The organism is Rhodococcus sp. 05-340-2 (assembly GCF_002258915.1).
Taxonomy (GTDB): Bacteria; Actinomycetota; Actinomycetes; order Mycobacteriales; family Mycobacteriaceae; genus Rhodococcoides.
Genome location: NZ_NOYU01000006.1, coordinates 171383 through 284230, shown reverse-complemented (window position 1 = coordinate 284230; position 112848 = coordinate 171383). Strand labels below are relative to the sequence as shown.

The following is a 112848-nucleotide window of genomic DNA, read 5'->3' as shown; positions in this document are numbered from 1 at the left end:
GTGCCGGCGGTGCGGAACTCGAGGGCGAGGCATACGTCGACGACACTCGGTTGTTCTCCGGAGTCGTACCCGGCGTCGAGGTGGCACCCACTCCGGAGTTGCCGGGACTGCGTGCGCGAGTGATCAGCCGTCGACGATTCCTGCCTCGCCGCTGGGTGAGCGGACGCGCGATGCAGCTCGGCTCCCCCGCCGCAGACCTGATGCGCGACGGCATCCCCGGCGACAGAACAGTGAAGAGGTCGACGTTCTATCGTCACCATCAGGAGTGGTTGCTGGTCCGATGACCGTTCCGCTACGGCGCAGGCCCGTTCTGCCGAGCCCGGTGTTCGTGGCCGTTCTCGCCGTCGCCGGAGTGGGCGGCGCGCTCGCGTGGACGGCCGAGGACGTCACCTCCACCGCCGCGCGCCTCGGGGTGTTCGTGCTGGTTCTCGCCGGGTGGATCGCCTCGGTGTGCCTGCACGAGTTCGGTCACGCGTACACCGCTTTTCGGGCCGGCGACCGGGAAGTCGAACTCCGCGGCTACCTGACACTCAACCCCTTGAAGTACACCCACCCGTTGCTCTCGATCGTCTTGCCGGTGGTGTTCATCGCGATCGGCGGAATCGGACTTCCGGGCGGTGCCGTGTACCTGCGGACCGGCCAGTTCTCGGCGTCTACGCAGCGGCGCATCGCCCTCGCGGGACCGTTCGCCAATGCCGTTGTCGCCGTGGCACTCCTGATCGTCGTTCGCGTGTTCGGCACAGACGGCACCCATCAGGCCTTCTGGTACGGACTCAGCTTCCTGGCCTTCCTGCAGATCATGGCCACGATCCTGAACTTGATTCCGGTGCCCGGCCTCGACGGATATGCCGCACTCGAGCCCTCGCTCTCGCCCTCCACCCGTGCATCGCTGGACCAGTTCAAGGGCTACGGACTCCTCGTTCTCGTCGCGTTGCTGTTCGTGCCCGCCGTCAACTCCGCGTTCTTCGGGGCGATCTACACCCTGTTCGGGCTGTCCGGTGTTCCCGAGTTCTTCGCCGGCAACGGCAACTACCTGATGCGATTCTGGATCTGACAGGTCCAGCGGGAAAGACTGCACGATACCGAGCTCAGTCGGCGGGATTCCGTCTGTTCGAGCAGGTTCCGTGCATTCTTTCCCAACACTGTCGGTGCCGGATCGCATAATGTGCGCATGACGACGTGGAACGAATTCTCGGCAGCGGCCCCGACACTCGCGTCGGCGGTGCGGGCTCGATTCACCGCCCACAAGCACCATGTACTCGCGACGCTCCGGGCGGACGGCTCACCGCGCGTCAGCGGAACCGAGGTCGAGTTCGACGACAGTGGCGTGCTGCGTCTCGGTTCCATGCTCGGTGCCGTCAAAGCACGAGACCTGCAGCGCGACGGACGGTTCGCGCTGCACAGCAATCCGGGTCACCACTCGATGGAGGGTGGGGACGCGAAGATCGGCGGGCGTGCCGTCGAAATCACCGATCCTGCTGTGCTGCAACCGATATTCGACGCATCACCGGGCGAGCTGGTGCCGTACCACGTGTTCGATCTCGATATCACCGAGGTCGTACTGACCTCACTGGTGGACGATCACATGCAGATCGACGTGTGGCGTCCCGGCTCCGACGTGCGCACCGTCACCAGGTGAGCTCTTCCTTGCAGGTTCGGCCGTGCGCGGCGGGTTCGACCTGCACCGTGGCATGGTCGAGGCCGTAGGTGGACAGTAACGATCGGGCTCGGTCGAGCACCATCGACGACGAGCCCTCGCATTCGAGATGCACCGTCGCGACGTCCATTCCGGTGGTCAGTGTCCACACGTGCAGGTCGTGAACTCCCGTCACGCCCGGTAGTGCGTTCAGGTCTCCGGTCAATGCGTCGACGTCGACGTGTCCGGGACTGGCCTGGGTGAGAATGCGCAGGGCCGAGGCGGCGAGCTTGATCGCGCGCGGGATCACCCACAGGGAGATCAGGACGCCGACGACGATGTCCGCCCAGGTCCACCCGAACACGAGCATCAGCACGCCTGCCACGAGCACGCCGACACTGCCGACCGCATCGGCCAGGACCTCCATGTACGCGCCGCGGACGGCGAGGGAATCCTTGGCGTCGCCGCGAATGAGCAGCATGACGACGATATTGGCCGCGAGTCCGGCCGATGCGGTGAGAATCAGTGGTACGCCGGGGATTTCAGGTGCATCACCGATGCGAGAGACTGCCTCGTACATGATGAATGCCGCAACACCGAGCAGCAGGACGGCATTCGCGATGGCCGTCAACACCTCTGCCCGATGCCAGCCGAATGTCCGTGCTGCTGCGGCACTTCCCTTGCGAGCGAGCATCAACGCGATCAGACCCATCGACATGCCGAGCACGTCGGTGAGCATGTGACCGGCGTCGGCGAGCAGGCCGAGCGAGCCGATCGCCAAGGCCACGGTCGCCTCGACGACGAGGAACACCACCAGGATGACCAGCGCGACGACCATCTTGCGGACGCGAGACCTGGGCGGCCCCGCACCTGCGGACGAGTGACCGCCCACTCCGTGACTGTGCCCGTGACCCGCGCCCATGACTCCCCCTGGTGACCGATGTCGACTTCCGGAAGCCACCATATGCGTACATACGCATATATGCAATGGTGCGCTCGGGTCACAACTCCGGCGGGACGTGCGGATGCTTCACCGTCGGCGGAAGCGTCGCCAAGGCGGAGATGCGCTTGAGCCCGGCGACCTGCAGCAAATCGACGATGATCGACCGCAACTGCGCCAACACCACCGTCGCCGACAGGCCGGCGTTCGAGATCAACTCCGGCTTGGCACCGGCCGCGACCGACCGCAACACTCGCGCCGCTTCCGCCGCGTCCGGCTTCTGCCCGGGATCTGCGAGGATCATCTGCCGCAACACCTCCACCGCATGCGCCAACTTCTCCACCTCGTCGACGACCCGCGGATCGAGAATCTCGTCGTCGCGCACCAGCGTCAGCGACCGTCGCGCGAGCACCCGGATATTGCGGACGGCATTGTCGATGGGGTCGGCCGTGGCCGCGAGCGCCGCCAGACGATTGCGGTGATTCCAGTACATCGGCGAGATCCGGGCAATTTCCCGGCCGCCCTTGAGATCGGTACGCAGAGCGTCGATACCCGACTGCGTCGCACGCGCCTTACGCAACGCCTCCTCAATCGGTTTGGGATCGTTCGCCACCAAACCGTCGGCCACCTTCTGCAACACACTCGCTGCCGTGGCCAGGACGTTCGCCGCATCCTTGCGGGCGCGCCACACCGGATGCGTCGGGATCAACGCAACGATCGCGATGCCCACCAGACCACCGACCAACGCGTCGACCATGCGGTTGGGGCCACCCATGTTGCCCGGCGGGATCAGTGTCGCCACCAGCACCGCGGACGATCCGGCCTGCATCGCGATGATCGGACCACCGTCGAGGAACACCGCAGCCGACATCGCCAACACGACCACCAACGCGATCTGCCACGGACCACTACCGATCAGCGAGATCAACAGATCGCCGATGCCGATGCCCACCGTCACGCCGACGACGAGCTCGGCCGATCGACGCAGGCGAGCACCGAGCGAGACGCCCAGCGACACGACGGCGGCGATCGGTGCGAAGAACGGGCTCTCGTGACCGACGATGTCGGTCGCGACGAACCACGCCACGCCTGCCGCCAACGCGCACTGAATGATCGGCAGCAGCGACAACTTCAGCCGAGCGCTGCCCGACTTCAGCCGGGTCCGACCTCGCGCCCGGCTCGCGCGGGCCCGATCAGCCCAGGCCGAGCGCTTCTGCGGCCTTGGGGTCACAGTCTTCGAGGAGGTCGAGGCAGCGGGCGTACTCGTCGTGCTCGTTGATGTCGCGGGCCGCTTTGGCAAGGACTGCGACGCATCGGAGGAATCCTCGGTTGGGCTCATGGCTGTACGGGACCGGCCCGAATCCCTTCCATCCGTTACGACGCAACTGATCCAGACCTCGGTGATAACCGGTACGAGCGTAGGCGTAGGCCGTGATGGTGGCACCCGACTCGAGCGCGGCCTCGGCCAGGTAGGCCCAGGCGATGGACGCCGTCGGATGCGCCGCCGCGACGGTCTCGGGCGCTTCGTGGTTCAGCAGTGCGGATTCGGCCTCGTCGTCTCCGGGCAACAGTGTGGGTTGGGGTCCGAGCAGGTCACCGAAAGAAGTCATGGCGCTCATTGTGCCCCTACGTCACCGAATCGTGTCCGAACACCCCCGCATCGCTCGCGTCGAGCTGCGGAGACGGTCGATAGGCTGCCAGCTGACGAAATTCGAGACAGACCGCTCTTGCAAGAATTCGGTGAACGAGGGAGAACGCATGCCGGACGAGAAGAAGAAGGCGCCCTCCGAGGCCGACGCAGCCACCGAGAAGATCGATCTGGGCAAGAAGAAGCAGGTCGACGAGCCCGCCGACACTCCGACCGAGAAGATCGCCACTGATCCAGCCGAGGAGCCGGCAGCACCGGAAGCGACGCCGGTGGCGACGCCGGTCGCGAAGCCGACCGCGGCCCCGCGTCGTATCCCGCCGCGAAACCAGTCCGAATCTCCAGCGAACGATGGCGCGGCAGAGAAGAAATCGCCGGCAGCTGTGCCGCAACCGGTCGGTCCGAGAAAGATCGAGCCGCAGCGCTCAGCCCCCAAGCAGGTCGGTCCTCAGCGCATCGGACCCCCGCCGACGGAACCCGGCAAACCGAGTCACAAGAAGTGGTGGGCGGCGCTGGTGGCCGCGGTTGTCGTGATCGCGGCAGTGGCCGCCGGTGCGTACGTGCTGATCGACCGCACGAGCGTCGAGGACTCACCGGAAGCGCAGATTCGCACGACCGTCGAATCGTTCACCCGAGCATTGGCCGGCGGCGACCTCGCCACGCTGCGCAGCACCTCGTGCGGTGACCTGGCGACGTTCTACCGAGACATCCCGGACGCGGAATTCGCCGATGTTCATCGTGTCTCGCTCGAGCAGGGCAACATACCGAACCTGGACAGCATCGACGCCATCCAGGTCAGCGACGACACCACCGCGATCGCTCAGGTCATCGCGCACACCGACGCCAACCCGAACGATCGATCGCCGCGCACCTTCGACCTGCGCCTCGAAGGCGATCAGTGGAAGGTGTGCAGCTGACGCTGCGTGTGCGCGGCGGAGCCTGCGGGTCGTTCCGCAGGCTCCACTCCTACCTCGTAGCCTGCTACGAAGTTCCGCTCACGTGAATCAGCCTGCGGATACGCTGCGGCCTGCGGACTTGAGGTCGTTGCACGCCTCGACGACGCGGGCCGTCATGCCGGCCTCGGCCTTCTTGAGGTAGCTGCGCGGGTCGTAGGCCTTCTTGTTGCCGACCTCGCCGTCGACCTTGAGCACACCGTCGTAGTTGGAGAAGAAGTGTCCGGCGATGGGACGGCTGAACGCGTACTGGGTGTCGGTGTCGACGTTCATCTTCACCACGCCGTACTCGAGCGCCTCTTCGATCTCGCTCTTCGCCGATCCCGATCCGCCGTGGAAGACGAAGTCGAACGGCTTGGAACCCGATGCCAGGCCCAGCTTCTCCGTCGCGACCTTCTGGCCATCTGCCAGCACCGACGGCTTGAGCTTGACGTTGCCCGGCTTGTAGACGCCGTGCACGTTGCCGAACGTCGCCGCCAGCAGGTAACGCGAGCCCGCGTCGCCCGCGCCGAGGGCCTCGACGGTCTTGAGGAAGTCCTCGTTGGAGGTGTAGAGCTTGTCGTTGATCTCCGCCTCGACGCCGTCTTCCTCGCCGCCGACAACACCGATCTCGACCTCGAGAATGATGTTGGCTGCTGCAGCGCGGGCGAGCAGATCCTTGGCGATCTCGAGGTTCTCGTCGATCGGGATGGCCGAGCCGTCCCACATGTGCGACTGGAACAGCGGGTTCTTGCCTGCGTCGACGCGCTCCTGCGAGATCGCGATCAGCGGACGCACGTACGTGTCCAGCTTGTCTTTAGGGCAGTGGTCGGTGTGCAGAGCGATGGTGACGTCGTACTTGGCGGCGATCACGTGCGCGAACTCGGCGAGCGCCACGGCACCGACGACCATGTCCTTGATGCCCAGTCCTGATCCGAACTCGGCTCCGCCGGTCGAGAACTGGATGATGCCGTCGCTACCCGCGTCGGCGAAGCCCTTGATGGCGGCGTTGATGGACTCGGAACCCACACAGTTGATTGCCGGAAAGGCGAACTTGTGTTCCTTCGCCCGGCCCAGCATCTCGGCGTAGACCTCGGGAGTTGCGATAGGCACGGCGTCATTCCTCCATTGAAAAGTTCGGTTGTGTCCACTGCAGTATGGCAACCCCCGGGCCCGGTGTCGTGCGTACCCGCATCCCCTGGGTCATTCCGCAGGCTCGCCGCAGCTGACGAACAGGCCATTGCATCCACAGCGGAAGGACACCGACTGTTCAGGACTTACCAGTTTCGGCCGGTAGTGTGGGCGCGGTGAGTCTCCTAGCTGCCTCGGAAACGATGACGACGAACCTGGCCCTGTTGCCGGGATTCCTCGACCCGGTGAACCTGCTCAACTCCTTCGGTCACTGGGTGTTGATCGGGCTGCTGCTGGTGGTCTTCATCGAGTCGGGGCTGCTCTTTCCACTGCTACCGGGCGATTCACTGCTCTTCACTGCCGGGCTGATCGCGGCGTCGAAGTCCACCGAGATCGAGCCGTTCGCGTCCATCTGGACCCTTGTCATTCTGATCCCGATCGCGGCGATCCTCGGTGATCAGGTCGGCTATCTCATCGGCACCAAGGGTGGCGCGGCTCTCTTCAAGAGCAACGATTCGCGGTTCTTCAAGAAGAAGTACATCGACGAATCGCACCTCTTCTTCGAGAAGCACGGTCCGATCACCATCATCCTGGCGCGCTTCGTGCCGATCGTGCGGACGTTCGCGCCGGTCGTCGCCGGTGCGTCGCACATGAAGTACTCGCTGTTCCTCACCTACAACGTCGTCGGCGGCATCCTCTGGGGCGCGGGCGTGACAGTGCTGGGGTACCTGCTCGGACAGATCGCGTTCATCCGCGAACACGTCGACATCATCTTCCTGATCATCGTCGCCGTCTCCGTCCTGCCCATCGTCATCGAGGTCGGCAAGCGCATGATCAAGGCCCGCAAGACCCCGCTGGGCGAGGCCACCGATGTGATCGAGGCAGACGCCCCGGACACCAAGTCCTGATCGTGATCCTCCGAAAGTGATCTAGTCCATGTCTTCGATTGCCACAGCGCTGCCGACGGTGTCCGTTCAAGCCGTCGGTAGCTTCGGTCCGCTGGAAACCGCAGGCCCGCTCGTCGTGTGGATCATCGTGATGACTTTCGTGTTCATCGAATGCGCGGTGATCATCGGGTTGTTCCTGCCGGGCGATTCGATGCTGATCACGGCAGGAATCGTGATGGCGACCCATGCGTCGGGCACCGGTCACATCTGGGCGCTGTCGCTCGGTGCGATGGTCGCCGCCATCGCAGGCAACCAGGTGGGGTACTCGATCGGTCACCGGACCGGCTCGACCCTGGTGGCCCGCAAGAACGGCAAGTACCTCAACACCAAGAACCTGCACAAGGTCAATCTCCTGCTCGAGAAGCACGGCTTCTGGGCGGTGCTGGTCGCACGGTGGATCCCCTGGGTGCGCACCCTGTGCCCGCTGGTCGCTGGCGCCGCGAAGATGGATCACCGCAAGTACACGATCGCCAGCACCCTCGGTGCCATCATCTGGGCTCCGGTGCTGCTGCTGATCGGGTTCTACTTCGGCTCGTTCATCGAGGGCATCCCGTGGCTGATGCCCGCCGTCCTGATCTCCATGGTCGTGCTGCTGGTCGTCGGAACCGGACTCGGTATCTGGCAGTACCGCAAGGAAATGGCACGCCCCGAAGAGACCATCGAGGTCGAAGAAGTCGTGGAGTAGCGGCCCTAGAATCCTGCAGCTGCGACGCGGTAGGCGGCTTCCATGAGCATCCAGCCGCCGAGTTGCACCGAGAGGTCCCGTTCGGGCACGTCGGACGGTCGGACCGTTCCTTCGGCGAACGTGGCGATGTGCAGGCCTTGTCCCGGGAACCGGGCTTCGCGGGTCCAGTCGGCCCCGAACAGTGGATTGTCTTCCACTTCGAGGCGGTTCTCCCACGCCGACTCGGCCGAGTTCAAGACGATCGCTGCTGCGAGTTCGCGTGCGCGGTCGTCGGCGTCGGAGTCTCCGGGTAGCTCCACCGCGGCCACCGCCAGGTAGCGCGCGAGGATCGGGTTGAACAGGCCGCCGTCTCCCCCACCGCCGCCGGTGATGACGAGGTTGCGGGTCAGGTGGTTGTCGACGGCGTCGACCAGAGCATGGACTCGCTGCGCGTGCCTGGGTTCGCCGAGCCGAACGGCGAGTTCGGTCTCGAGGCCCAACGTGACGCCCTGGCAGTAGCTGTAGACGGCGCGTTCCATCTCGCCGGGCTCACCGGCGTCGACGAGTGCGCGAGTGGAGTGCATTCCGTCCAGAATCAGGCCCGTGCGCGCGTCCTTGAGGGTGCGATCCATCCAGTCGGCCATCTCCTGGGCACGCCACAGCCGACCGGTCCGCGCCAGCATGATCGCCGCCGGACCGTTGGCGGGTGCGTTGTAGAAGTCGGACTTCTTGCGCCACGGAATGCCGCCACCCTCGGCCGGAGCCCAGGCATCGAACAATTCCATCTCGATCTGCTGGATGCCACCGCGATTGCCGACGAAGTGCTGCCGCTGAGCGCGTTCGAGCGCCAACCCGAGCCACGCCATGTCGTCGTAGTAGTTGTTGGTCCACCCGCTGACATTGCGGGTGCGGTGTGCTCGGGTGATCTTGTTCAATCGCCGACGGCGCTTGGCGGTGAGATCGCGATCTGCTGCGTCGACCGCGCAGTCGAGCAGATGGGCCTGCCACCAGTAGTGCCAGCGCAGGAACATCCGTTCCGTGCGCACCGGTGGCCAGGCCACCACTCCCAACGTCGTGCCCGGCAGCCCCCACAGCCGACGCATGTGCCGCGCGACGACGGCCCCCTCCGCAGCGTCCGCACGCTGCGACCACAACTCCTGCATACCCGCAATCCTGCCACTACCGTTGCTGATTCGTTACATCCCGCCCCGGAAAACCGCGGCGGTTTCACCACGCAGCGTCGAGGTCGCCATGCCGCCGAATCCACGAGTGCATGGCGATTCCGGCGGCAACACCGGCATTGATGCTGCGGGTGGAACCGAATTGGGCGATCGATACCGTCATCGACGCCGATTCGCGGGCACTGTCGGTGACCCCCGGTCCCTCCTGTCCGAAGAGCAGCAGGCAGTGAAGCGGCAACTCCGCGGTCTCGATCGGTACCGACCCCGGGGTGTTGTCGACGGCCACGACGACGAGGCCCTTCTCCTCGGCGAACGCCATCAGCGCCTCCACCGAGTCGTGGTGATGGATGTGCTGGTAGCGGTCGGTGACCATCGCACCGCGACGGTTCCACCGACGACGCCCGACGATGTGGACCGCCTGAGCCGCGAAGGCGTTCGCGGTGCGCACGACCGTCCCGATGTTCGCGTCGTTGGTGAAGTTCTCGATGGCGACGTGCAGCGGATGCCGTCGGGTGTCGATGTCGGCGACGATCGCCTCGCGTCGCCAGTAGCGGTAGGCGTCGACGACGTTGCGGCGGTCTCCGCCTGCCAGCAGTTCCGGATCCAACCGTGGATCGTCGGGTGGCGGTTCGGTGTGCGTGTCGAACCACGATCCGACGCCGTTGGGGTTCTCACCCCATTCGGTGGGGCCGGCATCGTCCGACGACGGTTCGCTGTCGATCGTGTTCTCGCTCAATAGACTTCGTTGCTGTCCGGTGCGATGCGGAAACCGTGTCCGGTGGCATCGTCGACGCACGAGATGCCGTTCTCGGCGGACGTGCAGGTGAATCCGTTCTCGGCGATGGTCGCGCCGACCGCGAGCGGTGGATCGATCGTCTCGCCGCCCGAGGTGTACACCACGCCGCCGGAACACATGAATGCCGCCGGGCCTTCGTTGGTGACTCGAATACCGTTGCCCCAGTTGATCATGCAGTCCTCGGGCCGCGGCGGCACCGGAGTGGTGGTGCCCTGACACCCGGCCTCGGTACGACTCGACAGCGGCACGATTCCGCACTGGAACAGGCCGTCGGGGGAACTGAAGTAGTACGCACCGCCGATGGCCGCGTACGTCGTCTGCGGTTCGGCGGTGGGCGGCGGCTCGACCGGAGGCGGAGGCGGCGGAACCGCCTCTTCCGTGGTCGTCACCGGCGCAGGGGTGGTGGTTTCCGTCGTCGTCGTCGGCGCGAGGGTTGTGGTCGACGCCTGCTGCGGCGGCTGGGCAGCGGACTCACTGCTGCAACCGGCGAGAAGGAGCGCCGTCCCGGCCCCGATTCCGACCAACCAGGCTCGCACCCAACCCATTTGCCTTGTTCTGCTCGACCCTGGCCTGCTCGAACCCCGCGTACTCAGCATGAAGAAACCCCGACCCACCTTTCGACACCGATTGCTCGAAAGACCGACGATACCGGCGTCGGGGCCGGCATCGTCCGGCGAGGAGTTCTAGGTGTGGCTCAGACGCCGGTTGACCTCGCGAGTGAGCCATGCGGGCGAGAAGCGTGACCCGAGCGAGAGCGCCTTGGACGGCAAGCCGACCGGGAAATGCACCTTGTGCAACCGACGCTTCACCGGACGGGTCGCGTCGAAAATCGCGTCGGACACATCTTTCACGGTGAGCTTGATGCCCAGCGAGCTCGTGGTGCCCGTCGACACGCCCTGGGTCATCGCCGTCTGGACGAACAGCGGCCACATGGCCTTGACCGAGATGTCGTACTTGCTCCACTCGAGATCCAGCGCCTCGGTGATGCCGCGCACCGCGAACTTGGACGCACCGTAGGTCACCAACTCGGGCTGACCGTAGATGGCGGACGCCGAGCACAAGTTGACGACCTGCGCGCCTGCGGTGTCCTTGAGGTACGGGAAAGCCGCGAGGGTGCCGTAGATGACCCCATTGACGTTGATGTCGATCTGACGGCGATGCACCGAGAGCGGCATGTCCTCGAAGGCACCCGCGGCAAGAATTCCGGCGTTGTTGATCAGAATGTCGAGTCGACCGTCACCCTCTCCGACGAACTCCTTCAACCGGGTTTCCCACTGGTCGGAGTTGGTTACATCCAAGACGCCGGTAACTACGCGACCGCTGAGCGAGGCAGCTTCCTTGCCGAGCGATGCCAAGCCGGTCTCGTCGATGTCGTAGGCACCGACGAGGTAGCCGTTGGCTGCGAACTTGAGAGCAGTTGCGCGGCCGATACCTGCAGCTGCGCCTGAGATGAAGACAGTTGGTCGAGTCACATCGATCACCGTACATGTAACCCTACTTACCGGTAACCCCCTATCGTCGAATATCCAACAGCCGCTTTCGGCGGCGCAGGAGCACCGAAGTGAACAACGCGAGAATCGTGCGATCCGTCGTCGTGGTGACGATCGGCTACGCACTCGTACTGGCGATCTGGATCGGTTGGTTGATGGACCGCACCCCACCGGGGACGCTTCCGTACCAGCTGGCGGCCCTGGTCGCCGGATTCGGCGCGGCTCTCGGTCTGGCCATGATGATCGCCGGACGACCGACGCGTGAGCAGAAGGAACTGATCGAGCACGGCGTGGAAGGGTGGGCGACGGTGGATGCCATCCGCCGCATCGACGACGACACCGCCGAGCTGGACCTGGAATTCACCGTGCCGGGCTCGAGCAGCTACTTCGGCAAGATCGTCTACGACATCCCCCGCTCGGACACCTCACGCTTCGAGCCGGGCACCGTCATCGCCGTTCGCGTCGACCCTGCCCACCGCGAGCGAGTACTGCTGCTACCCCGAAGCCAAGGCCTCGACGAGTAGGACCTGCGCCGCAAGGTAGGTCGACAGGACGACCGCTTCCGCGGCGCGGCGCTGTCGGTCGTCGGTCAGAAAGAGCCGCCTGAACACGATCAGCGCATCGGAGACGGTGAACAGAACGCCACCGATCACCAGCCTCGGATCGCCGCCGCGCGAGACGGAACGAGCAGACAGGGTCGACGTGGTCGCGAGCACTGCACCGTACGCGATCAGGGTCGACGCCACCGCGGGCTGACGCCTGGCGAGCAGCACCGACGCGGCAAGCCAGCCGGCGTACCGCGGAATCGCGTCGATCGGTGCCGGACGCGCACCCCTGCGAAACAGCAGATACGTATAACTGCCCTGCATCACGGCGAACGCACGCGCGCCCCACTCCAGAGCGGAATCGTCGTCGGGGTCGATCAACAGCACATCGCCGACCGTGGCCGCCGCTAGACCCGCCAAGAGCACCCGATCTCGAGCTGGATCCAGCCCGGCGGCCAGCGCCGGGACCATCAGCGGCTTGGCCATGCGCTGCACGCGCATCGACCCTGTCCACGCGCCGACCACGGTCACCGCACCCGCCACCAGCGCAGCCGCACGAGCCCGCCGAACCCGACCGACAACCATTGCAAGGACCTCCACCGAAATCTCGTCACAGTCGACGTCACATGTGACGCTGACCCCTATCGCTTGATACTCGCAGGTCGCGTCGCCATCGTGGAAAGGTCGGTCGGATCATTTCGAGGCAGTGGGGACCATCATGCGCCGCAAACTCACCGGGCAGGACAGTTCGGGCCGCTCCGCCTTCGCCGGCCACCCCAACCCGTTGCTCCGCGACTGCGACGTACGCCAGGCACGCATCAAGCACTGGGTGACCGCGCTGCTGATCCTCATGATTCCGGTGTCGCTGTGGATCGGGGCCGCGGCCCACACCGATCAACAACAACGGCTCGAGGACCAGAAGAGTTCGATCCACCTCGTCACCGCGACCACGACGGCCGTCGCGGAATCCGCACCCGTTGCTTCGACCGAGTTCGGCTCGTCCGGCGCAGCTGCGACCGCCGTCGACGCACGGTGGGTTCATCGAGGCGTCGAGCACACCGGACGCGTCAGCGTCGACACCGGATCGCCTGCGGGCACCACCACGCAGATCTGGGTCGACAACAGCGGCAATGTGACCATGCGGCCACTGACCTCGTCCGACGTTGTGGCCGCGGCCATTTTCAACACCATCGGTAGCTGGGTGCTCGTGGCGTCCCTTCTCATCGGCTTCCATCACCTGATGCGCTTCCGCTACGACGGTCAGCGGGACGCCGAGTGGGACCGCGACATCGCCGATCTTCTGCGCCGACACTGACCCGAGCCCCTGGTCAGCCGCATGGTCGATCGCGCGTTGCGATAGATAGTTAGTGTATGTAACAATAATCCGGTGAGTCACTCCGACGCAGACATCCGGGACCTCCTGTCACAACTGGTCACCAGCTCGTCACGTTTTGTCCGGTTGGCCGCACGATTCGGCAGCGACGAATGGCCGAGAGCGTGGATGCGAGCACTGTCGTTGCTCGAGGAATATCAGCCACTGCGCATCAGTACGTTCGCCGAGCTCGACCGCTGCTCCCAACCGTCGGCGACGGCGTTGCTTGCCAAGCTGAGCAAGAGCGGCCTCGTGACCCGAACCGCCGATCCCGACGATTCCCGTGCCGTCCTCATCGAGATGACCGACGCCGGCCACCGATGGCTCGCCGCGAGTCGACGCCACATCGTCGACGGACTGGTGCCGTACCTGTCCGACCGCGACCCGGAGCAGATACAGAAACTGACCGACGGACTGAGTGAGCTTCGCAGCATCCTCGAGCCTGTCGATCGCGGAATGAGAGGAACTTCTTCATGACCACCAGCACCTCCCCCGACAGCCTGCTGAAGCAACCGCGTGCGGTGTGGGCAGTCGCGTTCGCCAGCGTGATCGCGTTCATGGGCATCGGCCTCGTCGATCCCATCCTCAAGCCCATCGGCGAACAACTCGATGCCTCGCCGTCACAGGTGTCGTTGCTGTTCACCAGCTACATGCTCGTCACCGGCGTCGCGATGCTGATCACCGGAGTGGTGTCGAGCCGCTTCGGACCCAAGCGCACCCTGCTGGTGGGGCTGGCGATCATCGTCGTCTTCGCTGCGCTGGCAGGCACGTCCGGCTCGGTCGGTGAGATCATCGGTTTCCGCGCCGGCTGGGGACTGGGTAACGCCCTGTTCATCGCGACGGCGCTGTCGACCATCGTCGGTGCCGCATCGGGAGGTGTCGCTCGCGCGATCATCCTCTACGAGGCCGCACTGGGTATCGGTATCGCCACCGGCCCCCTCGTCGGTGGAGTTCTCGGCGGGTTCAGCTGGCGCGGACCGTTCTTCGGCGTCGCGGCGCTGATGGCCGTCGCATTCATCCTGCTCATCGTCATGCTCCCGGACACCCCGAAGCCCGCGCACACCACGTCGATCCTCGATCCGTTCCGCGCGCTTCGCCACCGCGGTCTGCTCACCGTCGGCATCACCGCACTGCTCTACAACTACGGATTCTTCACCCTCCTGGCGTACACCCCGTTCCCGTTGGACATGGGCACCTACTCCATCGGCTTCATCTTCTTCGGCTGGGGACTGTGCCTGGCGATCGCATCGGTGTTCATCGCACCGAAGCTGCAGCGGGCCTTCGGAACGCTGAACATGATGATGCTCGCGCTGCTGCTGTTCGCCCTCGATCTGGGCGTCATGGCGATGTTCACCGAGAACAAGACCGTCCTGATCGTGGGAACCGTCGTCGCCGGGTTGTTCCTCGGAGTCAACAACACGCTGATCACCGAGACAGTGATGATCTCGGCACCGGTCGAGCGGTCCACGGCATCGGCTGCGTACAGCTTCGTTCGATTCACCGGCGGGGCCGCAGCACCGTACCTGGCCGGAAAACTGGGCGAGTCGAACATGCACGTCCCGTTCTGGGTGGGTGCAGCCTGCACCGCCCTTGCCATCGTCGTTCTGGCAACCGGCCGGAAGGTGCTCGCTCATGTCGACGACCACGAACCTGCACCTCACAGCATCGACGAGGCTCGTGCGGTGACGGTCGGCGACTGAAATACGTTCACCCGACGGGTTTTTCGCGGCGGTCGAGATCTTCGGATCTCGACCGCCGTTTGCTGTCGAGAATCTCTCTCGTCACATGAGTCCCATCAGTAACACTTTCATAACCAATTCTCAGGTAAAGGCTTGAACGGTTCCCGAGACCGGCCGGTTGGTTTACGGTCACGTCAACACGGTTGTTCGTGTGACTCACCAACTACACCCGTTCCGCGTGGGAGGGCGGGTGCGCGCAGCACGATGCTGCCACTGACCGAAGGGCCACAATCTTCATGTCGCAGAAGTCGATCGCCAGGTCCAAGAAGGCGCGCCTCGCCGCTGCCGGGGCCGCCATGGCACTGTCCCTCTCCATCGCCGCACCGGGAATCGCCAGTGCGCAGGATCCGACACCCGAAAGCTCCTCAGTCGAGCAGCCGGCCACCGAGGGCGGCACCGAATCCGGAGCTCCCACCGCCGAGCAGGGCGCAACCGTCGAAGGATCGGCCACCGTCGACGGGCAGATCGACGCGCCTGCTCCGGCCGTCACCCCGGAAGACGCCGCAGCCGCGGCTGCCGCGGCCGTCCCAGCCCCCGAAGTACCGTCGGCCATCCGCCCACTGCCCCAGGTCACCGGCGGCGTCGTCTTCAACGACGACGGCACCGCGACGGTCAACCTCGACGTCATCCCGCAGCTGTCCGACGCGGAGAAGCAGGCGATCGCCGACGCCGAGGCCGCAAGCAAGGCAGCGGTGGAAGCCACCGCAGCCGCCCAGGTTCGGCTCGAGACCGCCAAAGCAGCCGAGGCCACCGCGAGCACGGATGCCACCAAGGCCGAGGTCGCCGCCGCCGAGGCCGACGTCAAGGCCAAGACGGCCGCCGCGGAGGCCAAGGCCGCCGTAGTCGCCAGCACTGCCGCCAGTGCTGCGGTCACCGCAGCCAAGAACGACGCTGCCGAGCTGAAGACCACGGCCGACGAGGCCAAAGCCGCAGCGGACCAGGCCGCAGCCGACGCCGAGGCAGCAGAGAAGCTGGCCGTCGAGCTCGAGGCCGCAGCGGTATCGGGCGATCCAGAGGCCACCGCAGAAGCCGAGGCAGCTCGCGCCGATGCGAACGCCAAGGCCGAGCTCGCCGCCAGCGCCAAGGTCGAGGCCGATGCGTCGACCAAGGCCGTCGAGGATTCCGTCGCGGCACTGCAGGAGTCGTTCAAGAGCCTCAACCTCGCCAAGATCGCTGCCGCCACCAGGGCCGCAGCCGCCACCGCAGCGAAGTCGCTCGCACTGCACGTCGAAGCGCAGACGGCCGCTGCCGTGGCCGCGATGGCCGAGCAGAACGCTCTGAACCTCGAAGCTGCCGCCGAGGCCGCCGCGGGTGAGGAAACCGAATCCGAGAAGGCCGCAGCCGACGCCCGGGCCGCAGCGGACGCCGCCAAGGCCGACGCCGATGCCAAGGCCGACGCAGCCACCGCAGCCCAGGCCGCACTCGACGCTGCACCGTCCGATGCCGACATCGCAGCCCTCGAAAAGGCTGCAGCCGACGCCGCACAGGCCGTCGTGGATGCCAACGCAGCCGTCACGGCCGCCGACGCAGATCTGGCGACCAAGACCGAGGCAGCCGCCACAGCCAAGATCAACGCCGCCGCAGCAGCCGCCACGCTGAAGACCGCACAGGACGAAGCGACGGCAGCGAAGGCCAACTCCGACGCCAAGGCCAAGGTCGAGGCCGATCTCAAGGCCGAGGCCGCCGAATTGGCCGCCAGCGGACCGAAGTTCGAGTGGACGATCAACCTCGGAAACACCGTCCGCGAGGACGTTCCGGTCACCGAGGTCGACGAGAACACAGTCGTCGTCGACAAGACCGGAGTCTCGCTGGTCGGTGTCAGGAACGAGGACGGATCGTTCACCGTCGCGGATTACTTCACCACCGACGAGAACGGTGTCGTCAGCGTTGCCGGCGATCTGCCGCCGGTCGATCTCGCTCTCGGCGATTCCTCCGACGAGGCGTCGGGCGGATCGGACAGCTCGTCCAACACCCCGGCGATTCTGGCCGGAGTCGGCGTGGTCGTGGTCGCGGCAGCAGGCGGAGCCTTCTACCTGCGTCGCCGTAGCTCCACCGATGCCACCTCGTAACACCCGCTGGCTGTGGACGGCGATCCTGACCCTCGTTCTACTCGTATCAGGTTGTGCGAGTGACGAAGTCGGGATCGCCGCGCCCGATCGCTCGCCGGTGCAGTCACAGATCTCGGTGGCTGCACCGGCGAGCGACGTCGCTCCCGCTCAGCCGGAACACATCGAACTCCGGTCCTCGGACGGCACTGCCTATCTGAGCAGTCCCATCCATCCCGACCCGCTCTACCGCGGCGGCGACAGTGGCCAGGTGCTGAACCCCGTCGACGAACTGCCCGCGTGGTGGGCCGAGAGCGGCATGCCGGGAACCTCGACCGAACAAACGGTAGTGGTTGCGGGACATAACTATTCGAAGCGTGATGCCCCGTTCAAGGCGTTGCGCGTGGTGACCCCGGGCGACACCGTCGTGTTGCGCACAGCGAGCGGCACCCTGCAGTACGCGGTCGAATCGGTCGGCCCTCTGCCGAAGGGATCCCTACTGGCGGACAACGAACTCCGACGCTCGGTACCGGGGCGACTGATCCTCGCCAACTGCGACGTCCAAGGCGGCGAACCCACCGACGACAACTTCGTCGTCGTCGCGCAACTGGTTCGCTGACAAGCGCTTTCGCGACCGGGGCTACAAGCCGAGGTCTGCCAAGCCGAGGAGGGATCGATATTCCAGGCCCTCTGCGGCGATGACCCGATCGGCCCCGGTCGCCCGGTCCACCACCGTGGCCACTCCGGCGACCGTCGCGCCCGCGTCGCGCAGAGCCTGCACGGCAGTGAGCGGAGAATTACCGGTGGTCGTCGTATCCTCCACCACCAGAACACGTTTGCCGACGATGTCCGGTCCCTCGATCTGACGTTGCATGCCGTGCGCCTTCGCTGCCTTGCGCACCACGAACGCATCGATCGGACGCCCCTCGGCATGCATGATCGACATCGCCACCGGATCTGCACCCATCGTCAGACCGCCGACCGACACGAAATCCCAGTCGGCAACCAGATCACGCATCAACGAACCGATCAGCGCACCCGCCCGATGATGCAGGGTCGCGCGACGCAGATCCACGTAGTAGTCGGCTTCCTTGCCCGACGACAAGGTGACCTTCCCGTGCACGACGGCAAGCTCTTTCACCAAATCGGCCAGTTCCTGCCGGTCCGAATTCGCGGCACTCTCGGCCATGTTCGGATTCCTCTCGTCGCACCACGGATCTTCGATAGGTCGGTACGAACTTACCCACCGACCCGCGCAACCGCTCTCGCCGGCTCCGATGCCGGAGCTCGGGGCGTTCCTGCGCTAGGCAGCGACCTCGGCCGATGGCTGCTCGTCGAGCTGTTCCTTGGTCTCCACGAACGGTTCCGGTGCGGTCAACGAGCGAGACCTGGCGACGAGCGAGGACGGGAACGTGCCGATCGCCTGCGACAACCGGTACGCATTGTCGTTGTACACGCGCACAGCGCCCGCGATACGCCGCTCGGTGACGTTCAGCTCTCCGGCCGGGCCCTGGAACTCCCAATTGCCCAACACATTCTGACGCGCATCGGCGTCGGCCAGCACGGCGTGGAACGCGGCGGACAACGCATTCTCGGCAGCGGCCTGCGCCTGCAGACCCAGGCTGCGATCGCGCACGGCCCTGGACCACGAACGCGCACCGCCGAGCTGACGCAGCACATCACCGGACAGCCCGGTGGCCTCCGCCGCGGCAAGGAACGGGCCCAACTGCTCGTGCCGCCGATCGAGCTCGACATCGACCAGCCGCAGACTCTGTTCCGTCTGCACGCGGTACCGGCCGAGTCGACGCACCGTGACCACCACGTAGCCGACCAAGACAACGACACACAGGACCACGACTGCCACTACAACACCCGAAGAAACCGTCACGGGGTACGAATTTAGCCGCGTATGCGCATCTGCGCCCGTAAACACGCCCGAACTTTCATCAGGGCTGATTGCGTCGGCGCTCCGAGTCGAACGGGATCGGACGCGACGCGGGCTGGCGCGGCACCGGACGCGACGGACTCGCCGAACGTGCAGCCTGCGGGCCGGCCGCATCGGGCCTCGGCGGACGCGGCCTACGTCCCGACTCCTGCGGACGAGAATCGGGGGTGCGGGGCTCCTGAGTACGGGGCTCTTCAGTACGGGGTTCTCCAGCACGGGGCTCTGCTATCCGAGGAGGTCGAACCCGCGGCTCGGGCCCCTTCGGTGCAGGAGTTCTCGGCTGGGCAACACGGGTCTCCGGGCTCGGCACCGCCTGGATGCGGGGCTCGGCCGCTCGAGGCTGGGGATTCTGCGGCACGCGGGCTTGCTGGGTGTGCGCCTCCTGCACCAGCGGCCTACCCGGATCGCTTCGGTCACGGCCGGGGTCACCGGGTCGAGCGCCGTAGACCGCGCTTCCGCGAACCGGAGGCAGCACGTGCAACATGCCCGACAGTCGTGCGACCGCGTCGATCGCGGCATCCCAATCGCGACCGGCACTGCTGAGCGGCAGAGATCCGAGCGTCCAGTCCTTCTCGCTCCACAGCAGCTGCAGATTCGCCGGGATGGACTCGGTGAACGCAGCCATCCGCTGGTCGCAGACACGACGAGCGATATCGACGTCGGTGGCGAACACCACGCGCGGGCCGATGGAACCGAGCAGTTCCATGTCCTCGTCGCGCGGCGGTGGCGTCGAGCGGGGCCGAAGGTCGATGTCGACATCGGACCCGACCGAGCGCTGCACGGCCACGATGGTGCCCGTCTCCTCGACGTCGAAGAGAACGAACTCCTCACCGCGCCGAACGCCGGTCACCACTCCGAGAGCCACGTCGAACTCGGGCTTCGACAGGGCAGCGCGAGAGAACCGAGTGACCAGTTCTTTATCGTGCGGTCGATACTCGTACCCCTGAGCCTTGGCCCACATCTGCCGTACACGTCCGGACTGATCTCGCTTGGACCTGTCGATGTAGAGCAGCGCCACTGCACCCATCAGTGCAATTGCCGCAAGGCCGAACCACATTGCCGTCATCGCGAACCACCTTAATCGACATCCACACCTTCGCCGCCCACCACCGCCGGGTCCTGTGAACGGTCCCTACGGCGACTCGCATCGCCAATCGGGTCGTTCCGCAGGCTCCACTCCCGCCCTATCCGCCGAGATTCGGCCTTTCGATGATGACGTTCGCGCGGATCGTTCCGTCCTCGACGGCCTCGCCCTGCACCACGACGAAAGCACCGACGGTCAGCGACGCCAGGTCGCTACCGGACAACGAGATTATCTGGGTCTGGGGTGTGGTCTGCACCGTCACCGGAGCGCCGTCGAGTCCGTCCAGCGTCAGAGTCGAACCGTCGTTGGCGCTGATCGTTCCCACCGACGAACCCAGCTGACCGAGAATCTCGGGAATTCCCCCGGGGATCAGCTCGGGCGTGGTGGCGGTGCCCGATTCGGTGGGCTGCGGCGCTGTCGTGGGCGCGCTCGACGTGGGCGGCCTGATCGACGTCGACGTCGACGGACCGGTTGCAGTGGTGCTGGGCTCGTCCGATCCCCCGCTCAGGAAGGAAATTCCGAAGAACACGACGATGGCGAGGACGACGAGTCCGATCAGCGCCAGAACCCACGGTCTGGGCCCCTTGCTGCCGGAATCGGTCGCGTTCGGATCCCCGGTGGGCGGCGGAGCGCCGTACTCCGGCGGCTGCCCGAATTGCTGAGTGTGGCCGAATTGCTGAGTGTTGCCGTACTGCGGGGCCTGGCCGTATTGGGGTTGACCGTACTGCGCAGTCTCGTAACCCGGGGGTTGACCGTACTGCTGGGTCTGGCCGTATGCCTGATTCGCCGCCGCCTGTTGCTCCGGGTCGTAGGGCGGGAATGCCTGCGTGGGCTGATAACCGGGCGGATAGGCCTGCGGGTCCGGGTTCTGACCCGCCTGTGTCGGATACTGCTCCGTCGGTTGCGAGCCGTCGGGATACTGCTGGGCCCCGGGATACTGCTGGGCACCGGGGTACTGCTGTCCGTAGGCCTGCGTCGATTCTGCTGACTCCGGCCCGTCCGCCGCGTCCTGATCGCGTTCTCTGGGTGACCGCGGGTCGTCCGGATTCGTCATCCCACGAGCGTACCTACCCGGTACACCCCGGTTGAAGGCAAAAACAGGCCCGCACGAGCAGTACTCGTGCGGGCCTGTTCGGGAAAAACCGCGGCTAGCCCAGGATCAGGCGCTCTCCGTCAGGGCTGACACCGACCGACACCACATCGCCGTCGTGGACGTCGCCGGCGAGCAGCAGCTTCGCCAGTTGATCCCCGATGGCCTGCTGGATCAGTCGACGCAGCGGCCGCGCTCCGTACAGCGGGTCGTAGCCGCGAACCGCGAGCCACATCTTTGCCGGTGACGACACGACCAGCGTCAGTCGACGAGCCGCCAGACGCTTGGCGAGGAAGCCGAGCTGGATGTCGACGATCGACTCGAGCTGATCCTCGGACAACGCGTCGAACACCACCACGTCGTCGAGTCGATTGACGAACTCGGGCTTGAACGACCGCCGCACCGCGTCCATCACCTGCTCCTTGGTGCCGCCGGCACCGAGGTTGGAGGTGAGGATCAGGATCGTGTTGCGGAAGTCGACGGTCCGGCCCTGGCCGTCGGTGAGCCGGCCTTCGTCCAACACTGCGAGCAGGATGTCGAACACATCGGGGTGCGCTTTCTCGACCTCGTCGAAGAGCACAACCGTGTACGGACGCCTACGCACGGCCTCGGTCAGCTGACCTCCGGCCTCGTAGCCGACGTAGCCCGGAGGTGCACCGACGAGCCGAGCGACGGCATGCTTCTCGCTGTACTCGCTCATGTCGATGCGCACCATCGCGCGTTCGTCGTCGAAGAGGAACTCCGCCAACGCTTTCGCCAGCTCGGTCTTACCGACACCGGTCGGTCCGAGGAACAGGAACGATCCCGTCGGACGGTTGGGATCGGCCACCCCGGCGCGGGAGCGTCGGACGGCGTCGGACACCGCTTGTACTGCATCCTTCTGCCCGACGACTCGCTTGCCGAGCTCGTCCTCCATGCGGAGCAGCTTCGCGGTCTCACCCTCGAGCATCCGGCCCGCCGGAATTCCGGTCCAGGCCGCGACGACGTCGGCGACGTCGTCCGGTCCCACCTCCTCCTTGAGCATGACGTCACCCTGAGCCGGCGAGTCCTCGGTCTTGGCTGCGAGCTCCTTCTCGAGAGTCGGGATGCGTCCGTAGCGCAGCTCGGCGGCCCGACCCAGATCGCCGTCGCGTTCGGCGCGGTCGGATTCGCCCCGCAGGTTCTCGAGCTCCTCCTTCAGAACCCGCACCGAGTCGATGGCGTTCTTCTCGTTCTGCCACCGGGTGCTGAGCCCGGCGAGCTTCTCCTGCAGATCGGCAAGTTCCTGGCGGAGCTTGTCGAGCCGAGCCTTCGACGCGTCGTCGGTCTCCTTCGCCAGGGCCATCTCCTCGATTTCGAGGCGACGGACGGCACGTTCGACCTCGTCGATCTCGACCGGGCGTGAGTCGATCTCCATGCGCAGCCGGGACGCGGCCTCGTCGACCAGGTCGATGGCCTTGTCCGGCAGGAACCGGGCGGTGATGTACCGATCACTGAGCGTGGCCGCGGCGACCAGGGCGGAGTCCGTGATCCGGACGCCGTGGTGCACTTCGTAGCGCTCCTTGAGTCCGCGCAGGATGCCGACGGTGTCCTCTACCGACGGCTCACCGACGTAGACCTGCTGGAAGCGTCGTTCGAGGGCGGCATCCTTCTCGATGTACTTGCGGTACTCCTCGAGGGTCGTCGCACCGACGAGGCGCAGTTCGCCGCGGGCGAGCATCGGTTTGATCATGTTGCCCGCGTCCATCGCCGATTCACCGGTCGCACCTGCTCCGACGATGGTGTGCAGCTCGTCGATGAACGTGATGACCTGGCCTGCGGAGTTCTTGATGTCGTCGAGCACGGCTTTGAGCCGCTCCTCGAACTCACCGCGGAACTTCGCGCCCGCGACCATCGAACCGAGGTCGAGGGAGACGACGGTCTTGCCGCGCAGGCTCTCCGGTACGTCACCGGCGATGACGCGTTGCGCGAGTCCTTCGACGATGGCCGTCTTGCCGACACCGGGTTCGCCGATGAGCACCGGGTTGTTCTTGGTGCGCCGTGAGAGAACCTGCACGACGCGCCTGATCTCGGTGTCGCGGCCGATGACGGGATCGAGCTTGCCTTCTCGGGCCAGCGCGGTCAGATCGGTGCTGTACTTCTCCAGCGCCTGGTAGGTGTTCTCGGGATCTGCGCTGGTGACCCGAGCACTCCCGCGAACGGCTTGGAAGGCGTCGCGCAGCTCGTTGGGTCCGGCTCCGTGACCGGACAACAGCTTGCCGACGTCGTCGCTGCCGGTCGCCAGGCCCACCATGATGTGTTCGGTGGAGACGTACTCGTCGTCGAGTTCGGTGGCCAGATGCTGTGCGGCGGTGATCGCGGCGAGGGTTTCACGGCCGAGTTGCGGAGTGGTGGTCGAACCGGATGCCGAGGGCAGGCGGTCGACGAGGTTCTGCGCTTCTCGACGCACCGTTGCAGGGTCGACGCCGACGGCCTTCAGCAGTGGTGTGGCGATGCCGTCGGTCTGATCGAGCAACGCCACCAACAAATGTGCCGGACGAATGTCCGGGTTACCGGCCGCAGATGCGGCCTGCAGGGCAGCAGAGAGCGCCGCCTGCGACTTCGTGGTGGGAGTGAAACTGTCCACCGGTCACCTTCTTCCGAGAGTGGGATTCGAGACTGTCGCTGGGTACAACCATAGACAAGTTGAGTCTGTTCCGCTCAACCTTGACTTTTTGTGCGAGATTCCCCAGCCAGTTGCACGCAAGACGTGCATGACTCGAAACCCTGCGCTGCCGGACCGTCGTCCAATCTTCAAGGTCTCGGATCAGCAAGTTTGAGGAAGTGACCAAGCAAGAACCGGCTTTCACGCCCGCGCGAGCTAGGAGGAAAGGCCGTACCGAATCCGACACTGACGGCGCAAAGCACTGCGCCAAGGGCTGCGTCACCTTCCCCAAAACCCGATCGACTGAGGTATCGACTCCTTAACCCAGAAACGCGGTACTGGGCGTGGCGGCGACAGCTTCAGAAGCCGGACTTGGCAAGCGGGAAGATTAACAATTGGGAGCCGCAACTGACATCAGTCCGTACTTGCATCTAGCCTCCGTAAGCAGTCCCCCCTTTGGGTAGCGAGATGCTTTGGGACAGCACCTCAGACGTCCGCCTGCATGGTGTTCGACGAGAGGTCCCGCCCTGGATGATTCCCGGTACACTTCTAGCAGCCAACAGGAAGGACCTCTATGAGCTCCAACAACTCGAAGCTTGAGAGGTACGTCGCTGGATACGCAGCCCCTGCGCCGATGCAGACACCCGACGCGGTTAATGGCGACCCACAATTCTCGTCATTATGCGAGTATTTATCTAATCTCCCCGCCCTAACCGCGAACGACGCCATCGTCGACATCGGGTGCGGAATGGGCGTGGTCGCAAAGGCAATGATGGGTGTGTCCTGGCGTCAAGAGACTCCAATTTACATACCAATAGACCTCGAAGAACCACTGCTTAAGCTCGCTTTGCCTCCACTGATCCATAACCACTCCAGGAAAGTTACATTTGCTGATCTTGTCTCTAAACGCAGCGTCTTCGTCGACGCCGAGGCAACGCATTTCATCCTATTGCGTAACATACTTCATGAGCTTGACATTCGCGAGATGGCACAACTAATTTCAACACTCAATTCATCAGCTCCAAACGGCACTCAAATTTTCATTCAAGATATGGAGGAACTACCTACAGCCGAGTCACGCAATTCACCTTGGCACCATAGTGAGCTAGTCAATCTACTGCTCGAACTCGGAATGAACCCCACCGGACCGGATGTCTACTTCAGCAGAAGCGGAACCCCATGGTTTACCATCTACTGTGCCACAAACCAGTCACAGCATAATGAACAAGAAATCGGCGATATAATTCGCAACGCCCGACAGAGGATGAGCGCTGCACTACTATCCGAAATCGAAAAATTAACCAACGGCGATGCAGTGAACGCTGAACGCAGCTTAATACTCTCTAGGGAAAGATCGACTATCGATCTGCAGATTATCGACTGGGGAAACAAGCGGTCAAGTTACTCTGAATCTAATAGAAGCTTGGACACCTCAGTCAAGATCGCAAACACTTCACTTCTTGTCACGAGCAATCTCGACGGCCTCATTAAGATGGCCGAAGCGGAACCACACGCCTTCGATGTTCTGGCAATCCTGAGATCCAAGGACGTGATTCAGATGCCTGAAACTATCGACAACGCAGGCGAGCGAGTTTGGTTTTATGGCTACTCAAATAAACATTCTTTCTTCGACGAGTCCAACGTCTTCGCGATACAAAATGCAGTCTCACGGGGGGTCGAGGTCCAAATTCTCCTTGTCCACCCGACAAGCGGTGCAGTAAAAGCACGATCATCCGAGCCTGCGTACGCAAGCAGGAACGACCTGTCAGAAGACATCATTGAGTGCATTGCAAAGTACATGGAAATTTCTACGCAAGGAGCTTGGGCTGATGTTCGACTCACCAACTCGACACCACCGTGCTCATTCTTCATAGTAGACAACAGCTGTGTAGCCAGTTTTTATACTGCCCACACGACCGGCACTAGTGGGCAAAGCTTTGTCATCCATGACACGAATAGACCTGGAGACTTCTTTTCCCTACTTGCCAACGAGTTTTCAGTCGCATTTCATGCTGCCGACAACGCTCACGACTTCCCCATTAGCCACGGAGCCTGACAATGAGTCACCGAACAAATGGAAACCACGATGTGCTGGTCGCTGCCGGGGGTTACGCTTCCCGCTACTCTCCTCGATACAGCGGCCCGAAGTCTTTAATACCTATCGGGACGCATCCCATATTATCCGAACTTTTGAAAAGCATCAGAAGGCAGCATCCTTCTGCTCGAATTCTGGTCTCGACGAATCGTACTGATTATCTATACCGCACACAGGAAATTTGCAATTCACACGGTGCAGAGGTTCTGGTTGACCCAGGATTTGACTCGACCATTGACCTAGCCCGCTTCGCTGCACCCGAAATGGCCCAGAAATTTTGTTTCATCTATGGGCACACGCTGCTTGGGTGCGAAGGTCTAACACCGTTCATGACTCGATCAGAATCCGCAGCAGTATATCGTAGCTCCACTCGCCGAGCCCCCATTAATATCGGCAACCGATTCCTTGAACCCCCCTTTCAGATAGACCGCTGCAGAGTTTTGTCGTCTATGGCCAAGACCTGGAGCGAATACATAGATGAAGTTCATGCTCTGACTGTGGTAGACACGGGCCTTCCACCCGAGCCGAATACCTGGGAAGAGCAACTGGCGTATTTCCAGCTAACGCTCCATCTGAATTCCGAATCGGACTGCCGAAACCCATCGGTCCAGTGACCCAAGCACCCATAAAACTCCCCCAAAAAGCCATGACACAATTCAGCCAAAAGAGAAATTTTGCCGACGAGCGGTCGCCATATTCACATCCTTATTCCAATGAAACAACCCCCGCCTGGTCCGACGCTCACGATTTTCTTCCTCACACCGCACGTTTGCGCCCAGCAAGGATAGAGAGAAACCCATTTCAGCGCCACTGCATACACTGCTTGCAATGCAAGTGGAGGCATGGTCGAAAAATTGGACGGGAGCTGTCGCTGGTTGCACTCGCTGGAGTTACTGGCCCATTCTGGTTGCAACATGTTCAGTAGGACGTGGCACGAAACCCTACCAATGCGGAGGTCCAATCAATGGACGACGTCTGTGCCTGGAATCGTTTCGGCAATCCCCGGGAAGTGACGGCATGGTCACCAGTACCACCCTCAGCGATCAACGAGGCGACGAAATAGCCCTCAACCGAGCGACTTTGGTGACTCGGACCGAGTGGACACACCGACCCCGAAACCGCCGATACCCTGCACAACCTGTTGCGGAACTGACGGGGTGCCACCCTGCTCTTCGTTGCCGACACCCTCGGGTGGCGTGGCGGGAAGAGGATCAGCCCACAGAATCGAGAACGTGACATGCCCATCACCCGGCAGATACCCAAAGCTACCGACCTGCGCGAGGTCCTCTCGTTCGACAGACCGGATCTGAATCTGCGTCGACGACGCCTCAACGCCGTACTCACCATCGACGATCTCCGCACCATCGCGCGTCGACGCACCCCGCGGGCGGCATTCGACTACACCGACGGTGCCGCCGCGGGAATTCTTACGAGATGCGGCAGCCTCATGGTTGTTGTCGTTCCCCAACTTAGGACCAACCCGCTAGGCGTCCTGAGTCTCAATTTCATACCTAAGACTCCCGGGCTACGTCCGTGGCCCGGGAGGTCCAGTTCGGAGTAACAATCGATCCAGCTGGCGACACGCGCCCACCGCTGGTCCATTGCTGCGTCGATCCTCCGACCGAATTCCGCGAGTGCCGCAGGGTTTCCAGCAGCCTCGAATCACACTCCAACGCGCTCGATCTGGGAGCTAAGGTGGCTCGTCGTAACGAAACCCCATCCTGCTGATGCGCTGGTCACTAGGAAGCGATAGACCGGGGCGCTGACCAACTGGTATATCGGCTTCCTCGCCGGGTCGGCAGAGAGCACCGGGAAAAGAATGCTTTGCGGTATTCCGTCGATCTGTGTTGGATAATCCACTCCCATAGTGTCTGGGCCAACCACCAGACCCTCGGGAACGTACGGGTAGTCACCCTCGATAACCGTGCTAGCAGCGCTTGTCGAATGACCATTCTGTACGAAATCTAAGCACGCCACTTCAACTTGACCCGCGCTTCCAGGACCGCGAGCTGATGCGCGAGCTTGCGGCCCTAGAACTCGTCTGCCGACTCGGTCTTACGTCTCGTCAGGTTGGTTGTGACGCCTTTCGGATGAGCCTCGACCGTGCCCGCCGCGTACCTCACCAACTACGAGTCGGTCCGATCGAGTCCGGAGCACCTGGCAAACCAATTGCCACACCGAAACCTCCCCCATACCTTCGACACTGGGTGCGCGAGCAACCAGACACGCCACATGCGGATATGCCGGTGCCAACTCGGCCGCGTCCTCTACACAGACGATGCGTTCGGCCGATCCACCTCACCCAACAGCGCGGCGAGGCGTGTGGTTTTCCCTGCTTTGCGCCTAAAGGACATATCCGAGGATGAATCGGCCCCGCTCGATGCGCCAACATCAGCCACGGCCTCGGATACGAAATGGAGTAGACCCGTCGTGAACCTGTAACGGCTGCTCGCCGTCTGGCGGTACACGCGCCCCTGTATTGCGGGAGCCGAGGAACACAGAAAACGCCCCCGCGTCCCTGATGGGTTGCAGGGGCGTTGCTGTTAGCGTCCATGCCGTGTTGACACTATTGAGCGCCGAGGAACCGGCTGAGGGATTCAGATTCACTCAAGGATGGGCAAGTATTGGGACCATTACGGTCGGCGTCCTCGCCCTGGTGATCGCCACTATTTACAACCGAACGACGCTGATAGTCTCAGCCGAGCGTCATACGATGGATCGGCGCGATAAGTACAACGAAAGCGTCCGCAAGTCTGTCGTTGCCATCGCGACAGAAGTGCTTGAGTGGACTGGGCACTGCTCTTTTCAGTTCGTAGGCATGGACCTACTTTCGGAGGACATCGCAAGACCGAAAGCTCAGAACAGCACCGAGCGAATCCGCACATCACTGACCACTGCCAACCGTGAAGAATTCATCCCAGCACATCGCCGTCTGCATTCGGCGCTTTTCGCGACCCGCTTGCTCACGACCGACGAAGCAATCGCCCCAGTTGTCAACAAGATGCTTGCTGCCCTGTACGGGGTTCGGGAGATTCGGCAGACCACTGATTACGACAGTCCAGACTCTCTGCTGGTGAGCCGTACTCAGCTCAAAGAAGTGTATGAAGCCATTATTTTTGGCATGGAAGAGTTAGAGCAGGTCACTGTGGTGAAGTTCCCCTTCGTTCTGGAAGACGACAAAGCAGGCACCGCGATTAGGCAGCCCCCACTTAGACGAACCAGACCTTAGCGGTCTCCATATTTACCGCGTACTGAGGACGCAACCCCGAAAACCAAAACCGAACCTCGACCAGCAAACGACTCAGGTTCTGCTCGAAATCATCACCGGCGGTACCCCACTCGATCACGATGCCGTGAGTGTCATGGTCAACCTTGATTGCACTGAGGTCCAACAACACGCCCGAATCGCCGGCAAAGCGTTCGACACAACCCCCTGCACGCCATGCCGCGTGCGGGTAGCTCGGCCACCGCTGTGTGAGCCAAATCGAACGCACACGACGCGTTGCGGCCAAGCTCAAGCGCCTCCCAATCGGTAGGCGACAACACGAACACGCCGGGGTTGCGGCCAGCCGACTCAAACGCAGTGGCAGCCTTACGCATGGTCACCACCAGGTCTGTTGCGAACTGCTGGACCACGAGACTGGACGTGTTCAGAATGCCAGTCAGGTTCAGGCCCTGACCGTCACCGTCGACGACCTGCTCCCCGACCGCCTCACGCAGGCCCGAGAGCATTTCACTGAACAAGAATTTCGCCCCGCCGATTTGACTGCAGCTTCATCTTGGCGCGCACCTCGTTCGGCGTCATAAATGGCCGACCCACCGAGGACGCCATGACGGCTGCCTGCTCCTCAAATGAACCTGTCACCTGACGGGTGTCGATGTTTCCTTACCTTTCTTAGCCGCGCCGCCGCTCCAGCTGCAGCCGAGTTCGGTGTAGCAGCGGCTGCTTGAGATCACCCAAAGGAAGACCTGTCAGCTGGACGAAGGCACCAGGCCAAGCACAAACGTCTCCTGCCCGTGATCTGCGAATCCGATTCGCGACCAGTTCTATGTCGCGACGATGGGCTGACAGCGCAAGCGTGGCAGCCTGAAGCTCTGCGTCGGATTGCCAAGTTCTGATTGACGTGCGCGAAGTCCTCGATCGGTCTACTTTGGTGACGGTCGACGGTGGCTGGGTCATCGGCAGTGATTCGGTGGGGTGGAGGTGGATCTATGCTCGACGCACGCACGATCTCCCTCGTTCGCACCGGATTCAAATCCGTCGTGGCCGCCCAGGACGGGCCGGCGCGGCTGTCCCGGTCCTTCTACGGTCATCTCTTCGCCGAGCATCCCGACTTCCGCACCCTGTTCCCGGCATCGATGGACGCGTTGCGTGAGCACTTCGTCATGGCCCTCGGCTACGTCTTCGAGCACCTCGACGAACCCGACCGCGTCGAGCCGTTCCTCGAGCAACTCGGCCGGGACCATCGCAAACACGGAATCTCCGGCGCACATTTTCGCGCAGGCAGCTCGGCGCTGATCAACGCGTTCCGCACCTTCGCCGGCAACGAGGTATGGACCGACGAGGTCGAGACGGCCTGGAACGACGCCCTCACCGTGGTGAGCAATGCGATGGCCGACGCCGCCGACAACGACGAACTGCCGCCGTTCTGGAGTGCCACCGTCGTAGAACATCAGCGCGTGCTCGACGACCTCGCGGTGGTGCGGCTGAAGACCGACGGCGAGATCCCGTACTTCCCCGGGCAGTACGTCAGTGTGCAGATTCCGCAGCGGCCCAAGCTGTGGCGGTACCTGTCCCCTGCCATCCCCAGCAATCCGTACGGTGAGATCGAGTTCCATGTTCGACGCGTCTCCGGTGGCTGGGTGTCGCCGGCGATGGTCACCGAGACCGCCGTGGGTGATCGCTGGGCCATCAGTCCGCCGCTGGGCGGGATGCACGTCGATCGCGCGATCCGCGAGGACGTGCTGATGATCGCGGGCGGCACCGGCTTGGCCCCGCTGCGCGCGCAGGTGATGGAGATGGCGCAGCGCAGCAACAATCCTCGGGTGCACCTGTTCGTCAGCGGAACGTATCCGTGCGATCTCTACGATCTGGACACTCTGTGGCAGTTGTCGCTGTCGAATCCGTGGCTGACGGTGGTTCCGGTGACCGAGGAACTCGAGAATCCGTGGTGGTATTCGGGCACACCTCGCGAACTACCGTGGGGAATGCACCACCGTCTGCACGGCGCGGTGGGCAAGGTCGTCACTCGATTCGGTTCGTGGGCCGATCGGCAGATTCAGATCTGCGGGTCACCGTCGATGGTGCGCACGACGATCTACGCCCTCCGCAGGGTCGGCACGCCGATGGAGCACATTCAGCACGACCCGTTCTGAAAAGCCCTGCGCCGCAAGCCCTCAGCCGGACAGCGACTTCGGCGGCATGTCCTCGACCACTCCGCCGGCCACCAGTCGCGGCGTCCAGGTCTCGGTCACCAGTCGACCGTCTCCGGTGATGATCGCATCGGGGTCGGGGTCGATCAGGATCGGATATCCGGTATCGGCGGTGGCCTCGACGTTCTGCACCAGGAGGCCGTTCTCGATGGTGTAGTGCACGCGAACCGGTTGCAGGTCGGAGTCGAAAGCCCAAGGGCGGCCGATGAATATCACTGCAGCGCCCACATCGTCGAGTACCGACACCGAGCCGTCGCGCTCGAGCCGCAGGCTCCACCGGGGCGGCATGGACGTCGAGAACTCGAATCTGTGCGGTGCTCGCGCGTCGAGCAGGTGGATCATCAACAGCGCGCCGTCCCGAGGGTCTCGTTGCGGCACAATGACTTCGAACGATCCACATTCGTAGAACCTGGACCCGAACGGCCCCGGGATGCCTGCGCCGAGATGGTCTGCGATGGCGAGTCCGAGTCGAACGAACCCGGAGCCGTCCTCGGCCCGGAGCGTGATTCCCTCGGACGGGTGCGGCGTGGGCGACTCGTCCCGCGGCGCGTAGGACAGCACTGCGCGAAGCAGTGGCTCGACCACCTCCGCGTCACCGTCTCGTGAATCGAACGTTCGCCGTCGACGATCGGTCATCTCCACCCCCTCCGCCTGGCAAGACAGTCTGCCACCGAGGCTCTGATCACGTGTCCGATTCTACGGAAAACCATTCGATCGATCCGGTGTCCGAGGCACCGGGCTGCCCGGACTCGCGCCGGCACGTCGCCCGACGCATGAAACCGATCAGTACGATTTTCGACGAATTTCTGCAGGTCAGCCATGGTTCGCCGGATCCGCGGCAGCGGCTACTATGAGCCGGTTCGGTCCGCGGCGGACCGATCTGCCCGGGTGGGCAGCGGCTGTATCAGGAAGGCACACACATCCCCGATGTCCGCTGATTTCGCCGCACGCCTGAACCATCTGTTCTCCACGATCCACCCGACCGGACGCAAGCCGCACACCAATGCCGAGGTCGCCGACGCTCTCGCCCTGCGCGGGCACCAGATCTCCAAGCCGTACATCTCGCAATTGCGGTCGGGGCAGCGCGCCAATCCGTCTGCGGACACCGTGGCGGCACTGGCCACGTTCTTCAAGGTCAAGCCCGACTACTTCTTCGACGACATCTACGCGGCCAAGGTCGATCACGACCTCGAACTGCTCACCCAGCTGCAGGGATACGGCCTACGCCGCCTGTCCGCCCGGGCATTCGACCTGTCCGAGGAGTCCCAGAACCTGCTCAGCTCGATGGCCGAGAAGCTCCGCGTGAGCGAAGGACTCCCCGCGGTGCCGCCGGACAGCACCCACTAGGACCCGGTGTTCGCCGCTGATTTGGGTCGTTCCGCAGGCGCCACTCCCGCCGCCGCAATCCTCGCCTGCACCTCCGGACGCCGCAGTGGCGGCACCGTGGGCGGTGGCTGACGCCGCTCCGGAAGCGCATCGAGGAGCCGGTGCGTCGTTGCCGTCACCTCGGCGACGGCACGCTCGAACGCGTCACGGGTGGCGTCGGACGTCTTCTGCACGCCGCTGATCTTGCGGACGTACTGACGCGCGGCCGCTTCGATCTCCTCGTCGGTGGCGTGGGGTTCCAAGCCTCGCAGGGTGGTGATGTTTCGGCACATGCGTCGACGATAACCCCGCAGCTCACACCTCGAGAAGGCCTGCAACGGCACGAAGACACAGCGCACGGACCTGTTCCCGGTCGAGAGTTCTGCGCTCGACCCAGTCCAGGCACACCGCTCGCACGAAGGCCACCCACCCGCGCAATGCGGTGCGGACCATGTCGTCGTCGCGAAATCTCTCGGGCAGAGCAGCCAGGATCCGCTCCTGCTGAATCTCGAACTCGCGCGTGAGGATGTCGTCGATCCGTCGGTCTCCCAGCAGGGACCCGCGGTTGACGGCTCGAATGCCGTGCGCGTGCTCGTCGGCGTAGGAGATGTAGGCATCGAGCCCGGCGGCGATCTGTTCGAGGACCGGAAGCGAGGTGTCCGGTGCGGTGAGGTCGAGGTTCCGCTCGGACTCGGTGCGCACGATCTCGACGAAGAACTCCCGCTTGGACGGGAAGTAGTGGTACATCAGCCCGCGTGAGACGCCCGCCAGATCGGCGACCTCTTCGATCCACACGTCCTCGTAGGGCCGCTCGGCGAACAGTGCCGAGCCGATCTCGAGGAGTTGCGCACGCCGCTGCGCCGGCGTCATCCGCTTGCGAGGTGTGGTCATGGGCCTCGAACTTTACTTGACACGAGTTCAACAGTGAGTACGGTCACTATTGGACACCGATTCAACAAGCCGAACGATGGAGTGGCGATGTCGACAGAGTTCGCGGTACGAAACGGCGCTCTACCGCATCCCCCGTACCGAGTTCCCGTACTCGGCGACATCGTCGGCGTCGACCCGCGCACCCCGGTTCAGGATTCGACCGCCATGGCCGGCCGCCTCGGCCCGATGTTCGAGCGGAACATCCTCGGTCGACGCTTCGTCTTCGCCTCCGGTGCCGACGTGGTGGGCGAACTGTGCGATGAGAAACGGTTCGAGAAGTTTCTGCCTCCCGGCGTCGAGAATCTGCGCGACATCGGGGCCGACGGACTGTTCACCGCCTACAACCACGAACCGAACTGGCAACGGGCCCACGATCTGTTGCGTCCGGCCTTCACCGCCGGTGCCATGCGCGGCTATCACGAGATCATGGTCGACGTCGCCGACGATCTGGTTCGGCACTGGGAAGACCGCGCACGCGCCGGCGCAACCACCGACGTGTCCTCGGACATGACGAAGCTGACGCTCGAGACCATCGGTCGCACCGGATTCAGTTACAGCTTCGGCTCGTTCGAGCGAACCGAGCCGCATCCGTTCGTCTCCGCCATGGTCGGCGCCCTGACCTACAACCAGAGGCGGGCACTGCTGAAGATCCCCGCGTTCGCCAAGCCCCTGTTCGCCCGATCCGACCGCGAATACGCACACAACAAGCAGTACCTGGCCGACGTCCTCGCAGATGTCGTCCGGACCAGGCGCCGGTCCACCGAAGACTTCGCCGACCTGCTGCAGATCATGATGGACGCGGCACGTGAGGTGGACAATCCGAATGCATTGAGCGAAGCCAACATCGGCTATCAGATCCTGACGTTCCTGATCGCCGGACACGAGACCACCTCCGGTGCACTGTCGTTCGCGCTGTACTACCTGGCGACACATCCGGAGGTCTTCGAGCGGGCCCGCGCCGAGGTCGACGAGGTCTGGGGTGCGGGTGAGCCCGAGTTCGGGCAGGTCCCCAAGCTGCGGTACGTCCGCCGAGTCCTCGACGAATCGCTGCGCCTGTGGCCGACGGTTCCCGCGTTCGGCCGGGGAGCACGGACGGAGACCACCGTCGGCGACGGCTACCGAATGGCGGCCGGGGACTGGGCGATCGTGCTGGTGACGGCCCTGCATCGCGATCCGGTGTGGGGCGATCGCCCCGACGAGTTCGACCCGGACAACTTTCTACCCGACCGCATCAAAGCCAGACCGGCCCATGCCTACAAGCCATTCGGCACCGGCGAACGCGCCTGCATCGGACGGCAATTCGCCATTCACGAGGCGGTCCTGGTCCTCGGAACGATTCTCCAGCGTTTCGATCTGCGAGCCGACCCGTCGTACCGCCTGCGGGTCGAGGAGCGACTGACCATGATGCCCACCGGCTTTCGGGTGCAACCGACGACACGGCGGTAGTCAGTCCGGCAACAGCGGAACAGAGATTCCCGGATCGCGACCGAGCAGCACCCCGCGAGTGAGCGAGGTAGATCCGAACTTCTTGTGCACCCCGTCGAGCGCGCGGTCGAGAGCCGATGCCTCCGGCGGCGTCCGTACCGACGGTGCGTCGAACTGCAATTCGAGTTGTTCCGCGCCGCCCTTGTCGATACTCGAAACGGTGACACCGACGAGGGTGATGCCCTTCTCCGAGATCAGCGGTGCCGCGTCGCGCAGCAATTCGAGTGCGGCGTCGAGGATATCCCTGGTATCGGCGGTGGCGCGATCGAGCGTGTGCGATCTGGTGGCGCGAGTGAAATCGGCAAAACGTAAGCGCAACATCACGGTTCGACCGGTTCGCTCCGCTGCGCGCATACGGTGTGTGACGCGATCGACGAGCCCGATCAACGAGGCCTCCACCTCGGCTGCGTCGTGCCTGCCGCGGCCGAGTGCCCGCTGTGCGCCGATGGAACTGCGGGACTTCCCGGGCTGGACGCGTCGGGGATCTCGGCCCATGGCCAGCGCGTACAGATGAGCACCCGCACCCTTGCCCAGCACCGAGGCCAACGAACGCTCGCCGTAGGCCGCGATGTCGCCGACGGTCCTGATGTCGAGGACGTGCAGTTTCTCGGCGGTCACTTTGCCGACGCCCCACAGCCTTTCGATGTTCAGCGGATGCAGGAACTCGAGTTCGCCGCCGGGCGGCACGAGCAGTAGGCCGTCGGGCTTGGCGAAAGCACTGGCCACCTTCGCCAGAAACTTGGTGGTGGCGATCCCGACGGTGATGGGCAGCCCTACCTGTTCGGCGACCTCCTGCCGCAGACGTTGTCCGATCTCCGTGGCACTGCCCGCAATCTTCTGCAACCCGCCGACGTCGAGAAACGCCTCGTCGATGGAGATGCCCTCCACCAGCGGGGTGGTGTCGTGGAAGACGTCGAACACGTCCTTGCTCGCCTGCGAGTACGCCTCCATGCGCGGCGGGACCACGATGGCCTGCGGACACACCGCGCGTGCCTGCCCGCCGCTCATCGCCGTACGCACCCCGAAGGCCTTGGCCTCGTAGCTGGCGGCGAGCACCACTCCCCCGCCGACGATCACCGGCTTACCGCGCAGCCGCGGATCGTCACGCTGCTCCACCGAGGCATAGAAGGAGTCCAGGTCGGCGTGCATGATGCTCGCCACGGATCTGCCGGTGGACTCCACCGTTCCATGCTTGCACAGGCCACCGACACCGATGCCCGGGTCAGTCGCAGACGTGCTGCTCCGCGGCCTGGACTATCGGCTCGGCCCAGGGCTCGCCGGTCCCCTTCTCGTAGGTCGCACCGAGAGAATCGGTCACTTCCGCGACGGCTTCCTCCTCGGACAATCCCTGCTGAGCGCGGGTCTCGCAGAAGCCCGGAATGTAGATGCCCAGTGCGAACACCTCGTTGACGGTCGTGCCGATGTCCTGCCCGTAGAGGTCGTCGAACAGTTCGGCCATTCCCGGGGTCTCGAGAAAGCCGTCCCTGGCCTCCTGCACGTCACGAGAGATGCCGCTGCCGGTGTCCGTCGACGTCATCTCGTAACCACAGCCGGTCACCGAGCTCAGTGCCACCATGCACAGTGCAGCACTCACCGATGTCCAACCCGCTCGCCGCTTCACGAGAACACCCCTGCAATCACGTAGGTCAGCGCGGCGACAGCAGCCGCCGCGGGCAGCGTGGTGACCCACGCCGCGAGCATGTTTCCCGCCGTTCCCCAGCGCACGGCCGTCGTGCGTTTGGTCGCCCCGACGCCCATGATCGCCGACGAGATGACATGCGTCGTCGATACCGGCGCTCCCAGTCCGATCGAGGCCACGTACAGAACCGCGGACGCGGTCGCCTCGGCCGCGAAGCCCTGGGGTGGGTCGAGTTCGATGATCTTGCGGCCGAGGGTGCGCATGATCCGCATCCCACCGGTCGCTGTTCCGAGCGCCAGCACCGTCGCGGTGAGGAAGTAGCACCACAGGGGAATCGTGTAGTCGACCTGATTGCCGGACACGACCAGAGCCAGAACCACGATGCCCATCGTCTTGGCTGCATCCTGCATACCGTGCCCGAAGGCCATGGCCGCGGCCGAGCAGGTCTGAGCGCGCCGGAACCCCCGGCTGGTGGCACTGGGAGACGACCGCCGGAACATCCACAGAATGGCCACCATCACGGCGCTTCCGAGCACGAAACCGACTGCAGGAGAAACGATCATCGGGAGGATCACCTTGGTCGCGACGCCACCCCACAGCACGGTCATGCCGCCGGCCAGTGCAGCTCCCACCATGCCGCCGACCAATGCGTGCGAGGACGAGGACGGCAACCCGAACCACCACGTGATCAGATTCCAGGCGATGGCACCGACCAGGGCGCACCCGACCACGAGCAACGCGTCGGATCCGACGTCGAGGGCGATGATTCCCTCCCCCACAGTCGAGGCGACCTTCGCGCCGAAGAAGGAACCGAGCAAGTTTCCCACCGCGGCCATGACCAGTGCCGTCCGCAGTGTGAGTGCGCGCGTGGACACCGATGTCGCGATGGCATTGGCCGAATCGTGAAAGCCGTTGGTGAAGGTGAACGCCATCGCCAGGGTGATGACCAGAACGAGTGCTACCACCGCGCACTCACGTCTCTTTCAGCACGATGGATTCGATGACGTGCGCTACCTTCTCGAAAGCGTCTGCGGCGTCTTCGAGTTCGTCGCCCACTCCCTTGAGTTTCATCACTGTCAATGCGTCGAAACGGCCGTCGAACAGATCCGCCAGAAATGTCCGATAGGCATGATCGGCCCGGTTCTCGAGCTCGTTGATCTCGATCCAGTAGCGCTCGAGATCCTTCATCGACGCCAACCTCGGCATGGCTTCCGCCGTGACCTTCGCCGACCGGTCGAGGATGTCGATCATGTCGTGCATGTGTGGGGTGAGTTCGCCTATTCGGTAGAGCGAGAGCAGATGTGTCGCCGCTTCCATGTGGTCCATGACGTCGTCGAGGCTCGAACCGAGGACGTAGATGTCGGTGCGATCGAACGGGGTGATGAAGCTCGAGTTCAGGGTGCGGAACAGGTCGTGGGTGACGCTGTCGGCTTCGTGCTCGAGATCGACCATGCGACGCGCCACAGCATCGATCTCCGGTGCGGATTCGAGCAGTTCGGTCAACGTCTTGGCTCCGGTGGCCAGCAGCTGAGCAGAGGAGTTGAACAGGTCGTAGAACAGAACGGACTTGGGTTTGAAGCGTGCGAACATCTTCCGTCTCCTAGGGGTACGGCGGCTACCGGCGAGCGCCGGCGTAGGGCTCGAGCAGATCCGACGGCACGCGATGGTCGGCATCGGCGGGAAGGACGAGTTCGGGCGCACCGGCGCGTGATCGCGGTGCCATCTCGAACGCCTCGATGGACTGGCAGTACTTCGAGACTCGGATGACGGACATGTTCATCCGGGCCGTCATGTCGGTCACCCAGTACGGCACTCGCTCGTTGGCCTTGATCTCCAGGATCGCGAGCTTGGGCGGAATGATGAAACGGTTCTGGGCACCGGAATCGAATCGAAAATCGCGATCCCGACCGTGCACCTTGTGGTCGATCGTCACCCGCAGACCGAGATCGGCCTCGCGGCCGACGTAGGCCTCGCGCAGATAGCCGGTGGTGACCATCGGACGCAGGTCGAGGTTGGCGATCAACGTGCTGACCTCGTTGACGAACGGACGCTGACTCGGATCGCACTCGATCTCCTCACGGCCGTTCAACCACCGCTGAGAAACGTCGTAGGGCAACGAGATTCGACGCTTCTGGGTGACTCTGTTGACGCGCTGCTTGATCTCGATCTGCACCGGTGTGTCGTCCGTGCATTCGGACGGTGCCCCGTACAGCCGCACCCGCACCTTGCGGCGGAACTTCAGGCCCTCGATCTTCTCCCAGTAGAACCGCAGGTCGGTGGTGTCGTAGTACAGGGAGGTGACCGGGTAGCCACCCTTGGGCGAGAACGGATCGGTGTCCATCCGCGCCGTCAACTCTTCACGAACCTGTTCGACGTCGGCTTCGGCGACGAAGTACTTGATCTCGTACCTGTTGAACGAGTGCAGCTTGCTGGCAGTCTGCTGATAACCGGTGGGCTCGGTATTGAGGTCTTCCGGCGAGGCACCCTGTTTCTCCAGTGCGGCCTTGGGCCGAAATTTGTCGAACAGACTCATGGAGCGATCCTTCCTTCGGTGGGTGTGACGGTCGGGCGACGCCGCGTTCAGTTCGGCTCGGCGAACACGATCGGGGGTAGTTCGGTGGCTCCGTCGGCCTCGGACGCGAGCAGTAGTTCACCCGCGTCGGTGAAGGCGACGGCCTCGCCCTGTGGTTGATCGGGGCCCTCGACGACACCGGTGGGAGCGCCCGAGAATGCCGCGGCCACATCGCCGTCGGCGATATCGAAGACGAACAGATCCTTCTTCGTTCGCAGTGCCCCCACGGTCGCGTCGGCATCGACGGCTGCACCGGTGATCGGCCGACTCGACCCGTCCGCAGCAGTTGCGGCCACCGCTCCGACGCGAACCAGATCCACGGTGTCTGCTGCGCCGGTAACGGATTCGTCGGACGAGTAGATCGTTGCGGACGCACCGCCCGAGACCTTGGTGATCAACACCGGTTGCCCGGTGGGCGTCAGAGCGAACGCCTCGACGTCGTGTGCGCCGTCCGGGTAGCGCAGAGAGACGGAGGTGCGGCGATCGGACCGGACATCGACGCCGATCAGGGTGACGCTCTCGCGTTCACCGTCGTTGTCACCGGTGTCGGCGAGCCACACGATCCCCGCGCTGTCGACGGCCATGTCCTCGACGTCGACCGTCTCGACTCCGACGTCGATCCACCCGGTCACCTCGCAGGCACGGTCGAGCACCGCCAGCCGATCGTCGCTGCCGCGGTCCCCGATCGCGTAGCCGGTATCGCCCGTCCACGCCAGACCCGACAACTCGGACAGGCCCGAGTCGGTGGGGGTGCACCAGGTTTCGAATCCCGCGACGGCTGAGGGTTGGGCTGCCGGGGGTTGGGTCGCTGGGGATTGGGCCGAGGTGCACGACGCGAGCACCGAGGCACCGACCCCGCACGCAGCGACCACCACGCCGACCCGCCGTCTCCGAGTGTTCACCTGACTGTCGCCTACCCGCCACGCGATCGAGCGTCGACGGTCACCGCTCGGGAGCAGCATCAGGTCATGAACGGTCGAACTTCTGTTCCCGAGTTGCTGGTTGCCACAGGCACTGCGCGCACGCTGTCGCAGGCCGCCTCCTTCGTGATGGAGGGAATGGTCCTGATCAACGGCATGCCGCTGCGCGACCCCCGCCGCGAGGTTTCCCCGGCAGACACCCTGACCCTGCGCTGACCGCCGGGACATCACGACGATCCCGTCACGACAGGATCGTCGGCGAGTGCATCGATTCGGATCTGCAGCCGTGACTTCAATTCGGCAGCGTCGGCGTCGATCTCCTCCTGGGTGAGCCCGGCCGACGTGGGAACGGATGCGGCAACCTCGTCGACGATGTCGAGTACTCGACCACTGGCCCACAACTCGTCGTAGATCGTGCGGTACGCAGCGTCGTATTCGTCCGTGAATTCCGTCGAGTCCAAGAACATGTCCTTGAGCGAATTACCCAGCATCGGTCCACCTTCGGGCATGCCCCCACCCTCCGGAATCTCCATTCCCTCCGGTGGTGTGAAGCCCTCGGGCATCTGCGGCATGCCACCGCCTCCGGCTCCTCCGCCACCGGGAATCATCGAGACTTCGTCGTGCGCCCCGGCGGTGGAATCGGAATTCAGAGCCAGATTGAGATCCCACGACACGACGGAGAACTTCTTCGTGTCCAGGTCGTAGTAGAGGTAGAAGTTCTTTCCCGGTCCGCCCATGTCGTCGCCGTTGCCCAGCAAGTTCTGCAGTGCAAGGTAATTCGCCAGCGAGTCGACGTCGACGTAGTCGGCCAGATGCGCATCGAACTCGGCCTGGTCGGCACCGTCGAGCCACTTCAGCAGCGTGATGATCGGTTGCAGGTCCGCTGTGCCGCGGGCATTGATCTGGGTGAACTGCTCGGCGTAGGTGGTCTGGTCATCGCCCTGATACGTGAAACTCGCATTCGCGCCGGTCTTGTACAACACCCCGTCGCCGTCGTGCAGAGAATTGGCGTAGTCGTCGTCAGGAGCGACGACCACCAGTCGCGTCGTCTCGGTCGAGTCGTTCACCGAATACGTGGTGTAGGTGAAGTCCTGGGTCGCCTGGCCCGAAGCCTCGGTGATCGCAAGGGAAACCGACTCGTTCAACGCCGGAGTGTACGGCCGCAGCGAGAGCGTGGTGTGACCCTGATACGCCCGGCCCTCGGAGTACTCGGCGAAGTCGATCAGAAACGGAAGATCCTCGGGCTCATCGAAACTGAGCGGTTCACCGAACATGGCCATCCCGGCACCACCGGGCATTCCCCCGCCCTCGGGCATGGCAGCACCATCGGTAGGTGCTGCGCCATCCGCAGGTGCTGCACCCTCCGGCATGGTGGCACCCTCCGGCATGGTGGCACCCTCCGGCATGGTTGCACCCTCCGGCATTCCCCCGCCCTCGGGCATGGCTGCGCCGTCCGCAGGAGCTGCTGCGGCGTCCGCGCCGGCGTTGCCACCCCCGCGTCCCGGCATCGTGCCGTCGTCGTTGCTCAGCGTGCTCAGCGTCGAGTTGCCCTTCAACCGAATACCGACGTCCGAGATCAGAGTGCCGTCGATGGTGATGTCTGCGGGTACCGATTCCTTGACACCCTCGTTCTGGAACGAGTCCTTCAGGGTCTGGTAGTCGCCGGCGTCGATATCCACCGAAATCGAGTGCGACACAGTGGTATCGAACAGATCGACCGTACCCTGGACGTTCTCGGTGATCTCGGAGGCGATGACGGTTGCATCGCCGGTGATGTACGGGCGGATCCGGGTCGACCCGAACACGGTCGCCATCACCACGACGAACACCAGCAGTGTGGCAGCAATTTTCCAATGCTGCCGCACCGTCCGAGGCACTCGGTGGACGAGCCTCCTTCGCAGGGTTGTCGGAGCGGTGGGAAAGTTCGCGTTCGGGTCGGCCACGATCAGATGTCCGTCTGGTCGTATCCGGTGAGTACCGAAACCCGTTGTCCGGTATTGACCTCACTGAGCGCTGCGATCAACTCACCGGGTTTCTTGCCCGATCTGAGTTGGGCCGTGAAGTACAACTCGGTCAGCGCACCCGATCGCACCGATTCGGTACTGACGAGCTCGAACTCCTTGCAGTACTTGATCAGTACGTCCTCGACGAGATCGGTGTAATCGGCGTCGGGTGGAACCTGCACCTTGACGACCTGACGCTGCACATCGAGTTTGAACCAGTTGAACTTGCTCATCACCACCATGACCAAGCAGATGGCAAACGTGGCCGCAATGGCCAACACGTAGAAGCGAGTTCCCGTGGCCATGCCGATCGCCATGACGAGGAAGATGAATCCGACATCGCGAGTTTCCTTGATGGCGTTGCGGAATCGGACGACGGACAACGCACCGACGAGGGCGAACGCCCGTGCCACGTTCGATCCGACGACCAGCATGATCAAGCTGATGACCATGCCCACCGTGACGAGAGTTTGTACGTAGGACTGGCTGTACGAGACGTTCTTGTGGGTGAGTCGGTAGACCCAGCCGATGATGGCCGACAGAACGAACGACAGTGTCAGAGACACCACGATGTCGAACGTCGAGAACGTTCCGCTCAGGTCTTGAATGTTGAAATTCATCGCATTCCGATCGAGTTGAGTCGAATTCCGCACTGGTTACCGGGGAGCGCGTGACCCACGCGCCTACATCCGCAATCAGTGCTGTTTACCGTTTGTTCGGATGCCGTTAACCCTAGAGACAATCTGGACGGAATTTCCACCTCAGAAGCTGGCAGTTTCCTGCCAATTCAGCCGTTCATTTCCTGGCAGCAGTGGAATTTCGAACGACCTCGATCCGGCGCCCCAGTCGGACGCCGGTCGGTTCAATTTTTCAGTTGTGTTGCGGGTCAATCGATTACGTGTACATGTTGTACAAACGCCGTCAGTCGGTCGTCGAGCGAAGTGACGGCAGAATTACTTCGTCGATTATTCGCGTTCGGTATTCCGAATCCAAAGGCTTGGCGTCGGTCAATGGGCCCGTCATGATTGCGCTGAACACCATGTACTGCAGAAAGTCTGCCGATCTCGGCCTGCTCGACAATTCCCCCCGCTGCACCGCGCGCACGACGACCGACTCGAGGAATCTGGCCTCGGGTTCGAGGAACGTTCTCCGCACCGCTGCCGCCAACTGTTCGTCGACCATCACCGCGTGGTGGATCGCCGCGGCGAAACGTTGATCGTGCTCTGCCCCCTCGGACACCCGATTCATCAACTCGAGCAGATCTCCGCGAAGGTCTCCGGTATCGATGCCGACGAACGGGGGCGGGCCGACCGATTCGATGGCCGCGACCACCATCTCGGCCTTGCTCGACCATCTCCGGTAGAGGGTGGCCTTGCTGCACTGCGCTCGCTCGGCAACCAGGTCCATCGACAGTGAGTCGTAACCGACCTCGCCGAGGCACAGTAGTGCGGCGTCGAGAAATTCGCCCTCGCGTTCCACACTCACCCTCGACCGACGTGGGGCGTCGACGCTCATCCGTGGCCCCCTTATCGAATCGAAACAGTTTCGTACCGCTTACCGAGCGTAGCGCTGAGGCATACTTCTGTCACTGGACGCGCAGCGCAGGTGACCTACATCACGTCCGTGTGACATTGTTGAAGCCGTCGGATCGGCGTGAACGGCTGGAGAAAATCGTGACGGCCTGGTGGCGGTGGTACGCAGCGCTCGGCGCAGTCGGCTGCGTCGTCTACTTCCTCGTCCCGACGATCGTCTGGGCCCAGTCCGTCTTCGCCCTCGTCGGGGCCTCCGCCGTCGCTGCCACCGTGATCGGTACAAGGATGCATCGGCCGGCCAACCGCAGAGCCTGGCTGGCCATCGCCGCCGGAACCGCACTGTGGGTGCTCGGCGACATCGTCTACGAATGGATCCACGTCACCCGCGGCAGCGTGCCGTATCCATCACTGGCCGATGCGCTGTACCTCCTCGGCTATCCGATCTACGGCTTCGGCCTGTTCCTGCTGGCTCGCCACAAGTGGCGAGCGAGCGAACGCGGCCACGTCGCCAACAGCGCCATCGTCATGGTCGCGTTCGGACTGCTCACCTGGGTGTTCGCCGTGCAGCCGTCGCTCGGCGGCGAGGGTATCTCCGGAATCGCCGGTCTGGTCGACGTCGCGTACCCCGCAATGGACATCTTCCTGCTGGGACTGCTGGCGCACTTCGTGGGCTCGAGGCAGTGGCGGGCCCTGTCCTATCGGCTGCTCACCGTGGCCGTTGCGCTACTGGTCGTCACCGACACCGTGAACAATTTCGCGATCGTCTCGGATTCCTCGTCCGACAGGTCCCTGTTCGACGTCGGCTGGATCATCTCGTACGTCCTGATCGGCGTCGCCGCCCTTCACCCGTCCATGCGGCGCATCACCAACCCGAACATCGAATCCAACGCCCACCTGATGGCGTCGTTCACCACTCCCACGGTCGTCGTGCTGACCGCGGCCACCCTGACTGCGCCGATCGTGATGTTCATCGAGGTCGTTCGCGACGAGCCGATCGCCCAGTGGGGATGGGCGGTGCTGCTCTGCGCTCTCGCGTTGGTGGTCCTGGTGATCATTCGCATCACCGATCTGTTGCGGTTGTTGCACACTCAGACCGTCCAGCTCCGTGCCGTCGCCGATACCGATCACCTCACCGGCCTGGCCAACCTGCGCGCCCTCGAACATCGACTCTGGGGCAATGCGGGTGAATCGACTGTGCTGACCGTCGATATCGACCGATTCAAGGAGATCAACGACACCTTCGGACGCGGCCTCGGCGATCAGGTCCTCGTGCTGGTCGCCGAGCGCTTGCGAGGGGTCGCCGACGACTCGATTCTGTTGGCGCGCTTGGCCGGTGATGAATTCGCCCTGTGCGGGTCGTCGGAGTCGATGGATCCGGCCGCGTTGGCACACGAGATCCAGCTCCGGTTCGCCACACCCTTCGAGGTGGGGAACATGACCCTACTGATCGAAGCGAGCGTCGGAGTCGCGTCGACTTCTCCGACCGGAGATGGTGAGGACGAGACGACACCCGATCGCCTCGTCCAGCGCGCCGACCTCGCCGTCCAGGCCGCGAAAGCCGCTCAGTCGCGCGTCGCGTACTACGACCGATCGATGGACCGGGACAAGAGCGAGCAACTCATCATGCTCGGCGAACTCACCACAGCATTGGAAACGGATCAACTGCGACTGCACTATCAACCGCAGGTCGACCTCACGACGATGACCGTCGTCGGCGTGGAAGCACTGCTGCGGTGGCATCATCCGAACGGCACAGTCCTGTCCCCCAGTGCATTCCTGCCCACCGCCGAACGCACCGGACTGATCCGGCCACTGACGAGCTACGTCCTCACCCACGCCCTCGCCCAACGCAGGCAGTGGATGTCCGACGGACTGGAGTTGAGCATCGCCGTCAACATCTCGACCCGCAATCTGTTCGACGACACCCTCGTCGGACAGGTGTGCACGGCGCTGAAGGAATTCGATTGTCCACCTGGTCGATTGACCTTGGAGGTGACCGAGACCTCGGCGATGACCGACCCGGTCGGCGCGACCGAGGCGCTGTCGATTCTGCATGCGATGGGTGTGCAGGTCGCCATCGACGACTACGGCACCGGCTACAGCTCGCTCGCGTACATCGAGAGGTTGCCGGTACAGGAGTTGAAGATCGACCGCACCTTCATCGGCGGCATGGCACACAACCCGGCGCACGAAGCCATCGTGCGATCGACCGTCGAACTCGCCCGTACGCTAGGACTGTCGGTGACGGCAGAGGGAGTGGAGGACGAGGTGACGATGACGACGTTGCGCGAGCTACGGTGCGGACGAGCGCAGGGTTACCATCTCGGCCGCCCCACCTCGGCAGACCGACTACCCGCCCTCGTCGCCGAAATCGACGCGCGTCTGAACACTGCTACAGGAGAACGGATATCATGACCGAGGCAGCTCTGTCGGTGTACGCCGCGATTCGATCTCGCCGCGACGTTCGCGCCGAGTTCGACGGAACCGTCGTCGACGACGAGACTCTGCGCCGAATCCTCGGAGCGGCGCATCAGGCCCCGAGTGTCGGCAACACCCAGCCCTGGGACTTCGTCGTCGTCCGCAAGCCCGACACACTGAGCGCATTCGCCGCGCACGTGGCCGGATGCCGACAAGATTTCGCGGACAAGCTCGATGCCGAGCGCCGAAAGACGTTCGACCCCATCCGTATCGAGGGAATCGAGACGAGCGGAACCGGTGTGGTCGTCACCTACGATCCCGACCGTGGAGGACGGCACGTCCTCGGCCGCGACACCGTCGACGACACCGGCCTGTTCTCCGCCGTACTCGCCATCGAAAACCTCTGGCTCGCAGCAATAGCCGAGAACGTCGGCGTCGGCTGGGTATCGTTCTACGACGAGCCGTATCTCACCGAACTGCTCGACATCCCCGCGCCGGTCCGCCCGATCGCCTGGCTGTGTGTGGGCCCGGTCGAGTCGTTCCAGGAGGTACCCGATCTGGAACGCTTCGGCTGGCGCACCCGCCGCCCGCTGGACGACGCCCTGCACTTCGAGCAGTACCGCCGATGATGCGCGCGCGCCTGGTTGCGGTGGCCACTGCCTGCCTGCTCGTGGCCGGCTGCTCTGCAGCCGAGTCCCCGACCGAACCGTCCACTCCGGCAACCACTCCCGCTGCCGAGCCTGCACAGGCCCCGGATTCGGCCGACCCGATCGGCACCGTCGTTCCACTCGCGGGTGCTCCCGAAGGTGTTGTGGTCGGAACGTCCGGGATCGCTGCTGCCGGGGTGCGTGAGCCCGACGGCGTGGTGCTGTTCGACGCGGCGACCGGTGCCGTGCGGCAGATGGTCGCGACGACGGGTGCGCCGCGTCATCTCTCACTGGCCGGTCCGGACGGCCCGGTGTTGGTTCCACTCGAGGGCAGCGACGAATTGCTCGAGATCTCGCTCGCCGACGGCGCAATTCTGTCGACGGCCACCGGAGTCGGCCGTCAACCACACGATGCCGTGCGGACCTCCGACGGCACGATCGTGGCCACCAACGAGATGGGCGGCGGGGTGATATTCCTGCGTGACGGTTCGGTCGTGTCGGAACTACCGCCGGGTCCCGTCCAACCCGGTGGTGTCGCCGCTCTCGGTCCGTTCGCGGCCGTCGCGGACGTGCAGGGCAACGGTGTGTGGGTCTACGAAGGCGCAACGCAGCGGGAGGTGGCGCAGGCTCCTATCGGCGTCAAGCTCACGCATGCGGTGACGGTGAATCAGACGGTGGCCGCGTTCGCCGACACCGACGGCGGTGCGGTCCTTCTCGCAGCGGTCGATGCTGCCGGGGACATTCGTCAGATCGCGTCGATCGATGCGCCGGGCAACCCGTACGGGTTGGCCGTCGATCCCGAACGCCGGTTGCTGTTCGTGACGCTGACCGCGTCGAACGTACTGCGAGTGGTCGACGTATCGGATCCCGCTGCTCCGCGAACCCTGGGCGATGTTCCGACGGTGACGCAGGCCAATTCGGTCGCTGTCGATCCACGCACCGGGGACGTGCTGGTGACCGGCAGCGACCCCGGCGCGAGCAGTTCGATTCAGATCATCACTCGCGCGGAGTTGCCTGGTAGTTAGGCCGTCACCAGCCGTAGGAGCCCGGGATTCCTTTGAACGGCCCGACGACGTCGTCGGTGATCCAGCCCTCGTAGAATCCGCCTTCCTGGGGCCGGACCGCTTCGCCGTCGATCTCGCAGTCGAGGCTACTGGGCGAGAACGCCAGGTATCCGGCGATCTCGGCGAACCGAGGAGTGGGGTTCTCGTAACTCCACCCCGCGGCGGGTGCGACGGCATCTCCGCCGTGTACGTCCCAGTAGGTGGCGGCACCCTTCCATTCGCAGTGCGTCGACCGGGCCTCCGAGGGGGTCAACGCACCCGGAACCACGTCTGCGGGCGAGATGTACCAGGTCGGTGGGTGGCTCGTTTCCAGTACTCGGTACGCGGCGGTGGTGCGGGCGACCACCTCGCCGCCGAGCCGAACGACGAGCGAACGGTTCGAGGACTCGAGCTTGGGCGGACGGGGGTAGTCCCAGACGGACTCCTGGCCCGGCTTCGGCTTCTCGGGAACAACGGATCTCGGCAGATGTGAACTCATACTTCGATGGTGCCACCGGGTGTCACGGAGCGTCGACGGGATAGAGATCGTCCACCCGTTCCTCGTCGAGAATCCAGCGATCGACGTCGTCGAGAGGCTCGACCGTGCGCACCGAGGTGACCGAAGATTCGGGTGGTCGGTGTTCGGTGCGGACCGGCTCGGTGCGGACCGGCTTCTCGGCGCGCTCTGTCGGCGCGGGTGCCGGTATCTCGGGTGTGGGGAATTCGGGCGCAGGTGTCACGGGTTCGGCTCTCGGGACGAAAGCCCACTCGTCGACGGCAGGTTTTTCGTCGTCGACGATGTCGATGGTCTTCGGCAGTTCTGCGGGTACCCGAACGAGGATGCCGAGTCCGTGGGTCGCGGCCAACAGACTCACCGGGGCGACGGTCGCAATGGCCGCCGACAGAGCGGGATGCAGGGTTCCGGCGTCGGAAATGAAGGCGTGCATGGCATTTGCGCCGATACTCACCAGAGCCGCCGTGATCAACACGCCCCAGAAGAAGCGTCGGCCACTGCGCTGATCCTCGAACTGGGCGAGCGCGATGACGGAGATCGTGGCCTGCAGGATGGTGCCGTCGACGATCACCGGCCACAGCCACGACAGAGAACGCGGAACGCCTGCCATCGTGGCGAGATCCCACAGTGCAGCGAAACTCAGCACGAACGACGCAATTCCGATGACGGTGGTGATGACGACCGCACTGACGAGCGTCGCACGCAGGACCTTGTTCATGGGTCGTCATGAAACACGAAGCCACCGACAAGTTCGGTGAAGGCTGCGACGGTCAGGGCTCGAAGGCGGCGCGAACGATGCGTCGTCGCCGCGAATGTCGATCATGCCGGGCTTCACAGCAGTGTCGACAGCGAGTTCGCCGGAGGTAAGGCCGAGGAGACCTGCGGATTCTGATCGCCTCGTTGCGGCCCGGTGTTGTCCGCCCAGCAGTCTTCGCGAACGCGCGCGCGTTTGCCAGGGGCGCGCGGAATCGCTACGCGAGCATTGACAATTGTGAACGCGCCTGGCGAATGCGCGCGCATTTGCCACAATCCCCCACCGCACCGAAGCCGCTCAGGGATCAGGCGGTTCGGACGGCCCCGCGGTAGAAGTCGGCGCGATCGTGTGCAGACATTCCGCCCCACACGCCGTAGGGCTCGTTCGCCTCGAGGGCGTGCTGGCGGCATTGTTCGAGTACCGGGCAGCGGCCGCAGACCTGCTTGGCGGATTTCTCACGCGAGGTGCGGGCGCGGCCTCGTTCACCTTCGGGGTGGAAGAACACAGACGAGTCCAATCCGCGACACAGGCCGTCGAGTTGCCAGTCCCATACGTCTGCGTTGGGGACGGGAAGTTGGACCGGCCTGGCGGGTGCGCCTCGCACCATGAGCTGTCTCCTCACTGAAAAGTGAACAAGCTCACTATCTCGCATTCGTCATACTTTTACAAGTCCTTTCAGTCATTCGTAGTACTTAAAAGCAAGCATGCTTGCTTGAATTCCCGTTCGGAACCGAAGGGCACCCGACTCTCGGGCGGGCGTTACCGGATATCAGCGACATCGGATGCACCGACAGAGCTTTCGACCCTCGACCACGTGCGATATGTTGATGCCAGTCGACCTATTCGGGGTGCAACCAATTCCAGGACGAGGACAGTGATGGACGTCGGTGATCAACAGAGTCGAGAGCTGGTATTCGCAGCTCTTGCCGATCAGGTCCGTCGCGAAATCCTGGACACCCTGGCCTCGCACGGTGAGTGCAGCGCAGGGTTCATCAGCGAACACATCTCGTCGGTAGGGCGCACCACCGTGTCGGCTCATCTGAAAGCCCTCAAGATGTCCGGGGTCATCGTCGAACGGCGTGCCGGTCGGAACCGCTTTTTCTCCGTGGACCCAGCCGGTCCGGCCAACGACGCTCTACAGTTTCTGCGTGATGTGCTCGAGCGGTCCCTGGTGGCGGCACAGGCACCCAGCGATGCGCCCAGTACCGACCGCACCGATGACGCCGCATCGGAAGCTCGGCCTCGCCGGCGCGCGTGACACCGGGAGTCCGCGTTCGATCGACATGACCGTGGTGGCGTGATGTCCGACCTGTCCGTGACGGCGCAAATCCACGTACCTCACCCGCCCGCGGTTGCGTATCAGCAGTTTCTCGACGGGAATCTGCTCGACCTCGAGTGCACCCGGCTGGTCGTCGGGGCCGCGGTGTCGGTGTCCCTGCCGGTGGGCGGGACGGGAGCATCCGGCATGCCCATCACGCTGCTCGGCCACGTCGCGGCAGTGCGACCGGCGAAATCGGTGGTGGTGGTCCATCATCAGCCTTGGCGAGGCCGGTTGACCTTGCGATTCCACCCCGACGGCACCGGCACCCGATTGGTACTCGAGTCCGGTCTCGATCGAGACGGCGTGGCCTGGCTGGCGCACAAACGTGGTTACGGTCCCCCCGAACCACTTCGGCCGGATCGCCACCGCATCGGACTCCTGGTCAGCAAGTCAGGCTCGGCAGCGGTGTTCGCGCAAGCCACCGAGACTCTGGCTCGATTGGCCGTCGACGAGATCAATGCCGATGGCGGAATTCGCGGTCTACCCGTCGAATTACTGATAGGCGACGACGCATCCGACTCACGGGCGGGGGCTACCGCCACGCGCCGCCTGCTTCGCAGTGGCTGCCGCATCATCTTTGCCTGCGTCACCTCGGCAACGTTCAACGCTGCGGCGTCGGCGTTGCACGACAGCGATGTGCTGGTGGTGCATACCGTCCTCAACGAAGGCGGGCGCCCGGATCCCGGCATAGTGCGGCTCGGCGAACGCCCACTCGCGCAGGCGCGCGCCGGAATTCCTGCGTTGATGACCGAGACCGACAGCCGTACATGGTTTTTCGTCGGACACCGGTACTCCTGGTCGTACGGCGCGCACTGGGCTGCGCGACGAGTTGTCGCAGAGAACAACGGTTCGGTCCTCGGCGATGCGTACCTGCCCCTCGGGACCGAGGATTTCTCCTCCACCATCGCTGACATCGAGCGCTCCGGGGCGGAGCTGATTCTGTCGTCGCTGGTGGGCCACGACGAGGTCGTCTTCGAGCAACAATGCTTCGACGCGGGCCTGCGGTCGACAACGCGCACGTTGGCCCTGGTGCTCGACGAAGCAACCCAACAGCTGATCGGTACCTCGGCCTCCGACGGAGTATGGGCGGCGTTCGCGTACTTCCAGGGTGCCACCGACCTGCACAAAGATCTCGAAAACCGCTACAACGCACTGCAAGCCGGCCCGAAACCGCCCATGAGCTCGCTGTCCGAAACGACGTACGAGGCGATCGCTGCCTACGCTCGGATACTCGGGGCGACCCGCAGCGAGCTCGATCGAGAGACGCTTCGTCGACGCCTGTCGGACCGGTCGACATCGAGTCGCGTCGACGAAGGTCCGACGGGGCCCGCCATCATGCTGGCCGTGTCACAGGGCGGCATCTTTCGGCCGCGGTAGCCCACACACCGGCGAGAAGCCGATACGCACTTCTCGTCACCCCTGAATTCGCGTGAACTCGACGCAACACAGAATTTACCGGCCAATATGTCGATACATATTGACGCATTGACTCGAACTGCTTTAGCGTCGCCTGATCCGAGTACAGAGAACCTCGGTGGGTAGGGGCGCGTTCGTCCCTCCGACACACCGACACGACTTGCTGTTTCGACAGGAGACGACATGACAGTTTCACGCCCGGATCCGGATGCGATCGGTTCGGCCGCAGAGCATTTCGGGATCGATCTGAGCGCCTCGGACCGTGAGGAGTTCGCCGGGTTGGTCGACGGGGCTCTCGGGTCCTACGACGTCGTGGACGAGTTGTACGCACAGATCGCGCCCAGCATCCCCGATCGAGAACATCGAGTCCTCTCCGAAGCCGAGAATCAGCTCGGAGCCTGGTACGTCACCACCGCGATCCGATCGGCCGAGCCGGTGGACGACCGCCTCGCCGGAAAACGCGTCGCCATCAAGGACAACGTCGCCGTGGCCGGGGTGCCGATGATGAACGGCTCACGCACCCTCGAAGGCTTCGTCCCCTCACGCGACGCCACCGTCGTCACGCGCCTTCTGGAATCAGGAGCCGAGATCGTCGGCAAGTCGGTGTGCGAGGACCTGTGTTTCTCCGGTTCGAGCTTCACCTCCGCGTCGGGACCGGTGCGAAACCCGTGGGATCTCGGTCGCGAAGCGGGTGGGTCCTCCAGTGGCAGCGGTGCTTTGGTCGCCAACGGCGATGTCGACATGGCAATCGGCGGCGACCAGGGTGGGTCCATCCGCATTCCGGCCGCGTTCTGTGGAGTCGTCGGCCACAAGCCGACGTTCGGCCTGGTTCCGTACACGGGAGCCTTCCCGATAGAGCGCACCATCGACCACGTCGGCCCGATCGCCCGGACGGTCGCCGACGCGGCCCTGATGCTGTCGGTCATCGCCGGATCCGACGGCAACGATCCCCGCCAGCCCGCGGACATACCCACCGTCGACTACACCCTGGGTCTCGACCACGGGGTGGAGGGGCTCCGAATCGGCGTCGTCACAGAAGGTTTCGGACACGAGTCCTCCCAGCCCGCGGTCGACGCCGCAGTCCGAGCTGCAGTGCAGCGCTTCGCCGAGGCCGGTGCGGTGGTCGAGGAGGTGAGCATTCCGTGGCATCGACACGCCTTCCACGTCTGGAACGTCATCGCGACCGACGGAGCGGCGTACCAGATGCTCGACGGTAACGGCTACGGGCTCAACGCGAGTGGTCTGTACGACCCGGAACAGATGGCGTACTTCGCCGGCCGACGAATGGAGCACGCCGACGAACTGTCCGAGACCGTCAAACTCGTTGCGCTGTGCGGACATCACGGAACAACCACACTGGGATCGGCGATCTACGGTAAGGCCCGCAACCTCGTTCCGACGGCTCGTGCCGCGTACGACACCGCGCTCGAAGCCTACGACGTACTGGTGATGCCCACTCTTCCCTACACCGCCACCGAGTTGCCCGACGCCGGCATCGACCGTGCCACCTACCTCACCAAGGCCCTCGGGATGGTCGTCAACGCAGCCCCGTTGGATGTGACCGGACACCCGGCGCTGTCTGTTCCGGCGGATCTGGTCGACGGCCTCCCGGCCGCAATGATGATCGTAGGCAAGCACTTCGACGACGCCACTGTACTGCGTGTGGGTCATGCATACGAACAACTCGTCGGCGGGTTTCCCACGCCCGATTCTGCGCGAAGCCGCGTTGCCCTCACGTCGCCCTGACGACCCATCACATCGAAGGAGAAACAGATGAACGGAGTATTCGACCTCGGCGGAACCGATGGAATCGGAACCGTTGTCGTCCCCGAGAACGAACCGATATTTCGAGCGGAATGGGAAAAGGTCGCTTTCGGCATGTTCTCCATGTGCTTCCGTGGCGGATTCTTCGGAGTCGACCAATTTCGTTACGGCATGGAGCTGATCGACCCCGCGGTCTATCTGAAGTCGCCGTACTACGAACATTGGATCCACACCGTCGAGTACCACGGTGAGCGCACCGGAAAGTTGGACCTCGACGAACTCGATCGCCGAACCGAGCACTTCCTGAAGAACCCCGATGCTCCGCTGCCCGATCATGCCGATGATCCCGAACTGTTGGCCTTCATCGACGCCGTCGTACCCGCAGGCGCACCGGCCAAGAGGGAAAGTGACAAAGTCGCACGCTTCGCGGTCGGCGACACGGTTCGCGTGCTGCGCGGCTCACCCCGCGGCCACACCAGGAAGGCGCGCTACATCCGCGGCGCAACCGGGAAAATCGTGATGGCACACGGCACATTCATCTATCCCGATACCGCGGGCAACAACCTCGGCGACTGTCCCGAGCACGTCTACAACGTCCGCTTCGAAGCCGACGAACTGTGGGGCACGGAGACCGCTGACGCCAATCAAGCCGTGTATTTCGACGTCTGGGAACCCTACATCGAACTCGTGAAAACCGAAGGAGCACAGGCAGTATGAGTGGACTTGTTCGCAGCCAGGAAGAGATCGCTGCACGCGTCAAGGCGTTGGAATCGATGCTGATCGAGAAGGGCATCATGACCACCCAGGCCATCGACCGTCTCGTCGAGATCTACGAGAACGAAGTGGGCCCGCAGCTGGGTGCCAAGGTCGTGGCCAAAGCATGGTCCGACCCGGAGTTCAAGGCCCGACTCCTCGCCGACGCGACCGGCGCGTGCGCCGAACTCGGCATCGGCGGATTGCAGGGCGAAGACATGGTGGTCGTGGAAGACACCGCCGAGGTCCACAACGTGATCGTCTGCACTCTCTGCTCGTGCTACCCGTGGCCCGTTCTCGGACTGCCGCCGAACTGGTACAAAGAGCCCCAGTACCGGGCCGCGATCGTGCGCGAGCCGCGCAAGGTACTGGCCGAGAGCTTCGGTTACACGGTCTCCGACGACGTGGAGATTCGGGTCTGGGACTCGAGCAGCGAGATGCGGTACTGGGTACTTCCTGCGCGCCCTGCGGGTACCGACGGATGGACCGAGGATCAGCTGGCCGAGTTGGTCAGTCGCGACAGCATGATCGGCGTCGGTCCCGCTATCGAGGCGACGGCATGACGACGACAATCCGCACGGACGCAACCGAACTCGGCGATGCACGCCGCCGGGTGGAGAAGCTCGTCTGCAGCCTCCCCGATGTACCGGGTGGCGACACCGCCTTCACCAAACCCTGGGAGATACGCGCCTTCGCCATGGCCGTCGCGGCCTACGATGCCCGCCAGTTCGAGTGGTCGGAATTTCAGCTCTCGCTGATCGAGTCGATCAAGTCGTGGGAGGAACGGAACGATCCGTCCGAGGAATCACCCTGGTCCTACTACGAACACTGGCTCACGGCACTGGAAACACGACTTTCGGGTAGCGGCTTGCTCAGCGACGCGGTTCTCGACGAACGAACCGAGACAGTGCTCGCAACGCCACCCGATCGCGACCACCACAAGGCGCATCTCGAACCCGTGAGCATCGATCCGGCCCGCACCTGAAATCTCGAAAACACACTCGACCACCACCCGAAAGCGGTACATCCCATGACCACCTTGTCCGCAGCACCCGACACCGCCCTGCAGAAGATCGCGGCCTCGACCGTGATGATCGCAACGATCCTACTCGCCTTCGTCGTGCTCTACCTCGTCGGTTTCGATCAGGGCGCGATCTCCCGCAGTGGCATGTACATGCACGAGTTGATGCACGACGGCCGCCACCTGCTGGGCCTGCCATGCCACTGACCGACACCCACGGCCCGACGCTGCAGGGCACATTCGTCCAACTCCTGCTCCGAGGCCTGCTCGCCGGACTCCTCGCAGGCCTGCTCGCCGGAGCAGTCGCCTACGTCGTCGGTGAACCGCACATCGACTCGGCCATCGCCATCGAGGAAGCAGCCGGCACCGACACCCATCACACCGACGCCGATGCCGCCCCGGCGGCGCATTCCCACGGCGACGAGGAGGCACTGGTCAGTCGGGACGGACAACGCGTCGGACTGTTCCTCGCCACCGGACTCGCCGGCCTGGCACTCGGCGCGATCTTCGCCTCGGCACTGCACTACGGGCGACGCTTCACCGCACTGCCCGGGTCGGTCCTCGCGCTCGTCGGGGCCGGTGCCGGATGGGTGGCCATCGAAGCAGTCCCGTTCTTCAAGTACCCGGCGAACCCGCCGGCCGTCGGAGATCCCGAGACCATCACCCAGCGCACCTGGCTGTGGTTGGCGACGGTGATTCTCGGGCTGCTGGCCGTCGCGGTCGGGATCTACGTGGCGAAGGCGGTGGCGTCGCAGACTTCGGTGGCGATGCGTGTCGGCGCGCCGTTGCTGGCGTTCTTGATGATCGTCGGCATCGGTTATGCACTGTTGCCCACTGTCAACGAGGTCGGCGCGGACTTCCCGGCAACCCTGCTGTGGGAATTCCGCCTGTCATCGCTGGCGACCCAGGCGACGCTGTGGCTCGCGCTGGGTTTGGGATTCGCGTTCCTCACCGATCGCGCAATGCGCCCTGTTCGCCGTGAGGCAGTCGCGGCGTAACCCAGCGCCGCGTCAATGGACCATTGCACCGCCGAGACGTGTGCACAGTGCCATTGACGCGGTGCGGTCTGCCCGGATCGGCCCGGATCAGCCGGGGTCAATGGACCATTGCACCGTCGAGACGTGTGCAATGGTCCATTCACGCGTCCGGGCGGGGTGAACCTGACAAGGCGGCCGATGGCAGTCGCTGCGGGGCGACCTGTGCCCCAGTCGGTCTTCTCAATGACTTTCCGACATTCCCGCCCGCTTCTCGAGTTCGAGCAGAATCTGCTCGGCGATCTTGGTCGGGGGTGGACCGATGTCGACGACGATGGAGTTCTCGTCCTCACCCAGTGGCTCCAGGGTCGAGATCTGCGTATCGAGCAGCGAGGACGGCATGAAGTGGTCCATCCGAGCGTTGAGCCGACCGCTGATCCGATCCTTGGTTCCGGCCAGATGCACGAAGATCACCTCCGAGCCCTCCCTCGACCCAGCAGCGAGCACGTCCCGATACGTCCGCTTGAGTGCCGAACACGTCACGATTCCCGATCGGCCCGTGGTGGTGTGATCGGTGATCCACTCGGCGATGATGTCGAGCCACGGCCACCGGTCCTCGTCGGTCAACGGCTGACCCGACGCCATCTTCGCCACGTTGGCGTCCGGATGCAGGTCGTCGCCCTCTTGCAGGTCCCATTTCAATGCTCCGGCGAGGATGCCCGCCACCGTGGATTTACCCGATCCGGACACTCCCATCACCACGAGAACCGGATGATGTGCTCTGCCTGTCGTCTGTGCTGCCATCCCTCGATACTGCTCCATCACGCCCGCGCGGATCGGACAGACGCGAGAAACCGGGCGACCCGTGGGACGATCGACCGGACATGAGCGAGACCAGCGACTTCCGCCAGCTTCACGATTCGGTGCTCGACGAGCTCGGTCGCGACATCGTCAGCGGCGCGATCCCGAGCGGGACCCGGATCTCGGCCGACGACGTCGCCGTGCGGTTCACCGTGTCACGGACAGTGGTCCGGGAAGTGGTCCGCGTCCTGGAATCGCTTGGGTTGCTCACTGTGCGTCGACGCGTGGGGATCACCGTGCAGGGCTCGCAGAACTGGAACTCCCTGGACCCGGTGGTCATCCGCTGGCAACTGGCCGGGCCCGCCCGCGCCGAGCAGTTGCTGTTGCTCAGCGAGTTACGTTCGGGCATCGAGCCTTTGGCAGCCAAGCTCGCCGCGCATCGAGCAACGCCCGAGCAATGCGGCGCGCTGACGGCCGCCGTCATCGGAATGTCGTCGACGTCCCGGGCCGCGGACTCCGACGCCTACCTCGAACACGACAGCAATTTCCATCGCACGTTGCTCGCGGCGTCGGGCAACCCGATGTTGCGGTCGATGTCCGACATCGTGGTGGAGGTGCTCGCCGGCCGCACCCGCCACGCCCTGATGTCGCGGCAGGCCGACCCGGAGGCGATCCGACTGCACGGCGTCGTTGCGTCGTCGATCCAATCCGGCGACGCAGACGGCGCGCAGCGAGCCATGTTGGCCATCGTCACCAAGTCCGCGGCCTCGATGTCGGCGGCCTCCGGTGTGACTCCGTCGCCCGGTCTGGTCCCCGACCAGCAGTGATGCGTCGAGCGCACAAAGCCAGGTACGCCGAGGCGGGGTTCATCGCCTAGATTCGACGGGTGACTGCTCTCGAATTGCCGCTCGAACTTCGCCGCGCACTCGTCGGAGTAGCTCGGACTCCGCGTCTGCTCGTCGCGTCCGATTACGACGGCACCATGGCACCGATCGTCTCCGACCCACAGAAGGCCTTCCCTCACCCCGAGTCGGTCAGCGCCATGCGCGGGCTCGCTTCCCTGGCCGGCACCAACGCTGCCGTCATCTCCGGACGTGCCCTCCGCGATCTCGCGATCCTCTCCCGGCTGCCGTCCGAGGTACAGCTGGTGGGCAGCCACGGCAGTGAGTTCGACGCCGGATTCATCAACGCCATCGACGAGAACGCCAAGAAGCTCCTCACCGTCATCACCGGCGAACTCCAGGACATCGCCGACGCCCATCCCGGCGTCAGCATCGAGACCAAGCCGGCCAGCGTCGCGCTGCACGTCCGCAACGCCGAGACCGCCGCCGGTGACGAAGCGCTCGCAGCAGTGCGATCCGGCGCGGCCGCACGGGACGGCGTTCAGGTCACCGAGGGCAAGTCCGTCATCGAGCTGGCAGTCATCGTCACCGACAAGGGCGTCGCCCTCGACATTCTTCGGCACCAGGAAGCCGCCACTGCCGCAGTCTTTTTCGGTGACGACGTCACCGACGAGAAGGCCTTCGGACACCTGCACGGGCCGGACATCGGCGTCAAGATCGGACCGGGAGACACCCTCGCGGAGTTCCGCATCGACAGCACCGAGCACGTTGCGCTCGCCCTGGCATTCCTACTCGAAGAGCGCCGGCAGTGGCTTTCGGGAGCCGACGCCCCGCGCATCGAACGACTGACGATGCTCGCCAGCCCCAATGCCGTTGCGCTGCTGACCCCCGACGCCGACGTCACCTGGCTGTGTCACCCCGAGCCCGATTCCGCAGCCGTGTTCGCGCACCTGCTCGGCGGCGATCAGGCCGGCCACTTCAGCGTCGGCCCCACCCGCGCATCACTTCCACTGAGTCAGCAGTACGTGGACGGCACGATGACGGTGCAGACCAAGTGGGCCAGCCTGCAGGTCACCGATTACCTGCCGCACGACATCGGCCAGGGCCAGACCGCGCTGACGCGAGTCATCACCGGCAAGGCAACCGCTGTGGTGACCTTCGCACCGCGTCCGGAATTCGGAAAGGCATGGGCCTCGATCGAACCCGATGTCGACGGCCTGCGCATCGTCGGTACGGCAGATCCGATGGTGCTGCGCAGCCCCGGCGTCACCTGGAACATCGTCTCCGACGGATCTCAGCAGACGGCACACGCGGAGGTCGATCCGTCCGACGGACCGATCGTTCTCGAATTGCGGCTCGGCACAAACGATCTGAGTCAGCACCCATGGGACGAGGTGGAGCGTCGCCGCGCATCGGAGGCGTACTGGAAGGACTGGGCCGACGGCCTGAACCTGCCTCCACTCAAGCGCGATCTGATGAAGCGATCCGCACTGACCCTTCGCGGACTCGTACACGCCGAGTCCGGCTCGATCATGGCCGCGGCCACCACGTCACTGCCCGAGGACATCGGCGGAGTCCGTAACTGGGACTACCGCTACTGCTGGCTGCGCGACGCCGCACTCACCGCAGCCGCGCTGGTCGACGTCGGATCGACGGCCGAGGCCGAGAACTACCTCTCCTGGATTCACGGGGTACTCGAGTCGGTCTCCGGCCCCGAGCGTCTGCACCCGCTCTACACCATCTGGGGTCTCGGACTTCCGCCCGAGGCCGTCATCGACGAGCTGCCCGGCTACGCCGGCTCGCGTCCGGTGCGCGTGGGAAATGCTGCCAATCAACAGGTTCAGCTCGACGTCTTCGGCCCCATCGTCGAACTGGTGTCCGCTCTCGCCCACGCACGCAAGGCGAAGGGGTCCGAGAACGGTCTCTCCGACGACGACTGGGAACTCGTCCGCGCCATGGTCGAAGCCGTCGAACGTCGCTGGTTCGAGCCCGACCACGGCATCTGGGAGATCCGCGACAACCCCCGTCATCACGTCTACTCCAAGGTGATGGGCTGGATCACCGTCGATCGCGCCATCCGTCTGGCCGAAACCTTCGGTCGCACAACAGAACCCGCCTGGGCGGCTCTGCGCGAGACCATCCGCGAGGAAGTGCTCGCCAACGGCTGGAACGAGGAAGTGCAGTCCTTCACCGCCGCCTACGACGGCACCGACCTCGACGCCGCGACGTTGTTCATCGGACTGTCCGGACTGATCGACCCGGCGGATCCACGCTTCGCTGCCACCGTCACTGCCACCGAAGCCGAACTACGCAGCGGCTCCACCGTCTACCGCTACCGCCACGACGACGGACTCCCCGGCGGCGAGGGCGGCTTCCATCTCTGCGCGGCCTGGCTCGTGGAGGCATACCTCCTGGTGGGACAACGCGCCGAAGCCGAAGCACTGTTCGCTCAACTCGTCAGTGCCGCAGGCCCCACCGGACTGCTCAGTGAGGAATACGACCCCATCGCCGAACGATCGCTCGGCAACCATCCGCAGGCCTACAGTCACCTGGGTCTGCTGCGTTGCGCGAGATTGCTCAGCGCTCAGCCTGCCTGACCCCGCCCGCGGTCCGGCTCCGGCTCCGCGTCAATGGACCACTGCATACGTCTGAGCCCTGCAATGGTTCATTCACCCACTGGGGTCTGCTGCGTGAATGGCACATTGCATACGTCTGAGCCGTGCAGTGGTCCATTGACGCGAACGGGGCGGGCGGGGCGAAGGGGCGGGCGCGCGAACGGGGCGCGGGCGCGGAAGGGGCAAGCGGGCGGGCGGCTCAGCTCAGGCGATAGCGGGCGGCTGTTTCGGCGGCGGTCCTGCGGTTCGGCCGCGGAAGAGTTCGGTCGGCAGGGTTTCGGCGGCGACGATGCCCGAGTGCGAGGACGAGAGCACCAGTTTGCCTGCTCGACGGCCTTTTTCTTCGGCGTCCTGGCGCACGGTGGTGAGGTTCTCGCGGATGGCGTCGGAGATGCCGTCGAATCCGGTGACCGAGAGTTGGCCCGGCACATCGATTCCGGAGACCCTCGCGAAGTTGAGTGCGCCGAGAGCGATGACGTCGGTGGTGCAGAGCAGGGCGGTGGTTTCGCGGTTCGCCTGGAGTGCTTGGGCGGCCGCGGAGTGTCCGGAGCGGACGGTGTGGTCGAAGCGTTCGACGACGGTGAGGATGTCGGGGTCGAGTCCGGCATCGATCATGGCTGCTTGGACGCCGGCGATGCGTTCGCGTTGGACGTGGAAGTGGCTGTCCGCCAACCGTCCCGGGGGTACGACGCCATCGCGGCGGTCGCGTCCGAGCCTCATACACAGCACCGCGAGGTGCTCGTGCCCCTGCGAGATCAGATGTGCGGCAAGCATTTTCATCGCGCCACGGTCGTCGATGGCGACGAGGGCCGCTTCGGGGATATTGCGGGGTTGGTCGCAGACGACGATCGGTAGGTGGCGTTCGCGAACGGCCGCGAGGTAGGGGTCGTCGTCGGCGACGGAGTAGACGACGAAGCCGTCGACTCCTGCTTGTTGGACGACGGCTGCGGCTTGCACGTCGTCGCGTTCGGCTCCGGCGGGGATGAGCAGTAGGCCCTGCCCGGCGGCTTCGCAGGATTCGGCGAGTCCGGCGAGGAAGCTCATCGCGGCCGGGTCGCGGAAGGAGTAGCTCAGAGCTTCGGTGAGGAGCAGTCCGATGGCCCCGGCTTTGCGGGTGCGCAGCGATCGCGCGACGGGGTCGGGGCCTGCGTATCCGCGACGCTTGGCGGCTTGGAGGACGCGTTCGCGGAGTTCAGGAGAGAGCTGATCGGGTCGGTTGTAGGCGTTCGAGACGGTGGTGCGAGATACCTTCAGTTCGGCAGCGATCGACGCCAACGTCGCCTGACGTCGCGGTTCGCTTGACCTGACCATAACCGGGACGTTAGTCCCACTACTCACCGCGAAGAAACTCGAGGTCGCCTTCGTCCGATTCGAACAAAGGCCCGTCGAACGCTAGAGTACAACGGTAACGGTTTCCATTAGCGTCAAGCCTTGCCCTTCAGGAGTACATCGATGTCGTCCATCCGTCGCGCGTCCCGGACCAAACTCACGGCCGCACTCGGCCTGACCTGCGCCGCAGCCCTCACGCTCAGCGCATGCAGCTCCACCGACTCCGCGAGCATCGAGTCCGCCCCGGCCTCCCCTGTCGACGGACCGATCACGATCGTCGCGTCCACCAACGTCTGGGGAAGCGTCGCCGAAGCGGTGGCAGGCGATCTGGCGACAGTGACCTCGCTCATCTCCGATCCCTCCGCGGACCCGCACTCCTACGAGGCGAGCCCCGCCGACGCAGCCGCCGTCGCCGAGGCGTCGCTCGTGGTCTACAACGGCGGCGGCTACGACCAGTTCATCGAGGACATCCTCGGTTCCGAGGGCAAGGACGTGCCGTCGGTCGATGCCTTCACGCTGCTGGACGAGAGCCACGATCACGACTCCGAGCCCGCCTCCGGCGAAGCGACGCCGGAAGCAGAGGCAACGGACGGTGACGGCCATTCACACGGCGAGGTCAACGAACACGTCTGGTACCACGCCGAGGTGGCAGCGCACACCGCCGAGGAGATCGCCGACAAGCTCGGTCAGCTCGATCCCGACAACGCTGCGCAGTACACCGCCAACGCCGAGACCTTCCACGAGCAGGTGCACGGCATCACCGACGTGACGGCGAAGATCGCCGCCGACCACCCGAACGCACCGGTTGCGCAGACCGAGCCGATCGCGCACTACCTCATCGAGGAGTCCGAGCTCGACGATCGCACCCCCGAGGATTTCAAGAACTCCATCGAGGAGGGCAACGACCCGTCTCCGGCATCGATCGCTGCGACGCGTGATCTGTTCACCTCGAAGTCAGTCCGCGCGCTGGTCTACAACATTCAGACCGAAGATGCTGTGACGCAGGATATTCGCTCCACCAGCGAAGCCGCGGGCATCCCCGTCGTCGAGGTCACCGAAACTCTGCCCGCCGGGATGACGTACATCGAGTGGCAGACCAAGGCGGCAACGGATCTGCAGGCCGCCCTCGCAACCGCCCCTTGAGCCGATCCGACTCCTGATCTCGGACCTGCTGATGGAAAGCTGTAGTACATGCCTGCTGTAGAACTGCGCGATGCCGGACTGGCGTTCGGCGAGCGCACGCTGTGGCAGAACCTGGATCTGGCGGTCGAGAAGGGCGAGTTCGTCGCCGTTCTCGGCCCCAACGGGTCGGGCAAGACGTCTCTGCTCAAGGTGCTGCTCGGCCAGAATCACCTCACGTCCGGCACAGCCGCGATCGACGGCCGTCCCGTCCGTCGCGGCCAGTCGGGCGTCGGCTACGTGCCCCAGCAACGCAACATAGACGACGATCTCCCCCTGCGTGGACGCGATCTCGTCGGCCTCGGCTGGGACGGCCACAAATGGGGCATGGGCCTGCGCGGCATCCGGCAGCGCAAGGAGACGGTGCAGCGCGCGATCGATCAGGTCGACGCCAACTCCTTCGCGGGCGCACCCGTCGGCTCGATGTCCGGCGGTGAGCAGCAGCGACTGCGCATCGCCCAGGCACTCGTCGGCGATCCGTCGGTGTTGCTGTGCGACGAGCCTCTGCTCAGCCTCGACCTCGCCAACCAATCACTCGTCTCGAGCCTCATCGATCGCCGACGGCGTGAGCACGACACGGCAGTGCTGTTCGTGACGCACGAGATCAACCCGATCCTGCCGCTCGTCGACCGCATCGTCTACATCGTCGACGGCCGGTTCCGCATCGGAACTCCCGAGGAGGTCATGACCACCGAGGTGCTCTCCGAGCTGTACGGCACCGAGGTCGAGGTCCTGAAGGTTCGCGGCCGGCTCGTCGTGGTCGGAACCGGCGACTCGATCGATGCGCTCGGCTCGGCAGGCGCACACCACCCACCCGTGCCGCACGACAGAGAAGACAAGGCATGAACGAGAAAGTTCTCGACGCATTCTCGAAGATGCTCGACTTCGACACCACAGCCAATCTGCTGACCTACGACTTCGTCCAGCAGGCGCTGCTCGCCGCCGCGATCCTCGGATTGCTCGCCGGTGCACTCGGTCCGCTGATCGTCAGCCGCCAGTGGGCGTTCGCGGTGCACGGATCGAGTGAACTCTCGCTCACCGGTGCGTCCGCCGCACTGCTCGTCGGCATCACCGTCGGCCTCGGAGCCATCGTGGGGTCCGTGGTCGCGGCGGTGATGTTCGCCCTGCTCGGAAGCAAGGCCCGCGACCGCGACTCGGTCATCGGCGTCATCATGTCCTTCGGCCTCGGCCTGTCAGTGTTGTTCATCTGGCTCTACCCCGGCCGAACCGGAACCAGCTTCTCGCTGCTCATCGGCCAGATCGTCGGCGTCGGGCAGAGCGGCATCCAGTTGCTGCTGGTGTGCGCGGTCCTGGTGTTGATCGTCCTCACCGTGGTCTATCGGCCGCTGCTGTTCGCCAGCACCGACCCCGAGGTGGCGCTGGCCCGCGGCGTCCCCGTGCGCGCACTCTCGGTCGTGTTCGCCGTGCTCGTCGGTGTCGCGTGTGCGCTCGGCGTGCAGATCGTCGGAGCCCTGCTGGTGCTCTCGCTGCTCATCACCCCGGCCGCAGCCGCCGCGCGGGTGACGGCCAGCCCGCTCAAGGCGACACTGCTGTCCATCCTCTTCGCCGAGATCGCCGCCGTCGGAGGCATCCTGCTCTCCCTCGCCCCCGGTCTGCCGGTCTCGACGTTCGTCACCACCATCTCCTTCGTCATCTATCTCGTCTGCCGCGGCATCGGGGCAACCCGCAAGGCGAACTCCGGACGGCTCGTCGCCGCCTAGGATGTCGAGGGTGTCCATCGATCTCAATGCCGATCTCGGCGAAAGCTACGGCGCATGGACTCTCGGCGACGATCACGCCATGCTGACCGTGGTCTCGAGCGCCAACGTCGCGTGCGGCTTTCACGCCGGAGATCCCACCACCCTGTTGCGGACGTGCCGCGCGGCTGCGGAAAGAGCCGTGCGAATCGGAGCGCAGGTGGGCTATCACGACCTCGCCGGGTTCGGCCGACGCTTTCTGGACGTCTCCCCCGCCGACCTCACCGCCGACGTGATCTATCAGATCGGCGCACTCGACGGCCTCGCTCGAGCCTCCGGTTCGGCCGTCGCCTACGTCAAACCGCACGGCGCGCTCTACAACGCGATCGTGCACCACCGCGGCCAGGCCAAGGCCGTGGTCGACGCCGTTCTCGCCTACGACCCCACGCTGCCGGTGCTCGGCCTGCCCGGTTCGGTGTTCCTCGAGGAAGCCGAACGAGCCGGACTACGCACCGTCGCAGAGGCTTTCGCCGACCGCGCGTACACCCCGCAGGGAACGCTGGTGTCCCGCTCGGAACCCGGTGCCGTGCTGTCCGATCCCGACGCCGTCGCCCGGCGTGTGTTGACCATGATCACCGACGGCACGACCCTGGCTGTCGACGGCTCGCGCATCGATGTCGCGGCCGAGTCGATCTGCCTGCACGGCGACTCCCCGGGGGCGGTCGCGATGGCAACGGCCGTATCGGAACTGCTGCGCAGCAACGGCATCGCCGTGACAGCCTTCGTCTGATGCGCATTGTGCCTGCGGGCGAGAACGCAGTACTCGTCGAGTTCGACGGGCTGGACGAGACGATGGCGTATTACCGTGCGCTTTCGCTGAACACACCGGCAGGCGTCGTCGATCTGGTTCCCGCCGCTCGCACCGTACTGGTGATGTTCGACGGGCCGAAGCAGCCGGTACTGGATTGGATCTCGGCCACCGAACCCGCAGTCACCGCGGTCGACGACCGGTCCGACACCGTGACCATCTCGGTGGTCTACGACGGCGAAGACCTCGACGAGGTTGCGCGCCTGACCGGCCTGTCCACCACCGAAGTCGTTGCCGCACATACCGGCCAAGCGTGGACCGTTGCGTTCGGCGGCTTCGCGCCCGGCTTCGGCTATCTCGTCGGCACCGACATGCGGCTGCACGTTCCGCGGCGCACGTCACCGCGCACCAGCGTTCCGGCCGGTTCGGTGGGGCTGGCAGGTGAGTTCTCGGGCATCTATCCGCGCTCCTCCCCTGGCGGCTGGCAGCTGATAGGACGCACCGACGCGCCACTGTGGAACCTCGACCGCGATCCCCCCGCGCTGCTGCGACCCGGCACTGTCGTCCGATTCGAGCAGGCATGAGAGCCGTGACCGTTCTGCAGACGGGACCACTGTGCACCGTGCAGGATCGCGGTCGCCCGGGCTATGCGTCGATCGGAGTCGGCTGCTCGGGTGCCGCGGACCGGCATTCACACGATGCCGCGAACCGATTGGTGGGCAACAACTCCGACGCCGCGACCCTGGAGGTGACCTTCGGTGGCCTGAAACTACGCGCCGAGTTCGACGCCGTCGTGGCCGTCACCGGGGCACACGTGATCTGCCGCGTGGACGGTGCCGTGCAGGGATTGCATTCGACGCTCGTGGTCCGAGCCGGACAGGAACTGGAATTGTCCACGCCGACATGGGGTCTGCGTAGCTACGTCGCCGTGCGGGGCGGGATCGACGTTCCCACCGTCCTCGGCAGTCGGTCGACGGACACGATGTCCGGCCTCGGGCCCGCAGCACTCTCCCCCGGCACCGTATTGGCCGTCGGCGACGACAGTGGCCGTTGGCCCGCAGCGGAGTTCGTACCGCCGCCATCGATCCGAGCCGCATTGCATGTCACATTCGGGCCGCGCGAGAACTGGTTCACCGAGCGCGCCCGATCGCTTCTGCTCGAACAGTCGTGGACCGTCACGCAGGATTCGGATCGCGTCGGCATCAGGCTGGACGGTGCCGAGCCCCTGGACCGAGCCGTCGACAGCGAATTGGCCAGCGAAGGAATGGTTCTCGGCGCTCTGCAGGTTCCGCCGTCGGGGCAGCCGGTGCTGTTTCTCGCCGACCACCCCGTCACGGGCGGCTATCCGGTGATCGCCGTCGTCACTGCAGTGGACGTGTCCGCCGCTGCGCAGCTCACCCCCGGAACACCGATACGGTTTCGCGCTATCGGTTGATTCCGGCCGCAGCCGGGCAGATCTCCCGAATGCTGCGCCCCAGTGCATCGGACATGCGATCGGGTAGTCCGAGCGGGCGAACCATGGCGTCGGCCTGATGGAACAGGTGCGTCCATCCGTCGATGAGTTCGATTCCGCAGTCCGCTGCATAGGACTCGGCGGCATTGCGCGTGTCGGCATAAACGAAGTCGTACACCGTGGCCCCCGCCGCCAGTTCGCCTGCTCCCCAGGCGAGCTGATCCTCCGAGCCGTCGCGGCCGATCGGCGTCGCGTTGATCACCAGGTCGTAGGAGTCCAGATCCGCTGCCCGATCCGACCAGTCGACAACCGAGGCCGATCCGTCGTACCCGTCGAGCTCGGCGACGAGTCCTGCCGCCGAGCGCCTGTCGACGTCCGAGACCACCAGTCTGTCGATGCGGCCCTGCAACGCGAAGGCGGCGGCATGCGCGGCTCCACCGGCTCCGAGCAGAAGTGCCGAGCCGAAGGTGCGTCCCGAGGTGGCCGCTCGAACCGCCGCGATGTCGGTGTTCATGGCGAACAGGGCTCCCGCACGCAGGAACAGCAGGTTGGCCACCCCCGAGATCGATACATCCGGGTCGACCTCGTCGGCAACCGTTGCAGCCCAGTGCTTCCAGGGCATCGTCACGTTCGCAGCATCGGTACGGCCGCCCCGCAGGGCATTCTCGACATCGGGGAGGTCGGCGACGTCGGCGACCTCCCAGGCGTCGTAGCGGGAAGGCACGTCGGCTATCTCGAACGCACGCGTCCACAGCGCGGGTGACATCGCGGTGGACGCGTGCGAACCGACCAGGGTCAGCGAGGTCATACCGACTTCGAGACACGCTCTGCAACAACGGCTTCTGCTGCGTGGGCGGCCTGATCGGAGATGGAGGTGACATCGGAGGAGCCCATGTTCTTCATCAGTGCCGCGACCACGGCCGAGATGATGCACCCCAGGGCCAGGTACGCCGCGACGTAATGCCAGGAGCCGTCGTTCCAGCTGACCAGCGCTGCTGCGATGAACGGGGTGAAGCCACCGGCGATCGCGCTGGCGACCTGATAGCCCACACCTGCTCCGCTGTAGCGCAGTTCGGGGCCGAACATCTCGGTGAACAGGGGCTGCTGCACCGAGACCACCATGTCGTGCGAGACGTTGACCAGGATGACGGCGAGGATCACGATGGCGACCACCGAGGCTGCCTGCAGGGAGAGGAAGAACGGTACGGCTGCCAGTGCGCCGACGACGGCACCGGTGACGAAGATCGGCTTGCGGCCGAAGCGGTCGGCGATCGCGGCGTAGGTCGGGATGCTCAGGATGCCGATGGCACCGACCAGCAGCGCGACGTTGAGCATGAACTGACGCTCGTAGCCCAGTTCGTTGACGGTGTAGCTCAGGGCGAACGTGGTGACGATGTACATGGTGAACAGCTCTGCCATGCGCAGCGCGATGATCTTGAGGAACGAGCCGGGGTGCTCGGTGATCGCCTGGATGACCGGCAGCTTCTTCTTCTCGCCGCTCTCCTCGACTGCCTGCTCGAACACGGGTGATTCCTCGACACCGGATCGGATCCACAGGCCGAACAGCACGAGCACCGCGCTGGCCAGGAACGGGACGCGCCAGCCCCAGCTGGTGAATGCGTCGTCGCTGAGCAGGTTGCTCATGATGGTGACCGCGCCGGTGGCGAGGATGAGACCGACGGAGTAGCCGACCTGGACGCCACTGCTGTAGAACGCCTTCTTCTTCGCCGGCGCGCTCTCGACGGCCATCAGAGATGCTCCGCCCCATTCGCCGCCGACGGCGAAGCCCTGGATCGCACGCAGCAGCACCAGCAGCAGCGGCGCGAACCAGCCGATCGACTCGAAGTTGGGAACCAGGCCGATCAACGCGGTTGCGACGCCCATCAACAGCATCGTCCAGATCAGCATGCGCTTGCGTCCGAGACGGTCGCCGTAGTGCCCGAAGAAGATGCCGCCCAGAGGACGGAAGAGGAAGCCGACGCCGAACGTGGCGAACGCCGCCATCACGCCGACTGCGGGCGAGACGCTGGGAAAGAACTGGGAGTTGAACACCAGCGCGGCGATGATGCCGTACAGCAGGAAGTCGTACCACTCGACCACGGCACCGACGAAGCTGCCGATGGCAGCCTTCCGTGCTCTGGATCCGTCCGCGACTGCGACGTCAACGTTCACTTGTCGGCCCTTCGATTTTGTGCGTATAGCGCACAGTTGTTTGTTATTCGCACAACTGTAGCCAGATGCGGCCGTTGTGGTCAAGACCACAAGCGGTGGACGGTGTGATGCAGCGCGAACACTACGATGAGGCAGACTCGAACCATGACGGCCGAGATCGCACCCGACGACCAACGCCCCACCTGGTTCGTGCAGTCACTCGAACGCGGCCTGAGCGTGCTCCAGTGCTTCGACGACGCGCATCCGGCCCGCACGCTCACCGAGGTCGCCGAGGCCGTCGGAGTCACCAGAGCCACGGCCCGCCGACTGTTGCTGACCCTGGCAGAGCTGGGATTCGTCCGTCAGGACGGCCGTCAGTTCACCCTCACCCCACGAGTGATGAATCTGGGCTTCTCGTTCCTGTCCGGAATGGACCTGCCGCGCCTGGCCGAACCCCACATCGAAGCGCTGGCACGACAATTGGGCGAAACGACCTCGGTGGCCATCCTCGACGGGTTCGACATCGTCTATGTCGCGCGCGTTCCGTCGTCGCGGATGTTGCGGGTCGTCATCACGCTGGGCACTCGGTTCCCCGCGCACGCAACATCATCGGGTCGAGTGCTGCTCGCAGCCCTCCCCGAGAGCGAACTCGAACGCTATTTCGCCGACGCCCCCATCGAAGCCCTGACCCCGCGCACACTGGTCGATCGAGACGCACTGCGCGCCGAGATCACTCGGGTGCGCAGCGCAGGATGGTCCGAGGTCGTCGATGAACTCGACGTCGGAATGCGTGCTGCGGCAGTGCCTTTGCGTAACAGCAACGGCACCGTCGTGGCAGCACTGAACACGTCACTGCACGCGAGGAACTACACCCCGACCGACATGATCGATACCGTCGTCCCGGCGATGCACGACACCGCCGCCCGTATCAGAACCTAGGGTCTACCCGCGGCGTTGCCGCGCGATGTCGGCCAACACGACGCCCGCAGCCACGGAGGCATTGAGCGACTCGACCGGCCCGGCCATCGGGATCGACAGGATGTGATCGCAGGTCTCGCTGACCAGACGCGAGAGGCCCTTGCCCTCGGATCCGACGACGATGACGACCGGACCCTTACCGTCGAAGGTGTCGAGTTCGGTGTCGCCACCGGCATCGAGGCCGACGACGGTGACTCCCTTGGACTGCCAATCCTTGAGCGTACGAGTGAGATTCACTGCTCGCGCGATGGGCAGGCGAGCTGCGGCACCGGCACTGGTTCGCCACGCCACTGCGGACACGCTCGCACTGCGCCGCTGCGGGATCACGACGCCATGGCCGCCGAAGGCAGCGACCGATCGCACGACGGCACCGAGGTTGCGTGGGTCGGTGATGTTGTCGAGCGCGACGAGCAACGCGGGTTCCTGATGCGTGCGCGCGTTCGAGATCAGATCGTCGGGGTGCGCGTAGCGGTACGGCGGCACCTGCAGGGCCAGGCCCTGGTGCAGTCCGTTGGCGCTGAGCTTGTCCAGATCCGACCGGGGAACTTCGAGGATGGAGATCCGTGCATCGCCTGCGCGCTGCACGGCTTCCTTGAGCCGATCGTCACTGTCGGTACCGACGGCGACCCACAGTGCGGTGGCGGGCACGCCTGCACGCAGGCACTCGACGACCGGGTTGCGACCGAGCACCACCTCGGGACCGTCTTCGGCCTTGCGTCCTGCCGGTCGTCCGCCCGCGCGGCCGCCGGTGGTGGCACCGCGATTCTGCGCGGACTTCTCGGCGAGCTTGGCCCGACGCGCGGCGGGGTGCTTGGTGCGCTCGGAGGCGGGAGGCGTCGCGCCGCGGCCCTCGAGGCCCTTACGACGTTTGCCTCCGGAACCGGCGACCTGCCCCTTCTTGGTGCCGTCCTTGCGGATCGCGCCGCGCCTACTCGAATTGCCTGCCATCACAAACCTGCTTCGTCGGTCTTGCTCGTACCCAGCGACCATTCCGGCCCGTTGGGTGTATCTGTCACGTCGACTCCGGCCTTGGCCAGTCGTGTCCGTATGTCGTCTGCGGCGGCCCAGTCCTTGGTCGCCTTCGCCGTTGCTCGACGCTCCAGCTCGGCCTCGACCAGAACGCCGAGAGCGCCGAGAGCTGCTGCGTCGGAACCACTGTCACTGATCCAGTGCGGATCGAGCGGGTCGACACCGAGGATGTCCAGCATCGCCCGCACACTGCCTGCGTACTCCACCGCAGCCGGTAGGTCACCGGACTCGAGCGCGGTGTTGCCGAGGGTGACGGTGGCGTGAATCTCGGCCAACGCCTTGGGAACTCCGAGGTCGTCGTCGAGAGCCTCGGCGAATCCTGTGGTCCACTTGCCCATCGGTACGTCGCCGGCACGTTCGACGGCTCGTCGGACGAACCCTTCGATGCCCCGGTACGTCACGGCTGCGGTCTCGAGCGCGGCGTCGGAGTATTCCAGCATCGAGCGATAGTGCGCGCCACCGAGGTAGAACCGAAGTTCTTGCGGCCGAACCTTTTTGAGCACATTTGGTACCGACAGGACGTTGCCGAGCGACTTCGACATCTTCTCGCCGCCCATCGTCACCCAGCCGTTGTGCAGCCAGTACCGCGAGAAGCCGTCACCGGCCCCCATCGACTGGGCTCGCTCGTTCTCGTGATGCGGAAACACCAGATCGAGCCCACCGCAATGGATGTCGAAATCCGAACCGAGGTAGTTCTCTGCCATCGCCGAGCATTCGAGGTGCCAACCGGGCCGACCGGGGCCCCACGGCGTCGGCCACGACGGCTCGCCGGGCTTGGCACCCTTCCACAGCGTGAAATCGCGGGGATCGCGCTTGCCCTCGGCGACGCTCTCGCCCTGGTGCACGTCGTCGAGCTTGTGACCGGACAGCGCGCCGTAGCTCGGGAAGCTCTGCACGTCGAAGTAGACGTCGCCGCACTCGTCGGCGTAGGCGTGGCCGCGTTCGATCAGGCGCTCGATCATCCGGACCATCTGCGTGATGTGGCCGGTGGCGCGTGGCTCGGCCGATGGCGGAAGTACCCCGAGTCGGTCGTACGCCCAGGTGAAGGATCGCTCGTAGGTAGCAGCCCACTCCCACCACGGACGGCCCGCCTCGCGCGCCTTGTTGAGGATCTTGTCGTCGATGTCGGTGACGTTGCGGACGAAGGCGACGTCGTAATCGTGCGCCAGCAACCAGCGGCGTAGTACGTCGAACGCGACGCCGCTGCGCACGTGACCGATGTGTGGTTCGCCCTGCACCGTCGCCCCACACAGGTACACCGATACATGGCCAGGGACCAAGGGGGTGAATTCCCGCAGGGCCCTCGTCTCGGTGTCGTGTAGGTGAAGGGTCACGACCAGCAATGCTACCGGTGGTTTTACCTCGCCATGACAAGTGCGGTCGCGATGGCCGCGATTCCTTCACCGCGACCGGTCAGCCCGAGGCCGTCCGTGGTGGTCGCAGACACCGACACCGGCGCACCGAGCACCCGCGAGAGAACTTCCTGGGCCTCGACGCGGCGCGGTCCGATCTTGGGCCTGTTGCCGATGATCTGCACCGCGGCGTTACCGATCGAGAATCCATCCGCGTCGAGCAGCCGCTTGACCTCGGTCAACATGGCGGCTCCGCTGACCCCGTCCCATTCCGGTCGCCCCGTCCCGAACACCGATCCGAGATCGCCGAGACCTGCCGCGGACAGCAACGCGTCGCACAGAGCGTGGGAGGCGACGTCACCGTCGGAGTGTCCCTCGAGCCCGTCCGCGTCCTCGAAGAGCAATCCGGCCAGCCAACAGGGCCGACCGGGGGCGATGGGATGCACGTCGGTACCGATGCCGACTCTCATGACTCGCCTCTCGTCAGGGCCTCGGCCAGTAGCAGGTCGTGTGGCGTGGTGATCTTGAACGCGAGTGCATCGCCGACGATGGAGTGCACCGTCTCGCCGATGCGCTCGACGAGGCCCGCGTCGTCGGTGGAGATATCGGAGGTCGCGTCGTAGGCGCGTCGCAGGACGTCGGCGTCGAAGCCCTGCGGGGTCTGTACCGAGCGCAGACTCGCGCGGTCGGGGGTACCGACAACCGCACCCATGATGTCGACTTCCTTGATGGTGTCGACGACAGGGAGAACCGGGATGACGGCCGAGCGTCCGGCTCGTACCTCGGCCACGACGCGGGCGATCAGCGTCGGTGGGGTGAGTGCGCGGGCGGCGTCGTGGACGAGTACGACGGTTGCGTCGCCGACCTCAGCGAGACCGGCACGCACCGAATCGGTGCGCTCGAGCCCTCCGGCCACCACCGTGACGTCGTTGTCGACATGACGGCGGGCCGCGTCGAGCAACTCGGCCGGCACTATGACGACGATGCGATCGACGGCACCCGAGGCCCGGAGACCGTCGACGGACCGTTTCAGAAGAGAGTCGGTACCCAGACAGACGAATGCCTTCGGCTCGTCGTGTCCGAGCCGAAGGCCTTTGCCTGCAGCGGGTACCAGGGCGACCACGTCGCCGGCGGTACCGTCCACTCTAGGAAGCGGTAGCGAGAACTTCGTCGAGCATGGTGTCGGCCTTGGCCTGGTCGGTTCCTTCGGCCAGTGCCAACTCGCCGACCAGAATCTGCCGTGCCTTGGCGAGCATGCGCTTCTCGCCTGCCGACAGTCCGCGGTCCTGCTCACGTCGCCAGAGATCGCGGACGACCTCGGCAACCTTGTTCACGTCACCGGAAGCAAGCTTCTCCAGGTTGGCCTTGTACCGACGCGACCAGTTGGTGGGCTCTTCGGTGTGCGGCGCGCGAAGCACCTGAAAGACTTTGTCGAGACCTTCTTGCCCGACGACGTCGCGAACGCCTACGTACTCTGCATTGTCCGCGGGAACTCGAACGGTGAGGTCGCCTTGCGCGACCTTGAGAACCAAGTACTCTCTCGGTTCACCCTTGATGGTGCGTGTCTCTATCGCTTCGATCAGCGCCGCTCCGTGATGGGGGTAAACGACGGTGTCTCCGACCTTGAAAATCATGTGACAAGTGCCCCTTTCGATTTACCCAGAATACCACGGCTCATATCAACGGTGCAGGTCAGGGGCATAGTGGTGCCGAATCAGGGGTTGACACAGACGGATCGACGTGTATCCGGGGCCACATTTTCACGTGCGCCGTTCCGCGGCCGCCGCTCCTGACAGGCACCCTCACCTGGCGTCATCGGGCCGCCGGCAGACCCCACGAGCGGCCGGTGGACGAGAACTACTACTCTGCCTAGTGGACGAGATGGACCGAGCCGGCCCGGCACCACATGGAGGACGACCGAAGTGACTGCAATCGACGCTGCGACACCGCTTGGCCGCCATCGCAGGACGGCCGCCGCCCTCGCTCTTCTCGCTGGTGGCGCGTTCGCCCTCACCGCGTGCGGCGCAGGTCAGATCTCCCAGACGGCCACTCAGGTCGCTGCCGTCAACGGCAACTCCGCCGACGTCGGGGACATCCAGCTGCGCAACGTGCACGTGGTGTACCCCACTTCCGAGGAATACAGCATCACCTCCGGCGGCACCGTCGAGCTGGGCTTCACGGCCATCAACTCCAACACGAGCGTGGCCGACGAGCTGACCGGCATCTCCTCCCCCGAGGCTCGGGTCACCATCGTCGACGAAGCGGAAGCGGGCAGCAACGAGATCGCTCCGCTGACCGCGCTCGGCGCAGGTTCGCCCGCGGACGTTCAGCTCGACGATCCGCTGCTGCCGATCCAGCTGATCAAGGTCGAGATGGCCGACATCTCCGAGAACGTTCGACCGGGCCTGACGCTGCCGGTCACCTTCGAGTTCGCGAACGCGGGCGAGGTCGTCGTCAACGTTCCGGTCGATGCCGGTATCGAGCTCGAGCGCGACCCGTCCGCGGTGACCGAGCACAGCGAAGGCGAATAACCGCCGCCCCGATCCTGTCGGTGCCCATCGTTAGGCTGCCGGCGTGGTCAAACTGAAGTCGAGCTACCGCTGCTCCGCGTGCCGTCACTCGGTCTCGAAATGGGTCGGTCGCTGTCCCGAATGCGGTGACTGGGGCTCGATGGACGAGGTCCAGGCCACTGCCGCTCCCCTTGCGACCCGCGCAGGCGCATCGGCTCTGCGTTCGGGCGGCGGGGCCATGATTCCCACCACGCCGGCCGCAGCTCTGACGACCATCAGCAGTGCCACTTCGCAGGCCAACACCACCGGGATCGACGAGTTCGATCGCGTTCTCGGTGGTGGCCTCGTCCCCGGTTCGGTCGTGCTCCTGGCCGGCGAGCCCGGAGTCGGCAAGTCGACGCTGCTGCTCGAGGTGGTGCATCGGTGGGCCCGCTCGGCACCCGATCGCCGTGCGCTCTACGTCACGGGTGAGGAATCGGCGGGTCAGGTGCGGTTGCGCGCCGATCGCACCGGCGCGGTACACGAGCGTGTCTTCCTCGCCGCGGAGTCAGACCTCGCCACCGTCTTCGGCCACGTGGAGCAGGTCGAGCCGAGCCTGCTGATCGTCGATTCCGTGCAGACGATGCTCGCCGCGGACGTCGACGGCGTCATCGGCGGCGTCACCCAGGTTCGCGCCATCACGAGCGCGTTGACCACGCTGGCCAAGACCACCGGGGTTGCGGTACTGCTCGTCGGGCACGTCACCAAGGAAGGCGCGGTGGCCGGTCCGCGGTCGCTCGAGCATCTCGTCGACGTGGTGCTCAACTTCGAGGGCGACAAGCACTCGACTCTGCGGATGATCCGCGGCGTCAAGAACCGGTTCGGCGCATCCGACGAGGTCGGCTGCTTCGAGCTACGCGAAACCGGGATCGTCGGCATCAGCGATCCGTCCGGGTTGTTCCTGCACCATCGGGGCGACGCCGTGCCGGGAACAGCCGTCACCGTCACGATGGACGGCAAACGACCCCTGTTGGCCGAGCTGCAGGCACTGATCGTCGACACCGCGATGCCGTCGCCCCGGCGCGCGGTCAGCGGTCTCGATCACGCCCGCGTGGCGATGATCCTGGCCGTGCTGGAACGCCGCTGCGGAGTCAAGGTGTCCAAGGCGGAGGTCTACGCCGCGACGGTCGGCGGGATGCGCACCAGCGAACCGTCCGCCGATCTCGCGCTCGCTGCGGCGGTGGCATCGGCGGTCCGCGATCAACCACTCCCCCCGGGCATGGTCATTCTGGGCGAAGTGGGTCTGGCCGGCGAGGTACGCCGAGTGGCCGGGCTGGGTCGCCGTCTCGCCGAGGCCGCCCGATTGGGGTTCAACTACGCCATCGTCCCGGAGGACGCCGGACCCATTCCGGACGGCATCAAGGTCAAGACCGTCACCAACGTCGGCGAGGCATTGACCTACACGCGTATGCGACCCGTATGACACCGGGAAGTATTCTTTGTCGGGCCGCCCGCATGCGGCAGCGCAGTACTCTTTATCCGCACGGGACATACCCACCGCACGAGCAGACACTCGGCCGCGCTTGAACGACACGAGGGGGTTGGCCATGGAGGGCACCACACCGTCCCCAGCGTTGCGCGAGACCATTGCCCGGCTCGCACCGGGAACCGCCCTGCGGGACGGCCTCGAACGAATTCTGCGCGGCCGCACCGGCGGGTTGATCGTCCTCGGCTACGACGAGGAAGTCGAAGCGATCTGCGACGGCGGTTTCGAGCTCGATGTCGAATTCGCGCCCACCAGGCTTCGCGAACTGTCGAAAATGGATGGCGCAGTGGTGCTTTCGACCGACGGCAAGCGCATCGTCCGATCCAACGTCCAGCTGGTCCCCGACCACAAGATTCCCACCGTCGAGTCCGGTACCCGGCACCGCGCCGCCGAACGAACAGCAATGCAGACCGGTTATCCCGTTGTCTCCGTGAGCCAATCGATGAGCATCGTCAGCGTGTACATCGGCGGCATCAGACACGTCGTCGAGGGCTCGGCCACCATCCTCTCGCGCGCCAATCAGGCCGTCGCGACCCTCGAGCGCTACAAGGCCCGTCTCGACGACAACACGAGGCAGCTCTCGGTGGTCGAGATCGAGGACTTCGTGACCCTGCGCGACGCCCTGACCGTCGCGCAGCGGCTCGAGATGGTGCGGCGGGTGTCGGTGGAGATCGAGCAGAACGTCCTCGAACTCGGCACCGACGGCCGCCAGCTCGCTCTTCAGCTCGAAGAGTTGTTGGGCGACAACGACGTCGATCGCCAACTGATCGTGCGCGACTACCTCGCCGGCAACGAACCGTCGAGCACCACCGGGGTCGAGAAGGCGCTCGCCGCACTGGACAAGCTGACCGATGTCGATCTACTGGACTTGACGACGCTGGCCCGCGCGTTCGGCTATCCCGCGACCATCGAGGCCCTCGACACCCCGATGAGCCCTCGCGGGTACCGAGTACTCACCCGAGTTCCGAGGTTGCAGTTCAGCCAGATTCACCGACTCGTCGGCGCGTTCGGCACCCTGCAGGGGCTGCTCGCGGCCACCGCAGCCGACCTGCAGTCCGTCGACGGTATCGGTGGCCTGTGGGCTCGCCACATCCGCGAGGGCCTCTCCAGACTGGCCGAGGCCTCGATCTCGGGTCCGTACGACTAGGACGCCTTCTTCGTCCCCGGCAGGAAGCCTGCGTCGATCACGGCCTTGACGTACGGCCGGGCGCTGGTGATCAACTGCTCGGCGTCCTCGACGTTCTTCCATACGGCCGAGGCCATGATGTCGGTGCGATCCTCGATGTGCTGATCGAGCGCGGCGCCGTCATCGGTCAATCTCTCGCCCTCGGCAGAGATGGTGATCAGCCCTCGGGCAGCGAGTCGCTCTGCAGCAGAACCCCATTCGCTCTCGGACCACTGCCTGGTCAGCTGCGTGATGCGCTTGCCGAGCGCCCGACGGCCGGGCTGCGGGGTCGTGCGGTCGGCCTCGTGGAAGACGGCGGCTTCCGTCGGGTCGAGTTCTGCGTCGATCAAAGCGGCGAGGTGTCCGTCGCCGCGCCATTCGCGAAGGACGGTGATCGAGTGCCACAGGGCGAGATGCGGCGTCTCGGGTCGAGCGGCGGAGTGCCATGCGGCCGCGAGCGGTCGGCCCGCGAACGAGGCGGTGTCGCCGATGTCGCCCAGACGGCCTGCCAACGTGGCCAAAGCAGGGTCGGCCGCCAAGGAGCCGAGAGCCGTTCCGAGAACGGAGTCGAGCAGGGCCCATCGACGATCGGACACCGTCTCCAGGCCGACGGCCACGGCAGCAGGCCACGCACGCTCGATCAGTACCGGATTGAAGTTGTAGAACGCAGCGGCGACGACACTCGGCGCGCACGGTCCCATCGGGGCCGCCCGAGCTCCGACGTACCAGGCGTGACCGTCGAGGCCGGTGTCCTCGTATGCCGCACCCAGTTCGGGGTTGAAGTACGCGGTGACGTGAAAGGGTTCGAGCGTCTTGTAGGCGGAGCGAGCGAGAGCTGTCGAAGTGGTCATGACATTCGACCGTACTCAGCCGGTGATGTTGAACGGCTCCGGCGCGCTCTTGAGTTCACCGAGCTGGGCGATCGCCTGGTAAGCACCGACACCGACCGGGATGCGCTCTTCGCCGCATCCGGGAACCGAATTGGTGCCGGACCACTTGACGGTGAAGCCGGCCTGTTCGCCGGGCTTGAAGGTACGCAGATCCGATGCGGCGTTGGGGAAGCAGTCGATGTTGGACCAGATGCGCTGATTGTCGAGGGTGTAGACGAGCGCCTGCTGCAACCCGGCACCGACGTCACGCTGGCATTCGGTGGAGCCGATGTTGGTGATGACCACGGTGAACACAGGCTCTTCGCCCAGGCGGTAGGTGGCCTGCTCCGGCGTCACCTTGATCGCGAGCGATTGATCCGGGCACTGATTGGAGATCACGGGAGCCGGCGCACCGCTGGTCGTGGCCGCTGCGCCACCACCGGCAGCGGAGTCCGTTCCGCCACCCGAGCCGCCGGAACCACCCGAGCCACCGCCCGAACCACCGGAACTGCCCGAATCACCGTCGGTGGCAGAAGAGCTGGGTGAGGGCAGGGACGAGGACGTTGCCGGAGCCGCAACGACACCTGCGGGAGCGGCCTCGGTGTCGTCGGAACCGCCACTGAGCGAGGCGATGAACCACACGATCAATCCGAGGACGACAACGGCCGCACCGATGGCGAGCGCACGGCGTCGCCAATAGATTTCGGGAGGCAAAGGCCCGGTCGGTTCCAACACGAATCAACCGTATGCGGCCGAAGCCACGCTATCCCTGAGCCCACACGGCGTGTCGCGCCGGCGAACTCACCGAGATGGGATCCGAGTCGACTCAGGCAGGCATTTCGCCGATGTCGCCGATGACCTCACGCAGCTGCGCATGCCCCTTCGACAGCTGGTAGGTGAGGCCGACGATCGCGAGTTCCCCGGCTTCGACCTTCTCGGCGACGATCCGCGAACGCTGCATCAGCAGATTGCCGGTTTCCTCGACGTGGCGGGCCTCGAACTCGTCGACGGCCTGGTAGCCGTCGCGGCGGGCCGAGAGCACCGACGGGGTGACGCGTTCGACGACGTCGCGGATGTAGCCACCGGGTACGTCACCACTCTCGAGGGCGTCGACCGTCGCCTTGACTGCACCGCAGTGATCGTGGCCGAGCACCACGATCAGCGGGGCCGCGAGCACGGCGACGCCGTACTCGATGGAGCCCAGGACAGCGGAATCGACCACGTGACCGGCGGTGCGCACGACGAACATGTCACCCAGGCCCTGGTCGAAGATGATCTCGGCAGCAACACGAGAGTCGGCGCAACCGAACAGGATGGCGCTGGGGTGCTGAGCACTTTCGAGGCGGGCGCGATCCTCGATGCCCTGCGACGGGTGCAGGACCTCCCCGGAGACAAACCGTTGGTTGCCTTCCTTGAGGGACTTCCAGGCAGCGATCGGATTCGAAGCAGGCATGGGTTTCATTGTGCACGCGCAGCGGGCGCACGGCGAGTTGGGTCCACGTGGATCGAGCTACCGGCGAGTCGGGTTGGCTACTGTTGAGACCGATCACAGACCTGACGAGAAGGGCGACCACTTGCCGATCGATGCCGACGCTCTGGTCGGGTGGTTCGACACCGACGGACGCGATCTGCCGTGGCGGAAGCCCGGCGTCAGCGCGTGGCAGATCCTGATGAGCGAGATCATGCTGCAGCAGACGCCGGTGGTGCGGGTCGCGCCCATCTGGGAGCAGTGGGTGCAGCGTTGGCCGGTCCCGTCTGCGATGGCCTCGTCCTCGCAGGCCGAGGTGCTTCGCGCGTGGGGCAAGTTGGGCTATCCGCGTCGAGCACTGCGGTTGCACGAGTGCTCCCGCGTGCTCGCCGACGAGTACGGCGACGAGGTGCCCGGCGACGTCGAGACGCTGTTGGGCCTGCCGGGTATCGGTGCATACACCGCGCGCGCGGTGGCGTGTTTCGCCTACGGTCAGCGAGTTCCGGTGGTCGACACCAATGTTCGACGCGTTGTCGCGCGTGCGTTGCACGGTAGCGCCGAGCCTGGAAATCCATCCACGACAAGGGATCTCGCCGACGTCGAACAGTTGCTCCCGGAGAGCGTCCCGCGTGCCGCCCGCTACTCCGCGGCGTTGATGGAACTGGGCGCACTGATCTGTACGGCCAAGAATCCGGCATGCCTGCTGTGCCCACTCCCGGAGTGCGCCTGGATCGAGGCGGGCAGACCCGCGCACACCGGCCCTGCCAAGAAGGTCCAGAAGTTCGCGGGCACGGATCGTCAGGTTCGAGGCAAGCTCATGTCGGTACTGCGCGAGAGCACCGGCCCGGTCGAGCGCGCCGAACTCGACATCGTCTGGCCCACCGACCCGACACAACGCGACCGAGCTCTCGATTCACTGCTGACCGACGGATTGATCGAACAGACGGAGTCGGGACTGTTCGCACTCGCAGGTGAGGGTTCGGACGGCTGACAGCGCAGCCACGTCAGGTGACGGCGTCCAGGACGGCAGGCAGGGAGGTGACTCCGTCGGCGGCGAGGAAGTGGCCCGCGCCGGGGACGATCTGCACCGGCGCGTCGAGCAGACGAGCCAGACGATCGGTGTGTGCGGGGGGAACGATCGGGTCGTCGTCCGAGCGCAGGATCGAGATCGACCCGATGTGGTCCGGCATCCCGGACAGAATCACGCCGTCGGCAACGAAGCCGTCGAGAACGGGTAGCGCAGGTAGCGGGTCGACGAACCCCGACACCAGTACGAGCGCCCCCATCCGCCACGGCTCCACGAGGGTGGCGAGGTGCCGTAGGACGGCAAGACAACCCAAGCTGTGCGCAACCACGATCGTGTCGGGCCCGGGCGTTCCGAGTACCGCTGCTACCTCTGCCTGCCAGCGATCGCGATCCGGCGCCGCAGGATCCGGTAGCGGAGGGATGTGCGTCGTGATTCCAGTGCTGTCCAATTGTTCGGCGAGCCAACCGAACCAATGATCATCGGGCGTCGCCCGGTAGCCGTGGAAGATCACGGCCCGTCTGCTGGTTGTGAGTGCCATAGTGCCGGACGATAAGGGTTGACGCCGGCGAGAAGGTCAAGTCCGGGAGGCAACCGATGTTGATCAGCGAGCTCGCTGCGCGAACCGGGGTGTCGGCGCGCGCCCTACGCCACTACGACAGTCACGGGGTACTCGTTCCGCACCGCGACGCCAACGGCTACCGGGTGTACGCCGAGGCGGACGTACCGCGCGTGCTGCAGATCAGGTCGATGATCGCCGCGGGGCTCACGACGGACATCATCGGTCGGTACCTCGACTGCGCACGAACGGGCGACCACGGCGTCACCCTGGACATGTGTCCTCGACTTCGCGCCGAGGTGGACGCGATCTCGGCCCGCCTCGAGCGACGACGAGCCGAACTCGAGCAGACACGGGAGCGACTCGGCGCACTCACCTCATAGCCCGCCGCCGCGCAGAATGACACTACCGAGAGAGAAATTCCACGAGTGCGGCGTTGACCGCGTCGGGGCGTTCGAGGTAGCCGAAATGGCCGGTGTCGGCGATCTCGACGTACTGCGCACCCGGTATCGCGTCGGCGACGTCGCGGCACTGCTGCACCGGGATCATGCGGTCATCGGCAAATCCGATCACCAGAGATTTCGCCCTGATTGCGCGGTACGCAGCCAATCGGTCTGTCCCGATGCGCATTTCGAGCCCGATCTGCGCCCGCATACCCGCCGTCTTCTTGCCGCCGGAGTATTCGAGGATCGCCAGCCAGTCACCGATCGCAGTATCGTCGGCCAGCGTCTTCGGCGAGAAGTTCTGCATCGCAGTCATCGCAGCCCGGTACGACGCGGGTAGTTCGATCCCGGAGTCGTGAAGGTCCTTCTCCCCCTTCGACATCTGCGCACGAAAGGTGGTGGTCTTGCCGAAGGTGGCCATCATCACTGCATGCGAGACCAGATCCGGCCTGGCCAAAGCCAATTCCTGGGTGACGCGGGCACCCATCGAGGTGCCGACGACGCGTGCTGCACCGCCGCCGAGGTGTTCGATGAGGGCAGCGGTGTCGGCAACCAGGTCGTCCAGCGTCATCCCGCTCGCGCACTCGGAAGACGGTGCGATACCTCGATTGTCGAAGGTGACGACCCGGTACCCCTGCTTCACCAGCACCGGAACCTGATGGGTTCGCCAGACTCGTCCAGGGCTACCGGTGCCCATCACCAACACCACGAGCGGACCGTCGCCGGTGACGTCGTAGTTGAGGTCGATTCCGTTGAGCTTCGCGAGCGGCATTCGGATCATCCTAGTGCGCGCAAGAACTCCTCGATCGCCGTGCGATACCGCTCGGGTGCCTCGTCGTGAATCAGATGCGCCGCCTTCGCGACCCGCACGTACACCGATCCGGGCTTGCGCGAGTGCATCCGCTGCATCTGACCGGCCGGGGTGATCGTGTGTTCACCCTCGATCAGCAACACCGGAGCGTCGACGGCATCCCACTCGTCCCAGAAGTGCCGGGTGCCCCACTCCTGCGAGATCGCTTCGAAGAAGTCCACCTCACCGTGCAGCCGCCAGCCGTCGTCGCTTCGCACGAAGGAATCCAGAAAGTATTGTCCCGCAACATCTCCGAAGAACGCCCGCACCGCATCGGCGTCGGGAAATGGTTGCGGCCATGCCCGGATCATCGCGGCCCAGTCATCTGCGGTGCGGCCCCTGAAGTCCGGGGCTATGTCCTCGACCACCATGGCGGTGACCAGGTCGGGTCGCTCGGCGGCCGCACACCAACCGTGCAGTGCGCCCATCGAATGACCGATCAGCACACTGGGACCCAACCGGTCGAGATGTTCGAGCAGGTCGGCCACGAAGAACTCGGTCGTGAGCTCGGTAGGAGGGGGGCGACGGTGCCCCGGCGCATCGTAGGTGTGCACGTGACCGAATTCTCGCAGCCACGGAACCTGCCGCCGCCAGGTGGCGGCGCTGCCCATCAGCCCGTGCAGCAGCAGAATCGAACGGCCGGATCCACCCTCGTCGTAGAGCATCACCGCCGAGCATAACGGCGGAGTAATCTCGCGGGCATGGCCATTGTGAAGATCAATGCGATCGACGTACCCGAGGGCGCAGGCCCCGAACTCGAGAAGCGCTTCGCCGCGCGCGCCGGGTCGGTCGACGGCTCCCCGGGCTTCCTCGGATTCCAACTGCTGCGGCCGGTCAAGGGCGAATCGCGCTACTTCGTCGTCACCCAGTGGGAGGACGAGGAGTCGTTCCAGGCGTGGTCGGCAGGACCGTCGCGGGAGGCTCACGCCGGACCCAGCGCCGCCAAGCCGGTCTCGTCCGGAGCATCACTGCTCGAATTCGAGGTCGTACTGGACGTGCCTGCCACGTCGTGAGAGCGCACGCGTCCGCTCAGATGCGTTCGCGGGCGAGCTCCCATTCGAGTTTCGTCGGCATCTCCGAATCCAGTTTCGCCACAGCGTCGACCAGGAACTCAGCGGACATCGGCTTCCCGAGGAAGTAACCCTGGGCACCGTCGCAGCCCAACTCGCGGAGCGCATCCAACGTGCCCGCGTCCTCGACCCCCTCTGCCATCACCCGCACCCCGAGGCTTCGAGCCAGGTCGATGGTCGAGCGCACGATCGACGCGTCGGTTTCGTCGGTGTTCATCTTCGACACGAACGAGCGGTCGATCTTGAGCGTCTGCACCGGCAGTGTCTGCAGGTAGGCCAACGAGCTGTAGCCGGTGCCGTAGTCGTCGATCGCGATGGTGACGCCGAGGCCACGCAGCGACGTCAACGCGTTCACCGAACGCACCGGATCGGTCATCGCCGTCGTCTCGGTGACCTCGAATTCCAAGGCATGCGCGGGAACCGAATATTTCGCCAGCGCGGCCACGACCTGTTCGGTGAGCGTCTCGTCGAGCAGATTTCGGACCGAAAGATTCACCGAGACAGACAGATTGACACCGCGGCGGCGCAGAGCACTGCACTGCGCCAATGCCTCGTCCAGCACGAGCGCGGTGATGGCGGGCAACATGCCGGTGCGCTCTGCGTCGGGCAGGAACATCGACGGTCCGATCAGACCCTCACGTGGATGCTGCCACCGCAGCAACGCCTCGACGCGATCGACACTGCCGGATTCCAGGTCCAGGCACGGCTGGAAGAACACTCGAAGCTGGTGGTCACGAATCGCCGTGTCGAGTTCCCCCAGCAACCGCATCTGATCGTGGCGGTCGCGATCCATGTCGGGTTCGTAACGACCGACGCGGGTGTGGCCGGCCTTCGCGGCCGTCAACGCCACGTGGGCACGCTGAAGCATCGCCTCACCGTCCACCTGACTCGCCGTCGGAACCTCGGTCGACGCGATTCCGACGGCCGCGTCGAGCGCCACGTTGATGTCGTGCACGAACATCGTTCTGCTGACCGCGAACTGGAGCCGCTCGGCGGTGTCCGATACGTCGATCCGAGCCGGCCGCCTGCGCATGGCCACGACGAACTGGTCCCCACCGAGCCGACCGACGAGGTCGTCGGATCTTACCGATGCGACCAGGCGATGACCGATCTCGCGCAGCACACTGTCTCCGACGCTGTACCCGAAGGTCTCGTTGATCTGGGCGAAGCGATCGATATCCACCACGAGCGTGAAGACGTCCGAATCACCGCGGGTGGCGAGCATCGTGTCCAGCCGCTCTCGGAGCAGTCGGCGGCTGGCCAGTCCGGTGACAGCGTCCGTCCGAGCCACGTCCTCTAGTACCGCGGTCTGCAGCCGCAGCGTGTTCAGGAAGCACGCCATGCGGCACCCGACGAGGGCGATGACCAGTGCCGAGGACACCACGATCACCCAACCCCACTGTTGCACGGGTATTCCGCGGGCCAGCTGAACGGCCATCGCGAGGGGTGTCACGGCGACCGCGAGCGTGAGTCCGAGGAATCTCGCGCGCCCGAATCTGAAAGGGCTGGACCGGTCGATCCGCGACACGGCCTGCTCGGGAACATGAAGCGCGATCACTCCGAAACACACATAGGCTGCCAGCCACAGCGTGTTCAGGAGAGTCGAACGGTACAGCTCGGAGGCGTTGACCGCGGCATAGGACGCGAAGTCGGCCGAGACGAGGAACACGACGCCGGCCGCGGCCGCCAGAAACGGCACCGTGGTCGACCGGGTCAGCAGGTACAGACTGCCGACGAGCGTCAGCAGAAATGCATCGATGGTGAGATAGACCGTCGCCGGCCACAGTTCGATCGCCGACGAGAACGACCACGCCGCATCGTCGGAGATCACGAACACCCATGTGGCGAGGCCGAAACCGACGGCAACCACCAGGCACTCGAGTAGCTCTTCGACCCCGAACACGAGCCCGTTCTCGTCCGCGGCTCGGGCGAAACCCACGGCGATCACCAGATAGCCGAGCAGATAGAAGATGTCGGACGAGGAGAACGTCGACACTTGTCCACCGCCGGCCTGCACCGTCGCGATCAGCGCGTCACCGATGCCCCAGGAGCCGACGCCGACGGCCATGTACTTCCATGTCCGCTTGTCCGGCCCGGGTTCCCGAAAGTAGCGATACCCGAACGCAGCAACTGTGGCCAGAAGCACGATTGCGTATATCGCACCTTGGGGTATCCCCGGCGGGGCGATCGCGTACGCCGCGACAGCGAGTGCACCGAGACCCAGGAAGCGCGTCCACAACATAGTGGGGCTGATCCTTCCTAGGCCGGTCGGTGCATACCCCGAACGTACGCATCAGCCGATCGAACCCGACGTTTGACCTCGATTCGTTACCGAATCACCCTGCAGATGGGTCAAGTAACGAACTATTTCAAACCTGGCGATTGTTCGCCAGTCTCACATCGGGCGATTTGTCCGTTAACCTTCGAGGGCCGCGTCCAACGTGATGTCGACTCCGGTGAGTGCCTTGCTGACGGGACATGTCTCTTTTGCTGCCTGAGCAGCTTTCGCGAAGCCGTCTGCGTCGAGACCCTCGACCTCGCCTCGCACGGTGAGTTTGATGCCGGTGAGCTTGAAGCCGGGCTCGTCGGGACCGAGCGAAACATCGGCGGTGACTTCGAGGCTCTGCGGGGTACCGCCCGCCTCGGCGATCAACGCCGACAGCTGCATCGCGTAGCAACTGGAATGAGCCGCGGCGATCAATTCCTCGGGACTGGTGGTGCCGTCGGCTTTCTCGGCGGCGCGCTTGGGAAACGACACATCGAAAGTCGCTGCGCCTGAACTGGACAGCTCTACCTGGCCGGAACCTTGTTCCAGAGTTCCATTCCAAGCTGTGCGTGAAGTACGAGTTGGCATCGAACCGAATCCTTTCGTAGTCGACCCTGTGCAGGCCCAATTCTCAGGCTAACGTCAGCAGCGTGAGCGGGCTACCGAGTGCGACGATGTCGACACGAAGGGTGCAACAAACGAGACGCGTCGCGCGCGCAGCAACGATCGCGGCAATCGCGATCCTGTCGATCGTGGGATGTTCGACGCCGATCGCCGGAGCCGGTCCCCTGACGGACTTCTACGACGAGCCGGTGGCGACGCTCGGCGAGGTGGTCCGAAGTCTGCCCGTCAACTCGCCCAAGGGGTTCGGACTCGGATTCGACATCGAACGCATTCTCTACCGGTCCACCGACACGCACGATCGACCCATGGTCGTATCCGGCTACACCATGACCCCCACGGCTCCGTGGACCGGACCCGGCCCCCGGCCGGTGATCGCCTACGCGCCCGGCACTTCCGGCATGGCGGACCGATGCGCCGGATCGGCCGTTCTCGGGACGGTCGGCTCGTCCCCGGCCATCCTGCCGCTGCTGCTGGCCGGATATCGCGTCGTCGCAACCGATTACCAGGGTCTGGGCACCCCCGGCGGGCACACGTACCTGAACCGGATAGCCTCGGGCCGAGCCCTGCTCGACGCCGCCAGAACCGCAGACGTCGAACCCACCACGCCGGTGGTGCTGTTCGGCTACTCCGAAGGCGGGTTCGCGTCCGCATCCGCCGCCGAACTCGCCGCCACCTACGCCCCGGAGCTGAACATTCGAGGAGCGTATGTCGGTGCGCCACCGGCAGATCCGACGCTCAACATCGACACACTCGACAACACCGGTCTCGGCAGCGCCGTGCTCTTCGCCGTCGACGGGATGATCAACGCCTACCCGGAACGAGCAGCGAGTATCCGCGACCTCTTCGACTCCGACGGCGTCGCCGCGCTCGACGCCGCTCAGAACTGGTGCACCACCGACTCCGCGGCCACCGCGACAGTGCGAACGGTCGAACTGACCCGCGACGGCCGACCACTCACCGAGCAATTGAGCAACCCGGTTCTGTCCGGCATCACCGAGACGAACACCGTGGGGCGCATCGCCCCCGCCATGCCGGTGTACCTGTCGCACGCAGTCGAGGACGACACCGTACCCATCGAGCAGAGCCGCACCTTGCTCGAGCGCTGGCGCGATCTGGGCGCAGACATCACCTACCGCGAATACGACCTCCCGGCCATCCCGGTCGAGGGCGCGAACCACCTACCCGGGGCTCTGGCGGCATATCAAGATGTCCTGCCCTGGATCGCGGGGCTGGTTGACGCAGGAGTGGAGCCTGCAGGAACGACCCGATAGGCAGGAGTGGAGCCTGCAGGAACGACCCGTTAGGCGCAGCCGATCTCAGGTGTGAAATCAGGGTGTTCACCGAGGCGTCGCCCCCGATGAGGTTGGTTCACTCCATCCATGCGCATCGCCCACGCTCTGCTCACCGTCGTAGCAGTGCTGACCGCAGGTTCCCCCACCTCACCGGACCCCGGCACGGCGTCGGACATCGGAGTTGTCGCCGAAGGACTTGGACTGCCGGGGGTCGCGTTCCGTGTCGTGTCCGAGCACGAGGTGTTGGAGAACGTCGAGTACGGCCTGGACGGAGACGGTGCGCCGATCGACGAGGGAACTCCGTTCGTGTGGGGTTCGGTATCGAAGTCGGTGACGGCGGCGACGGTGTACTCACTCGTCGAACATGAAGATCTCGACTTGAACCGGACCGTCAATTCGATTCTGCCGGAGAGTGATTCGATCGTTCCCGACGATGTCACGATCGAGAACCTGATCCACCACACCAGCGGTCTCCCCCACGACGTCACCGAACTGGATGTGTGGGGGCGTACGGCGCGAGCGCTCGACGTCGTCCCCACCCTGGACGTCGCCGTCACCGACCGCGGCACCTTCCGCTACTCGAGCCTGAATTATCTACTGTTGCAGGCGATCGTCGAGAAGGTCACCGCCGAGCCCTTCGCCGACATCGTGGCCCGCGAGACCGGAGTGCACACCGCAGGCGACGTCGCACCCGGCCACGTGCCGTTCTTCACCTTTCCCCGCAGCATCGATACCGGAATCGACTCCGCAGGAATGGGTTACGGCTACCTGAGCGGCTCCATCGACGAACTCTCACGCTATGCATCCAGGCAACTGACCGCTCCGGCGTCGAACAGTCCCGATACGGTGCCGACGGGTTCGGGCGCGGCGTACGGCTACGGCTGGTACGTAGAAACGCTGCCCGACGGTACCGAGATGCGCTGGCATTCCGGGGCGGTCCCGGGCTACTTCAGTCACGTTGCACTCGTTCCGGAACGACACCTGGCTGTGGTCTTCGCGACCAACAGATTCGGCGAACTCGAGGCCGACAAGCTCGCCTCCGCGGCCCGCTCCCTCGTGCTCGCCCGACTCGGCATCGACGAACCTCGCACCACCGGCCTCGGCATGTACGAGATCGCGCTGATCGCGTCGAGCGCACTCGCGGTGTTGCTGGCGATCTGTGCGTCGACAACCCTGCTGGGATTCGAAACTGCCCCGGGTCGATGGGCACCCGCGCGCGCCCTCGCTGCCCTCGGCGCGGGCGGACTGCTGTACTTCGCGCTACCCGCACTCGCCGGTGCGCCGATCTCGACCCTGGCCCGCTGGGCTCCTGACATCGCGCTGCTGTTCTGGATTCTGCTCGCTGAACTTGCCCTCATCGCCGTTGCCCTCGGTGCTCGGGCCCTGCGTCAATGGACCACTGCACACGTCTGACCGTTGCAACGGTCCATTCACGCCCGACGGCTACCCGCGTGAATGGACCCTTGCATACGTCTGGGCGGTGCAAGGGTCCATTGACGCGAACGGGAGGGGCGGGTGGCCATACGACAACGGGCGACCCTCCGAAGAGGATCGCCCGTTGTGTGGAGCTGTGAAACTTACTCGCTGTCGCTGTCTCCGGCGGCCTTGGCCAGATCGACCGGGACCTCGTCGGGGACGATGATGGCCTTCTTCTCGCCGCGGAAGGTGAACTTCGCGTCCTCGCCTGCGCCTTCGCCGTCCCAGTTCTCGACGTCGACCAGGATGATCTGGCCGGCTTCGATCTCGCCGAAGAGGATCTTCTCCGACAACTGGTCCTCGATCTCGCGCTGGATGGTGCGACGCAGTGGCCGCGCACCCAGGACGGGGTCGAATCCGCGCTTGGCGAGCAACGACTTCGCCTTCTCGGTGACCTCGATCGCCATGTCCTTGTTCTTGAGCGCACCTTCGACTCGGTTGAGCATGAGATCGACCATCTGGATGATCTCGTCCTTGGTGAGCTGGTGGAACACGACGATGTCGTCGATACGGTTCAGGAACTCGGGGCGGAAGTGCTTCTTCAGCTCGTCGTTGACCTTGAGCTTCATCCGCTCGTAGTTCGATCCGGTGCCTTCACCCGAGGAGAAGCCGAGGCCGACTGCCTTCGAGATGTCCGAGGTACCGAGGTTCGAGGTGAAGATCAGCACGGTGTTCTTGAAGTCGACCGTGCGTCCCTGGCCGTCGGTGAGACGGCCGTCTTCGAGTACCTGCAGGAGCGTGTTGTAGATCTCCTGGTGGGCCTTCTCGATCTCGTCGAACAGCACGACGGAGAACGGCTTGCGGCGGACCTTCTCGGTGAGCTGGCCGCCCTCTTCGTAGCCGACGTATCCGGGAGGAGCACCGAACAGGCGCGACGCGGTGAAGCGGTCGTGGAACTCGCCCATGTCGATCTGGATCAGTGCGTCGTCCTCGCCGAAGAGGAAGTTCGCGAGAGCCTTCGACAGCTCGGTCTTACCGACACCGGACGGGCCGGCGAAGATGAACGAGCCCGACGGACGCTTCGGGTCCTTCAGCCCTGCACGGGTACGACGGATCGCCTTCGAGACGGCCTTGACTGCCTCGACCTGACCGATGATCCGCTTGTGCAGCTCGTCCTCCATACGGAGCAGACGAGTGGTCTCTTCCTCGGTGAGCTTGAAGACGGGGATGCCGGTCCAGTTGCCCAGAACCTCGGCGATCTGCTCGTCGTCCACCTCGGCGATGACGTCGAGATCGCCGGAGCGCCACTGCTTCTCACGCTCGGCACGCTGACCGACGAGGGTCTTCTCCTTGTCGCGCAGGTTCGCAGCCTTCTCGAAGTCCTGTGCGTCGATGGCCGATTCCTTCTCCCGGCGCGCGTCGGCGATCTTGTCGTCGAACTCGCGCAGGTCCGGCGGCGCGGTCATCCGGCGGATGCGCATCCGCGCGCCCGCCTCGTCGATGAGGTCGATTGCCTTGTCGGGCAGGAACCGATCGTTGATGTACCGGTCGGCCAGGGTGGCAGCCGCGACGAGGGCACCGTCGGTGATCGAGACGCGGTGGTGTGCCTCGTAGCGATCGCGCAGACCCTTGAGGATCTCGATGGTGTGCTCGACGGTCGGCTCGCCGACCTGGACGGGCTGGAAACGACGCTCGAGGGCCGCGTCCTTCTCGATGTACTTGCGGTACTCGTCGAGGGTGGTGGCACCGATGGTCTGCAGTTCGCCGCGAGCCAGCTTCGGCTTGAGGATCGACGCTGCGTCGATGGCACCTTCTGCGGCACCTGCGCCGACGAGCGTGTGCAGCTCGTCGATGAACAGGATGATGTCGCCGCGGGTGTTGATCTCCTTGAGCACCTTCTTCAGGCGCTCTTCGAAGTCACCGCGGTAACGGCTGCCGGCCACGAGCGAGCCGAGGTCGAGGGTGTAGAGCTGCTTGTCCTTGAGGGTCTCGGGGACCTCGCCGTTGACGATGGCCTGAGCCAGGCCTTCGACGACTGCGGTCTTACCGACACCGGGCTCGCCGATCAGAACAGGGTTGTTCTTGGTGCGACGCGAGAGCACCTGCATGACGCGCTCGATTTCCTTCGCGCGACCGATGACCGGGTCGAGCTTGCCTTCGAGTGCGGCCTGGGTGAGGTTGCGTCCGAACTGGTCGAGAACCAGTGACGTCGACGGAGTGCCCGCTTCGCCGCGGCTGCTGCCGCTCTCGGACGGTTCCTTGCCCTGGTAGCCCGACAGCAGCTGGATGACCTGCTGGCGCACGCGATTGAGGTCGGCTCCGAGCTTGACCAGAACCTGAGCTGCGACGCCTTCGCCTTCGCGGATCAGTCCCAGCAGAATGTGCTCGGTGCCGATGTAGTTGTGGCCGAGCTGCAGTGCTTCACGCAGGCTGAGCTCGAGTACTTTCTTGGCGCGCGGGGTGAACGGGATGTGTCCGGACGGAGCCTGCTGGCCCTGGCCGATGATCTCCTCGACCTGGCTGCGTACTCCTTCGAGGGAGATGCCCAGCGACTCGAGAGACTTGGCTGCGACGCCTTCGCCCTCGTGGATGAGGCCGAGCAGAATGTGCTCCGTGCCGATGTAGTTGTGGTTGAGCATCCGGGCTTCTTCTTGAGCCAGGACGACAACACGCCGCGCGCGATCGGTGAACCTCTCGAACATCGCTCTCCCTCACTTCTTGGTGGGTGGTAGCTCGCCCACCAGTTCTTCTAGCGCCGCAGTGTCCATACGCTGAGGTCGCTTGTGCATTTGAAGGTAAGACTGGTTCTCACTGTAGTTGGCCGACGTTACGAACGCCGACCCTCCACCCCTGAAATGCTGCGCAACCGCCCGCACATACGGACTGCCTTGCCTGCTTACTGTTCATAACGCAGGCACTATGCAAAACGTTTCCCGTTCACTGTCCGCTGCTGGCGAACAGCCGTTCACCGTCCGATCAGGCCTGGGACGGCTTGACGATGGGAAACAGGATCGTTTCGCGGATGCCCAACCCGGTCAGCGCCATCAACAAACGGTCGATGCCCATGCCGGTTCCGGTGGTCGGCGGCATGCCCTGTTCCATCGCGGCGAGGAAGTCCTCGTCGAGCACCATCGCCTCGTCGTCGCCGGCAGCGGCTTGGCGCGCCTGGTCCTCGAAACGCTCGCGCTGAATGATCGGGTCGACCAGCTCGGAGTAGCCGGTGGCCAGCTCGAACCCACGGACGTACAGATCCCACTTCTCGGTGACGCCCGGCTTGCTGCGGTGCTGACGCGTCAACGGAGACGTCTCGACCGGGAAGTCACGGACGAACGTGGGTTCGGTCAACGCGTCGCCCACCTGGTGTTCCCACAGCTCCTCGACGAGCTTGCCGTGACCGTAGATCGGGACACCGTCCTTGCGCGGAACCTCGACGCCCACCTTGTCGGCGATCGCCAGGAGCTCGTCGACGGTGGTGTCGGGCGTGACGTCGAATCCGAGCGATTCCGACAGCGACGGGTACATCTCGAGCGTCGTCCATTCGCCGCCGAGGTCGTAGGTGCTGCCGTCGGGCAGCGTCACGACCGTGGATCCGAGAGCGGCCATGGCCACTTCCTGGACCAGCTCACGCGTCATCTTCGCCGAATCGTCGTACGTGCCGTACGCCTCGTACGTCTCGAGCATCGCGAATTCCGGCGAGTGCGAGGAGTCGGCACCCTCGTTGCGGAAGTTGCGGTTGATCTCGAAGACCTTCTCGATGCCACCGACGACGCAACGCTTGAGGAACAGCTCCGGCGCGATGCGGAGGTACAGATCGGTGTCCATCGCATTCGAGTGGGTGACGAACGGGCGAGCAGCCGCGCCGCCGTGCAGCGTCTGCAGCATCGGCGTCTCGACCTCGAGAAATCCTCGACGCTCGAGTGCGTTACGCAGTTCCCGGACGACGGCGATGCGCTTGCGGGCGGTCTCACGCGAGGTCGGGTTGGTGATCAGATCCAGGTAGCGCTGCCGGATTCGCGTCTCTTCGTTCAGTTCCTTGTGCGCGACGGGCAGCGGCCGCAGCGACTTCGACGCGATCTGCCAGGCGTCGGCCATGACGGACAGCTCGCCGCGTCGGGAGCTGATGACCTCGCCGTGCACGAACACGAAGTCGCCGAGATCGACGTCGGACTTCCATTCCGCGAGAGCGTCCTCGCCGACACCCGCCAGGCTGATCATCGCCTGCAGCTGGGTGCCGTCACCCTCTTGCAAGGTGGCGAAGCACAGCTTGCCGGTGTTGCGCACGAAGATGATGCGGCCGACGACTCCGACGATCAGGCCGGTGGTCGTATCGGGTTCGAGTTCGGGGAACTCGGTGCGGATCTCGAGCAGCGAATGGGTCCGCGGGACGGACACCGGATATGCCTCGACCCCGCGCTCGAGCAGCGCGGCGCGCTTGGCACGACGAATCCGTAGTTGCTCCGGGGTGTCGTCGGCCTGCTGGGGAGAAGCTGTGTCAGTCACGCGCACACACTTTACAGTCCGAGCGAGTGAGGACGATCAGTGCGCAGCGACGGCCTCGGCCTCACGGACGCAGTGCTTGGCCTGCGTGAGTACCCCGAGCAGTCCGGCCGACTTCAGCGCCTGGTAGCCGCCGACCAGGTCGGTGGACTTGTGCAAACCGAGCTGTTGCAGCGACGCGGCGGCGAGCGAGGAGGTGTAGCCCTCGGAGCAGATGACGATCCACTCCACGTCGTGGTCGACGGCGATCGCCAGGCGCGCATCGCTCGCGGGGTCCAGACGCCATTCGAGGACGTTGCGTTCGATGGCGAGTGCGCCGGGCAGCGTTCCCTCGACTGCTCGCTGCGCCTGGGGGCGGATGTCGATGACGACGGCACCTCGCTCCACGGCGTCTCGCAGTTCGAAGACGGTCATGCGATCGATGGTCTCGCGCGCGGATTCGAGCATGTCGACAATGGTCATGGTCTGGATGGTCACAGTGTGGCCTTCTCGGGTTCGTCGGTGAGCTCGCTACGGGTACGACGCAGCGTGGACCGTTCGGTCACTTCGTAGTAGGACATCGCCGTCAGCGGCGGCGAGTAGGCGTGCACGCTGAGAGTGGGACCCGTCGTGTCCGACGCCGGATCGTGCATCACGTCGTGCACCCACCCGAGCGGGAACGACGCCTGATCACCGGCGTCGAGGTGACGCTGCCTCAGTCCTGTTCCAGCCCAACGATATTCGAGGAGCGAGCCACTGAGCACGGTCAGCGCACCGAGCGACCCCGCGTGATCGTGAAGTTCGGTGGACCGATCGGGAACCCAGCTGATCAACCAGACGTCGAGGTCGTCGTCGGAATGCAGACGGACGGCCCAACGCTCGTCCGTCGGCCAGCGGCCACCGTCGGGAAGCAGGTGATCGAAGCGGCCCTCGAGGACGTCGGATGCGCCCTGGTCGGTGATGCGCAGCAGGTCCGGTGGACGCAACCGAGTCGGCAGCGTCGAGACCGAACGCGACGACAACCGGGTACGGGAGGGTGCAGAAAATACAGGTGTGGAAAGCATGAAGCTCTACTCCAGGGGTGTGTTACGAACGAGGCAGGGTTCAGCCTCGACAACACTCCTGGGTGGCCATGCACGTCATCACGCCGACGATTCTGACACACGAACGCCGGATCCGCCAGCGCTGATCCGAAACACTCAGCGTGGCCGCCGCCGAAACATTCAGCGTGGCCGCCGCTTTGCCATGTTGCGTTCGTAGACCAGACGGAGACCCTCGAGCGTCAGATCCGGTTCGTGGTGCTCGATGGTCGTCGATTCCGGCAGGATCAGCGCGGCGATGTCGCCGGTCCCGATGATGGCGACATCCGTTCCGGTCACCTCGGGAACCTCCCGTCGAATTCGCCCGACCAGGCCGTCCACCAGACCGGCGAAACCGAAGATGGTGCCCGACTGGATGCATTCGACAGTGTTCTTGCCCAACACCGAACGAGGCCGGATCATCTCCACCTCGCGCAGCGTGGCAGTGCGGGTCGACATGGCCGACGCCGACATCTCGAGTCCTGGGGCGATGGCGCCGCCGAGGAATTCGCCCTTGGCCGAGACGACGTCGACGCAGGTGGTGGTTCCGAAGTCGACCACGATGCACGCCGAGCCGTACAGGTCGTGTGCCGCAAGGGCATTGACGATACGGTCCGCACCGACCTCTTTGGGATTGTCGACCAGCAACGGCACTCCGGTGCGCACACCGGGTTCCACCATCACGTGCACCACGTGATCCCAGTAGCGCGCGAGCATCGTCCGCATCTCCCGCAGCACGGACGGCACGGTCGACAGCGCAGTGACTCCGGTGATCCGTTCGGCGTCCTCACCCAGCAGACCGCGCAACATCAGAGCCAGCTCGTCGGCCGTCACATGCGGGTCCGTCCGAATTCGCCAATCGCGCAGCAGTTTCGAGTGATCACCGGTGCCGGTGAACAGACCGACCACGGTGCTGGTGTTGCGCACATCGATCGCGAGGAGCATCGAATCAGACCAGCACGGAATCGGCCCGCAGATCGCGCGGCGTGATCAGACCCGAGCCCGCAGGCGCATGAGCCGGGTCGCTGCCCAACTCGACCGGACGGTTCTTCTCGTCGACGAACACCACCCGCGGCGCGTAGTCGGCAACCTCCTGCTCGTTCATCACCCCGTAGGCGATCAGGATGACCAGGTCGCCCGGGTTCACCAGATGTGCTGCAGCTCCGTTGATTCCGATGACACCGCTGCCGCGCTCACCGGTGATCACGTACGTTTCGAGTCGAGCGCCGTTGTCGATGTCGACGATGGTGACCTGCTCGCCTTCGAGCAGATCGGCCGCCTCCATCAGATCCTGATCGACAGTCACCGAGCCCACGTAGTGCAGGTCTGCATGCGTCACGGTGGCGCGATGGATCTTGGACTTCATCATGGTACGAAACATCGTGTCACTCTCCACTTGTGGGATCGTCCGGGCTAATTTCTTCTGGTCGTTCCGCAGGCTCCACTCCTGCCTCGAGGAAACCGGTGCCGACGGCGACACCGACGTTGTCGATCAATCTCGTGGTGCCCACCTTGGCTGCCACGAGCAGTCTGCCGTCGCCACGTTCGGGAGCGGGTCCGAGATGCGGGTCGCGTACCTCCAGGTAGTCGACCTGCACCAGCGGTGCCTCGTCCAGCACGGCACGCGCAGTGGCGATGATGGCCTCGCTGCCGCCGGCCGCGGCGTGTGCCCCGGCGACCAGTGCGGCCGACAGCGCCATCGCAGCATCGCGCTGCTCGGCATCGAGATACCGGTTACGCGAGGACAAGGCGAGTCCGTCCTGCTCGCGAACCGTCGGAACCCCGATGACGGCGACGTCGAAGTTCAGATCGCGCACCATCTGCCGGATCAACGTCAGTTGCTGGTAGTCCTTCTCGCCGAAGTAGGCGCGATGCGGTGCAGCGATCTGCAGCAGTTTGGCCACGACGGTGAGCATTCCTGCGAAATGCGTAGGCCTGCTTGCGCCTTCGAGTTCTGCGCCGAGCGGACCGGGATTGACGGTGGTGCGCGGACCCGACGGATACATGTCCGACGCCGACGGCGCGAAGACCAGTTCGACGCCCTCCTCACGCAGCAGTGCCACATCGGCGTCGAGAGTCCGCGGGTAGGCATCGAGGTCCTCGCCCACACCGAACTGCAGAGGGTTGACGAAGATCGACACGATCACCACTGCCCCGGTGAGCTTGGCCTGCCGCACCAGCTGCAGGTGCCCGGCGTGCAGGGCACCCATGGTCGGTACGAGAGCGACCTGCTTCCCGACCCCCCGCAGTGCTTTCGACACCGACGTGATCACCGCAGGATCGTGGTGAACCGTCAACTGCCCCTTGGTGTAGCTGCCCGCGAGGGTCATCGATTCCCTTCCAGAAGTTCGATCAGGTCTGCCTTGGCACCGATGCGCTGTGCCGATCGCAACGACAGCGCGCGGTATCCGGCTGCGATCCGCGAATCCACGGACTCGAGCACGTCGAGATGCTTGCCGACTGCAGCGGTGTCGCCGCGGGCCACCGGCCCGGTGAGGGCAGACTGGCCGTTGCGCAGCGCATTGTCCAGCGCAGCTTCGAGCAGCGGGGCCAGAACACGCTCGGGCACACCGCGTTCGGAATCCGAACCGGGAAAACCCGGTCCGGCCAACGCAACTCGGAGCGCTTCGACGGCGTCGACCACCAGTGTGACGAGGTGATTGCTGCCGTGCGCGAGCGCGGCGTGGTAGAGCGCCCGGTTGTTCTCGGGGACGTGCACCGGCTCGCCGCCGATCTCGAGAACGAGAGCCTGCGCCACTGCGTAGCCGATCTCGTCGCCTGCAGTGATGCCGAAGCACGCGGCCGTCATCCGGTCGGTGTCCTCGGCTCCGCCGCTGAACGTCATGGCCGGGTGGATGGCCAAGGGCACGGCACCGAGAGCAGCCAGAGGCTCGAGCACCGAGATCCCGTTCGCTCCGGAGGTGTGCACCACCAACTTTCCCGGTGCAACCGCCCCGGTGGACGCCAGGCCCGCGACGATCGACGCCAACTCGCTGTCCGGTACGGCCAGAACGAGCAGTTCCGCGCGACGAGCAACCTCGTCCACGGGCAGAACTTGGGACTCGGGAAGCCGCTCACGCACCCGCGCGAGAGACGCATCGGACACCGCGGCGGCACCGACGACAACATGCCCGACGCGTTCGAGCGCCTCACCGAATGCGGTACCGACCCGTCCCGCCGAGACGACACCAACCGTCAAGCGAGCCGGAGACAGACCACCGGTGCCAGAAAAGGTCACCGAAAATTTCCTCTCGTTCGTTCCAGTCCCGCGTGGCGGGTACCAGACGTCCTGCAGGGAACAATAGCGACAGTGAGCCCTTGCGGGCCATGGAAGAGCAGTGTGATCTGGTTCTCAGTCTGCGCGACGGCGGCGGCGACGCGTCCCCGGATCCGTTGTGGTCACGTCGGACGAGTCACCACCCTGCAGACCGGCCATGATCTCTGCGACGGATCGGCCGTTGGAGTGCGCTCCCGTGGCATCCTCGTCACTCGACTCCGCGCGCCTGCGACCTCGCCGGGGCGAGACGGACGTGTCCTCGGCCGATGTCTCGTAGTCGTGATCGGCCGCGAAGAACGCGTCGGCCGAGTCACGCAACGAGGCGCGAGACTCCGAGAGGGCGTCGCCGTTCGGGACCGCGTCCGATCCGTGTTCGGGCTCGGTTGCGTACTGCTCGGCCGGCTCCGATGCAGACTCCGCCGAGAACGACTCGGCCGAAAACGACTCCGTGGGATACGAACCGACCGAATCGGCCTCCGCATGCCCGGTCTCGTAGGTCTCGGTGGTGGCCTGCGGCTCGAACTCCGCCGCAGGTTCCGGTTCTGCAGCAGGTCGACGTGTCTGCTCGAAGTCGTATGCGGTGAAAGGCGAGCTGGGCGGCGTGACGCGTCCCGCCGGTCTCGGAGCGCCGTAGGGACGTGCCTGCGCTGCAGGCCGCTCGAACGGTTCCTCGGCTGCGTCGGAGGCGTCCGTGTCGTAACTCGTCTGCTCGAACGAATCCTCGTCGTACGGATCCTGAGCCGACTCGGCAGCCACCGGCGGCGCTACCGAAGCCGTGGCTTGCGGCATCTCGTCCGGATCCTCGGGGTACACCACCGACGTCTCCGCCGTGACCGGCTCGTCGTACGGAGTTCCGACGCCGTTGAGGCCGGTTCCCGGTGCCATCGAACCGTTGCCGTTCCCGCGACCGGGGACGTACAGGCCGGACGGCGCAGGTTGGTAGCTGTCGTATCCGCGTCCGCCGAGTTCTTGCATCCTCATCGCCTCGGCCCGCAGTGCGACGCGTTCGGTGGGCAGATTGCCGTCGAAGAGCACCTGCAGGTTCTGGCGGAGGGCGGCGAGTTCGTTGCGTAGCGCTGCGACCTCGTCGATCTCGAGCTGCGATTCGCCGCGAACCCGAGCTTCGACGCTCATCTCGTACTCACGTCGCGCGGAGATCTCCCGAGCCAACTGCAGCTCGTAGACCGTCTGCAGGTCCTTGGCCTTGGTCTGATCGGCGGCCGCCTCACGCCGGTACTTGGTCATCGCGAATGCACCGATCACCGCAGCCCACAGTGCCGAGAGAACACCGACCCTCATCCACTGCACGCTCTCGGTGAAGAGCAACAACACACTGGCGATGATGCCGAACACGACGAGCGCCGCGAGGAACAGCTGGCTCGCACTACGCCTCTTACGGCGCCCCTTCTTTGCGCGAGTCTGATCTGTCATGTTCACAAGGGTAACCGGCAAATCGTTCGCAAATAGTCATCCTCGACCGATCACTTACACAACCGAGGTAACAATCAAATGTTTCGGGCGTTACCGAGAACGCTCGTCGTCATTGTCTTTCGGGGTCCGGCAGCACTGCTCGAGCCACACCGCGGCGGCGACGACGGCCAGTCCCGCCACGAGCGCAACGACGGCTCCGACCCGATCCGACGACGCTGCCCGCACCGTCGCCGCACGCGGCATCACGTACACCAGAAATCCGACGCACACCCCGACGACAGCTGTTCCCACCAGCATCGATGCCTTCGCCAGCACCAGCGCCCTGAACACCGTCAACGGATGCAGATCGTGCAGACCGCCGCCCACCCGATGCTCGGCGATGCGATTGCGAACGATCACCGCAGTGACCACCTGCACCACCGCGACCAGATACAACGACGCGCCGGCGTACACCGGAATCGGCGGCAACGAGCCGTAGAAGACTCGAACCAGCAGCCACGTGCCGATCGAGGCGACCAGGAAAAGACCCAGGACATCCCAGACCTTGGTGGGATTGGTCACCACAGGCAATCACCGCTGCCGTCGAGACGTACGACTCCGGCCCGCTCCTCCGCACTCGATCGCGCGAGCAACTCGGACACCGGCACGTCGTCGTCGCCGACGCGCAGGGTTGCGTCCGGTTCGACGTCCAGCCAGGGCAGCAGGACGAACGCTCGTTCGTGTGCGCGCGGGTGCGGAAGGATCAAACGAGGGTCGTCGCTGATCACGTCTTCGCACACGATCACGTCGACGTCGAGGCTCCGCGGCCCCCACCGCTGCACTCGGACGCGATCGGCCGCCTCTTCGAGGCGCTGACCGAAGTTCAACCAATCCCAGGCGTCGAAACCGTCGTCCTCGGCCACCACCACGGCATTGAGGAAGTCCTGCTGCTCGACGCCACCCCAGGGTGCGGAGCGGTACACCGGCGAGCAGACAACCAGCCGCGAACCCAATTCGGCTGTGACAGAGCGTAAGTGGGCGAGCGAATCACCGATGTTGCTGCCGATGGACAGCACCGCACGGGTCACGGCCGCTCCCGGTACGCCACCACGGCAACGTCCCCGAACGTCAGCGGAATGGGGGCCGACGGCTTGTGCAGCACCACTTCCACCGCCTCGACACGCGAGTCGTACGCCAACACGACCTCGGCGATCTCGGCCGAGACAGTCTCGATCAGATCCCTGGACGGGCCCGCGACGACGGCGGCAGCGTGCTCGGCCAGTTCTCCGTAGTGCAGCGTTCGGGTCAGATCGTCGGTCTCGGCCGCGGGACGCAGGTCCATCCACACGGTGATGTCGACGACGAAGTCCTGCCCGTCTCGCTTCTCGAAGTCGAAAACCCCGTGATTGCCGCGCACCGTCAGGCCACGCAGCTCGATGCGGTCGCCGCGCCGCGTCCCTGCGCCGACGTGGCTGTTGATCTCGCTCATGCTCGATCACCCTGCCATGCCCGTACGACGGCGACCGCGTCGAGTGATGCGCGGGCGTCGTGCACTCGCACACCCCACGCTCCCCCGGCGACGGCGAGCGCCGACACCACCGCCGTGGCGACCTCACGTCCGTCCGGTGGCCGCGGAGAACCGTCGGCGTCCGCCAACAGCGACCCGAGAAAGCGCTTACGGGAAGCACCGACGAGAACGGGGAACCCGGCCGACACCAGGTCGGGAAGGCCACGCAGCAGTTGCCAGTTGTGATCGGCGTTCTTGGCGAATCCGAGGCCGGGGTCGAGCACGAGCATCGCCGGGTCCACTCCCGCCGCCACTGCGTGATCGACCTGTTCGAGCAGCTCGCTGCGAACGTCGGCGACCACGTCGTCGTATCGATCGGCCGGACCTGAGTGCCGGTATTCGGATCCGGCGGCTCGCCAATGCATCAGGATCCACGGCAATCCACCGTCCGCGACCACCCCGGCCATGTTCGGATCCGCCCGACCGCCCGAGACGTCGTTGACGATCGAGACCCCGGCGTCGATCGCGGCCTCGGCGACCGAGGCGCGCATCGTGTCGACGCTGGTGGCCACCCCTGCTGCGGCCAGCGCGGCGATGACCGGCACGACGCGCTGCGCTTCGAGGGTCGGATCGATCCGGTCGGCTCCGGGACGCGTCGACTCACCACCGACATCGACGATGTCGACTCCGCGACGATGCATCGCCAGGCCGTGTTCGACGGCGGCCTCGACATCGAGGTATCGACCGCCGTCGGAGAACGAATCGGCAGTGACGTTCAGGACACCCATGACGACGGGTGCCGGGGGGATACTCCGCGCCGGGCTCATCGGGAATCGACCGGCCGCGTCATTTCCGCAGAATCAGGTCCAGAGCTTCCGAACGCGATGCCGCGCTGGACTGCAGCAGACCCCGCACCGCCGAGGTGGTGGTGCTGGCACCGGGCTTGCGAATCCCGCGCATGGCCATGCACAGGTGCTCGGCCTCGATCACGACGATTGCACCGCGCGGGTCGAGCTTGCGCATCAACGCGTCGGCGATCTGGCTGGTCAGACGCTCCTGCACCTGCGGACGCTTGGCGTACATGTCCACCACGCGCGCGAGCTTCGACAGGCCGGTGACCTTGCCGCTCTTGCCCGGGATGTAGCCGACGTGTGCGACGCCGTGGAACGAGACCAGGTGATGCTCGCACGTGGAGAACATGGGGATGTCGCGGACGAGGACCAGTTCCTGGTGTCCCTCGTCGAACGTCGTGTTCAGCGCCGTGTCCGGGTCGGTGTAGAGCCCGGCGAAGATTTCGCGGTAGGAGCGCGCGACGCGGGCCGGGGTGTCGAGCAGACCTGGACGGTCGGGATCCTCGCCGACGGCGATCAACAGCTCACGTACGGCGGCCTCGGCGCGAGGCTGGTCGAAGACCGCACCGGTGGCGTAGGCCACTGTCTGTTCCACTGCCCGTTGCTGCGCTGCTGGGACTTCTGCCGAGTCGTTCGACGACTCGTCGGTCCGGTTGACTGACACGAGAACGTACCTCCGGTTGGGCTCCGCGAATGTGACAGCTGGGCCGAACTGCACCTGTTCTTCGCAGAGCAGCTGCGCCGACCTACAGCACGGTTCGAACGACGGACTGGGCCGACCGAAACGGTCGACCCAGTCAGCCTAATGACCGACCTAGCGGTACGAGCCGCCCGGTCCTTCCCAGCGTTGCGTGCGCGGACCTTCGTCGCCGTCGTCCTCGGCTCGCTCGTCTCGACGCGAGTCCTCGGGCGCGCTGTTCGAGGGACGATCGTCTCCGGGCAGCGGGTAGCTCTGCGATGGAGTCGGAACCTCCCAGGTGGGAGGCGACGCCTCGGCCGGTGCAGCATCGTCCCGGTTCTGGCCGTACGGCGGCTCGTGCCGAGAGGTACGACCCTGGTCCCGAGCGTCCGGCCGGAACGGATCCGGCTGATACTGCGGCGACTGATATTCCGGCGGTTGGTTCGACGGCGGTTGGTTCGACGGCGCAGCGGTCGGCGGCTGATATGCCTGCGGCTGCTGATAGGTGGGGTGCTGTCGGTACGTCGGCGGCTGTCCCTGCGGCGGCTCGTACCGGCTCTGATCCGGTCGATCCGATTCCGGCTGCTCGCGATTCGGTTGATTCGCAGCCGGCGGCATGGTCGGTCCCTGGTAACGGGGAACCGAGGACTGGTCACGCGGAGGCCATCCCGGAGCCGACCATCCTGCCGGGGCACCGTAATCGGGACGCGAGCCCTGACTGGGGCCGCTCGGGCGAGGTTCCTGCCTGCGGTAGCCCTCGGAGTACCCACCCCCGTTGGGAGCACCTCCGTTGGCCGGGCCACCGTAACCTCCGTTCGGTCCGCCGTTGTAGCCACCGCCGTTGAAACCGCCGGTGGTGGGGGCGCTGCGTCGACCGTCACCGTTGTTCGGCGCATTGACGTCCCCGGTGCCCGGCGATCCGTTGACCGGGCCACCGTTCGACGGAGCGCCATTGGTGGGGGCACCGTTGGTGGGCGCGCCGTTGGTGGGGGCACCGTTGTATCCGTTGCTCCCGTTCGGGTAGCCACCCTTGCTCAGCTGCGGCGAACCGGCGTAGCTGGGCTGCGGAAACTGTTGCGGCGGAAGCTGCTTCGGGGCCGGCGGCACCGGAGGCCACGGCTCGCCGCGCTCGGCGGCGAGTTCGCGGGGCGTCTTGACCGGCGGCTTGTCCGAGGGCTTGCGATCACCGAAGTCGTTGAACAGGGTGATGCGCGGCCGCTTGGTGACGCTGTGGAAGATCTTCTCGAGGTCCTTGCGGGTGAGCGTCTCGCGTTCGAGCAGCTCGGAGGCAAGGGTGTCGAGCAGGTCGCGGTACTCGTTGAGGATGGCCCACGCCTCGGTGTGCGCGGCCTCGATGAGCTTGCGCACCTCCTCGTCGATCTCACGGGCGACCTCGTGCGAGAAGTCGGACTGCTGGCCCATCGAACGGCCGAGGAACGGGTCGCCCTGTTCCTGCCCGTACCGAACCGCGCCGAGCTTGCTGCTCATGCCGTACTCGGTGACCATCGCGCGAGCGATCTTGGTGGCCTGGTCGATGTCCGAGGACGCACCGGTGGTCGGCTCGTGGAAGACGAGCTCCTCGGCCGCGCGGCCACCCATGGCCATCACGAGGCGAGCGATCATCTCCGACCGCGTCATCAGGCCCTTGTCGTCCTCGGGCACGGTCATCGCGTGGCCGCCGGTGCGACCGCGAGCGAGGATGGTGACCTTGTAGACGGGCTCGATGTCGGGCATCGCCCATGCCGCGAGAGTGTGGCCACCCTCGTGGTACGCGGTGATCTTGCGCTCGTGCTCACTGATGATGCGGCTCTTGCGGCGCGGGCCACCGACGACACGGTCCACCGACTCCTCGAGGGACGCCTCGGTGATGACGGTGCCGTTCTCGCGAGCGGTGAGCAGTGCGGCCTCGTTGATGACGTTGGCCAGGTCGGCACCGGACATTCCGACGGTTCGCTTGGCGAGACCTTCGAGGTCGGCGTCCTGGGCGACCGGCTTGCCCGCCGAGTGCACCTTGAGGATCGCCCGACGGCCGGCCAGGTCGGGGGCACCGACCGGGATCTGCCGATCGAAGCGGCCGGGACGCAACAGCGCGGGGTCGAGGATGTCGGGGCGGTTGGTCGCGGCGATGAGGATCACGCCGGTGCGCTCACCGAAGCCGTCCATCTCGACGAGGAGCTGGTTGAGCGTCTGTTCGCGCTCGTCGTGACCGCCGCCCATGCCTGCGCCGCGCTGGCGACCGACGGCGTCGATCTCGTCGACGAAGATGATGCAGGGGCTGTTCTGCTTGGCCTGCTCGAACAGGTCGCGCACTCGGGACGCGCCGACACCGACGAACATCTCGACGAAGTCCGAGCCGGAGATGGTGAAGAACGGCACGCCTGCCTCGCCTGCGACGGCGCGCGCGAGCAGCGTCTTGCCGGTTCCGGGAGGGCCGTACAGCAGCACGCCGCGCGGAATCTTGGCACCGAGCGCCTGGTAGCGCGCCGGGTTCTGCAGGAAGTCCTTGATCTCGTAGAGCTCTTCGACTGCCTCGTCTGCACCTGCGACATCGGCGAAGGTGGTCTTGGGCATGTCCTTCGTCAGCTGCTTGGCCTTGGACTTACCGAAGCCCATGACGCCACCGCGTCCGCCACCCTGCATGCGGCTCATCACGAAGATGATCACGCCGAGGATCAGCACCATCGGCAGGATCAGCAGCAGGAACGAGCTGAACCAGCTCTCCTGGGTGACGGTGGTGTTGTAGCTCGTCAGACCCTGTGAGTCGACCTTGTCGAAGATCTGCTCGGACGCCGAGTCCGGGTACTTCGCAATGATCTGAGTTTCGTTGCCCGAGGCCTCGTTGGCCTCTTTGAGCGTCAGCCGAATCTGTTGTTCGCGGTCGTCGATCTGCGCGGACTCGACGTTGCGGTCGTCGAGCTGGGCGATCGCCACCGAGGTGTCGACCGTCTTCCAGTCCCGCGTGTCGTTACCGAAGTAACTGAAGGCATAGATCACCAACAGAATGCCGAAAACGATGGCAAGATTTCGTATTACTGTCTTCCGATTCATACAGCTTCAGCCGAGTCGGCCGTGTCCTTTCAGTCCGCTCCCGCGCGCTGGCTGCTCCCTGCCCGCCGGATACTCCAGGCTAGCGCGAGACTCGGACATCTGACTCGCTCATACCTGGCGCTGTGCGTCCACGCACCTGTTTGCGTCGACGCTTCTACCCCTCCAACGACTGCACTCCCCCGGCAGTTCCCCACCTCTTGGGCACCCTATCCGCATCGATGGACCATTGCATACGTCTCGGCGCGGCAATGGTCCATTCACGCGAACGGGGCGGACCGAAGGAACGGACTCAGCTGTAGACCTTGGGATCGAGCAGGCCGATGTACGGCAGATCCCGGTAGCGCTCGTTGTAGTCGAGGCCGTAGCCGACGACGAATTCGTTGGGGATGTCGAAGCCCACGTTCGCGACCTCCACGTCGACCTTGATGGCGTCGGGCTTGCGCAACAACGTCACCACCGACAACGAGGCGGGCGAGCGCGTCGCGAGGTTGCGCTTGAGCCAGCTCAGGGTCAGTCCGGAGTCGATGATGTCCTCGACGATCAGCACGTGGCGTCCGGTGATGTCGCGGTCGAGGTCCTTGAGAATCCGGACGACGCCCGACGACGAGGTGGACGAACCGTAGGAGCTGACCGCCATGAACTCGAGCTGCGCCGGGATGGGCAGTGCGCGCGCGAAGTCGGTCATGAACATGATCGCGCCCTTGAGGACGCCGACCAGGAGCAGGTCACCTTCCGGCGAGCCTTCGGGATACCGCTGGGCGATCTCTTCTGCGAGTTCCGCAGTGCGTGCTTTGATCTGTTCCTCGGAAATGAGAACCGATTCGATGTCGCCCTCGTACACGGGGTTTCCCTTCATTCGTTCTCCAGGCCGACGCTCAGCCTGCCATGTCGACGCGAGCACACCAACCTGGCGTCGGGCGTTCCGCCTGGCAGCGCAACCCCGCCCTGGCCGGTCCACCGTCCGACGAGGGCATCGACGGCCCGGATCTGCCGGTCGGTCAGGGACGTCACACCCCTGCCGAGCAACCATCGGCGCAGTACTCGCCGGCGAACTGCGGGATCGAGCGGGTCGAGCGCCGCGACCGCGAGGTCCGGTGAATCGGCGTCCACGACCGATTCGGCCATCGCGTCGAGCACCCGGCCGTCCTCGCGCAACTGCTCGGCCGTCCGCGCGAGCGCCGCGGCGACACCACCGCCGAGCACGTCCTCGAGCAAGGGCAGCACCTCGTGACGCAACCGCACCCGAGTGAAATCGGTGTCGGTGTTATGCGGATCCTCGAACGGCTCGACCCCCAGCTCGACGCAGGCAGCTCGGGTCACGCTGCGTCGAACCCCGAGCAGCGGCCGACCCCAGGGCGCATCGAATGCCGCCATGCCTGCGATCGACCGCGGTCCCGATCCGCGCCCCAATCCGAGCAGCACCGTTTCGGCCTGGTCGTCGAGGGTGTGCGCCACCAGCACCGACGCGTCGCCGCGGGCCCGGTTCAACGCGTCGTACCTGGCTCTGCGGGCGGCCGCTTCCATCCCTCCCGAACCGGTCACCTGCACCGTCAGAACACGTGCGTCATCGACGCCGAACTCGAGGGCACGCGCCGCCGCGATCGAGGCCACCTCGGCAGAGCCGGCCTGCAGACCGTGATCGACGATCAACGCCCGCACGTTCGGAGCCTCGGCCACGGTCGCTGCGGTCAGGGCCAACGAATCCGCTCCACCGGACAATGCGACGACCACCGGCCCAGGATGCACCGACAACCAACCCCGAACCGCGTGCCTGATCTCCAGCAGAGCAGGCCCTTCAGGCATTCGTGGTCGTTCCGCAGGCTCCACTCCCTCAGGCAGGAGCACTAGCCCAGAACTCGGGCGATCCAGGCGTCGGGGTCCTCGATCTCCGACAGCAACGGCAGGGTGTCGGGCCCGGTCCACACGGTGTTGAAGCGTTCCATCCCCACCGTGGCGACGACGTGATCGACGAATGCCTTGCCGCGCACGTACTGCGCCATCTTCGCGTCCATGCCGAGCAGTGCCCGGATGACGCGTTGAAGTGGATTCACCTTGCGTTGCCTGCGCTGATCGAACGCACCGCGAATCTGCGTCACGGTCGGCACGACGGCCGGTCCGACGGCGTCCATCACGTGGTCGGCGTGGCCCTCGAGCAGTGTGCCGAGCACCAGGAGTCGGTCGATGGCGTCGCGCTGAGGCTGCGGCTGGGTGGCGCGCAGCAGTCCGACGATGCCTGCGTCCTCGGACTTGGACGACCCGCCCGGATTCTTTCGGGCCTTCAGCGCGCCGGTGAGCCGGTTGGCGACATCGGAGAGCGGCTCGTCGGTGCCGTCGGAGAGGACCCCCACGTTCTCGCGCATGTAGCCGCCGAGCCACGGAGCGGAGGAGAACTGCACTCGATGGGTCACCTCGTGCAGGCACACCCACAGGCGGAAGTCGCTGGGCGACACACGAAGTGCACGCTCGACGGCAATCACGTTGGGCGCGACGAGGAGCAGGGTTCCGTTCTCGCCCGTGAACGGGTCGTACTGTCCGAGAATGGCGCTGGACAGGAAGGCCAGCATCGCTCCGGCCTGCAGTCCGGCCGGCTTCCCGCCGAGCAGCCCGGACGGCGGCGTACCGTCGTCGTCTCCGGTCAGGTGCTTCATCGACGCCGCGGCCGCAGCGATCCAGCCGGCACGGTCGACCACCTGGGCGTCGGGCACGGGGAGTCCGTCGGCCAGGCCGGTGGTCTCGCGCACCGGCCCCTCGGCCCGAATGGATGCGGCCGCAAGCTCTTCCACGGCTGCAGCGGCGGTGTAGCGCGAGGTGGCCGGACCCGGGCGGGCCAGCTTGGCTCCGGCCTTGGCTGCCACGGACCAGTCGACGGCACCGGCGAAACCGGAGGTGGCTTCGCTGTCGTCGGTCTTCGCTGCTGCGTCCGTGTTCACTGGCAACCACACAATCTCAGGGTCGATGCGACGGCATCGAGGGCGGGGCGACTGACGTCGGGTGGCCGGTCGTTGGACATCAGAGCGAAGGTCAGGATCCGGCCGTCGACGTCGACGACATATCCCGCCAAAGCGCTTGCGGCAGAAAGGGTCCCGGTCTTGGCGCGAACCCAGCCCGCTCCGGTCCGATTCCCCGAGGCGTACCGATCCGTCAGGGTTCCGGTGGCACCCGCGACGGGAAGGTAGTCGAGCATCGGACGCAGCGCCGGCTGCTCGGTTCCGGCGGCCGAGGTCAACACCTGATCGAGCAGCCTGGCCGGAATCTTGCCGTCGACCGACAGCCCGCTGGCGTCCTCGAGCAGGAGTCCGGCCATGTCGAAGCCTGCGGAATAGAGGGTCTGCCCGATCGCGGCCACTGCACCGGAAAAGCTTGCGGCCGTGTTCATCTCCAGCGAGAGTTCGCGTCCGACGGCCTCGGCGAGGACGTTGTCGGACCGATAGATCATCTGCTGCAAGCGGTTTCGCAGCGGAGCGGATTCGACGGATGCGATCTGATCGGCCCCGTCGGCTGCCTTGCCGGTGGTCACCACGGCAGGGTCGACGCCCAGCCCCGCGGCCAGCGCGCGGCCCGCGTCCAGTGCCGGGGTGGTGCTGCGCGGCGATTCGTCGACGAGTGGGTCCGATCTTCCGCCGTCGAGCATGATCGGTTCGATCGGCGTGATCGAACCAGCGGCGATGTCGGCGGGAAACCAGCCCTGCGCCATCGTGTCACCGGAATAGATCGAGGTGTCGACGGCGATGCTGCGCACCACGGTTCCGCTGCGCCGAATCTGCTCGACCAGGTCGTCGATGCGCGCCGCGCCGGGATAGAACCCGTCGGTTCCGACCGGCAGCGCGGTGAGTGTCGGGTCGCCGCCCGCGATCAGCACGATGTTGCCCTCGCCGCTTCCCTGGACCACGCGGGTGGTGACGCGGTGATCCGCCGGGAGCGCGAGCATCGCAGCCGCCGCGGTGAGCACCTTGGTGGTCGAGGCAGGCGTCATCGGAGTGTCGGGGTTCTGGGACCAGAGCACCTGGCCGGTCTGCGCGTCGGCGACGGTTCCGGTGAACGTGCCGAGGGCGGGATCGTCGACCACCTGGGCGAGCGCAGCTGCCAGACCTGCCGCGTTCGGCATCGGTGCCGATTCCGGGAACGGAGTGATCGCCGGGTCGGGCAGCACGGTGTCGGGTGGCGGCTCGATCGCGGTCTCGGCACCGTCGGACACCGACGGCAGCACCAGCGCTGCGGTCGTCACGGCGAGGATCACCACGAACACGGCACACAGCGTCAGGATCATGCGCTTCTTCCTGCGCCGTCGACCCGCTGTGGGGCCGAGAAACCGCCGTGTCAGCCCCGCCATTGTTCCTCCGTATCTGCCGTGGTCGTACCCACGATCGTTCAGTCAACAGTATCCTCGGGTCCGGTAGCCTTGCGCCGCCACCATCGACACATTCGCAACGACTCGAGCCGTTTCGGCTCGACGAAGACAGTGAGGACTGCACGTGCCGTTCGACGTCACCATCGAGATCCCCAAGGGGCAGCGCAACAAGTACGAGGTAGACCACGTCACCGGACGTGTTCGCCTCGACCGCTACCTCTACACCGCGATGGCGTATCCAGCCGATTACGGCTTCATCGAGAACACGCTCGGCGAGGACGGCGATCCCCTCGACGCACTGGTGCTGCTGCCGGAGTCGGTCTTCCCCGGTGTCATCGTCGAGGCCCGCCCCGTGGCGATGTTCAAGATGGTCGACGAAGCAGGCGGCGACGACAAGGTTCTGTGCGTCCCGGCAGGCGATACCCGTTGGGATCACATCCAGGATCTGAGCGACGTCTCGACGTTCGAGCTCGACGCGATCAAGCATTTCTTCGTCCATTACAAGGATCTCGAACCCAACAAGCACGTCACCGGGGCAGACTGGGTTGGCCGCGCCGAGGCCGAGGCCGAAATCGCTGCGTCGTTCAAGCGCTTGACGGACAATCCGGGTCACTGATCGTTTCGGCACCACACCTCGTCTCGGCCGTGCGCCGACGAAACATAGTTTGGGGAGACGTATGACCGACAGCACTTCCAACGGTGATCGGCGCAATCTCGATTCGCGACCGATCTCGGATCCGACGCAGTTTCCCGATCTGCCGGTAACGGTCGTCCTCGACCGGATCCCGGTGCCGATCCTCGCGGTCGATCCCACCGGTGCCATCGTGTTCGCGAACGAGGCCTTCGACGATCTGTTCGGTCTCGACCGCAGCGAGCGGGAGGACTTCCACCTGCACGACATCTTCCCCGACCGGGCACCGGAGGGCGTCAACGTCGCGGACATGTTCCTCACGACGGTGGCCACCCGCGCGGATTCTCTGTGGCGGATGACCGACAAGACCGGCGATATCGTGCAGGTGCGCGCCAGCAAGTCGATCCTGCGCCGCACCGAGGACACCATCGTTCTCGTGGCGTTGGAGGACTTCACCGATCAGTTGTGGAACGACCCCAAGAGCGCTTTGCGCTGACGCACGGCACACGTTCTTCCCCGAACGTCGAACGGTGTACGCCTGCGAATCATTCGCCGGCGTACACCGTTGCTCTGTTTCCGCCCGCGTGCTTGGACTCGTACATGGCCGTGTCGGCGTCGAGCAGCACGTTGTGGACCAGGTCGGCACCGTCACCGGACTCGGCGGCGGCGAACCATCGGCCGCCGTCCAGCAGGGCCACCCCGACACTGACCGTCACCGGTACGTCGTCGGCTGGGTCGTGAATGGACTCGAGAATCTCGTGGGCGATCCTGTGCGCGGCGGCATCGTCGACCGGTAGCGCGATCGTGAACTCCTCACCGCCGGTACGTGCCACACACGGCCGTCCGCCCGTGACCGCGTTGAGCCTGCGGGCCGTACGGCGCAGAACCCGATCACCCGCTGCATGGCCGTAGGTGTCGTTGACTCGTTTGAACTGATCGAGATCGACCACCATGAGCGCGACCGAGCGTTCCTCGTCCAGCGAGTTCATCATGCGTTGCAGCCGCAATTCCAGGCCGCGTCTGTTGAGCAGTCCGGTCAGCGAGTCCGTGTTGGCGAGATCGAGCTGACGCTGGATCACTGCCCGGAACGCGAGCACCGAGTTGACCACCAACAGCGTGGCAAGAGTTCTGGCGACGGTCGAAGCCAGGTCGTGTGTGTCCTCGGCGAATGCCAGTGCTGCCAGCGCCACGACCACTGCGTTGACGAACAGCATGTGGAATTCGAGTACTCGGCGCCGGGAGAAGTAGACGATGTAGATGCCGATCACCGCGAACAGTGCCGCCACATTCAGTGCGAGGTCTCGGCCTGCGAAGGTGAGCAGCATCGCCGCGACGCCCACGTCGGCGTACACCACGAACCATCCGGGCATGTGCGACACGTCCGCCGAGCGAAGAAACCACCACGCCCCCACCGGAACGGTCGAGATCAGCACCAGTGTGCAGGCGATTTTGGCCGCATTGCCTTCGGGTCCGTCGGCGGAGAACATCGCAATGACCCCGATCAGACCGAACGACGGAACCAGGGCGGCGATTCCCAAGGCGACGAATCGTTCGAGCCGCACCGAGCCTGGTCGAGGCCCGTTCACCCGTCTGTGCGGCGGTCGATCGCGATCGAATGGCACCGCGTTCCCCTCCGTCCGTTCTGACTGTTCGGGCGAGCATGCGGACCTGTGCGGCGGCCGGTCGACGAGCGTGTCAGGTAGCGCGATCGTTCATTTGCGCATCAGACGTTACCGGCGCGCCGCTCGGGCAGGTCCGGCCTGATCGTTTCGTAATCGGTCAAGAAGCGATCGAGCAACGCGACCAGCGATTCTCTGTCCTCC

117 protein-coding genes and 1 pseudogene (2 of these 118 only partly in view) are annotated in these 112848 nt (G+C 65.0%); 49 read left to right on the top strand and 69 right to left on the bottom strand.

Translation table 11 applies throughout. The features are described 5' to 3' along the window. From CH271_RS02805 to CH271_RS02795, 3 genes are all read left to right on the top strand, one after another. Positions 1 to 284, top strand: partial view of a hypothetical protein gene (locus CH271_RS02805; protein WP_037190452.1) — the 3' end only. 382 nt of this gene lie to the left of the window's left edge; 284 of the gene's 666 nt are visible here — the last part of the coding sequence; its start codon lies beyond the left edge, outside the window; it ends in the stop codon at positions 282 to 284. Next, on the top strand, positions 281 to 1054 hold the full coding sequence (locus CH271_RS02800) for a site-2 protease family protein (RefSeq protein WP_094632582.1): 774 nt from the start codon (positions 281 to 283) through the stop codon (positions 1052 to 1054). The genes CH271_RS02805 and CH271_RS02800 overlap by 4 nt, the downstream gene beginning before the upstream one ends. A 117-nt stretch (positions 1055 to 1171) precedes the next feature. After that, positions 1172 to 1639: a pyridoxamine 5'-phosphate oxidase family protein gene (locus CH271_RS02795; RefSeq protein ID WP_170945895.1), complete on the top strand. Its 468-nt coding sequence runs from the start codon at positions 1172 to 1174 to the stop codon at positions 1637 to 1639. Here CH271_RS02795 and CH271_RS02790 read toward each other — a convergent pair. The 3 genes from CH271_RS02790 to CH271_RS02780 form a co-directional block, all read right to left on the bottom strand. After that, positions 1629 to 2558: a cation diffusion facilitator family transporter gene (locus tag CH271_RS02790; protein ID WP_037190455.1), complete on the bottom strand. Its 930-nt coding sequence runs from the start codon at positions 2556 to 2558 to the stop codon at positions 1629 to 1631. The genes CH271_RS02795 and CH271_RS02790 overlap by 11 nt on opposite strands. Positions 2559 to 2637: 79 nt before the next feature. After that, positions 2638 to 3705, bottom strand: coding sequence for an FUSC family protein (locus CH271_RS02785; protein WP_170944738.1), 1068 nt, complete (start codon positions 3703 to 3705; stop codon positions 2638 to 2640). A gap of 64 nt (positions 3706 to 3769) precedes the next feature. Further along, positions 3770 to 4186 (bottom strand): DUF3151 domain-containing protein, encoded by a 417-nt coding sequence (locus tag CH271_RS02780; RefSeq protein WP_032397398.1) that lies wholly within the window; start codon positions 4184 to 4186, stop codon positions 3770 to 3772. 148 nt (positions 4187 to 4334) lie between these two features. Between CH271_RS02780 and CH271_RS02775 the strand changes: the two genes are divergently transcribed. Then, positions 4335 to 5138 carry an Rv0361 family membrane protein gene (locus CH271_RS02775; RefSeq protein WP_143545997.1) on the top strand — a complete coding sequence of 268 codons (804 nt, stop codon included), beginning with the start codon at positions 4335 to 4337 and terminating at the stop codon, positions 5136 to 5138. Positions 5139 to 5225: 87 nt separating this feature from the next. On the opposite strand, the gene fbaA is transcribed toward CH271_RS02775, so the two are convergent. Then, positions 5226 to 6266 (bottom strand): class II fructose-bisphosphate aldolase, encoded by a 1041-nt coding sequence (fbaA, locus tag CH271_RS02770; RefSeq protein ID WP_037190456.1) that lies wholly within the window; start codon positions 6264 to 6266, stop codon positions 5226 to 5228. Between the two features lie 221 nt (positions 6267 to 6487). Here fbaA and CH271_RS02765 point away from each other — a divergent pair, with 221 nt between their 5' ends. Together CH271_RS02765 and CH271_RS02760 are read left to right on the top strand one after the other, a co-directional pair. Continuing rightward, positions 6488 to 7192 (top strand): VTT domain-containing protein, encoded by a 705-nt coding sequence (locus CH271_RS02765; protein WP_052047621.1) that lies wholly within the window; start codon positions 6488 to 6490, stop codon positions 7190 to 7192. A gap of 28 nt (positions 7193 to 7220) precedes the next feature. Continuing rightward, positions 7221 to 7916, top strand: coding sequence for a DedA family protein (locus tag CH271_RS02760; protein WP_052047622.1), 696 nt, complete (start codon positions 7221 to 7223; stop codon positions 7914 to 7916). 5 nt (positions 7917 to 7921) lie between these two features. Here CH271_RS02760 and CH271_RS02755 read toward each other — a convergent pair whose 3' ends face one another. The 4 genes from CH271_RS02755 to CH271_RS02740 form a co-directional block, all read right to left on the bottom strand. Beyond that, on the bottom strand, positions 7922 to 9058 hold the full coding sequence (locus CH271_RS02755) for a glycoside hydrolase family 76 protein (RefSeq protein WP_094632580.1): 1137 nt from the start codon (positions 9056 to 9058) through the stop codon (positions 7922 to 7924). Between the two features lie 64 nt (positions 9059 to 9122). Beyond that, positions 9123 to 9812: a TrmH family RNA methyltransferase gene (locus tag CH271_RS02750; protein WP_179274741.1), complete on the bottom strand. Its 690-nt coding sequence runs from the start codon at positions 9810 to 9812 to the stop codon at positions 9123 to 9125. After that, positions 9809 to 10417, bottom strand: coding sequence for a DUF6636 domain-containing protein (locus CH271_RS02745; protein ID WP_179274740.1), 609 nt, complete (start codon positions 10415 to 10417; stop codon positions 9809 to 9811). The genes CH271_RS02750 and CH271_RS02745 overlap by 4 nt, the downstream gene beginning before the upstream one ends. Before the next feature lie 138 nt (positions 10418 to 10555). Further along, the gene (locus CH271_RS02740; protein WP_037190514.1) at positions 10556 to 11344 is read right to left on the bottom strand and encodes an SDR family oxidoreductase; all 789 of its coding nucleotides are present in this window, start codon (positions 11342 to 11344) and stop codon (positions 10556 to 10558) included. A gap of 89 nt (positions 11345 to 11433) precedes the next feature. Between CH271_RS02740 and CH271_RS02735 the strand changes: the two genes are divergently transcribed. Further along, positions 11434 to 11886 (top strand): hypothetical protein, encoded by a 453-nt coding sequence (locus tag CH271_RS02735; protein WP_037190461.1) that lies wholly within the window; start codon positions 11434 to 11436, stop codon positions 11884 to 11886. Here CH271_RS02735 and CH271_RS02730 read toward each other — a convergent pair. Further along, positions 11857 to 12492: a lysoplasmalogenase gene (locus tag CH271_RS02730; RefSeq protein WP_094632578.1), complete on the bottom strand. Its 636-nt coding sequence runs from the start codon at positions 12490 to 12492 to the stop codon at positions 11857 to 11859. The two genes, CH271_RS02735 and CH271_RS02730, sit on opposite strands and share 30 nt — an antisense overlap. A 133-nt stretch (positions 12493 to 12625) precedes the next feature. Here CH271_RS02730 and CH271_RS02725 point away from each other — a divergent pair, with 133 nt between their 5' ends. From CH271_RS02725 to CH271_RS02705, 5 genes are all read left to right on the top strand, one after another. Next, positions 12626 to 13222, top strand: coding sequence for an Rv1733c family protein (locus tag CH271_RS02725; protein ID WP_094632577.1), 597 nt, complete (start codon positions 12626 to 12628; stop codon positions 13220 to 13222). Positions 13223 to 13294: 72 nt separating this feature from the next. Beyond that, positions 13295 to 13756 carry a MarR family winged helix-turn-helix transcriptional regulator gene (locus CH271_RS02720; RefSeq protein WP_037190464.1) on the top strand — a complete coding sequence of 154 codons (462 nt, stop codon included), beginning with the start codon at positions 13295 to 13297 and terminating at the stop codon, positions 13754 to 13756. Next, positions 13753 to 14979: an MFS transporter gene (locus tag CH271_RS02715; protein WP_037190466.1), complete on the top strand. Its 1227-nt coding sequence runs from the start codon at positions 13753 to 13755 to the stop codon at positions 14977 to 14979. Before CH271_RS02720 ends, CH271_RS02715 begins: the two co-directional genes overlap by 4 nt. Before the next feature lie 275 nt (positions 14980 to 15254). Next, positions 15255 to 17087, top strand: coding sequence for a hypothetical protein (locus CH271_RS02710; protein WP_094632576.1), 1833 nt, complete (start codon positions 15255 to 15257; stop codon positions 17085 to 17087). Further along, entirely contained in the window at positions 17074 to 17682 is a 609-nt protein-coding gene (locus CH271_RS02705) for a class F sortase (RefSeq protein WP_094632575.1), read from the top strand. Before CH271_RS02710 ends, CH271_RS02705 begins: the two co-directional genes overlap by 14 nt. A 21-nt stretch (positions 17683 to 17703) precedes the next feature. On the opposite strand, the gene pyrE is transcribed toward CH271_RS02705, so the two are convergent. The 5 genes from pyrE to clpB form a co-directional block, all read right to left on the bottom strand. Further along, on the bottom strand, positions 17704 to 18252 hold the full coding sequence (gene pyrE / locus CH271_RS02700; protein ID WP_094632574.1) for an orotate phosphoribosyltransferase: 549 nt from the start codon (positions 18250 to 18252) through the stop codon (positions 17704 to 17706). Between the two features lie 114 nt (positions 18253 to 18366). Next, positions 18367 to 18951, bottom strand: a complete 585-nt coding sequence (locus CH271_RS02695; RefSeq protein ID WP_256986159.1) for a LemA family protein — start codon at positions 18949 to 18951, stop codon at positions 18367 to 18369. Between the two features lie 58 nt (positions 18952 to 19009). Next, entirely contained in the window at positions 19010 to 20065 is a 1056-nt protein-coding gene (locus CH271_RS02690) for a hypothetical protein (RefSeq protein ID WP_256986232.1), read from the bottom strand. Positions 20066 to 20192: 127 nt separating this feature from the next. Then, entirely contained in the window at positions 20193 to 21146 is a 954-nt protein-coding gene (locus CH271_RS02685; protein ID WP_094632571.1) for a DUF5666 domain-containing protein, read from the bottom strand. A 94-nt stretch (positions 21147 to 21240) separates the two neighbouring features. Next, positions 21241 to 23787: an ATP-dependent chaperone ClpB gene (gene clpB, locus CH271_RS02680; RefSeq protein ID WP_094632570.1), complete on the bottom strand. Its 2547-nt coding sequence runs from the start codon at positions 23785 to 23787 to the stop codon at positions 21241 to 21243. 592 nt (positions 23788 to 24379) lie between these two features. Here clpB and CH271_RS28340 point away from each other — a divergent pair. Then, positions 24380 to 25861: a hypothetical protein gene (locus CH271_RS28340; protein WP_143545996.1), complete on the top strand. Its 1482-nt coding sequence runs from the start codon at positions 24380 to 24382 to the stop codon at positions 25859 to 25861. A 1276-nt stretch (positions 25862 to 27137) separates the two neighbouring features. After that, positions 27138 to 27461 carry a hypothetical protein gene (locus CH271_RS29475; protein ID WP_143545995.1) on the top strand — a complete coding sequence of 108 codons (324 nt, stop codon included), beginning with the start codon at positions 27138 to 27140 and terminating at the stop codon, positions 27459 to 27461. A 500-nt stretch (positions 27462 to 27961) separates the two neighbouring features. Here CH271_RS29475 and CH271_RS02670 read toward each other — a convergent pair. Continuing rightward, positions 27962 to 28236, bottom strand: a pseudogene (locus tag CH271_RS02670) (ATPase, T2SS/T4P/T4SS family); the annotation flags it as partial. Positions 28237 to 28457: 221 nt separating this feature from the next. On the opposite strand from CH271_RS02670, the gene CH271_RS02665 reads away from it, so the two are divergent. After that, on the top strand, positions 28458 to 29129 hold the full coding sequence (locus tag CH271_RS02665) for a hypothetical protein (RefSeq protein ID WP_143545994.1): 672 nt from the start codon (positions 28458 to 28460) through the stop codon (positions 29127 to 29129). A gap of 137 nt (positions 29130 to 29266) precedes the next feature. On the opposite strand, the gene CH271_RS29540 is transcribed toward CH271_RS02665, so the two are convergent. Beyond that, positions 29267 to 29632 (bottom strand): phage major capsid family protein, encoded by a 366-nt coding sequence (locus CH271_RS29540; RefSeq protein ID WP_094632567.1) that lies wholly within the window; start codon positions 29630 to 29632, stop codon positions 29267 to 29269. A gap of 480 nt (positions 29633 to 30112) precedes the next feature. On the opposite strand from CH271_RS29540, the gene CH271_RS02655 reads away from it, so the two are divergent. Beyond that, complete coding sequence (locus tag CH271_RS02655) at positions 30113 to 31276, top strand: globin domain-containing protein (protein WP_037190476.1); 1164 nt, start codon at positions 30113 to 30115, stop codon at positions 31274 to 31276. A gap of 21 nt (positions 31277 to 31297) precedes the next feature. On the opposite strand, the gene CH271_RS02650 is transcribed toward CH271_RS02655, so the two are convergent. Next, positions 31298 to 31969 carry a hypothetical protein gene (locus tag CH271_RS02650; protein WP_141216727.1) on the bottom strand — a complete coding sequence of 224 codons (672 nt, stop codon included), beginning with the start codon at positions 31967 to 31969 and terminating at the stop codon, positions 31298 to 31300. A 291-nt stretch (positions 31970 to 32260) separates the two neighbouring features. On the opposite strand from CH271_RS02650, the gene CH271_RS02645 reads away from it, so the two are divergent. Next, positions 32261 to 32680, top strand: a complete 420-nt coding sequence (locus tag CH271_RS02645; RefSeq protein WP_037190519.1) for a helix-turn-helix domain-containing protein — start codon at positions 32261 to 32263, stop codon at positions 32678 to 32680. Here the strand turns inward: CH271_RS02645 and CH271_RS02640 are convergent. Then, entirely contained in the window at positions 32677 to 32991 is a 315-nt protein-coding gene (locus CH271_RS02640) for a DUF2277 domain-containing protein (protein WP_094632566.1), read from the bottom strand. The genes CH271_RS02645 and CH271_RS02640 overlap by 4 nt on opposite strands. Before the next feature lie 22 nt (positions 32992 to 33013). Further along, on the bottom strand, positions 33014 to 33589 hold the full coding sequence (locus CH271_RS02635; RefSeq protein WP_094632565.1) for a TetR/AcrR family transcriptional regulator: 576 nt from the start codon (positions 33587 to 33589) through the stop codon (positions 33014 to 33016). Positions 33590 to 33676: 87 nt separating this feature from the next. On the opposite strand from CH271_RS02635, the gene CH271_RS02630 reads away from it, so the two are divergent. After that, on the top strand, positions 33677 to 35074 hold the full coding sequence (locus CH271_RS02630) for a cytochrome P450 (RefSeq protein ID WP_094632742.1): 1398 nt from the start codon (positions 33677 to 33679) through the stop codon (positions 35072 to 35074). Here the strand turns inward: CH271_RS02630 and dinB are convergent, their stop codons facing one another. The 6 genes from dinB to CH271_RS02600 are packed head-to-tail and all read right to left on the bottom strand — an operon-like array spanning position 35075 to position 40226. Beyond that, positions 35075 to 36295 (bottom strand): DNA polymerase IV, encoded by a 1221-nt coding sequence (gene dinB / locus CH271_RS02625; protein ID WP_256986158.1) that lies wholly within the window; start codon positions 36293 to 36295, stop codon positions 35075 to 35077. It lies immediately after the preceding gene. A 40-nt stretch (positions 36296 to 36335) separates the two neighbouring features. Next, on the bottom strand, positions 36336 to 36734 hold the full coding sequence (locus CH271_RS02620; RefSeq protein WP_143545992.1) for a hypothetical protein: 399 nt from the start codon (positions 36732 to 36734) through the stop codon (positions 36336 to 36338). Beyond that, entirely contained in the window at positions 36731 to 37717 is a 987-nt protein-coding gene (locus CH271_RS02615; RefSeq protein ID WP_037190482.1) for an inorganic phosphate transporter, read from the bottom strand. Before CH271_RS02615 ends, CH271_RS02620 begins: the two co-directional genes overlap by 4 nt. Before the next feature lie 7 nt (positions 37718 to 37724). Next, positions 37725 to 38342 carry a DUF47 domain-containing protein gene (locus CH271_RS02610; protein ID WP_037190484.1) on the bottom strand — a complete coding sequence of 206 codons (618 nt, stop codon included), beginning with the start codon at positions 38340 to 38342 and terminating at the stop codon, positions 37725 to 37727. 25 nt (positions 38343 to 38367) lie between these two features. Then, the gene (locus CH271_RS02605; protein WP_094632563.1) at positions 38368 to 39285 is read right to left on the bottom strand and encodes a polyphosphate polymerase domain-containing protein; all 918 of its coding nucleotides are present in this window, start codon (positions 39283 to 39285) and stop codon (positions 38368 to 38370) included. A 47-nt stretch (positions 39286 to 39332) separates the two neighbouring features. Then, entirely contained in the window at positions 39333 to 40226 is an 894-nt protein-coding gene (locus CH271_RS02600) for a hypothetical protein (RefSeq protein WP_143545991.1), read from the bottom strand. A 66-nt stretch (positions 40227 to 40292) separates the two neighbouring features. Here CH271_RS02600 and CH271_RS28660 point away from each other — a divergent pair, with 66 nt between their 5' ends. Further along, positions 40293 to 40460, top strand: a complete 168-nt coding sequence (locus CH271_RS28660) for a S4 domain-containing protein (RefSeq protein ID WP_155292901.1) — start codon at positions 40293 to 40295, stop codon at positions 40458 to 40460. 11 nt (positions 40461 to 40471) lie between these two features. Here the strand turns inward: CH271_RS28660 and CH271_RS02595 are convergent, their stop codons facing one another. The 3 genes from CH271_RS02595 to CH271_RS02585 form a co-directional block, all read right to left on the bottom strand. Further along, positions 40472 to 42121, bottom strand: coding sequence for a CotH kinase family protein (locus CH271_RS02595; RefSeq protein WP_256986157.1), 1650 nt, complete (start codon positions 42119 to 42121; stop codon positions 40472 to 40474). A 68-nt stretch (positions 42122 to 42189) separates the two neighbouring features. Continuing rightward, positions 42190 to 42867 (bottom strand): DUF4956 domain-containing protein, encoded by a 678-nt coding sequence (locus tag CH271_RS02590; RefSeq protein ID WP_037190487.1) that lies wholly within the window; start codon positions 42865 to 42867, stop codon positions 42190 to 42192. A gap of 301 nt (positions 42868 to 43168) precedes the next feature. Beyond that, positions 43169 to 43762, bottom strand: coding sequence for a TetR/AcrR family transcriptional regulator (locus CH271_RS02585; RefSeq protein WP_068053805.1), 594 nt, complete (start codon positions 43760 to 43762; stop codon positions 43169 to 43171). A 158-nt stretch (positions 43763 to 43920) separates the two neighbouring features. Here CH271_RS02585 and CH271_RS02580 point away from each other — a divergent pair, with 158 nt between their 5' ends. From CH271_RS02580 to CH271_RS02570, 3 genes are read left to right on the top strand one after another with little or no spacing between them, the layout of a single operon-like run. Beyond that, complete coding sequence (locus CH271_RS02580; protein ID WP_094632560.1) at positions 43921 to 46194, top strand: putative bifunctional diguanylate cyclase/phosphodiesterase; 2274 nt, start codon at positions 43921 to 43923, stop codon at positions 46192 to 46194. An 11-nt stretch (positions 46195 to 46205) separates the two neighbouring features. Beyond that, entirely contained in the window at positions 46206 to 46826 is a 621-nt protein-coding gene (gene bluB / locus CH271_RS02575) for a 5,6-dimethylbenzimidazole synthase (protein WP_170945919.1), read from the top strand. Further along, positions 46823 to 47869 carry a hypothetical protein gene (locus tag CH271_RS02570; RefSeq protein WP_256986156.1) on the top strand — a complete coding sequence of 349 codons (1047 nt, stop codon included), beginning with the start codon at positions 46823 to 46825 and terminating at the stop codon, positions 47867 to 47869. The genes bluB and CH271_RS02570 overlap by 4 nt, the downstream gene beginning before the upstream one ends. A gap of 4 nt (positions 47870 to 47873) precedes the next feature. Here CH271_RS02570 and CH271_RS02565 read toward each other — a convergent pair whose 3' ends face one another. The 3 genes from CH271_RS02565 to CH271_RS02555 form a co-directional block, all read right to left on the bottom strand. Beyond that, positions 47874 to 48386 carry a DUF427 domain-containing protein gene (locus CH271_RS02565; protein WP_094632556.1) on the bottom strand — a complete coding sequence of 171 codons (513 nt, stop codon included), beginning with the start codon at positions 48384 to 48386 and terminating at the stop codon, positions 47874 to 47876. A gap of 22 nt (positions 48387 to 48408) precedes the next feature. Beyond that, positions 48409 to 49119 carry a DUF2637 domain-containing protein gene (locus tag CH271_RS02560; RefSeq protein ID WP_094632554.1) on the bottom strand — a complete coding sequence of 237 codons (711 nt, stop codon included), beginning with the start codon at positions 49117 to 49119 and terminating at the stop codon, positions 48409 to 48411. Positions 49120 to 49459: 340 nt separating this feature from the next. After that, positions 49460 to 49762: a WhiB family transcriptional regulator gene (locus tag CH271_RS02555; protein ID WP_008713079.1), complete on the bottom strand. Its 303-nt coding sequence runs from the start codon at positions 49760 to 49762 to the stop codon at positions 49460 to 49462. Between the two features lie 270 nt (positions 49763 to 50032). Here CH271_RS02555 and CH271_RS02550 point away from each other — a divergent pair, with 270 nt between their 5' ends. From CH271_RS02550 to CH271_RS02515, 8 genes are all read left to right on the top strand, one after another. Further along, the gene (locus CH271_RS02550) at positions 50033 to 50413 is read left to right on the top strand and encodes an ArsR/SmtB family transcription factor (protein ID WP_037190493.1); all 381 of its coding nucleotides are present in this window, start codon (positions 50033 to 50035) and stop codon (positions 50411 to 50413) included. A gap of 42 nt (positions 50414 to 50455) precedes the next feature. Further along, the gene (locus CH271_RS02545; protein ID WP_094632552.1) at positions 50456 to 51853 is read left to right on the top strand and encodes an ABC transporter substrate-binding protein; all 1398 of its coding nucleotides are present in this window, start codon (positions 50456 to 50458) and stop codon (positions 51851 to 51853) included. A 222-nt stretch (positions 51854 to 52075) separates the two neighbouring features. Further along, positions 52076 to 53638 carry an amidase gene (locus tag CH271_RS02540; RefSeq protein ID WP_094632550.1) on the top strand — a complete coding sequence of 521 codons (1563 nt, stop codon included), beginning with the start codon at positions 52076 to 52078 and terminating at the stop codon, positions 53636 to 53638. A 27-nt stretch (positions 53639 to 53665) separates the two neighbouring features. Then, on the top strand, positions 53666 to 54373 hold the full coding sequence (gene nthB / locus CH271_RS02535; RefSeq protein ID WP_037190497.1) for a nitrile hydratase subunit beta: 708 nt from the start codon (positions 53666 to 53668) through the stop codon (positions 54371 to 54373). Beyond that, entirely contained in the window at positions 54370 to 54972 is a 603-nt protein-coding gene (nthA, locus tag CH271_RS02530; protein ID WP_094632548.1) for a nitrile hydratase subunit alpha, read from the top strand. The genes nthB and nthA overlap by 4 nt, the downstream gene beginning before the upstream one ends. After that, entirely contained in the window at positions 54969 to 55394 is a 426-nt protein-coding gene (locus tag CH271_RS02525) for a nitrile hydratase accessory protein (protein ID WP_094632546.1), read from the top strand. Before nthA ends, CH271_RS02525 begins: the two co-directional genes overlap by 4 nt. Positions 55395 to 55499: 105 nt before the next feature. Then, a complete protein-coding gene (locus CH271_RS02520; protein ID WP_255139041.1) occupies positions 55500 to 55637 on the top strand; it encodes a CbtB domain-containing protein in 138 nt (45 codons plus the stop codon). Beyond that, complete coding sequence (locus tag CH271_RS02515) at positions 55628 to 56428, top strand: CbtA family protein (protein ID WP_094632542.1); 801 nt, start codon at positions 55628 to 55630, stop codon at positions 56426 to 56428. The genes CH271_RS02520 and CH271_RS02515 overlap by 10 nt, the downstream gene beginning before the upstream one ends. Before the next feature lie 219 nt (positions 56429 to 56647). Here the strand turns inward: CH271_RS02515 and CH271_RS02510 are convergent, their stop codons facing one another. Then, a complete protein-coding gene (locus tag CH271_RS02510; RefSeq protein WP_037190692.1) occupies positions 56648 to 57208 on the bottom strand; it encodes a gluconokinase in 561 nt (186 codons plus the stop codon). 80 nt (positions 57209 to 57288) lie between these two features. On the opposite strand from CH271_RS02510, the gene CH271_RS02505 reads away from it, so the two are divergent. Then, the gene (locus CH271_RS02505; RefSeq protein ID WP_037190693.1) at positions 57289 to 58032 is read left to right on the top strand and encodes a FadR/GntR family transcriptional regulator; all 744 of its coding nucleotides are present in this window, start codon (positions 57289 to 57291) and stop codon (positions 58030 to 58032) included. A gap of 59 nt (positions 58033 to 58091) precedes the next feature. Then, the gene (otsB, locus tag CH271_RS02500) at positions 58092 to 60644 is read left to right on the top strand and encodes a trehalose-phosphatase (protein ID WP_094632540.1); all 2553 of its coding nucleotides are present in this window, start codon (positions 58092 to 58094) and stop codon (positions 60642 to 60644) included. Positions 60645 to 60866: 222 nt separating this feature from the next. On the opposite strand, the gene CH271_RS02495 is transcribed toward otsB, so the two are convergent. After that, a complete protein-coding gene (locus CH271_RS02495; RefSeq protein ID WP_037195065.1) occupies positions 60867 to 61973 on the bottom strand; it encodes a LacI family DNA-binding transcriptional regulator in 1107 nt (368 codons plus the stop codon). Positions 61974 to 62114: 141 nt separating this feature from the next. On the opposite strand from CH271_RS02495, the gene CH271_RS02490 reads away from it, so the two are divergent. The 6 genes from CH271_RS02490 to CH271_RS02465 are packed head-to-tail and all read left to right on the top strand — an operon-like array spanning position 62115 to position 67110. Then, the gene (locus tag CH271_RS02490; protein WP_094632538.1) at positions 62115 to 63134 is read left to right on the top strand and encodes a metal ABC transporter solute-binding protein, Zn/Mn family; all 1020 of its coding nucleotides are present in this window, start codon (positions 62115 to 62117) and stop codon (positions 63132 to 63134) included. A gap of 48 nt (positions 63135 to 63182) precedes the next feature. Next, positions 63183 to 64016, top strand: a complete 834-nt coding sequence (locus tag CH271_RS02485; RefSeq protein ID WP_094632536.1) for a metal ABC transporter ATP-binding protein — start codon at positions 63183 to 63185, stop codon at positions 64014 to 64016. Beyond that, a complete protein-coding gene (locus tag CH271_RS02480) occupies positions 64013 to 64891 on the top strand; it encodes a metal ABC transporter permease (protein ID WP_037195063.1) in 879 nt (292 codons plus the stop codon). Before CH271_RS02485 ends, CH271_RS02480 begins: the two co-directional genes overlap by 4 nt. 10 nt (positions 64892 to 64901) lie before the next feature. Then, complete coding sequence (locus tag CH271_RS02475) at positions 64902 to 65657, top strand: LamB/YcsF family protein (RefSeq protein ID WP_373454612.1); 756 nt, start codon at positions 64902 to 64904, stop codon at positions 65655 to 65657. Next, the gene (gene pxpB / locus CH271_RS02470) at positions 65657 to 66259 is read left to right on the top strand and encodes a 5-oxoprolinase subunit PxpB (protein WP_094632532.1); all 603 of its coding nucleotides are present in this window, start codon (positions 65657 to 65659) and stop codon (positions 66257 to 66259) included. The genes CH271_RS02475 and pxpB overlap by 1 nt, the downstream gene beginning before the upstream one ends. Further along, positions 66256 to 67110, top strand: a complete 855-nt coding sequence (locus CH271_RS02465) for a biotin-dependent carboxyltransferase family protein (RefSeq protein WP_094632530.1) — start codon at positions 66256 to 66258, stop codon at positions 67108 to 67110. The genes pxpB and CH271_RS02465 overlap by 4 nt, the downstream gene beginning before the upstream one ends. Here the strand turns inward: CH271_RS02465 and CH271_RS02460 are convergent. Together CH271_RS02460 and shiA are read right to left on the bottom strand one after the other, a co-directional pair. Further along, a complete protein-coding gene (locus CH271_RS02460) occupies positions 67100 to 67936 on the bottom strand; it encodes a shikimate dehydrogenase family protein (protein WP_094632528.1) in 837 nt (278 codons plus the stop codon). The genes CH271_RS02465 and CH271_RS02460 overlap by 11 nt on opposite strands. Further along, entirely contained in the window at positions 67933 to 69300 is a 1368-nt protein-coding gene (gene shiA, locus CH271_RS02455; RefSeq protein WP_094632526.1) for a shikimate transporter, read from the bottom strand. Before shiA ends, CH271_RS02460 begins: the two co-directional genes overlap by 4 nt. A 144-nt stretch (positions 69301 to 69444) precedes the next feature. Here shiA and CH271_RS02450 point away from each other — a divergent pair, with 144 nt between their 5' ends. Next, positions 69445 to 70218, top strand: a complete 774-nt coding sequence (locus CH271_RS02450) for an IclR family transcriptional regulator domain-containing protein (protein ID WP_052065957.1) — start codon at positions 69445 to 69447, stop codon at positions 70216 to 70218. 3 nt (positions 70219 to 70221) lie between these two features. Here CH271_RS02450 and rlmB read toward each other — a convergent pair whose 3' ends face one another. The 5 genes from rlmB to CH271_RS02425 are packed head-to-tail and all read right to left on the bottom strand — an operon-like array spanning position 70222 to position 74272. After that, positions 70222 to 71205 carry a 23S rRNA (guanosine(2251)-2'-O)-methyltransferase RlmB gene (gene rlmB / locus CH271_RS02445; RefSeq protein WP_037195058.1) on the bottom strand — a complete coding sequence of 328 codons (984 nt, stop codon included), beginning with the start codon at positions 71203 to 71205 and terminating at the stop codon, positions 70222 to 70224. Further along, positions 71205 to 72620: a cysteine--tRNA ligase gene (cysS, locus tag CH271_RS02440; RefSeq protein ID WP_094632524.1), complete on the bottom strand. Its 1416-nt coding sequence runs from the start codon at positions 72618 to 72620 to the stop codon at positions 71205 to 71207. The genes rlmB and cysS overlap by 1 nt, the downstream gene beginning before the upstream one ends. A 23-nt stretch (positions 72621 to 72643) precedes the next feature. Further along, complete coding sequence (gene ispF / locus CH271_RS02435; protein ID WP_037195056.1) at positions 72644 to 73108, bottom strand: 2-C-methyl-D-erythritol 2,4-cyclodiphosphate synthase; 465 nt, start codon at positions 73106 to 73108, stop codon at positions 72644 to 72646. Continuing rightward, positions 73105 to 73782 (bottom strand): 2-C-methyl-D-erythritol 4-phosphate cytidylyltransferase, encoded by a 678-nt coding sequence (gene ispD, locus CH271_RS02430; RefSeq protein ID WP_094632522.1) that lies wholly within the window; start codon positions 73780 to 73782, stop codon positions 73105 to 73107. The genes ispF and ispD overlap by 4 nt, the downstream gene beginning before the upstream one ends. Before the next feature lies 1 nt (position 73783). Beyond that, the gene (locus CH271_RS02425; RefSeq protein ID WP_027494344.1) at positions 73784 to 74272 is read right to left on the bottom strand and encodes a CarD family transcriptional regulator; all 489 of its coding nucleotides are present in this window, start codon (positions 74270 to 74272) and stop codon (positions 73784 to 73786) included. A gap of 288 nt (positions 74273 to 74560) precedes the next feature. On the opposite strand from CH271_RS02425, the gene CH271_RS02420 reads away from it, so the two are divergent. The 3 genes from CH271_RS02420 (at position 74561) to disA (ending at position 77820) form a co-directional block, all read left to right on the top strand. Further along, positions 74561 to 75169: a hypothetical protein gene (locus CH271_RS02420; protein ID WP_037195054.1), complete on the top strand. Its 609-nt coding sequence runs from the start codon at positions 74561 to 74563 to the stop codon at positions 75167 to 75169. A 43-nt stretch (positions 75170 to 75212) separates the two neighbouring features. Continuing rightward, a complete protein-coding gene (gene radA / locus CH271_RS02415) occupies positions 75213 to 76610 on the top strand; it encodes a DNA repair protein RadA (protein WP_032397194.1) in 1398 nt (465 codons plus the stop codon). Between the two features lie 124 nt (positions 76611 to 76734). Further along, positions 76735 to 77820, top strand: a complete 1086-nt coding sequence (gene disA / locus CH271_RS02410; protein WP_037195049.1) for a DNA integrity scanning diadenylate cyclase DisA — start codon at positions 76735 to 76737, stop codon at positions 77818 to 77820. On the opposite strand, the gene CH271_RS02405 is transcribed toward disA, so the two are convergent. The 3 genes from CH271_RS02405 to CH271_RS02395 all read right to left on the bottom strand — a co-directional run bounded on the left by CH271_RS02405 (position 77817) and on the right by CH271_RS02395 (position 80160). Beyond that, positions 77817 to 78689, bottom strand: a complete 873-nt coding sequence (locus tag CH271_RS02405; protein WP_094632520.1) for an SCO6745 family protein — start codon at positions 78687 to 78689, stop codon at positions 77817 to 77819. The two genes, disA and CH271_RS02405, sit on opposite strands and share 4 nt — an antisense overlap. 15 nt (positions 78690 to 78704) lie before the next feature. Further along, the gene (locus CH271_RS02400) at positions 78705 to 79442 is read right to left on the bottom strand and encodes a hypothetical protein (RefSeq protein WP_094632518.1); all 738 of its coding nucleotides are present in this window, start codon (positions 79440 to 79442) and stop codon (positions 78705 to 78707) included. Between the two features lie 91 nt (positions 79443 to 79533). Beyond that, entirely contained in the window at positions 79534 to 80160 is a 627-nt protein-coding gene (locus CH271_RS02395; protein ID WP_037195038.1) for a carbonic anhydrase, read from the bottom strand. 121 nt (positions 80161 to 80281) lie between these two features. Here CH271_RS02395 and CH271_RS02390 point away from each other — a divergent pair, with 121 nt between their 5' ends. Further along, positions 80282 to 81166, top strand: a complete 885-nt coding sequence (locus tag CH271_RS02390) for an A/G-specific adenine glycosylase (RefSeq protein WP_094632739.1) — start codon at positions 80282 to 80284, stop codon at positions 81164 to 81166. 13 nt (positions 81167 to 81179) lie between these two features. Here CH271_RS02390 and CH271_RS02385 read toward each other — a convergent pair whose 3' ends face one another. Beyond that, on the bottom strand, positions 81180 to 81740 hold the full coding sequence (locus CH271_RS02385; protein WP_094632516.1) for an RBBP9/YdeN family alpha/beta hydrolase: 561 nt from the start codon (positions 81738 to 81740) through the stop codon (positions 81180 to 81182). Between the two features lie 56 nt (positions 81741 to 81796). Here CH271_RS02385 and CH271_RS02380 point away from each other — a divergent pair, with 56 nt between their 5' ends. After that, complete coding sequence (locus tag CH271_RS02380; protein ID WP_094632514.1) at positions 81797 to 82141, top strand: MerR family transcriptional regulator; 345 nt, start codon at positions 81797 to 81799, stop codon at positions 82139 to 82141. A 22-nt stretch (positions 82142 to 82163) separates the two neighbouring features. On the opposite strand, the gene CH271_RS02375 is transcribed toward CH271_RS02380, so the two are convergent. Beyond that, on the bottom strand, positions 82164 to 82973 hold the full coding sequence (locus CH271_RS02375) for an alpha/beta fold hydrolase (protein ID WP_094632738.1): 810 nt from the start codon (positions 82971 to 82973) through the stop codon (positions 82164 to 82166). Between the two features lie 5 nt (positions 82974 to 82978). Beyond that, positions 82979 to 83716 carry an alpha/beta fold hydrolase gene (locus tag CH271_RS02370; RefSeq protein ID WP_094632512.1) on the bottom strand — a complete coding sequence of 246 codons (738 nt, stop codon included), beginning with the start codon at positions 83714 to 83716 and terminating at the stop codon, positions 82979 to 82981. A gap of 36 nt (positions 83717 to 83752) precedes the next feature. On the opposite strand from CH271_RS02370, the gene CH271_RS02365 reads away from it, so the two are divergent. Beyond that, the gene (locus CH271_RS02365; RefSeq protein ID WP_037195030.1) at positions 83753 to 84064 is read left to right on the top strand and encodes an antibiotic biosynthesis monooxygenase family protein; all 312 of its coding nucleotides are present in this window, start codon (positions 83753 to 83755) and stop codon (positions 84062 to 84064) included. 16 nt (positions 84065 to 84080) lie between these two features. On the opposite strand, the gene CH271_RS02360 is transcribed toward CH271_RS02365, so the two are convergent. Both CH271_RS02360 and CH271_RS02355 read right to left on the bottom strand, forming a co-directional pair. Beyond that, complete coding sequence (locus CH271_RS02360; RefSeq protein ID WP_094632510.1) at positions 84081 to 86363, bottom strand: putative bifunctional diguanylate cyclase/phosphodiesterase; 2283 nt, start codon at positions 86361 to 86363, stop codon at positions 84081 to 84083. Between the two features lie 174 nt (positions 86364 to 86537). Continuing rightward, positions 86538 to 86975: an OsmC family protein gene (locus CH271_RS02355; RefSeq protein WP_037195028.1), complete on the bottom strand. Its 438-nt coding sequence runs from the start codon at positions 86973 to 86975 to the stop codon at positions 86538 to 86540. An 86-nt stretch (positions 86976 to 87061) separates the two neighbouring features. On the opposite strand from CH271_RS02355, the gene CH271_RS02350 reads away from it, so the two are divergent. Further along, on the top strand, positions 87062 to 88282 hold the full coding sequence (locus CH271_RS02350; protein WP_094632508.1) for a lipase family protein: 1221 nt from the start codon (positions 87062 to 87064) through the stop codon (positions 88280 to 88282). 108 nt (positions 88283 to 88390) lie between these two features. Then, positions 88391 to 89716 carry a serine hydrolase domain-containing protein gene (locus tag CH271_RS02345; protein WP_094632506.1) on the top strand — a complete coding sequence of 442 codons (1326 nt, stop codon included), beginning with the start codon at positions 88391 to 88393 and terminating at the stop codon, positions 89714 to 89716. A 164-nt stretch (positions 89717 to 89880) separates the two neighbouring features. On the opposite strand, the gene CH271_RS02340 is transcribed toward CH271_RS02345, so the two are convergent. The 19 genes from CH271_RS02340 to dacB all read right to left on the bottom strand — a co-directional run bounded on the left by CH271_RS02340 (position 89881) and on the right by dacB (position 110376). After that, a complete protein-coding gene (locus CH271_RS02340; RefSeq protein ID WP_094632504.1) occupies positions 89881 to 92421 on the bottom strand; it encodes an ATP-dependent Clp protease ATP-binding subunit in 2541 nt (846 codons plus the stop codon). A 274-nt stretch (positions 92422 to 92695) separates the two neighbouring features. Continuing rightward, positions 92696 to 94219 carry a lysine--tRNA ligase gene (gene lysS / locus CH271_RS02335; RefSeq protein WP_094632502.1) on the bottom strand — a complete coding sequence of 508 codons (1524 nt, stop codon included), beginning with the start codon at positions 94217 to 94219 and terminating at the stop codon, positions 92696 to 92698. Positions 94220 to 94255: 36 nt separating this feature from the next. Then, positions 94256 to 94678 carry a rhodanese-like domain-containing protein gene (locus CH271_RS02330; RefSeq protein WP_094632737.1) on the bottom strand — a complete coding sequence of 141 codons (423 nt, stop codon included), beginning with the start codon at positions 94676 to 94678 and terminating at the stop codon, positions 94256 to 94258. Between the two features lie 11 nt (positions 94679 to 94689). Next, positions 94690 to 95259: a cysteine dioxygenase gene (locus CH271_RS02325; protein ID WP_082323837.1), complete on the bottom strand. Its 570-nt coding sequence runs from the start codon at positions 95257 to 95259 to the stop codon at positions 94690 to 94692. Positions 95260 to 95418: 159 nt separating this feature from the next. Continuing rightward, a complete protein-coding gene (locus tag CH271_RS02320; RefSeq protein ID WP_094632500.1) occupies positions 95419 to 96219 on the bottom strand; it encodes a type III pantothenate kinase in 801 nt (266 codons plus the stop codon). A gap of 4 nt (positions 96220 to 96223) precedes the next feature. Then, a complete protein-coding gene (gene panD, locus CH271_RS02315) occupies positions 96224 to 96655 on the bottom strand; it encodes an aspartate 1-decarboxylase (RefSeq protein ID WP_032380718.1) in 432 nt (143 codons plus the stop codon). 4 nt (positions 96656 to 96659) lie between these two features. Continuing rightward, positions 96660 to 97604 (bottom strand): pantoate--beta-alanine ligase, encoded by a 945-nt coding sequence (gene panC, locus CH271_RS02310; RefSeq protein WP_094632498.1) that lies wholly within the window; start codon positions 97602 to 97604, stop codon positions 96660 to 96662. Further along, positions 97601 to 98512: a Rossmann-like and DUF2520 domain-containing protein gene (locus CH271_RS02305; protein WP_094632496.1), complete on the bottom strand. Its 912-nt coding sequence runs from the start codon at positions 98510 to 98512 to the stop codon at positions 97601 to 97603. Before CH271_RS02305 ends, panC begins: the two co-directional genes overlap by 4 nt. Before the next feature lie 114 nt (positions 98513 to 98626). Next, the gene (locus CH271_RS02300; protein WP_176460770.1) at positions 98627 to 99982 is read right to left on the bottom strand and encodes a DUF6779 domain-containing protein; all 1356 of its coding nucleotides are present in this window, start codon (positions 99980 to 99982) and stop codon (positions 98627 to 98629) included. A 90-nt stretch (positions 99983 to 100072) separates the two neighbouring features. Continuing rightward, entirely contained in the window at positions 100073 to 100543 is a 471-nt protein-coding gene (locus CH271_RS02295; protein WP_037195566.1) for a DUF3180 domain-containing protein, read from the bottom strand. Continuing rightward, positions 100540 to 101049 (bottom strand): 2-amino-4-hydroxy-6-hydroxymethyldihydropteridine diphosphokinase, encoded by a 510-nt coding sequence (folK, locus tag CH271_RS02290; protein WP_094632494.1) that lies wholly within the window; start codon positions 101047 to 101049, stop codon positions 100540 to 100542. Before folK ends, CH271_RS02295 begins: the two co-directional genes overlap by 4 nt. Further along, positions 101046 to 101450, bottom strand: a complete 405-nt coding sequence (gene folB / locus CH271_RS02285) for a dihydroneopterin aldolase (protein ID WP_094632492.1) — start codon at positions 101448 to 101450, stop codon at positions 101046 to 101048. The genes folK and folB overlap by 4 nt, the downstream gene beginning before the upstream one ends. Then, positions 101447 to 102295, bottom strand: a complete 849-nt coding sequence (folP, locus tag CH271_RS02280) for a dihydropteroate synthase (protein ID WP_179274846.1) — start codon at positions 102293 to 102295, stop codon at positions 101447 to 101449. Before folP ends, folB begins: the two co-directional genes overlap by 4 nt. 19 nt (positions 102296 to 102314) lie before the next feature. Then, complete coding sequence (gene folE / locus CH271_RS02275) at positions 102315 to 102914, bottom strand: GTP cyclohydrolase I FolE (RefSeq protein ID WP_037195562.1); 600 nt, start codon at positions 102912 to 102914, stop codon at positions 102315 to 102317. 219 nt (positions 102915 to 103133) lie between these two features. Then, positions 103134 to 106046, bottom strand: a complete 2913-nt coding sequence (gene ftsH, locus CH271_RS02270) for an ATP-dependent zinc metalloprotease FtsH (protein ID WP_094632490.1) — start codon at positions 106044 to 106046, stop codon at positions 103134 to 103136. 289 nt (positions 106047 to 106335) lie between these two features. After that, positions 106336 to 106887, bottom strand: coding sequence for a hypoxanthine phosphoribosyltransferase (gene hpt, locus CH271_RS02265; protein WP_032395535.1), 552 nt, complete (start codon positions 106885 to 106887; stop codon positions 106336 to 106338). Positions 106888 to 106898: 11 nt separating this feature from the next. Then, positions 106899 to 107849, bottom strand: a complete 951-nt coding sequence (tilS, locus tag CH271_RS02260; protein ID WP_094632488.1) for a tRNA lysidine(34) synthetase TilS — start codon at positions 107847 to 107849, stop codon at positions 106899 to 106901. 41 nt (positions 107850 to 107890) lie between these two features. Beyond that, positions 107891 to 108988 carry a zinc-dependent metalloprotease gene (locus tag CH271_RS02255; RefSeq protein WP_094632486.1) on the bottom strand — a complete coding sequence of 366 codons (1098 nt, stop codon included), beginning with the start codon at positions 108986 to 108988 and terminating at the stop codon, positions 107891 to 107893. Continuing rightward, a complete protein-coding gene (gene dacB, locus CH271_RS02250; protein ID WP_094632484.1) occupies positions 108973 to 110376 on the bottom strand; it encodes a D-alanyl-D-alanine carboxypeptidase/D-alanyl-D-alanine endopeptidase in 1404 nt (467 codons plus the stop codon). Before dacB ends, CH271_RS02255 begins: the two co-directional genes overlap by 16 nt. 142 nt (positions 110377 to 110518) lie before the next feature. Between dacB and CH271_RS02245 the strand changes: the two genes are divergently transcribed. Both CH271_RS02245 and CH271_RS02240 read left to right on the top strand, forming a co-directional pair. After that, positions 110519 to 111010 (top strand): inorganic diphosphatase, encoded by a 492-nt coding sequence (locus CH271_RS02245; RefSeq protein WP_037195007.1) that lies wholly within the window; start codon positions 110519 to 110521, stop codon positions 111008 to 111010. A gap of 61 nt (positions 111011 to 111071) precedes the next feature. Continuing rightward, complete coding sequence (locus CH271_RS02240) at positions 111072 to 111521, top strand: PAS domain-containing protein (protein ID WP_037195005.1); 450 nt, start codon at positions 111072 to 111074, stop codon at positions 111519 to 111521. Positions 111522 to 111570: 49 nt separating this feature from the next. Here the strand turns inward: CH271_RS02240 and CH271_RS02235 are convergent, their stop codons facing one another. Both CH271_RS02235 and CH271_RS02230 read right to left on the bottom strand, forming a co-directional pair. Further along, positions 111571 to 112587 carry a GGDEF domain-containing protein gene (locus CH271_RS02235; protein ID WP_230596469.1) on the bottom strand — a complete coding sequence of 339 codons (1017 nt, stop codon included), beginning with the start codon at positions 112585 to 112587 and terminating at the stop codon, positions 111571 to 111573. Between the two features lie 161 nt (positions 112588 to 112748). Beyond that, positions 112749 to 112848, bottom strand: the final stretch of a protein-coding gene (locus CH271_RS02230) for a MarR family winged helix-turn-helix transcriptional regulator (protein WP_094632482.1). The gene runs 365 nt beyond the window's last position; only the last 100 of its 465 coding nucleotides appear in the window; the start codon falls outside the window, past its right edge — the gene reads right to left on this strand; its stop codon occupies positions 112749 to 112751.

Excerpts from the sequence above, each read along its gene's own strand:
- CH271_RS02800 (WP_094632582.1), top strand. The coding sequence starts at position 281 with ATGACCGTTCCGCTACGGCGCAGGCCCGTTCTGCCGAGCCCGGTGTTC.
- CH271_RS02795 (WP_170945895.1), top strand. The coding sequence starts at position 1,172 with ATGACGACGTGGAACGAATTCTCGGCAGCGGCCCCGACACTCGCGTCG.
- CH271_RS02790 (WP_037190455.1), bottom strand. The coding sequence starts at position 2,558 with ATGGGCGCGGGTCACGGGCACAGTCACGGAGTGGGCGGTCACTCGTCC.
- CH271_RS02780 (WP_032397398.1), bottom strand. The coding sequence starts at position 4,186 with ATGACTTCTTTCGGTGACCTGCTCGGACCCCAACCCACACTGTTGCCC.
- CH271_RS02775 (WP_143545997.1), top strand. The coding sequence starts at position 4,335 with ATGCCGGACGAGAAGAAGAAGGCGCCCTCCGAGGCCGACGCAGCCACC.
- CH271_RS02765 (WP_052047621.1), top strand. The coding sequence starts at position 6,488 with ATGACGACGAACCTGGCCCTGTTGCCGGGATTCCTCGACCCGGTGAAC.
- CH271_RS02760 (WP_052047622.1), top strand. The coding sequence starts at position 7,221 with ATGTCTTCGATTGCCACAGCGCTGCCGACGGTGTCCGTTCAAGCCGTC.
- CH271_RS02755 (WP_094632580.1), bottom strand. The coding sequence starts at position 9,058 with ATGCAGGAGTTGTGGTCGCAGCGTGCGGACGCTGCGGAGGGGGCCGTC.
- CH271_RS02745 (WP_179274740.1), bottom strand. The coding sequence starts at position 10,417 with ATGGGTTGGGTGCGAGCCTGGTTGGTCGGAATCGGGGCCGGGACGGCG.
- CH271_RS02730 (WP_094632578.1), bottom strand. The coding sequence starts at position 12,492 with ATGGTTGTCGGTCGGGTTCGGCGGGCTCGTGCGGCTGCGCTGGTGGCG.
- CH271_RS02725 (WP_094632577.1), top strand. The coding sequence starts at position 12,626 with ATGCGCCGCAAACTCACCGGGCAGGACAGTTCGGGCCGCTCCGCCTTC.
- CH271_RS02715 (WP_037190466.1), top strand. The coding sequence starts at position 13,753 with ATGACCACCAGCACCTCCCCCGACAGCCTGCTGAAGCAACCGCGTGCG.
- CH271_RS02710 (WP_094632576.1), top strand. The coding sequence starts at position 15,255 with ATGTCGCAGAAGTCGATCGCCAGGTCCAAGAAGGCGCGCCTCGCCGCT.
- CH271_RS02705 (WP_094632575.1), top strand. The coding sequence starts at position 17,074 with ATGCCACCTCGTAACACCCGCTGGCTGTGGACGGCGATCCTGACCCTC.
- pyrE (WP_094632574.1), bottom strand. The coding sequence starts at position 18,252 with ATGGCCGAGAGTGCCGCGAATTCGGACCGGCAGGAACTGGCCGATTTG.
- CH271_RS02690 (WP_256986232.1), bottom strand. The coding sequence starts at position 20,065 with ATGTGGTTCGGCCTTGCGGCAATTGCACTGATGGGTGCAGTGGCGCTG.
- CH271_RS02685 (WP_094632571.1), bottom strand. The coding sequence starts at position 21,146 with ATGACGAATCCGGACGACCCGCGGTCACCCAGAGAACGCGATCAGGAC.
- CH271_RS28340 (WP_143545996.1), top strand. The coding sequence starts at position 24,380 with ATGAGCTCCAACAACTCGAAGCTTGAGAGGTACGTCGCTGGATACGCA.
- CH271_RS29475 (WP_143545995.1), top strand. The coding sequence starts at position 27,138 with ATGCCCATCACCCGGCAGATACCCAAAGCTACCGACCTGCGCGAGGTC.
- CH271_RS29540 (WP_094632567.1), bottom strand. The coding sequence starts at position 29,632 with ATGCTCTCGGGCCTGCGTGAGGCGGTCGGGGAGCAGGTCGTCGACGGT.
- CH271_RS02655 (WP_037190476.1), top strand. The coding sequence starts at position 30,113 with ATGCTCGACGCACGCACGATCTCCCTCGTTCGCACCGGATTCAAATCC.
- CH271_RS02650 (WP_141216727.1), bottom strand. The coding sequence starts at position 31,969 with ATGACCGATCGTCGACGGCGAACGTTCGATTCACGAGACGGTGACGCG.
- CH271_RS02645 (WP_037190519.1), top strand. The coding sequence starts at position 32,261 with ATGTCCGCTGATTTCGCCGCACGCCTGAACCATCTGTTCTCCACGATC.
- CH271_RS02640 (WP_094632566.1), bottom strand. The coding sequence starts at position 32,991 with ATGTGCCGAAACATCACCACCCTGCGAGGCTTGGAACCCCACGCCACC.
- CH271_RS02635 (WP_094632565.1), bottom strand. The coding sequence starts at position 33,589 with ATGACCACACCTCGCAAGCGGATGACGCCGGCGCAGCGGCGTGCGCAA.
- CH271_RS02630 (WP_094632742.1), top strand. The coding sequence starts at position 33,677 with ATGTCGACAGAGTTCGCGGTACGAAACGGCGCTCTACCGCATCCCCCG.
- CH271_RS02610 (WP_037190484.1), bottom strand. The coding sequence starts at position 38,342 with ATGTTCGCACGCTTCAAACCCAAGTCCGTTCTGTTCTACGACCTGTTC.
- CH271_RS02605 (WP_094632563.1), bottom strand. The coding sequence starts at position 39,285 with ATGAGTCTGTTCGACAAATTTCGGCCCAAGGCCGCACTGGAGAAACAG.
- CH271_RS28660 (WP_155292901.1), top strand. The coding sequence starts at position 40,293 with ATGAACGGTCGAACTTCTGTTCCCGAGTTGCTGGTTGCCACAGGCACT.
- CH271_RS02590 (WP_037190487.1), bottom strand. The coding sequence starts at position 42,867 with ATGAATTTCAACATTCAAGACCTGAGCGGAACGTTCTCGACGTTCGAC.
- CH271_RS02585 (WP_068053805.1), bottom strand. The coding sequence starts at position 43,762 with ATGAGCGTCGACGCCCCACGTCGGTCGAGGGTGAGTGTGGAACGCGAG.
- CH271_RS02570 (WP_256986156.1), top strand. The coding sequence starts at position 46,823 with ATGATGCGCGCGCGCCTGGTTGCGGTGGCCACTGCCTGCCTGCTCGTG.
- CH271_RS02565 (WP_094632556.1), bottom strand. The coding sequence starts at position 48,386 with ATGAGTTCACATCTGCCGAGATCCGTTGTTCCCGAGAAGCCGAAGCCG.
- CH271_RS02560 (WP_094632554.1), bottom strand. The coding sequence starts at position 49,119 with ATGAACAAGGTCCTGCGTGCGACGCTCGTCAGTGCGGTCGTCATCACC.
- CH271_RS02555 (WP_008713079.1), bottom strand. The coding sequence starts at position 49,762 with ATGGTGCGAGGCGCACCCGCCAGGCCGGTCCAACTTCCCGTCCCCAAC.
- CH271_RS02550 (WP_037190493.1), top strand. The coding sequence starts at position 50,033 with ATGGACGTCGGTGATCAACAGAGTCGAGAGCTGGTATTCGCAGCTCTT.
- CH271_RS02545 (WP_094632552.1), top strand. The coding sequence starts at position 50,456 with ATGTCCGACCTGTCCGTGACGGCGCAAATCCACGTACCTCACCCGCCC.
- CH271_RS02540 (WP_094632550.1), top strand. The coding sequence starts at position 52,076 with ATGACAGTTTCACGCCCGGATCCGGATGCGATCGGTTCGGCCGCAGAG.
- nthB (WP_037190497.1), top strand. The coding sequence starts at position 53,666 with ATGAACGGAGTATTCGACCTCGGCGGAACCGATGGAATCGGAACCGTT.
- nthA (WP_094632548.1), top strand. The coding sequence starts at position 54,370 with ATGAGTGGACTTGTTCGCAGCCAGGAAGAGATCGCTGCACGCGTCAAG.
- CH271_RS02525 (WP_094632546.1), top strand. The coding sequence starts at position 54,969 with ATGACGACGACAATCCGCACGGACGCAACCGAACTCGGCGATGCACGC.
- CH271_RS02520 (WP_255139041.1), top strand. The coding sequence starts at position 55,500 with ATGATCGCAACGATCCTACTCGCCTTCGTCGTGCTCTACCTCGTCGGT.
- CH271_RS02515 (WP_094632542.1), top strand. The coding sequence starts at position 55,628 with ATGCCACTGACCGACACCCACGGCCCGACGCTGCAGGGCACATTCGTC.
- CH271_RS02510 (WP_037190692.1), bottom strand. The coding sequence starts at position 57,208 with ATGGCAGCACAGACGACAGGCAGAGCACATCATCCGGTTCTCGTGGTG.
- CH271_RS02505 (WP_037190693.1), top strand. The coding sequence starts at position 57,289 with ATGAGCGAGACCAGCGACTTCCGCCAGCTTCACGATTCGGTGCTCGAC.
- CH271_RS02495 (WP_037195065.1), bottom strand. The coding sequence starts at position 61,973 with ATGGTCAGGTCAAGCGAACCGCGACGTCAGGCGACGTTGGCGTCGATC.
- CH271_RS02490 (WP_094632538.1), top strand. The coding sequence starts at position 62,115 with ATGTCGTCCATCCGTCGCGCGTCCCGGACCAAACTCACGGCCGCACTC.
- CH271_RS02485 (WP_094632536.1), top strand. The coding sequence starts at position 63,183 with ATGCCTGCTGTAGAACTGCGCGATGCCGGACTGGCGTTCGGCGAGCGC.
- CH271_RS02480 (WP_037195063.1), top strand. The coding sequence starts at position 64,013 with ATGAACGAGAAAGTTCTCGACGCATTCTCGAAGATGCTCGACTTCGAC.
- pxpB (WP_094632532.1), top strand. The coding sequence starts at position 65,657 with ATGCGCATTGTGCCTGCGGGCGAGAACGCAGTACTCGTCGAGTTCGAC.
- CH271_RS02465 (WP_094632530.1), top strand. The coding sequence starts at position 66,256 with ATGAGAGCCGTGACCGTTCTGCAGACGGGACCACTGTGCACCGTGCAG.
- CH271_RS02460 (WP_094632528.1), bottom strand. The coding sequence starts at position 67,936 with ATGACCTCGCTGACCCTGGTCGGTTCGCACGCGTCCACCGCGATGTCA.
- CH271_RS02450 (WP_052065957.1), top strand. The coding sequence starts at position 69,445 with ATGACGGCCGAGATCGCACCCGACGACCAACGCCCCACCTGGTTCGTG.
- rlmB (WP_037195058.1), bottom strand. The coding sequence starts at position 71,205 with ATGGCAGGCAATTCGAGTAGGCGCGGCGCGATCCGCAAGGACGGCACC.
- ispF (WP_037195056.1), bottom strand. The coding sequence starts at position 73,108 with ATGAGAGTCGGCATCGGTACCGACGTGCATCCCATCGCCCCCGGTCGG.
- CH271_RS02425 (WP_027494344.1), bottom strand. The coding sequence starts at position 74,272 with ATGATTTTCAAGGTCGGAGACACCGTCGTTTACCCCCATCACGGAGCG.
- disA (WP_037195049.1), top strand. The coding sequence starts at position 76,735 with ATGGAGGGCACCACACCGTCCCCAGCGTTGCGCGAGACCATTGCCCGG.
- CH271_RS02405 (WP_094632520.1), bottom strand. The coding sequence starts at position 78,689 with ATGACCACTTCGACAGCTCTCGCTCGCTCCGCCTACAAGACGCTCGAA.
- CH271_RS02395 (WP_037195038.1), bottom strand. The coding sequence starts at position 80,160 with ATGCCTGCTTCGAATCCGATCGCTGCCTGGAAGTCCCTCAAGGAAGGC.
- CH271_RS02385 (WP_094632516.1), bottom strand. The coding sequence starts at position 81,740 with ATGGCACTCACAACCAGCAGACGGGCCGTGATCTTCCACGGCTACCGG.
- CH271_RS02380 (WP_094632514.1), top strand. The coding sequence starts at position 81,797 with ATGTTGATCAGCGAGCTCGCTGCGCGAACCGGGGTGTCGGCGCGCGCC.
- CH271_RS02375 (WP_094632738.1), bottom strand. The coding sequence starts at position 82,973 with ATGCCGCTCGCGAAGCTCAACGGAATCGACCTCAACTACGACGTCACC.
- CH271_RS02370 (WP_094632512.1), bottom strand. The coding sequence starts at position 83,716 with ATGCTCTACGACGAGGGTGGATCCGGCCGTTCGATTCTGCTGCTGCAC.
- CH271_RS02365 (WP_037195030.1), top strand. The coding sequence starts at position 83,753 with ATGGCCATTGTGAAGATCAATGCGATCGACGTACCCGAGGGCGCAGGC.
- CH271_RS02360 (WP_094632510.1), bottom strand. The coding sequence starts at position 86,363 with ATGTTGTGGACGCGCTTCCTGGGTCTCGGTGCACTCGCTGTCGCGGCG.
- CH271_RS02355 (WP_037195028.1), bottom strand. The coding sequence starts at position 86,975 with ATGCCAACTCGTACTTCACGCACAGCTTGGAATGGAACTCTGGAACAA.
- CH271_RS02350 (WP_094632508.1), top strand. The coding sequence starts at position 87,062 with ATGTCGACACGAAGGGTGCAACAAACGAGACGCGTCGCGCGCGCAGCA.
- CH271_RS02345 (WP_094632506.1), top strand. The coding sequence starts at position 88,391 with ATGCGCATCGCCCACGCTCTGCTCACCGTCGTAGCAGTGCTGACCGCA.
- CH271_RS02340 (WP_094632504.1), bottom strand. The coding sequence starts at position 92,421 with ATGTTCGAGAGGTTCACCGATCGCGCGCGGCGTGTTGTCGTCCTGGCT.
- CH271_RS02330 (WP_094632737.1), bottom strand. The coding sequence starts at position 94,678 with ATGACCATTGTCGACATGCTCGAATCCGCGCGCGAGACCATCGATCGC.
- CH271_RS02325 (WP_082323837.1), bottom strand. The coding sequence starts at position 95,259 with ATGCTTTCCACACCTGTATTTTCTGCACCCTCCCGTACCCGGTTGTCG.
- CH271_RS02320 (WP_094632500.1), bottom strand. The coding sequence starts at position 96,219 with ATGCTCCTCGCGATCGATGTGCGCAACACCAGCACCGTGGTCGGTCTG.
- panD (WP_032380718.1), bottom strand. The coding sequence starts at position 96,655 with ATGTTTCGTACCATGATGAAGTCCAAGATCCATCGCGCCACCGTGACG.
- panC (WP_094632498.1), bottom strand. The coding sequence starts at position 97,604 with ATGACCCTCGCGGGCAGCTACACCAAGGGGCAGTTGACGGTTCACCAC.
- CH271_RS02300 (WP_176460770.1), bottom strand. The coding sequence starts at position 99,982 with ATGACAGATCAGACTCGCGCAAAGAAGGGGCGCCGTAAGAGGCGTAGT.
- folB (WP_094632492.1), bottom strand. The coding sequence starts at position 101,450 with ATGAGCGAGATCAACAGCCACGTCGGCGCAGGGACGCGGCGCGGCGAC.
- folP (WP_179274846.1), bottom strand. The coding sequence starts at position 102,295 with ATGAGCCCGGCGCGGAGTATCCCCCCGGCACCCGTCGTCATGGGTGTC.
- ftsH (WP_094632490.1), bottom strand. The coding sequence starts at position 106,046 with ATGAATCGGAAGACAGTAATACGAAATCTTGCCATCGTTTTCGGCATT.
- tilS (WP_094632488.1), bottom strand. The coding sequence starts at position 107,849 with ATGCCTGAAGGGCCTGCTCTGCTGGAGATCAGGCACGCGGTTCGGGGT.
- dacB (WP_094632484.1), bottom strand. The coding sequence starts at position 110,376 with ATGGCGGGGCTGACACGGCGGTTTCTCGGCCCCACAGCGGGTCGACGG.
- CH271_RS02240 (WP_037195005.1), top strand. The coding sequence starts at position 111,072 with ATGACCGACAGCACTTCCAACGGTGATCGGCGCAATCTCGATTCGCGA.